An 83,627-nucleotide genomic window follows, 5' to 3' on the forward strand; every position below is an offset into this window, starting at 1 on the left:
CATTCCGGCCAATCCGGTAATGGCGCTGATGATCGGCGCGATGATCATCCAGGGCATCGTGCCCGGCCCCAATGTCGCGACCGAACAGCCGGAGCTGTTTTGGGGCATCATCGCCTCAATGTGGATCGGCAACCTGATGCTGATCGTCCTCAACCTGCCGCTGATAGGGCTTTGGGTGAAGCTCCTTACGATCCCATATTACGTGCTGTTTCCGATCATCATGGCGTTCTGCTCGATCGGCGTCTACAGCGTCAACACCAATGTTTACGACCTCTACGCCGTCGCCTTCTTTGGCTTGCTCGGCTACCTCCTGACCAAGCTGCGCTGCGAACCCGCGCCACTGCTGCTCGGCTTCGTGCTCGGCCCGTTGCTTGAGGAAAACTTGCGTCGCGCCATGATTCTGTCGCGCGGCGACCCGAGCACCTTCGTGACGAGACCGATCAGCGCCAGCTTGCTCTTCATCGCGCTCGCCGTGCTCGTCATCGTCTTCCTGCCCGCGGTCAAGAAGAAGCGCGAAGAGGTGTTTGTGGAGGAAAATTAAGTCGTTGAAGCCCGTTGCGATTTTTCAATTCGGCGTTTTGGCCGCAGGCGCCGTCGGCTGGCACTATCCGGCTAGCTGACACCAATCGCTCGGTCCTCAGTTTCGTCGAGCGGCGCGAGCTCGATCAGCGGCGCCGGCAGGTCGGTGGTCTTTTCCTTGGACTTGCAGATATCCGCGATGACACAGACCGGGCAGTCGGGCTTGCGCGCCTTGCAGACATAGCGGCCATGCAGGATCAGCCAGTGATGGGCGTGCCGCATGTATTCGGCGGGGATGACTTTTATCAGCCCCTGCTCAACCTGTTCCGGCGTTTTGCCGGGCGCCAATCCAATACGATTGCCGATGCGAAAGATATGCGTGTCCACCGCCATCGTGTGCTGGCCGAAGGCGACGTTGAGCACGACATTGGCGGTCTTGCGTCCCACGCCCGGCAGCTTGACCAGCTCGTCCCGATCTTCGGGCACCTTGCCGGCATAGTCGTCGATCAGTGCCTTCGAGAGCGCGACCACGTTCTTGGCCTTGTTGCGCCACAGGCCTATGGTGCGGATGTAGTCGCCGACCTTGGCCTCACCGAGCGCCAGCATCTTGTGCGGTGTATCGGCGACCGAAAACAGCGGCTTCGTTGCCTTGTTTACCCCGGCATCGGTCGCCTGCGCCGACAGCACCACCGCGATCAGAAGAGTGAAGGGATTGACATAGTCGAGCTCACCCTTCGGCTCGGGCCGCTGCACGGAAAAACGCCGAAAAATCTCATGCACCTCGGCGGGCGTGTAAAGCGAGCGCAGCCCGCCCTTCCGGGAGGGCGTCTTTGCTTTTGCACTGCCGCCTGAGGCTGAGGCCGACGGCTTTTTGACGGGGAAGGATTTTTTGGACTTGGGCGGCGCCATTCCCTTCCTATAATATTTCCGTATGAGCGACACAAACGCCTCGTTCGAAGCCGACAAGCCATTCTTCCAAGCCCTGCTGACGCCGCATCGCTCCCTCGGTCGGACCGGCTTTCTGATATTGATGGGCGCCCTGGTGTTCGGCTGGGCGGTCACCGGCGCGATCTTCCTGGCTCATGGCGCATGGCCGGTCTTCGGCTTCTTGGGGCTGGACGTGGTCGCCGTCTACATCGCCTTTCGCGCCAACTACCGGGCGGCCCGCGCCCGTGAGGAAATATCGGTCTCGCGCACCAGGCTTGACATCCGCAAAACGGCGCCGTCGGGCCGCTTCGAGGATCATCGCTTCAACCCGTTCTGGACCCGCTTTTCGATCGCCCGCCATGCCGAGATCGGCATCACCAAAATGGCCGTCGAGGCGCAAGGCGAAAGCGTTTCGATCGGGTCTTTCCTGGATCCCGATTCCCGCGAAAGCTTTGCTGCTGCCTTTTCGCACGCACTGGCGACCGCCAGGGCGCGTTGAACTAGCACGGCGCTCGGCGCCCTTGCCGTAGAGCGTCATCAGCAAGGTCTGCCTTACCCCGGTAAAATCTATCTTTTCGCCGGCCGTCATCGCCCTTCGGCTCGAAGCCTGCTCGATCTGGGTAGGGGCCGGAGGAAGGCAGGTTTCGGGTGGTGGCAATGCGCGGGAAGACCGATATTCGCGGCCGAGCAGATAGCCATGGGAGATATTGCCATGAACGCCCAGATGACCATGAATACCCGGATGGAACCGTCAGCGATCCTGCAGAACGACATCACGCCCGTGGGCAGCGACTACGAAATCGTGCGCCGCGCCATCGAGAAGATCAGCCTCGACTATCGCGACCAGCCCTCGCTGGAGGTCCTGGCCGAGGCGGTCGGCGAGACGCCGACGGGCCTGCAGAAACTGTTCACGCGCTGGGCCGGCCTGTCGCCCAAGGCCTTTCTGCAGGCGGTGACGCTCGACCATGCGCGCAGGCTGCTTGATTCCGGCATGCCGCTGCTCGAAACCTCGTTCGAGCTCGGCATGTCGGGCCCCGGCCGGCTGCACGACCTCTTCGTCACGCACGAAGCGATGTCGCCCGGCGACTACAAGACCCGTGGCGCCGGCCTGACCATCCGCTACGGCTATCATATCTCGCCCTTCGGCATTGCGTTGATCATGGTCACCGATCGCGGGCTGGCCGGCCTGGCCTTCTGCGACGCCGGCGGCGAGCGGGCTGCCTTCGCCGATATGTCCGGCCGCTGGCCGAACGCAGCTTACGTCGAGGACATGTCGGCCACCCAGCCCTATGCCGCGCGCGTCTTCGATCCGACAAGATGGCGCGCCGACCAGCCGCTGCGTGTGGTGATGATCGGCACCGATTTCCAGCTGCGCGTCTGGGAGGCGCTGCTGCGCATTCCGATGGGCAGGGCCTGCACCTATTCCTCGATTGCGGCAAGCATCGGCGCGCCGAGCGCCAGCCGGGCCGTCGGTGCGGCGGTGGGCGCCAATCCGATGTCCTTCGTGGTTCCTTGCCATCGTGCGCTCGGCAAGTCCGGCGCCCTCACCGGCTACCACTGGGGACTGACGCGCAAGCGCGCCATCCTCGGCTGGGAGGCGGGACAAATGGCGTCCTGAAACTTCGTTTTTTCCGCGCGCCATTGCGAAAAACCGTGGATCTGAATATAGGTAAGTATAATCGAAACAATACATCCGAAATATCGGGATATGCAACCGGAGACAACCTCAGGTTTCGCCGGTTGTATTTTGAATTGTTTGCAGTCGTTATCTTGTTTAACGCTAAATTAACTACGATAAACGGATGATACCTCTGTATTGAGCCGCATTTTCCGGCTCGAAAGAGGGGTCTCATGAAGTTCTTTCGCGTCGCAATGGCCGCGAGCCTGCTGGCCGTCTGCACCGGCCAGACTGCATCGGCAGCCACCGGAAACGTCCTCTTCAACGGCACTATCACCGCTACCTGCACGGTCACGATCAACTCTAACGGAGCGATGACCGTCAGCAGCAATCTTCAGTCGCTGAGCTCTCACAATGCCGGCGGTTCGGCCGGCAGCGCCCAGGTCGATACCACCGGCGGCGTCACGCTCAGCGTCGATCCGGTCACCACCACCACCGTCCCGGCCTCGGACACCACGGCCACGACATGGACCCCGACCTTTGCCACCTCCGGCGCGCAGACCATTGCCGAAACCGGCACAGCGACGGCGCTCACGGTACCGGGCACATCGACGGTCGCGGTCAATCTTGCCGGCACCAAAAGCGGCACGGACCGCTTCTCCGCCGGCAACTACCAGGCAACCGTGACGCTGCGCTGCGAATAGCCCTCTCGCGAAAGGAGCGCTCCTTGAGAACGATTGGAATCCTGGCGGCGGGGCTGATCGCCGTGCTGTCTCCCATTGCCGCGGCGGGCCAGTCGATGACGCCGATGCGGGGCGAGGTCAGGTCCTTCACCGATGCTTTCGCGGTCCGGGTTTTCCCCGGCAACCCCTACGACCAGCGCATACGCGTCGAGATTCATGTCTATGACCAGGACTTTCGGCCGATCGACGCCAGGATCACGCCGAAGGCCTTCGTTCTGGCCGGCCAGGCGTCGCGCCCGGTTCTGGTGGTCGTCCCGTTCGACGGCGCGAACGAGCGTAAAGTGCGTATCTGTACCGAGAGTATCCCCTTTCCAAGCGAGCAGACGCAGATAAGGGCTCAGATATGCGGAAAGTTCTTCGGGCATCGCAGGTTCTGACGCTTGCCCTGCTGCCCGCCTTGGCGGTCGCAAGTCAGGGGTATGCTGAGGATATACTGAACCTGAACCAGAACCAGACTGGCTTCACCTTGCCCGGCGTCACCCTGCCCCAGGGCCAGGACGAGGTTCATGCTTCCGACGGCACGACCTGCCGCTCGGCCGTTTCCGGCAGCGGCGCCTATCTGGACGTCGGCGTCATCCGCGGCAACAGCAACAGCCAGTCGAACAGCGACCTCGCCACTTACGGCCGCGTGGTGGTCCCGATCGGGCGGACGCCGAAGCGCGTGGATTGCAGCCGCCTCTACGAACTCGAGGTCGAGCGCCTGCAGCTCGAATTGAAGCTGCTCAAGATGGGTCTCGGCGCCGACGGCCAGACGGGAAGCGTGGCTGCTCCCAATCCCGCGACCGCCTCCGCTGCCGCATCGACTGGATGGGCTAACGAGGGCTGGAGCATCAGAGGCACAACCGGCAATGACAAGAAAAAGAAAAAGAAATAGCCGCGCGCTGATCGCCGCGGTGGCTGCGCTTGCAAGCCTCTGTCTCCCGGCTCACGCGGCTATCATCGGCACTTGCACCATCATGATCGGCGCCTCGGGAACGATGAAATCGAACCCCGCCATCAATATCTTCGGTTCCAGGCAGGCGGGCGGGTCGAGCGCCGGCGCCACCATCACCGCGAATGCGACACTATGCACGATCCTCAACCTGCTCGACTGCTATTCCGTCTCGGCACCGGCGCCGATTGCCTTCACGTCCGCGCCGAGCGGCGGCGACACCGACGTCACCTTCGCCACCGTCTTCCGCCTCGATGGCTCAGGCGCGGACATCCCGGGCAGTTCGCCGCAGCGGGTGACCAACGGCACTCACACCATCCAGGTCGATCTCACGGCCACGAAATCGCCGGGCATCTTCCCGGCCGGCAACTACCAGGGCACGGTGACGGTGCGCTGCGAATGATGCTGTGGGCCGGTGCGGCGCACAACCGGCTTGATCTGGCAATATACGGTCTTTGCGGCTAGCCTCCCGCGCAAGCAACTGCGTAAATGCAAGGACTTGCGGCATCGGCCTTCGATCGAAGGCTCGCCCGCTCGTGCAGGAGGCCTTTCTTGATCATCATCGTCGGCTCGATCAACCTCGACCTGATCGCCAATGTCGACCGTTTGCCTGAACCCGGCGAGACGGTCCGCGGCTCCGGCTTTGCCACCGCTCCCGGCGGCAAAGGCGCCAACCAGGCGCTGGCCGCGGCCCGCGCGGGCGCTGAGGTGCGCATGGTCGGCGCCGTCGGCAAGGACAGCTTTGCCGCCGAAGCGCTGGCGCTGCTGAAGGCCGGCGGTGTCGATCTTTCCGGCGTCGGCGAGAGCTTCGCCTCCACCGGCACAGCGCTCATCCTGGTCGGTGCCGACGGCGAGAATGTGATCGCCGTCGTGCCGGGCGCTAACGATTCTGTACTGCCCGGCGACATCGCGAAGGCGTATCTGAAGAAGGGCGATGTCGTGCTTTTGCAGCACGAGATCCCGCTGCCCACGGTCGAAGCGGCGCTCGATGCAACCCGCGCGGCGGGTGCCGTCAGCGTGCTCAACACCGCGCCTTTCCGCCCCGAGGCGGCGGGCTTTCTCGGCAAGGCCGACTACGCCGTCGCCAACGAGACCGAGTTCGACCTCTATGGCGAGGCGCTGGCGCTCACCGGCCACGACCGGGAGGCGCGGATGCGCGACTATGCTCAAAAGACAGGCCGCGCCATCGTCGTGACACTCGGCGGCGACGGCGTGCTGGCCGCCACTCCCGACCATTTCCTCACCGTCCCGGCACTGAAGATAACTCCGGTCGACACGGTCGGCGCCGGCGACACCTTTTGCGGCTATTTCGGCGCCGGCCTGTCGTCCGCCCTTTCGCTCGAACAGGCGCTCACGCGCGCCGCGGCGGCAGGCTCGCTCGCTTGCTTGAAGCCGGGTGCGCAGCCGGCGATTCCGCTGCCGAAGGATGTCGACGCGGCCTTGGCCGCGCGGTGACGGCGATGCGCCCGTCGACGAAACACGCCGTGCCGCCGGCCAGCGACATCTGTCGCTTGTCCGCCGTAGAGCTTACCGACGCGATCAGGCAGCGCCGTCTGTCGGCGCGCGAGGTCGTCAGCGCCTTTCTCGACCGCATCGATGCTGTAAACCCGCTGGTCAACGCCATCGTGTCGCTGCGCGAGCGCGCCGATATCCTGGCGGAAGCCGACAGGGCGGACGCCCATTTGGCACGGGGCGGCGCGGCCGGATCGCTGTTCGGCCTGCCGATCGCCATCAAGGACCTCGCCCTGACCAAGGGCTCAAGAACAACCTTCGGCTCGCCGATCTTCGCCGATTTCGTCCCGCAAGAGGACGATTTCTTCGTCGAGCGCCTGCGCAAGGCCGGCGCCATCATCATCGGCAAGACCAATGTTCCGGAATTCGGGCTGGGCTCCAACACCTACAATCCGGTCTTCGGTCCGACGCTCAATGCCTTCGATCCGACGCTCACCGCTGGCGGCTCGAGCGGCGGCGCGGCGGTGGCGCTGGCGCTCGACATGGTGCCGGTCGCCGACGGCAGCGATTTCGGCGGCTCGCTGCGCAATCCGGCGGCCTACAACAACGTCTATGGCTTCCGCCCCTCGCAAGGGCTGGTGCCGGCCGGCCCCGACATCGATGTCTTCCACGCCCAGATGGGCGTCGAAGGGCCGATGGGCCGGAATGTGCGCGACATCGCGCTGCTGCTCGATGAGCAGGCCGGCTATCATCCGCGGGCGCCATTGTCGCATGACAAGCAGGGCTCGTTTCTCGAAGGCCTGCGGGAGAAAGCCACCGGCGGCCGCATCGCCTGGCTCGGCGATTTCGGCGGCCATCTGCCGATGGAGCCAGGCATTCTCGACCTGTGCGAGGCCGCCCTTGCCCGCTTCGCGGACGCCGCGTTCCACAGCGAAACGCTGGTGCCGGATGCCGACTTCGAAGCGCTCTGGCAGGCCTTTGTGACGTTGCGCCAGGCGAGCAGCGGCTGCGGACTGAAGGCGCATTATGACGATCCGGAAAAGCGCAGGCTGCTGAAGCCGGAGGCCGTTTGGGAAGTTGAGCAGGCGATGCGCCTTACCGCGCCCCAGATCCATGCCGCCTCGGTCCGGCGCACCTCATGGCACCGCACGCTGCTGTCGCTGTTCGAGCGCTTCGACCTTATCGTGCTGCCGACCGCCCAGGTCTTCCCCTTCGAGGTCTCGACGCATTGGCCGCGCGAGATCGCCGGGCGGCCGATGGACAGCTATCACCGCTGGATGCAGGTCTCCGCCTTTGCCACGCTCGGCGGTTGTCCGGCGCTCAATGTGCCGGTCGGCTTCGACGGCAAGGGCCGGCCGATGGGTATGCAGCTGATCGGCCAGCCGCGCGGCGACCTGGCGGTCCTGCAGGCCGGCGCCGCCTATGAGGCGACGCTGCCCTGGCCGGCGGGGGCTGCCTGACGGGCTCAACCGGCTGGCGCGCTTGCGCCGGCGTCAACTCCGTGCATTGATCGCGCTCCGCGCGTGTCGGCGCGATCCTGTTCGAGGGAAAACATGTCGCTGGAACTCTACGCCGCCTATGTCGTCGCCTGCATCGTCATCGTCCTGGTACCCGGGCCGACCGTCACGCTGATCATCGCCAACAGTATCCGCCATGGCTCGCGCGCCGGGTTGGCCAATGTCGCGGGCACCCAGGCCGGGCTCGCCATCATGATCGCCATCGTCGGCATCGGCCTCAACACGCTGATCGCCGGCATGGGTCACTGGTTCGAATGGGTGCGGCTGATCGGTGCGGCTTACCTCATCTGGATGGGCGTGCAGATGCTCCGCGCCAAGGGAGCCCTGAACCGCGATGGATCGGCCAAGAAACCGCGCGGCGGCTTCTTCCTGCAAGGTTTCCTGGTGGCGATTTCCAATCCGAAGACGCTTGTCTTCTTCGGCGCCTTCTTCCCGCAGTTCATCGCGCCACAGGGCAATTACACGCTGCAGATCGTGGTCATGGGCCTGACCGCGATGGTCTTCGCCGCCATGTCGGATTCGACCTACGCGCTTGCCGCCGGCCGCGCCGGGCGCATGCTCTCGGCCAGCCGCGTTAAGCTGATGTCGCGGATCAGCGGCAGCTTCCTGGTCGGCGGCGGGCTCTGGCTGGCGTTCTCCAAGGCGAAATGAGAGCGAATACTCTGGTCGCAATTATTTTTGACGCCTATTGAATAACTGTGCTTGGCAGCACACTTCTTCAGGATGAACAAGTCAAACGTTTCGTTCCGGAATCGCTTGCTTATTTGGCAATATGAGTACAGCGACGCCGTGATCGGCGTCGCTTTCTTCTGCGCATTTGCGGCTATGAAATCCATCGCCATCGTTGAGCTTCAGGCCAATCCGGTCATCGCCACTCAACGCGTGATGGGCGTGGTCGAATACGTCAGGGTGAAGCCCATCAATCCGTACGGCACGATCGGCCACAATCTATACTACACCTACGATCTGCGCCTTGATGACGACAACACACGGATATCTGTCGACGACGATGTGAGGCGACCCCATCTTGTCGGCTCCGTCCTTCCCATTGAGCGACAGCACCACAAGCACGGCGCCGACACCTATCGGTTGCTCAACGGGTGACGACGTGTGCTCGGTTGGCCGCTTTGACGGTCAGTTGAGCCGCCCCAGCCGCTCCACCAGCAGCGCGAAGAACGCATCGTGGTCGATGTCGCGCATCACCATGGCGTTCTTCTCGCGCTTGGTGACGCCCCACCAGTCGATCACCGTCATGCCCATCGTGAGATCGGAGCTGGTCTCCACGCTGACATTGCAGCGGCGGCCCTTGAACAGCTCCGGCTTGATGAGATAGGCGATCACGCACGGATCGTGCAGCGGCCCGCCGTCGGTGCCGTATTTCTCCTCATCGAAGCGCTCGAAGAACTCCAGCATCTCGGCGGTTGCGGTGCCGACCTTGGTGCCGAGCTGGCGGAAGGCCTGGATGCGCTTGGCCGAGGTCAGTGCCTTGTGGGTGACGTCGAGCGGCATCATCACGATCGGAACGCCCGACTTGAACACCAAATCCGCCGCCTGCGGGTCGACGTAGATGTTGAATTCGGCGGCAGGCGTGACGTTGCCGCCCTCGAAAAAGCCGCCGCCCATCAGCACGATCTCCTTGATACGCGGCGCGATCCGCGGCTCGCGGATCAGCGCCAGCGCGATATTGGTGAGCGGCCCGAGTGGGCACAACGTGATCGTGCCCGCTTCCTCGCGCATCAGCGTCTCGGCAATGAAATCGACCGCGTATTGCTCCTGCAGCGGCATGGTCGGTTCGGGCAGCTGGGGTCCATTGAGGCCGGTCTTGCCATGCACGTACTCGGCGGTGACGAGCTCGCGCGCCAGCGGGCGGATGGCGCCGGCATAGACCTTGACGTCGGGCCGGCCGCCGAGCTCGCAGATCTTGCGCGCATTCTTCTCCGTGAGTTTCAGCGGCACGTTGCCGGCAACGGCGGTAATGCCGACGACCTCCAGCTCGGCGCTGCCGAGCGCCAGCAATATGGCGACGGCATCGTCCTGGCCGGGATCCGTGTCGATGATGATCTTTCGTGACTGGGGCATTTCAATTCCTTTGGGGAGTCTTTTTGGGCGGGGTTTTGACGGCTTGAACTTGATCGCGCGGCGGACCATATCAAGACCATCGGGAAAAATGCCATCCGGGTTTTTCCGGTTTGTGTCGCTCTTAAGAGGACAGTGTAACAATGAGTCGAATGACGCCCTTCTCCAGCCCGCTTCTTCTGGGCTTCGACGCCATGGAAAAGACGCTCGAACGTCTGGCGAAGTCGGGCGACAGCTACCCTCCGTATAACATCGAGCGTCTGGGCGCCTCGGACGGCAAGGCGGAAAGGCTGCGCATCACACTTGCCGTGGCGGGTTTCGCAGAGAACGACCTCGATGTCACCACCGAGGAAAACCAGCTGATCGTGCGCGGCCGTCAGACCGACGACACCGAGCGCGAGTTCCTCCACCGCGGCATCGCCGCACGCCAGTTCCAGCGCTGCTTCGTGCTGGCCGACGGCATGCGGGTGGTCGGCGCGGAATTGAAGAACGGCCTTTTGTCGATCGATCTCGACCGTCCGGAGGCCGAGCGGCTGGTACGGAAAATAAACATATCGGTGAAAGACTGATCTTTGCCGATGGCTCTAATGCGGGACGGCCGGAAGTGGCGTCCTTGCGCCAAGGAGGCTTGTAATGACCAGAATTGACGAAACCATGACCATGACCAGCGGCGAATTCGCCCATCTCGGCGAAGGTTCGGTCGCATATCTGAGGAAAGTATCAAGCGACGATTTGCGCGGCCGCTTCCCCGGCCTTGGCGAAATCGCGCCCGGGCTGGAACTGTGGGCGCTGTTTGCCGCCAACGGTCAGCCGATCCTGCTTTCCGATGCCCGTGACCGGGCCCTGGCGGGTGCGCTGGAGAACGACCTGACCACGGTCGCCATCCATTGACCCCAATCACTATTTGAATTTGGGGTCGTTGCCTGAATTGGAAAGGGCCGCTCCCGGCGGCCCCTCAAGGTTTTATCCCAAAAACCGGATTTTATCCAAAGCCCAGCTTCACCCAACCTTCAGGCCGCGTGCGAGGCCTGGGTATCCGACAGCAGCGCGTGGATCGCCACTGCGTCGCGCGTCCCTCTGATCTTGGCCACCGTATCGCCATCGCGCAGCACGCGCGCGATGCGCGACAGCGCCTTAAGATGGTCGGCGCCGGCGCCTTCGGGCGCAAGCAGCAGAAACACCAGGTCGACCGGCTGGTCGTCGAGCGCCTCGAAATCGACCGGCGCCTCCAGCCGGGCAAAAACGCCTGCGATCCGCTTGACCCCTGCGAGCTTGCCATGCGGAATGGCGATGCCGTTGCCGACGCCGGTGGAGCCCAGCCGCTCACGCTGCAGGATAGTGTCGAACACTTCCCGCTCCGGAATGCCTGAAATCGCCGCCGCCCTCTCCGACAGCAATTGCAGAAGCTGTTTTTTGGAATTCGCCTTCAACGCCGGCATGATAGCCGGGACGCTGATGAGATCGCTGAGATCCATGCCTGAAAAATCCCTTGCTCGCCTACCGCGCCGGTCGTCCCCCTCGCGCGGCCGGCTTTCTTATCCCTGCGCGACTTTGGTGGTCGACGGATCGATCCAGCCGATGTTTCCATCCGGCCGGCGGTAGACGATATTGACGTGGTCGTTTCCGGCGTTGCGGAAGACGAAAACCGGGCTGTCCTTGGTATCGAGTTCGATGACGGCAGACGCCACCGACATGGTGCGAAGCGTCACGGTCGATTCGGCGACGATGGCCGGAGCGAAGTTCTCCGGGATTTCCTCTTCGTCGTCGGCGAGCGGCTCCATCACGGCGTAGGCGATGTCGGTGGATTCGCCGTTGCCGTTGCTGGAATTGTGCGACTTCAGCCGGCGCTTGTAGCGCCTGAGCCGCGTTTCGAGGCGATCGGCGGCCGCCTCGAAGGCAAGCGTGGGATCCTGGGCGTCCCCGGTCGCCTGCAGCGAGGCGCCGGAATCGAGGCGGATCATGCAATCGGCCGAGAAGCGCGACCCTGCTTTGATGACCGTTACATGTCCTGAAAAACCCCGATCGAAATATTTTTCAATCGCTTCGTTGACACGATCGTTGATGCGCGTACGGAACGCATCGCCGATGTCCATGTGTTTTCCCGAAATGCGCAGATTCATCTGAAAACTGACCTTCCCTGCTCAGGCTTCAAACTGTCCCAAGTTTATACCCGTGGTGCGCGCGCACAAGCTTTGCGGCGGCACGCGCGCCGATTTTAGACCCGAACTTTCCGGTTGATCACAAGTCGCCTTCTGGCCGTCCGAGGCCTTCGCTTTGACGGAGCCATTCGCGAGGCGGGCATCACGGCCCGGCTCATGCGGGCGGGCTTCTAGACACTTCATTGCAGCTTGTCAATGAAACACGAAAACTGTGAAAAATCGCCATTCCTCAGCTCGGACCAAAACTAGGTCAGGCCGGATGAATATCAACTGCCTAACGCCCGGCGTTGGCCAGCGCCCGCTTCTCCCGGCGCCGCTGCACCGATGAAGGAATGTTCATGCCCTCCCGGTATTTGGCGACCGTGCGGCGGGCGATGTCGACGCCGCTTTCCCGCAGCATGTCGACGATAGCGTCGTCGGAAAGCACGTCGGCGGGCTTTTCCTCGTCGATCAGCTGCTTGATGCGGTCACGCACGGCTTCCGATGAATGCGCTTCGCCGCCTTCCGCCGAGGCGATCGAAGCGGTGAAGAAATAGCGCAGCTCGAACACGCCGCGAGGCGTCAGCATGTATTTGTTGGCAGTGACGCGGCTCACCGTCGATTCATGCATGCCGATCGCGTCGGCCACCGTGCGCAGGTTGAGCGGCTTGAGATGCCGCACGCCATGGACGAGGAACGCGTCCTGCTGGCGCACGATTTCCGAGGCCACTTTTAGGATCGTCTTCGCCCGCTGGTCGAGGCTGCGCGTCAGCCAGTTGGCGTTCTGCAGGCATTCGGCCAGAAACTCCTTTTCCGCCTGGTCCTTGGCATGGCCGGAAACCCGGGCGAAATAGACATGATCGACCAAAACTCGCGGCAGCGTGTCGGCGTTGAGCTCCACCGCCCAGCTGCCGTCGGCAGCGGCCCGCACCTCGACGTCGGCAACGATGGCGTCGCTCGCGCCGCCCGAAAACGCGGTGCCGGGACGCGGATCGAGCGCCCGGATCTCGGCCAGCATGTCGAGAAGGTCTTCCTCGTCGACGCCGCAGATGCGTTTCAGCGTCTGGAAATCCCGCCGCGCCAGGAGTTCGAGATTAGCCACCAGGGCCTTCATCGCCGGATCGAGCCGGTCGCGTGCGGCAAGCTGCAGCGACAGGCATTCGGCGAGGTCGCGGGCAAACAGGCCGGCCGGCTCGAAGGTCTGGCAGACCGCGAGCGCTCGCGCCACCGCTCCCTTGTCCGCCCCCAGCCGCGCGGCAATCTCTTCCAGATCGGCGCGCAGATAGCCCGCTTCGTCGAGGCTGTCGGCAAGCTCGCCGGCAATCAGGCGCTCGGCGGGTTTGGCGAAGGCAAGCGCGATCTGTTCGCCGACATGCTCGCGCAGCGTCACAATGGTCGCGGCCATCTCGCCGACGTCGAAGCCTTCCGACGAAGCGCTGCCGGCGCTGCCCGCGGATGCCGACTTCCACTGCGCGGTGAGATCCGGTCCGAGCTTTTCGCTGGTGCCGGGGTCGTCGGGAAACAGGTTCTCCAGCGAAGAGTCGAGCTTTTCCGAGATCGCCTCGGCGCTCCATTCCGTCTCGCTTTCGAACCAGTCGTCCCCGGCGGCGGGTTCTGGAGCGGTCTCGCTCTTCTGCGGCTGGTCGCCGCCCGCATCGTCCTGCGGCTCGGCTCGCTCCAAGAGCGGATTGCGCTCGATTTCCTCGTCGATGAAGCGGTCGAGCTCGACATGGGTGAGCTGCAGCAGCCGGATCGACTGCATCAGCTGGGGCGTCATCACCAGCGACTGGGATTGTCTGAGCTGCAGTTTGGCCGCCAGCGCCATGGTTGGATTCAAACGCCTCGTCTACGCATCGAGCTACCGTTTTTCGGTCGGGCATAGAAACTGGCCCGGCTTTTGCTTGTCAAGGCAAACGCTAGCAGAGACGGCTTACCGGAGCGTTATTCGCGGGCAGAGCAGGCATAAAGCCGGAAAATTCAGCGAGAAATTGCCGCGGAACCGGAATTTTCGCGTTTAGAGCGTAAAACCCTCGCCGAGATAGAGCCGCCGCACATCGGCGTTGGCGACGATCTCGTCGGCGCGGCCATGCGTCAGCACCTGGCCGGCATGGATGATATAGGCGCGGTCGATCAGGCCGAGCGTCTCGCGCACATTGTGGTCGGTGATCAGCACGCCGATGCCGCGCGCGGTCAGATGGCGGACGAGCTGCTGGATGTCGGCGACCGCGATCGGATCGATACCGGCGAAGGGCTCGTCGAGCAGCATATAGGCCGGCCGCGTCGCCAGCGCCCGCGCGATCTCGAGGCGGCGTCTTTCGCCGCCGGACAGCGACATCGACGGCGCCTTGCGCAGATGGCTGATGTGGAATTCCTCGAGCAGCTCGTCGAGCGTGCGCTCACGTTCCTTGCGGCTCTTTTCCACCACTTCCAGAACGGCGCGAATATTCTGCTCGACGTTGAGGCCCCGGAAGATCGACGCTTCCTGCGGCAGATAGCCGATGCCGAGGCGGGCGCGCCGGTACATCGGCATCGAGGTGACGTCGAAGCCGTCGATCTCGATCGTGCCTTCGTCCACCGGCACGAGACCGGTGACCATATAGAAACAGGTGGTCTTGCCGGCGCCATTGGGCCCAAGCAGTCCGACGGCCTCGCCGGCCCGCACGCCGAGCGTCACGCCGCTCACCACCTTGCGGCCCTTATAGCTCTTGGTCAGGCCCTTGGCGATCAGGGTGCCCTTGAACTTCGCCTTGTCGGCGCCGACCGTCGCCGGCGCAGACGCTTTTGCGGCCGTCCGCCCCGGGAGGCGGGCCAGCAGCGACGATACGCCGGCCATTAGTTGCTCGACGCTCCCTGCTGGGCCGTGCCCTTTTGGGGCGCGCCCTGCTTCTGCGGCGTGATCGACATGATGACCCGACCGCCGGTGCCGCAGCCGTCGACATTGGCAAGGCCGCTTTTCATCTGAACGGTGAGCTTGCAGCCCTTGAGCACGTTGTCGCCCTGCGAGAGCACGACTTCGCTGCCGGAAAGAACGAGCACCTGGGTCTTCATGTCGAACGTGCCCTTGTCGCCGGTGGCGATCTGGTCGTTCGATTTAATATAGACTTTGTTCTCGACCACGAGGTGGTCGATGTTGGCTGCTCCGGTCATCGCCGATGCGCCGGCCGCCGCGCCCTTGGGAGCGTTTGGGTCCTTGACGTAGTAGACCGTCATCTTGCCGGCCTTGAGCAGCGTCGGCCCCTGATTGACGGTGACGTTGCCGCTGAAGATCGCCGCGCTGTCGGCTTGACGGACCTCGAGCTTGTCGCTTTCGATCTGGATCGGCTGGTCGCCTGACAATTTCAGGCCGGACATCTGGCTGGTGCCGCCGGATTGGGCAAGCGCCGGCGCCGCCCCGAGCAACATGAAGAGAGAGGCCGCCGCTGCAAGCCTTGCCGAACTACTGCGACGCATTCTGCTCTCCGCCCTTTGCCTCTGCCGCCTTCAGACTTGCCGCGTCGATGTTGACGCGCACCCGGTTCTCGAAGACCACGACCTTGCCGTTTTCTTCCACCGACATCGAGTCGGCGGTGATGCGCGATCCGCCTCGGCTGACATCGACCGGATTGTCGGTCTTCATAGAGCCTTTGCCCATGTCTAGGAAGACCGATTTGAACTTGGCTTCCATGCCGTCGCTCGTCGTCACCAGGACATCGCTTGTGAGGTCCATCGTGTTGGCGTCGCGGTCGTAGATGCCATGCGCGGCGTTGACCGCCACCACATTGTCGCTGGCGACGGGCAGCTTGGCGTTGATGCCTTCGAGGTCGATGATACCCTGCTTGCCGACATCCTGGGTCGCCCTGGTCGCCGTCAGCGAATAAGGCAGTTTCTGCTTGGTGAAGCCGTTGAGCTTGGGATTGGCCATCACCAGCTTGCCGTCCGAAAAGGCCGTGCCGTCGGCCTGTACCGAGATCGACACCGGCGCGGCGAGATAAGAATAGACCGGAAAGGCGATCGCAATTGCCGCCGCCAGCAGCGGCACGGCGAATTTCAACACGCGCACGCGGCGCGAATGCCGCTGCGCACGATCGAACGCATCGCCGCGCGTGCCGCTTTCGCCAGCGGCAGCCGATACCGTTTCGGCATCGCTCGTTTCGTCAGATCGCGCCAACATGACTGTTTTCTAATGAGCCCTTGCCCCGCCAAACACCGCCTATAGGTGGTATGCCGGTCCCCGCAAGCAAGCACAAGCGGAGGAAAACTGCAAAAATGTGACGGCTACTACCGTACGACTAGGACGAATCCGGCTGCACTGCCAGCTCTTCATAGCAGATAGGAACGGGCTGCGTTAATTTTTCGTGAGGTCGTCGTGACCGCCGCGTTGCGCCAAGACCTGTTAGGGCCAGGGCGTCAGGAAACGGTAGCCCCGCGCGGATGGTTGCTTTAAAAGCGTCCTTTCCCACCGAATGTGAGGCTGACCATGGCAATGAGAGCCGACGACCTGATCGACCGCCGCCGCTTGCGCCGCAAGCTGACGTTCTGGCGGGTGACCGCGTTTGTGATTGTGGCGGCAGCGCTGATCGCGTTTTCGGCATGGATCTATGGTGACGATTTCACCGGTCAGGCGATCGACCACATCGCGAAGGTCAAGATTGAAGGCACCATCACCGAGGACGAGGAGCTGATCAAAAGACTGGAGACGATCCGCAAATCCGCAACGGTGAAGGGCGTCATCCTGTCGATCGATTCGCCCGGAGGCACCACGGTTGGCGGCGAGTCGATCTATGAGGAAGTGCGCAAGCTCGCCGCCGACAAGCCGGTGGTGGCCGAGGTCGGCACGCTGGCCGCGTCCGCCGGCTATATGATCGCAAGCGCGGCCGACCACATCGTCGCCCGCAAGACCTCGATCGTCGGATCGATCGGCGTGCTGATCCAGTATCCCGACGTGAGCGGCCTGATGGACAAGCTCGGCATCAAGCTCGAGGAAGTGAAGTCCTCGCCGCTCAAGGCTGCGCCCTCGCCCTTCAAGCCGACCAATGACGACGAGCGCGCCATGGTGCGCAAGCTCATCCTCGACAGCTATGACTGGTTCGTCGGCATTGTCGCCGAACGGCGCAAGATGACCCGCGAGCAGGCGCAGGCGCTGGCCGACGGTTCGATCTTCACCGGCCGCCAGGCGCTCGCCAATCACTTGGTTGATGCCGTTGGCGGCGAACCCGAGGCGATCAACTGGCTGGCGACCAAAGGGGTCGACAGCAAGCTGAAGGTCGTCGAATGGAAGGATACGGAGAGGCACGGCCTCCTGTTTTCGAGAAGCATGACCAAAGCCGTCGCCAGCGCGCTCGGCCTGCCGGACGCCGGCGGCGACATCATTCACGAGCTTGGCGCCGACCGCTTGTTCCTTGACGGTCTCGTTTCGGTCTGGCACCCTTGACAACCATTGGGACGAGCCAAATAAAGCAATAAAATCATCCTGATATTTGACCGCAGTGGTTTACGGGGAACGTTCATGATCAAGTCCGAGCTTGTGCAGATCATTGCCGCGCGCAACCCCCATCTTTTCCTCCGCGACGTTGAAAACATCGTCGGCGCGATCTTTGACGAGATCACCGACGCGCTCGCCGAAGGCAACAGGGTCGAGTTGCGCGGTTTCGGTGCCTTTTCGGTGAAAAACCGTCCTGCCCGCACCGGCCGCAACCCCCGCACCGGCGAATCCGTCGAGGTCGAGGAGAAGTGGGTGCCGTTCTTCAAGACCGGCAAGGAGTTGCGCGAAAGGCTGAACGGCGGCAAATAGGCGCTGCGCCGGCAGGTCGGGAAACGACGTTTCGGCGTTTAAGCCACCTCCAGGAGATTTGATGTTCAATCGCGTCATGCTCGTCGTGGTCTTCGTGCCGCTGGCCGTCATCCTGATCGCGCTTGCCGTCGCCAATCGCGGCCTCGTCGCCTTCACGCTCGACCCGTTCCATCCTGGCAATCCGGCGCTGACGCTGAATTTGCCGCTCTTCATCTTGCTGTTCCTGGCTTTGGCCATCGGCATGATCGTCGGCAGCATGGCGACCTGGGTGAAGCAGGGCCGCTACCGCAAGCTCGCGCGCCAGCGCGGGCTGGAGGCCGAGAACCTGCGCCAGGCAGTGAGCCGCGCACCCGCTGCGCCGAAAGGACCGGCGCTGCCCAAGCCGACGAATTAACAGCGCCTTAGGGAGCTTTCCATGCTGACTATTTCGGCCGCCGAGGTCGACCGCGCGCTGACCTTTTCAGGTCTGGTCGAGACACTGCGCACCGCCTTCCGCGAAGGCGCCGTGCAGCCGGTGCGCCATCATCACGCGGTCGAGCGGCCGGACGGCGCCGCCTCGACGCTTTTGTTGATGCCGGCCTGGACCGACTTCGACGCCGCCGGCACCTCGGCCGGCGGCCATATCGGCGTCAAGATCGTCACCGTCTCGCCGGACAACAACGCGATCGGCAAGCCGGCGGTGATGGGCCTCTATCTGCTGCTCGACGGCGTGACCGGCGAACCCCAGGCTCTGATCGACGGCCAGCGGCTGACGCAATGGCGGACCGCCTGCGCCTCGGCGCTCGCCGCATCCTATCTCGCCCGCGAGGACGCCTCGCGGCTCTTGGTGATCGGCGCCGGCGCGCTGTCACCCTTCCTCGCCAAGGCGCATTCGGCGGTGAGGCCCGTTAAGTCGATCCGCATCTGGAACCGCACGCCGGCCAATGCCGAAAAGGTCGCGGCGGCGCTGCACGCCGAAGGCTTTCCAGCAAGCGTGGCAGGAGACCTCGAAACCGAGCTTGGCGAGGCCGACATCGTCTCGTCGGCGACGATCACGACCGCGCCGCTGATCAAGGGCGCGCTGTTGAAGCCGGGCGCCCATGTCGACCTGGTCGGCGGCTTCACGCCGCAGATGCGCGAGAGCGACGACGATGCCATTTCCCGCGCCCGCGTCTATGTCGATACCCGTGCCGGCGCCACCAAGGAGGCCGGCGACATCGTGCAGCCATTGGCTTCCGGTGTCCTGAAGCCGGAAGCGGTCATCGCCGACCTGCACGAACTGGCGCGTGGCGAGAAACAGGGCCGGCAAAGCGATAGCGAGATCACGCTGTTCAAGTCGGTCGGCGCAGCGCTTGAAGATCTCGCCGCCGGCATCGCCGTCTACAAGGCGCTCAGCACAAGGCAGTAGGGAATAGGGCAGTAAGGCAATAACGAAGCTCACACCTTACGCCTACTGCCCTGCTGCCTCGTTCGGCCAATAAACCCGCAGCCGATGACCGTCGGGATCGAGCGCGACGAAGGTGCGGCCGAAGTCGAGATCGACCGGAGCCTGCAGGATTTTCAACCCGCGTCCCGCCCAGTCCGCGTGCGTGGCGTCGACCGCGGCCGCATTCTCCATCGCAAGCACGAGCTCGCCGCCCCCGCCCGCGGCGGCGGCCGCCGGTTCAACCGTGTGACGCGACCACAAGCCGAGCTTGAAGCCGTTGTCGAGGACGAACATGGCGAAGGTGGGCGAGGCCTCTACTGGCTGGCGCCCGAGCAGCGAGGCGTAGAACGCCCCGCTCTTCTCGGGGCTGTCGACATAGAGGATGATGAAATTGGGCGTGGTCATGTCGGTCTCCAAGGTGTTTGAACCTTGGCCAAGCTAGATCATCCCACTGTCAGATTCTGGCAGCAGCGATCAGCCAGCAGGCTCCTGCGCCGTTTTCCGGGCCGATTCATCGTGCGTCGCTCGCCATTCCTTGAGCATCGCCTGGCGGCGGCGCGGATAGCGGATCTCGGTGGCTGCGAGATCGGACATGCGGTCGGCGCGGAAATGCCGGAAATCCTGGCGCATCTCGCACCACGCCACCATCACCCGCACCTTGTCGAAGAAGCCGAGCGCGAACGGCCAGACCATGCGCTCAGAGGCCGCGCCGCCGGCGTCGCGGTAGAGGAAGCCGAGCTTGCGCTCGCTGCGGATCGCCTGCCTGACGATGCCGAGATCGATCGCCTCGCCGCTCGCTGAATTCGGCCCGACCAGCAGCGTCGTGGCGTCGAGATCGTCACGCAGATCGTCCGGCAAGACCGCCGCGATCTTGGACAACGCATCTGCCGCCGCCGCGGCCAGCCGCTTGTCCGGCTGTTTCGCCACCCAGCGCGAGCCGAGCACGATCGCCTCGATCTCCTCGTCGGTGAACATCAGCGGCGGCAGCATGAAGCCGGGCTTCAGCACATAGCCCAGCCCCGCCTCGCCTTCGATCGGCGCGCCCTGCCCCTGCAGCGTCGCGATGTCGCGATAGAGCGTGCGGATCGACACGCCCATTTCCTCCGCAAGCGTGCGGCCGCTGGCCGGCCGGCGGTGGCGGCGCAGAATCTGGATCAGGTCGAGCAGGCGTTCGGAACGGGACATGACCGGAGACTTGCCCGTTTCTTCGGGCGAGGTCCATCGCATCGCGACAGAACAGCGCCGGACCATGCGGTTGCGAAGGTCAAGGGCCTATGCCAAAAGCGGCGTGCCGTTCCGGAGATTGTTCTTGAAGTCCTTTCGCGACCGAAACCGCGACAACCGTCCGCGCCAGCCGGCGAATCCCCCCAGCCAGTCGCGGCTGCGGGAGGCGGCTTCGGCGGAGAGGTCGGAGCCGCATCATCGTCAGGAAGCAAAACCAGCGCAGCGCCCTCTTGCACGCCGCGAAGGCCCGTTGCCCGCCGAGCGCCTGCCGCTGATCCTCGAGGTCGCGCCGAATGCCGACTATGCTCTGCTGGACAGCGGCGCCGGCGAAAAACTGGAGCAGTACGGGCCCTACCGCATCGTGCGCCCCGAAGGCCAGGCTATCTGGCAGCGGGCGCTTCCCGCCAAGGAATGGCAGCGCGCCGACGCCATCTTCACCGGCGACACCGACGAGGAAGGCATCGGCCGCTGGCGTTTTCCAAAAACGCCGCTCGGCGAGACCTGGCCGATGAAGCATGACGGCATCGACTATCTCGGCCGCTTCACCTCATTCCGCCATGTCGGCGTCTTTCCCGAACAAGCATCGCATTGGGACCACATGGCCGGCCTGATCGCCGCGGCAAAGCGACCGATCAAGGTGCTGAACCTCTTCGGTTACACAGGCCTTGCCTCGCTGGTGGCGGCGCGCGCCGGCGCAGAGGTCACTCATGTCGACGCCTCGAAGAAGGCGATCGGATGGGCGCGCGAGAACCAGGAGAGAGCCGGCCTCTCCGACAAGCCGATCCGCTGGATCGTCGAGGACGCGGTTAAGTTCGCCGAGCGTGAGGAGCGCCGTGGCAGCCACTATGACATCGTGCTCTTCGACCCGCCCGCCTATGGCCGCGGTCCCAAGGGGGAAGTCTGGCAATTGTTCGAGGATCTGCCGGGGCTCACCGATCTCTGCCGCTCGATCCTGACGCCGAAGCCGATCGCCGTGGTGCTGACCGCCTATTCGATCCGCGCCTCCTTCTTCGCCATCCATGCCTTGATGCGGGACGCCTTCGCCGGCATGGGCGGCACGGTCGAATCCGGCGAGCTGATCATCCGCGAGAAATCCGCCGGCCGCGCGCTGTCGACCTCGCTGTTCTCGCGCTGGGTGGCTTGAATGGTCCCGCATGATGGCGCCCGGCCCGTCGGGCAGGTCAAGGAAGTCACCAGCCTCGCCAATCCGCTGGTCAAGGACATCAAGGCGCTGGCGCTGAAGAAGTTCCGCGACCAGCAGAACGCCTTCATGGCGGAAGGCCTGAAGCTGGTCATCGACGCACTCGACCTCGGCTGGTCGATCAGGACGCTCGTCTTCGCCAAGGCCGGGCGCGGCAACGCGGCGATAGAAAAGGTCGCGGCGCGCACTGTCGCCGCCGGCGGCACCGTGCTCGAAGTCTCGGAAAAGGTGCTGGCGGCAATCACCCGCCGGGAAAACCCGCAAATGGTCGTCGGCGTCTTCGTCCAGCAGACGCTGCCGCTGAAGGATATCCGTGCCACGGACGGCGACGTCTGGGTCGCGCTCGACCGGGTTCGCGATCCCGGCAATCTCGGCACCGTCATCCGCACCGTCGACGCCGTCGGCGCCAAGGGCGTCATCCTGGTCGGCGACACCACCGATCCGTTTTCGCTGGAAACGGTGCGCGCCAGCATGGGCTCGATCTTTGCCGTGCCGGTCGCGAAGGCAACGGAGCAGGCTTTTCTGGCCTGGCGGCGCGACTTTCCGGGCCTCGTCGCCGGAACGCATCTGAAGGGCGCAGTCGACTACCGGTCGGTCGACTTTTCGAGAGGCCCGGTGCTGCTGTTAATGGGCAACGAGCAGCAGGGCCTGCCCGACAGCCTTGCGGATAGTTGCGACCGGCTGCTCAGGATCCCGCAGGCCGGACGCGCCGATTCTCTCAATCTGGCGGTTGCTACCGGCGTCATGCTGTTCGAAATCCGGCGTGGCGCGTTGAAGCTCGACCCTGCTGCCGACACGCGATGAGGGCTGCGAAATCGTGAAATCCTGGTCACCTTACGCCCTGCTGGTCGTGCTCGCTATCGCACTCGACCAGTGGATAAAACAGCTGGTGGAAAACGGCCTCGCCTTCCAGGAAAAGGTGGATCTGCTTCCTTTCCTGGCGCTGTTTCGCACCTACAACACCGGCATCGCCTTCTCGATGTTTTCCTCCTTCGGCGACACCGGCCTGGTGGTCATCGCCGCGCTCGTCGTCGCCTTCGTGCTCTATTTGGCGGTGCGCACGCCCCCCGGTCACGTCCTTGCCCGGATCGGCTTCGCCCTGATCGTCGGCGGCGCGCTCGGCAATCTGATCGACCGCGCGGTCTACGGTCACGTGATCGACTATATTCTTTTCCACACGCCGGTCTGGTCCTTTGCTGTGTTCAACTTTGCCGACGCCTTCATTTCGGTCGGCGCCGCGCTGGTCGTCTTCGACGAGCTGATCGGCTGGCGGCGGGAAACCAGGTCCCAGGATCCAGGCAATTGACCTGGCGCGGCCACCGCCGCAAATTTGTTTCAAACAAAACGAGGAGACCAAAGTGTCCGATACCTTTAAAGCCATCCTCGTTTCGCGCGACGCCGAAAAGAAGCAGTCGGTCGAGATCGTCGACCTCACCGAAGCTGACCTGATGGAAGGCGATGTCACCGTCGCCGTCGAGGCGACGACGGTGAATTACAAGGATGGGCTGGCCATCACCGGCAAGGCCCCGGTCGTGCGCCGCTGGCCGCTGGTGCCCGGCATCGATTTCGCCGGCACTGTCATCGAATCTTCGCACCCCGACTGGCGCAAGGGCGACAAGGTCATCCTCAATGGCTGGGGCGTCGGCGAGACGCATTACGGCGCCTTTGCCGCCCGCGCCCGCGTCAAGGGCGACTGGCTGGTGCCGCTGCCCGACGGCATGAGCCCGCATGATGCGATGGCAGTCGGCACCGCCGGCTATACGGCAATGCTCGCCGTGATGGCGCTGGAGCGGCATGGCATCGTGCCGGATCGCGGACCGGTGGTGGTGACGGGGGCCGCCGGCGGCGTCGGCTCGGTCGCCATCTCGATCCTCTCCACCCTCGGCTACCATGTGATCGCCTCGACCGGGCGCAATGCCGAAAGCCCCTATCTGATCGACCTCGGCGCGGCCGAGGTGATCTCACGCGACGAGCTCAGCCAGCCGGCCAAGCCGCTGGCCAAGGAATGCTGGGCCGGCGGCGTCGACTCGGTCGGCACCCATACGCTGGCCAACGTGCTGGCGATGACGTCCTATGGCGGCGCGATCGCCGCGTGCGGCCTGGCCGGCGGCATGGACCTTCCGACGAGCGTCGCCCCCTTCATCCTGCGCGGCGTCTCGCTGCTCGGCATCGATTCCGTCATGGCGCCGAAAGCGGTCCGCCTCGAGGCGTGGCGCCGCATTGGCGCCGACCTCGACCTCAAGAAACTGTCGACCCTGTCGCGCTCGATCGCCTTCGACGGCATCATCGGCGCCGCGCGCGACATCGTCGAGGGCAGGATCAGAGGCCGCGTGGTAGTCGATCTGTAGGGCAATCCCAGGAATAGCGTTCGGCGATTTCCCGCCCGAAGTCGCCCAAAACCAGGCAAAAACTGCCGGATATCGGAATGGACGACTAAAATTCGAACGATCCGCCGCAATCTTCCATAATCTCTGTCTGGCAAGGTTTTCCGCATGCTCGCGGACTCCGACTTCAGACAGGACAGCAAAGCCGCAGGCGACGACGGACCGGGTCCTGACGCGCCGAAGCGGCAGGTGCTGGTCGCGCCGCCGCTGGTCCCCGCATTGCAAGCGGACAGTCATGAAGGCCTGCCGTTCCTGACGATCGTCGCCATAGTCGTCCTGGCCGGGCTGGCGCATCTCACGGGAGCGCCGATCTTCATCACCATAGGCCTTCTGGCGACGGGTCTGGGCGGCCTGGTGATGCATCTGCGCAACCAGCGCGCCGAGCGGCGCACCGCCGCACTTCTCGACGAGACGGCCGCCCGTAGCCGCGCCGAGATCGAGACCCTCGCCGATCGCATGTGGGAGATGCAGGAGAGCGAAGAGCGTTTTCGCGGTCTGATCGATGCGCTCGGCGACCTCGTTGTCCATCGCGACCGCGACGGCCACATCGTCTACGCCAACAAGGTGTTCGCCTCGCTCGTCGAGATCGATCAGCGCGACCTCGCAGGCAAGACGCTTTCCGAGCTCGGCATCGACGTCGGCGTCGTGCCCGAGGCCGCCTTTTCGGATCATGAATGCCTGAGCTCCACCGATGTCGCCATCCGCACGCCGAACGGGCCGCGCTGGTTCTCCTGGATCGAGCTCTCGGTGCGGGACAGGGACACCGGTGCTGTTTCGCACCGGGCGATCGCCCGTGACATCACCGCCCGCAAGCGCGCCGAATCGTCGCTGATCACCGCCCGCGAGCGGGCCGAATACGCCAGCCAGGCCAAGTCGCGCTTCCTTGCCACCGTCAGCCACGAGATCCGCACGCCGATGAATGGCATCATGGGCATGGCGAAGCTGCTTGCCGACACCGACCTGTCGCCCGAGCAGCGTACCTATGTCGGCGCCGTCTCGACTTCCGCAAGCTCGTTGCTGGCGCTGATCGAGGATCTGCTCGACTACTCCAAGATCGAGGCCGGCCGCTTCGATCCCGAGCCGCAGCCGACATCCCTGCGTGAGATCGCCGACAACATCATCGAACTGCTGGCCGCGAAGGCCTTCTCCAAGACCATCGGCCTCGGCTGTCACGTCGAACCCGACGTGCCGCAGATGATCACCGCCGACCCCGGTCGCGTGCGCCAGGTGCTGCTCAACCTCATCGGCAATGCCGTCAAGTTCACCGACACAGGCGGCGTGCTGCTTACCGTCGCGCGCGCCAGCACCGAGAGCACCGACCGCATCCGCTTCACCATCGCCGACACCGGTCCGGGGCTGCGCGAAGAGGATATGGAGCGCATCTTCGAGGAATTCGAGCAATCCGACGGTACTTCGACCAGGGTGCACGGCGGCGCCGGTCTCGGCCTAGCCATCTCCAAGCGCCTGGTGATCGCCATGGGCGGCACGATCTCGGTTTCGAGCCGGCTAGGCGAGGGATCCGAATTCGTCTTCGACATTCCGGCGACCGCGGCAACCCAACCGCCACAATATCGCCGGGACATCCTCTCGGGCCGACGCGCGGTGATTGTGTCCAAGAATGCCGTCGAGGCCGATGCCATCGCTCGCACCATCCGCGCGCATGGCGGTGCCGTCGAGATCGCGGCCACGCCGGACCAGGCCATTGCCTTCGCCGCCGGCTGCAACGTGCTTCTGGTCGACGCCGCGCTCGAGAACAGCGACGGCCGCCTGCTCAAGCGGCTGCGTCAGAGCGGTTTTGTCGACTGCCAGGCCATCACCCTGATCGCACCCGCCGATCGCGGCATGCTTGGCGAATTCCGCGCCAACGGCTACGCGACGTTTCTCGCCCGGCCGGTGCGCGGCGAAACGCTGCTGCGCGTGCTGTTGACCAGCCATGTGCCGGCACCCGCCGAGCCGCGGTCGGAACCGCGCGGCACCGCGTCCGTCCGTCGCCGCGACAAGGGCCTGTCCGTGCTGATCGCGGAGGACAATGACATCAACGCGATGCTTGCCCGCGCCACGCTGCTCAAGGCTGGACATCGCGTCAAGATCGTCAGCAACGGCAAGGCCGCGGTCGAAGCCGTCACCGACGCCGGCCTCAAGCATCGTTTCGATGTCGTGCTGATGGATCTCCACATGCCGGTGATGGACGGGCTGGACGCGATCGCCGCCATCCGCCGCCATGAGGAAGCGCTTGCCGTCCCGCCGATCCCGATCATGGTGCTTTCGGCCGACAGCCAGGAAAAGACGCGCCACACGGTTTTGGCCCACGGCGCCAGCGGCTTCGTCACCAAGCCTCTCGACCCCGATGCGCTCGTCCAGGCCGTCGAGAGCCAGGCAGCGGCGTAACGAATATTTTAGACTTTCCCGAACGCCTTGGATTGCTTGGCTTTCGCAGCCATAAGATAGCCGGTTGAGGGTATTGCCCAGCCGACGAAGTATTGCCGGGATCGCCGTATCACGGTACTGTCACAATCCTGTTGCACCTACACCGTATCCCCGTGCCAAGAGGGATGGCTCGAAGGAGAATCACTCGTGCATACAGTCATGCCTGAATGCGATACTCGGCCGAACGCCAGCGCCCTTCTCGGCGCGCGTGCCGCCGACGCTTTCGCAAGCGGCGCACCGCTGGGCCGCATCGGCAACCTGGAAGTGCGGCTCGCCCGCAACGGGGCCGAGATCGCCGCCGCCCAGGAAGTGCGTTATCGGGTATTCTATGACGAGCTCGGCGCGAGGAAGGATTTGTTCCAGGCGCAGGATCGGCGCGATGCCGACCGCTTCGACCCGCTCTGCGATCATCTCCTGGTTTTCGACACCTCGCTTCCCGGCCCAGAGCACCGCCGTATCGTCGGCACGTATCGCCTGCTGCGGCAGGAGATCGCCACCGCGGCGGGCGGCTTCTACTCCGAGGGCGAGTTCGAGCTGACCAAGCTGGTGGCGCGCCATCCGGGCCAACGCTTCCTGGAGCTCGGGCGCTCCTGCGTGTTGCCGGAATATCGCTCCAAGCGCACCATCGAGGCGCTCTGGCAAGGCATCTGGGCCTATATCAACCACTATGGCATCGGCGTGATGACCGGCTGCGCCTCCTTCCACGGCACCGTGCCGGCGGCGCATGCGGAGGCGCTTACCTACCTCGCCCATCACTGCCGCACCGACCAGGCCTGGGATGTCCGGGCGGTGGCCGGCCGCTACTGCTCGATGGACTTGATGCCGATCGAGGCGGTCAATGCCAAGGCCGCGATCGCCGCCATGCCGCCGCTCGTCAAAGGCTATCTGCGTGTCGGCGCCCGTATCGGCGACGGCTGCGTCATCGACCACGAATTCTCCACCGTCGACATTTTCGTCGTCATGCCGGTCAAGGAGATCGGCGCCCGCTACGTCAACTACTATGGCGGCGAAGGCCAGCGTTTCGCGGCGTGAGTCTAGCGAATAGCGAATAGCGAATAGCGAATAGCGAATAGCGAATAGCGAATAGCGAAGGTAGTAACGATAGTGGGCTGATTACAACCAGCCCTATTCGCTACTCCCTATTCGCTATTCGCTGTTTGCTATTACGGAATATCCTCCGGCCTTCGCCCCGGCCGGCTCTTATAGGCCGGGAACGACCAGCCGAATTTGAGCGCCCCGCCCCGCACCAGGAACGCCGCCGCAAAGCCGAGCAGGCTGGATGGCAGGGCCGACATGCCAACGAGATCGCCAAACGTGAAGAGCGCTGCACCCGCAAGCGCGGCCGTGACATAGATTTCGGGCCTGAGCAGCACGGAAGGCTCGCCTGCGATCAGGTCGCGCAATATGCCGCCGAAGGTCGCGGTGAGCACCCCGGTGATGACCGACACGACCGGCGAGCCGGTGATCGCCAGGCCCTTTGCAGCCCCCATCACCGCAAAGGCGGCAAGCCCGAACGCATCGAGCCAGAGCAGCAGCTTGTAGCGGGATTCCACGCGATGGGCGCTGAAGAAGACAAGCACTGCCATCACGGCGCAGATCAGCACATAGCCGCTGTTGGCGACCCAGAACACCGGCAGGTTGAGAATGACGTCGCGCAGCGTTCCGCCACCGATGCCGGTGATGCTGGCCAGAAACAGGAAGCCGATGATATCGAGCTCTTTGCGTGATGCGGCAAGCGCGCCGGTCGCCGCGAAGACGGCGACGCCGGCATAGTCGAGCAGCTCGATGGGATTCATTGGCGAGCGAATAGTGATTGGCGAATAGTCAGTGCACAGTGAATATCACGAAGCGGTGCGGTTGGTACCGTCTTCCCTATTCGCTATTCCCTATTCGCTATCGGCTCCCTTCACGCATCCTTCTCGGCCTGCTCGTTCACCGGACCCGGCTCGACCGGCGCTTCGGCGGCGGCCGCCTTTGGGCCGCCCTTGGAGACGCCGACCATCGCCGGCCTCAACACGCGCTCGCCGATCGAATAGCCGGGTTGCACGACCTGGACCACGGTCCCCGCCGGAACGTCGGGGTTGGGCACCTCGAACATCGCCTGATGGAAGTTCGGGTCGAACTTCTCGCCTTCGGGCGCAAGCTTCTTCACCCCATGCCGCTCCAGCGCCGCCAGCATGGCGCGCTCGGTGAGGTCGACGCCCTCGATCAGCGCCTTGAAGCCGGCATCGCCGGAGGCCTTGGCCTCGGTCGGAATGGCGTCCAGCGCGCGGCGCAAATTGTCCGACACCGACAGCATGTCGCGCGCGAAATTGGCCACAGCGTAGGTGCGCGCGTCATGTACATCACGCGCGGTACGGCGCCGCAGATTTTCCATCTCGGCAGCTACGCGGAGCGCCCGGTCCTTCAGTTCCTCGTTCTCCTTCAGCAACCGCACAAGCGCCTCATAGTCGCCGTCGACGCCGCCTTCCGCGCGTTCGCCGGAAGCCCGGGCCTCAGAAGCCTGGTTGGCTTCGATTTCCTCGGGCACGCGTTCGTCTTTTGCCTGGTCGCTCATCGCCATTTCCCGTCATTCGAATTGGTTTGGATTTGCGCCCGATATCGAGGTTTAGAGCCCAAAAATCAAGGGGCAAGCACCGATGACGGCCCTTCCGCGATCGTTCCAAATTAATTCAAATTTTACCGTACCGGACGGCTTTGCTTGCCACTAAGGGCCTATGCGGGAACCATTGCCGGGCTGCGAGAGTTTCGAAGCCGACACAGGATTTTGGGACCATGAAGGGCAACATCGGCGAAAGGCGCGCCAAGCTCGCCGAGGATATCAGGCGACAGGTTGGCACCGAAACCACCAAGCGCCTTCTGCGCACGCTGCCGGCATTTCGCCTGGAAAAAGAAGTCCCAAAGCAGTTCACGGATCTGCTCGACCGCCTGGACGGCGCCGAAGCGGACAAGGTGGACGGCCAGCGGCAGCACTAGCCGCAGACCGCCCTTTCCCTAGTTCCACAGCGTAAGGCGCTGAGGAGCTATGCGGCCCTGCGCTCGTCGCGCATCAGCGCCTCGCCATGGCGAATCTCGGTGCCAAGCACCTTGAGGCACTCCCGCATGAACGCCGCAAGGCCGGGCCATCCCTTTGCCGAAACCAGATTGCCGTCGATATGCGCGCCGGTCGGCGACACGTCGATATAGGTGCCCCCGGCGAGCGTCACCTCGGGCTCGCAATACTGCAGCGCCGCCACCTCCCTGCCGCGCACCACGCCGTCGACCGCGATCAGGATTTGCACGCCGTGGCAGATGGTGAAGATCGGCTTGCCGGTCTCGTGGAAATGCCTGACCAGCGCCTGCACGCGCTTGTCGATGCGAATATATTCCGGCCCGCGTCCGCCCGCAGCGTAGACCGCGTCGTAATCGGCGGGATTCACCTCGGCGAATGTCTTGTTGAGGATATAGTCGTGGCCGAGCTTTTCCGTATAGGTCTGATGGCCCTCGAAGTCGTGCAGCGAGGTCTTGAGCACATCGCCGGCCTTCTTGTCCGGGCAGACGACATGGACGGTGTGGCCGACCGCGTGCATCGCCTGCTCAAAAACGAAAATTTCGTACTCTTCGCTGAACTCGCCAACGAGCATCAGTATCTTCTTGCCTGCCATGCCGTTTCCTCCCTTTCCGCTGTTTATTTCGGGGCGCGAAATAATCATTGTATCCTAAGGGCAAGGCGGGAAAAGGGGAAGTGAAATTCGCAGAAGTGGTCTGACCAGATCGTTTGCGACGAGGCGCGCAGGACCAAAACCGACTCCTCCAAGACGTCAAAAACAAGCCGCTTGGTCAGACCAAAGCTGCAGGCTCGCTTGTTCTTTATCGGACGGGTGCCTTCGCCGGTCGGGACGGGGATGGCGTCAGCCCGGGCGTTTGCGCCGCCAGGAATATTTCGGGCCCTTGGCTTCCGGCTCTACCGCCGGCTGGTAATAGACCGGCAGGCCTCCTGTGCGCCCTTCCTCCAGCCGCTTCAACAGCACCGGATTGGAGACCTCGAACTCGTCGAAGCCGAGCCGCAGCATATGCGGCATTTGATCGACCAGGACCTGGCCCGTGGCGCGCACCGCGCCTTTGAAGTTATGCCGGGTGCGCAGCAATTCGCCCTTGGAGAAGGAGCGGCCGTCGTTGAAGGCCGGGAAGGCAAGCGCCACCAGCGACAGCTGGTCGAGCAGGCCGACGATCTTGTCGAGCTCGTCGCCGGGGAGCAGGAGCACGCCGAGACGCTCCTTGGCCGACCTGCGGATATCGTCATCGAGCCCGAGAAAGGCCTGCAACGGGAGGATGAAGCGGCCATTGCCGGCAAGCGCTTCGGCGCTCTCGGCATGGGTCCATTCGTCCTCGCGGAAACCGTTCGGGGTCCAGAGGCGGGTTTCCGATTTGGTCGGCTCAGTCATCAAAATTCCTAATGCCCTAAGATCCTAATGCCCTAAGAATGAAAGGATATGTCGCTGTTCAGGTCGGCCCGGAGTCGAAAATGGTGGCTTTCGAGAACGGGAGCGGAGCGTACTTCAACTACGCGAGCTCCGAAAGCGCAGGAACCCGCCATTTGCAGGCCGGCCTCACCTGAGTAGCGGCTGTCCTTAAAGTGATGCGTCGGTCAGCGACTTCTCCAGCCCCGACAGATGGATGCCGCACTCGGTCTTGGCGTGCCCCGCCCAGCGGCCGCTGCGCGCATCCTCGCCTGGCTGTACCGGCTGCGTGCAGGGGAAGCAGCCGATCGACAGATAGCCATAGGCGACCAGCGGGTTTTCACGCAGCGCATGCGCGCGCATGTAGTCGGCCTGGTCGGATGTCGTCCAATGCGCGAGCGGATTGATGCGGATGCGCGAGCCGACGGCCTCGAAGACCGGGAGTGCCGCGCGCGTCGAAGCCTGGAAGCGCTTGCGACCGGTGAACCAGGCGCGGAACGGCTCGACGCCACGCGCCAGCGGCTCGACCTTGCGCAGGTTGCAGCACGCGTCGGTAGCGGTCTCATGCAGCCGGCCGGTCGGATCGACGCGTTCGAGCGCCGCTTCGTTCGGCTTGATCACTCTGACATCGGTCAGGCCGAAATCGGCGACCAGCGCGTCGCGGTAGCCCAGCGTCTCCTCGAAATGCTTGCCGGTGTCGAGAAAGATCACCGGCAGCGAGCGGTCGATCTCGGCAATCATGTGCAGGAGGACTGCCGAATCGGCGCCGAAGGACGACACGGCGGCAACCTCGCCGCGGAAGAATTCACGCGCCGAGCGCTCGATGATCTCGATCGGCTTCAGATGGCCGAGCAGCGCGTCGAGCCCCGCCGCTTCCGCGGCGACGCCGGCCTCGACGCCGCCGATCCGGTCAAGCGGCCTTGGTTTCGCCAGCATAGAGCGCCTCCTTGAACGGCGCGGGACCGACACGGCGGTAGGCGTCGATAAAACGTTCACTGGGACTGAGCCGAAGGCCGAGATAGGTGTCGACGATCTGCTCGATGGCATCGGTGATTTCTTCCGAAGAGAAACCGCGGCCGATGATCTCGCCGACCGACGTGTTCTCGTCGGCCGAGCCGCCAAGCGTGACCTGGTAGAGCTCGGAGCCCTTCTTCTCCACGCCGAGAATGCCGATATGGCCGACATGGTGGTGGCCGCAGGCGTTGATGCAGCCGGAAATCTTCAGCTTCAGCTCACCGATCTCGCGTTGCCGCTCCAGCGAGGCGAAGCGGCGCGAGATTTCCTGCGCGACCGGAATCGAACGCGCCGTGGCAAGCGCGCAATAATCGAGGCCGGGGCAAGAGATGATATCGCTGATCAGGTTGGAATTGGCGGTCGCCAAGTCGATCTCGACCAGGGCGTCATGGACGGCCTTGAGGTCGGCACGCGCCACATGCGGCAGGATCAGGTTCTGCTCGTGGCTGACGCGCAGCTCGTCGAAGGCGTATTTCTCGGCGATGTCGGCAACCGCCTCCATCTGGCTGTCGGAGGCGTCGCCGGGCACCTCGCCGATGCCCTTGAGCGAGATCGTCACCGCCGCATAGTCGGGATGGCGATGCGTTATCACATTCTGGTCGAGCCACTCCGAAAAACTCTTGGAATCGAGCCGCGCCTGCTTTACCTGCGCGTCGCCTTCCGGCCGGTCGGGCAATGCCGGCGGCGCGAAATAGGCATTGATCGCCTGGATGTCGGCGTCCGGCAGCTTCAGCTCCGCGTCCTTCAACTCCTGCCATTCGGCCTCGATCTGGCGGGTGATCTCCTCGACCCCGGTCTCGTGGACGAGGATCTTGATACGCGCCTTGTACTTGTTATCGCGGCGGCCATAGAGGTTGTAAACGCGCAGGATCGCCGTGCAGTAGGACAACAGCTCGGCTTCCGGCAGGAAGTCGCGGATCTTCTTGGCGACCATCGGCGTGCGGCCCTGGCCGCCACCGACATAGACGGCAAAGCCCAGCTCGCCGGCCGCGTTCTTCTTCAGATGCAGCCCGATGTCGTGCGTCTGGATAGCGGCGCGATCACGCTCGGCGCCGGTCACCGCGATCTTGAACTTGCGCGGCAGGTACGAGAACTCCGGATGCACCGACGACCACTGGCGCAGGATCTCCGCATAGGGACGCGGATCGGCAACCTCGTCGGCGGCCGCGCCGGCGAAATGATCCGCGGTGACGTTGCGGATGCAGTTGCCGCTGGTCTGGATGGCATGCATTTCGACACTCGCCAGATCAGCAAGGATCGCCGGGATGTCGGACAGCGCCGGCCAGTTGAACTGGATGTTCTGGCGCGTGGTGAAGTGGCCGTAGCCCTTGTCGTATTTGCGGGCGATGTGGCCGAGCATGCGCAATTGCCTGCTGTTCAGCGTGCCGTAGGGCACGGCGATACGCAGCATATAGGCGTGCAGCTGCAAATAGACGCCATTCATCAGCCGGAGCGGCCGGAACTGGTCCTCGGTGATCTCGCCGGCAAGCCGGCGCTGCACCTGGTCGCTGAACTCTGCGACGCGGGCCTTTACGAAATCGTGGTCGAACTCGTCGTAACGGTACATGCTTCGTCTTTCAGGGCGCGTCCGCCCGCTTTCTTGTGTTCTATGCCGCCCGTGCCGGAGCCGGGCTCGCCTGCTTGCCGATGTCGGTGCGGATGGTGGGGCCCGCGGCGCGGATCTTCTCGCGCAGCCGCACCGGCTCGACCACGCCGTTGATCACGGTCACATCGATCAGGTTGACGTCGACGACTTCGTTGTTGGCAGCGGCCGCGGCGCCGATGGCCTCGAGCCGATCCTCCGCCGCCTTGTCATGGGCGATGTCGGCACGACTGACGGTCTCCGCCCAGCCGCCATCGACGTACCAGACGGCGATACCGTCCGAGAGCCTGTTCGCGGTCAAAACCTTCATTGCTCAACTCCTTCGGCCGCTACGCCGGCCGTATCTTCACGCGTGTGCGCCGCAAGCGGCTCGGATTGTTCGAAATTGGCGCCGGCGACCGCGTCGCCGATGATGGTCATGACCGGACCGGTAAGATCGGCGCGCGCTTCCAGCGACGGCAGGTCGGCGAGCGTGCCGTGGAAGCGGCGGCGATTGCCAAGGCTGGCATTCTCCACCACGGCGACGGCAGTATCGGGCGACAGCCCGGCTTCGATCAGCCGACCGGCGACTTCGGCTGCGACCGAGCGGCCCATATAGACGGCGACGGTGGCGCCCGAAATGGCAAGCTTTGCCCAATCGGGCAGTGAGTTGCCCTTGAGGTCATGCCCGGTGGTGAACACCATCGAGGACGTCACGCCGCGCAGCGTCAGCGGCAATTCGAAATCGGCGGCCGCCGCGAAGGCGGCGGTCACGCCCGGAACCACCTCATAGGCGATGCCGGCCTCGCGAAGTGCTGCCATTTCCTCGCCCGCCCGCCCGAACACAAGCGGATCGCCTGATTTCAGCCGCACCACGCGCTTGCCGGCGCGGCCAAGCTCGACGAGCAGAGCGTTGATTTCTTCCTGGCTCTTGGAATGGCAGCCCTTGCGCTTGCCGACAGGCAAGCGCTCGGCATCCCGGCGCCCCATGGCGACGATCGCTTCCGGCACCAGCGCGTCGTAGACGATCGCGTCGGCCTCCATCAGCAGGCGGTGGGCGCGCAGCGTCAAAAGATCCTCTGCGCCCGGGCCGGCGCCGACCAGAGCGATGTGACCTGCGGTCGGCGCGTCCGAAGTCAGAAGTTCGAGCGCAGCACTATGCGCCCTGGCGAACTCTCCGGCTTCAACCGCCTTGGCCGGGAGGCCGGCGAAGAAATCGCTCCAGAACCGGCGGCGGCGATTGCCTTTCGGCAGCCGCTCGGCAGCAGTGCGAAACGACGACGCCAAGGCCGCCAGCCGGCCAAGCGACGGCGACAGCATGCGATCGATGCGCACCCGCAGCAGCTGCGCCAGCACAGGGCCGGCGCCCTCGGTGCCGATGGCGATGGCGACCGGCGCGCGGTTGACCAGCGCCGGTGTGAAGAAATCGCAGAGCTCAGGCCGGTCGACGGCGTTGACCGGAATGCCCAGCCGGCGGGCGTCTTCGACGACGCGACGGTCGAGCGCCTCGTCGCCGCTGGCGGCAAACACCATGGCCGCGTCCTCGAGGTGCGCGGCATCGTAGGCGACATCGACGTGGACAGCGCCGGTGGTTGCAATGAAATTCAGAAGCTCGGGATCGGCATTGTCCGCAGTGATGCGCAGCGTCGCGTTTGACTGAGCAAGCAGCCTGGCCTTGGCCAGTGCCTCCTCGCCGTTGCCGACGATGGCCACGGCTTCGCCGTCGACCCGCAGGAAGACGGGGAAGGCGTTGAGCTTGGCATTGGCTGGCGACATGGCGATAAACAGTGCGAGAACAGTCTGGCAGTTTTATGCGGGCCTGGGAAAAACCAGAAGGCAAGCACTCGCGCATCCCTTGATGGCAGGCAATCGCTTTTTCGCAGCCGCGAAAGGCAGGAGAAAAAAATTCTACGCCGGACCTCGAGGTGGTCGGGCACCTCTGCGAGAGCTATTGATCCGGCATAGTTTTTAGCGCCGTGCAGCCGACACGGCAAAACGGTTTTTTCTAAATTCTACCAACCTAGTAGATTAAGACGCGGTCTTGCTGGTGGGTGAGGTCGCTGCCGCCTGCAGCACATCCTCCAGTCGTTGGTTCATCCGGAACTATCATGCTCGGCGGCACGTTTCGCTAACGATCCATCCCGTCGGTCGAGTCGCTCTCGCGGGCTCCATTTGTGCTCAAGGCAAGGAGGAAAATCATGAACATCAAGCTTAAACGCGGTCTCTGGGTGGTCGTGGCCGACGGCGAAAAGGCGCTTTTCCTCCGCAATGAAGGCGACAGCAAGTTTCCGAACCTCGAGGTCGTTCAGGAGATGGAGCAGGAAAATCCCGCCACCAGGGAGCAAGGCACCGATAAACCGGGCCGATATGCCGAAGGACCACGCAGTGCGATCGAAGAGACCGACTGGCATCGCCTCGGCAAGGAACGTTTCGCAAGCGATATTGCCGACCGGCTCTACAAGCTTGCGCATCGGGGTGAGTTCGACCAGCTCGTGCTGATCGCGCCGCCGCAGGTGCTCGGCGAGATGCGTCAGAAGCTGCACAAGGAAGTCAGCGAAAAAGTCCAGGCCGAAATCCCCAAGACGCTGACCAATCATACCGTCTTCGACATCGAGAATCTGCTCAAAGCGGCCTGAGCGGCACGCAGGAACGCACAGTGCAGGGGATTGATGCCGTGGCCCCTGATGGCGGCTCGCTGATTTTCTCATCCGGCGTCCGATCGCGGCGCCGAATTCCGTCTAGCGGTGGTTGCGTCACCGCCCCTCCCCCGATCATATTGGGAAGGGGCGGCGGCCCTCGGGCGGCGCTTATCGACATCGTGAATTCTCGGAAGGCGCTCCATAGACAATGCCGCATGACACGCCCCTGATCGCCACCATCGTCGCCGGTTTGGGGCTTGCCTTCGTTTTCGGAGCATTGGCCAACCGATTCCGCATCCCGCCGCTGGTCGGCTATCTCGTGGCCGGCGTGCTGGTCGGGCCGAACACGCCGGGCTTCGTCGCCGACGCCAGCCTTGCCAACGAGCTCGCCGAGATCGGCGTCATCCTGCTGATGTTCGGCGTCGGCCTGCATTTCTCGCTGAAGGATCTTTTGTCGGTCCGCGCAATCGCCGTGCCCGGCGCCGTCGTGCAGATCGGCTTTGCCACGCTGCTCGGCGTCGGCCTCGCCTGGCTGCTTGGCTGGTCGCTCGGCGCCGGCCTTGTCTTCGGCCTCGCGCTCTCCGTCGCCTCGACCGTCGTCCTGCTGCGCGCCATGCAGGAGCGGCGGCTGATCGAGACCGAGCGCGGCCGCATCGCCGTCGGCTGGCTGATCGTCGAGGATTTGGCCATGGTGCTGGCGCTGGTGCTTTTGCCGGCGCTCGCCGGCGTGCTTGGCGGCCAGCCACAGGCCGACGACCATGCGAGCCTGCTTTCGCTGCCCGCCAACCACGGCATATGGGGGGTGGTCGGCATAACGCTGGCCAAGGTCGTCGCCTTCGTCGTCGTCATGCTGGTCGTAGGCCGCAGGGTCATCCCCTGGATCCTGCACTATGTCGCCTATACCGGCTCACGCGAGCTGTTCCGGCTCTCGGTGCTTGCCATCGCGCTCGGCGTCGCCTTCGGCGCGGCGAAGCTGTTCGGCGTCTCGCTGGCGCTCGGCGCCTTCTTCGCCGGCATGGTCATGAGCGAGTCCGAGCTCAGCCACCGGGCGGCGGAAGAATCGCTGCCGCTGCGCGACGCTTTTTCCGTGCTGTTCTTCGTTTCCGTCGGCATGCTGTTCGATCCGTTCAGCCTGGTCAGCAACGGCCTGCCGATCCTGGCGACCTTAGCCATCATCCTCATCGGCAAATCGCTCGCCGCTTTCGTCATCGTGATCGCCTTCCGCTATCCGGTCGCGACCGCGCTGATGATCTCGGCCAGCCTTGCCCAGATCGGCGAATTCTCCTTCATCCTGGCCGAGCTCGGCGTCGGGTTGAAGCTTCTGCCCGAACAGGGCCGCGACCTCATTCTGGCCGGCGCCATCCTGTCGATCCTGCTCAACCCGCTGATGTTCCTGATCGTCGACAGGATGAAGCCGTGGCTGGAAAAGCGCGCCGGCAAAACGGCAGAGCCCGAGGAATCAAGGCCGATCGGCCCGGCGACCGAGCCCGGCCAGGTGGCCTCGGCGGCGGCAGTGTCTGAAAGCGAGAATGGTCTGCCGCCGCGAACGGGACTCACCGACCATTCCATCCTGATCGGCTATGGACGTGTCGGCAGCCTCGTGGGTGCCGCGCTGAAACAAGCTGCCCTGCCCTTCCTGGTTGTCGAGGATGCCGACAAGACGCTGGCGAAGCTGAGGGCCGAGGGCGTCGAAACGGTGGCCGGCAACGCCGCCAATGCGGACGTCTTCGCGGCCGCCAATCCGGAAGGCGCCAAACGGCTGATCCTCGCCATCCCCAACGCCTTCGAGGCGGGACAGGTGGTGCTGCGGGCGCGCGCGGCCAATCCCGGCATCAGCGTCTTTGCGCGCGCCCATTCCGATGCCGAGGTCGAGCATCTCAAGGCTCTCGGCGCCGACACCGTGATCATGGGCGAGCGCGAAATAGCACGCGGCATCGTCGAGGCGGTTACCGGCATGTCACCCGCTCGGCTGGACGACGCCGCTGTCGAGATCAGGCCGCAGCCTGCCTGACGCTCGCCTGCACAAACCAAGCGGATCAGGGAACGAATAACGGAAGCGATGTCGCTGAGATGGAAGTCACACGTGCTGGCCGCCGTTGATGTGGATTTCCGAGCCGGTCACGTAGGACGCCTGGCCCGAACACAGGAAAAAGATGATGTCGGCCACTTCCGACGTGGCGCCCAGCCTTCTCAGCGGGATCGTCTCGACGATCTTGTCGGTGCCGGGCGACAGGATCGCCGTGTCGATCTCGCCCGGCGCGATCGCATTGACGCGGATGCCGTGCGGCCCGAAGTCATGCGCCATCTCGCGCGTCAGAGAACCCAGCGCCGCCTTCGACGTCGCATAGGCCGTGCCGGCAAATGGATGCACGCGCGTGCCGGCGATCGAGGTGACGTTGACGATTGAGCCTTTGGCGGCGGCGAGTTCCTTGAACAGCCCTCTCGCCAGCATGATCGGCGCGAAGAAATTGACCTGGAAGACGTCGCGCCAGACATGCATCGGCGTCTCGATCGAGTTCATCCGGCCGCCGTCCTTGAGCTTCGGCGAGATGCCGGCATTGTTGACCAGCGCGTGCAACTGCCCGCCATGCGCCTCCAGCCGGTGGCGGATTTCCGAGACGGCAATGCCGACATCCTCCTGATCGGCAAGGTCGACCTTGATGTGGTCCTCGGGACCGGCCGGCCATGGGCAGTCCTCGGCAAAGGCCTGGCGCGAGCAGGTGATGACGCGCCAGCCCTCGCGTGAAAAGCGTTTCACCGTCGCATGGCCGATGCCGCGGCTGGCGCCGGTGAGCACGATGGTTTTTCTGCTGTCGATTTCGGCCATGGCTGTTATCTCCGGCCGGACATGTAGCCGAAGGCGCCAGCCATTGCGAGAGGCGAGTTGCCGCTCAACCGCCGCTGAGGATGTCGAGAATCGACGTCTGCCGCCTTTTCTTCGGGCCGCCGACATCGCCGGGCGGCACCGGATGCCCGACCGAGGCGGTGGTACCGCCGTCGCTCGGCATATCGAAGCCATCGGCATCGACCGTCTGGGCTGGACGCGCCTGCCGTGCGGGCGCCTGGGCGACAGGGCTCGACTGGCCGACGGGCGCGGGCGGCGCCGGCTGCGAGTTGTCCGCCGAGGGTAGCTCGTCCGGCACGACCGTATCGGGCGGCGTCGATTTCCACGTGCCGGGCAACGGCCTGACCGGCAAGCCTTCATGCGCGGCGACCATGAATTCGTGCCAGGCCTGCGCCGGCAAGGCGCCGCCGGTCACCTTCTTCATCGGACTGCCGTCGTCATTGCCGAACCACACACCCGTCGTGAGGTTGGCGGTATAGCCGACGAACCAGGCGTCGCGTGAATTCTGGCTGGTGCCGGTCTTGCCGGCCGAGGGCCAGTTGAAGGCCGCCTTCTTTGCGGTGCCGACTTCGACCGTGCCCGTCATCATAGAGTTCATCATGCCGACGATGTCGGCCTTGAGGACGCGCGGCGCGCTGCCGCCATTGTTCTCGTAGAGCACCTTGCCGCTAGCCGTGGTGACGCGCTGGATGAAATGAATATCCGGCTTGTAGCCGCCATTGGCGAAAGGCACATAGGCGGCGGTCAGTTCCAGCGGCGTCACTTCCGAGGTGCCGAGCGCGATCGAGGTGTTCGACTGCAGGTCGGATTGGATGCCCATGCGGTGCGCGGCCTCAACCACGGCGTCGGGGCCGACCTCCATGGTGAGTTGCGCCGCCACCGAGTTCAGCGACTTCGCCAGTGCGGTGGCCAGCGTCACCTTGCCATAATATTTGCCGCCATAATTCTCCGGCGTCCATTTGCCTATTCTGATCGGGGCGTCGTTGCGCACGCTGTCCGGTGTGCGGCCTGCTTCCAGCGCCGCCATGTAGACGAAAGGCTTGAAGGCCGATCCCGGCTGGCGCCGCGCTTCCGAGGCGCGATCGAACTGGCTGGTCGAATAGTCGTAACCGCCGACCATGGCGCGAACGGCGCCGGAATCATCGATCGACACCAACGCGCCCTGGGTGACGTTGAGCTTTCTGCCGCTCTCGTCGATCAGCCGGCGGATCGACTGCTCGGCGAGCTTCTGCAGCGTCAGATCCACGGTGGTGTCGATGACGATGTCGCCGCGCACGTCGCCGATCAGGTCGGGAAGCTCCTCCATGACCGTGTCGGCGACGTAATTCTCCGAACCGGTCCAGTAGGAGGGCGAGCGCGTCGCCGGCGCGCTCAGCGCCATTTTGTATTCCTTGTCGCCGATCTTGCCTTCCTCGCGCATGGCGGCGAGCACGAGCTGTGCGCGTTCTTCCGCCGCCTTGGGATCGCGCGCCGGCGAAAGCCGCGACGGCGCCTTGAGCAAACCGGCCAGAAGCGCTGCCTCGGAAAGCGTGACATCGCGCGCGCTCTTGCCGAAATACCGCCGCGAGGCGGCCTCCACGCCATAGGCGCCGGACCCAAAATAGACCCGGTTGAGATACATTTCGAGGATCTGGTCCTTGCTGTGCTTGTGCTCCAGCCACAGCGCCAGCAGCACTTCCTGCACCTTGCGCTCCAGCGTGCGATCCGGCGTCAGGAACAGGTTCTTGGCCAGCTGCTGCGTCAGCGTCGAGCCGCCCTGCGAGAAATGACCGCCAAGGACGTTGGTGACCATGGCGCGCGTCAGCCCGATCGGGTCGATGCCGAAATGCGAATAGAACCGCCGGTCCTCGATGGCGACGACGGCCTCGGGAATATAGGGCGACATTTCATTGAGGCCGACGGCCTCGCCGCCGCTCATGCCGCGATTTGCGATGAGTTGCCCGTCGACCGAGACGATCTTGATGTTGGGCGCGCGGTCGGGAATCGACCATGTGGTCGCCGCCGGCATCTTGGCGCCGTAATAGACGACGACGCCGGCCACCGCGATGCCGCCCCAGATGCAGAAAACGAAGCACCAGTAGAGCAAGCGGCCGAAGATGGAAAACAGCCCGCGCTGGCTGCGATCGCGCCCCCGGCCGCGCGATTTCGCCTTGGCGGATTTGCGTTTCGCTGCGGATTTACGATTTGCCGGCACGACGCGATCCTCCTCGCTGACCGAAAAGCCGTCGGAGGATTTCGCCCGCGGCGAGCCCTCGAAGCTCGGTTCGATGCGACTGTCTCTGCGGTTCGCCATTGCGCTGTGCTTGCTGTCCCCGATGCCGATGGCGCTCGGGTTGCAGAGTAGATGCGGCGGTTTAAAGGCGCGTTAAGTGGGGAAAAATCGAAGTGATTGAAAATCAAATGTTTGGTAAGCGGCCACCTGACGGAGCGCGATCGGCGTGGGATTCCGGCCGCGCTCCAGCGTTTGCATAGGCGGGCGAGTCGGCTCGGACTAGTCGAGCACGGCACGGACCGAGAGCGCAGCTCTCGATGCCCGCATGACATCGCCGACATGGCAGTAGCAGACGATCTCGTGCAGCTGATAGTCGGTCAGCTCGAAGAAGCGTTTTGCTTCGCCGTAGGTGTCGTTCTTCAAACCCTCGTCGTGCAGAACGGGGTCTTCCAGGGCGACGGATATGGGCGAGCCGGCGCCCCGCATGACATTGCGTTCCCGCGGGGCACGATATTCAGTGCCGATCAGCGCGGTCAGGAGCCGGTTTGGCTCACGTTCGAGAAGCTCCGCCCAACGTGCGAGGCGCTGGGTTCGGCTCATGACGGGTTTGGCGGTGCGGACCTCGGCAACGGCGTGCAGCTGGTCCAGTGTTTGGTGCTTCATGGCAACCTCCTAGAGGCTAGGTTGGTCGGCCCCAAAACTCCCTATACGCGGCATGATATCGCCGAACCGCGCGGACGTCATCCGTTTGCCGCCCACGCCGGCAAGATTTGATGGAGCTGCGCGCGGCCCCCGTCATTCTTCATGCCGTCGCCAGAATATGGAGCCGAAATCACAGGCTTATCCTGGACGTCCAAGAACGCGGAACTCGGGCTCCGCCGCCTTTCGACCGACGATCGACGACAGGCCGTAGAAAGCCAGCGGCTGTTCCTGACAAGTCACCGCCACGACGCTGTTCGACTTGTCTATATCCAGGCCCTTCGGCCCACCCTCCTCGACGCTGGCCCTGCCGCGCAGAAAGCTTTCGTCGTCGAGCACGGCGACCGAACGCGACGGCGTGCGGCGCCCCTTCCAGTCTTCGTCGCTTGCATAGACATGAACCATCGGGCTGCCGGCGTCGGCAACAAGAATGTGGCTGCCGTCCTGCGTGAAGCGCAGGCCATGCGGGTAGTTGGCATTTTCCAGGACACCGGCGGGTCGGGTTTCAGGGCCAAGCGGCGCCGACATGTCGTAGATCTTCACGTCGTTGGTGCCGTGGCTGCTGACGGCGACCCACCGCCCGTCATGGCTGAGCGCGATGCCGTCCGGGATGTCGAGGCCCTGCTCCAGAAGAAGCTGATTCCACAGGGCGCGGTATCCCCATCGCCGGTGAATCACATGGCGGGTCACCCGATGCGTGTAGTTGTTACAGACCAGCAGGCTGAGCCGGCCATGCGACTCACGCCTGACGGCGACCGAGCCGGGCGTTCTCAATCTGCACAATCGGCTGCCTTTGATCACGCGAAGCGGCGAGATTTCGTGCCCTTGTCCGGCCGGTTCGCCTTGCGGCAGGGCGAAGACCGCAACCAGCCCATCGCGATTGGCAACCACAAAAGTCCTGTTGTCGATGAAATCGAGGCCATGCACCTCGCCCATGCTGTCCGATCTGAGCTCCACGAAGCCACGGATAACGATCCTCGCTGCACCGGCCGTCGACTCTATGTCGATGCGCAGCATCAGGCATCGCCTGCGTCCATATCCGGCGACGGCAAGCAAGCGGTTGTCGGGCGAAAAGCGCAGATCCTCGGTCCGCCCGATCGCGGCGAGCGCATTGTTCACGGCACCGGTGGCCTCGAAATCGATCCGGGGAATCATATCAAAAACCACCACCGCCCCAGCGAGCGAACCCGGATGCAATAGGCGCTATCCGGAGCCGACCGGTCAAGTCCGCGAGATGCGGACGTAGTGAGATCAATTCTGCTGGATCGAAATGCCCTTGTCGTCGATCTTGAGCTCCACGCCTTTCGGCCTGGTCTGCTCGCGGTAGATGTAGATGCCAAGCGCGATGACCACGACGACCAACGCGCCGATGATGAGGTAGAGCATATTCTGTCTCATCTCGCCCCCTTCTTGCAGCCGAGTCTCGCGCCTGCTTCGAGGCCCTGCGGCGATCGCTCACTGGTCGCTGTCATCATTGGCCGATGCAGGCCGCCAACTGGTCGGCTCGACTTTCTTCTGGGTGTTGCTGTCGGTGTAGACCCACCAGCCGCCGTCGCGGTATTGCCCGACGGATTCGTTGACCACGCCGTGCTCGTCGTTCCACAGGATCGTTACCTTCGAGCCGTCCTTCGGCGCGCTCGCTATCGGTTTGCGCTCTGCCATTCATTCCCTCCCATCTCACGCCGACAATGGACCGGCAGCAACGTCGCTCGACGCGCCGGGTCGTCAGCTATGCGCGAAGATATCCTCTTCCGCCCAGCCCATCAGATCGAGCTTGGCGCGCGTCGGCAGGAAGCGGAAGCAGGCTTCGGCCTCCTTGGAGCGACCCTCGCGCGCAAGCCGCGCGGCCAGCACCTCGCGCAGCCGGTGCAGGTAAAGCACGTCGGAGGCGGCATATTCGAGCTGCTCGGGCGACAGTGTTTCCGCCGCCCAGTCCGACGATTGCTGCGCCTTGGAGAGGCCGATACCGAGCAGTTCGTTGCATATATCCTTCAGCCCGTGGCGGTCGGTGTAGGTACGGGTCAGCCGCGAGGCGATCTTGGTGCAGAAAACCGGTTCGGCCATGACGCCGAAAGCGTGATAAAGGACGGCAATGTCGAAACGGCCGTAGTGAAACAGCTTCACCACGGCGTCGTTCCTGAGAAGGCTGACGAGGTTGGGCGCCTCCTTCTGGCCCGGCGCGATCTGGATGACGTCGGCGCTGCCGTCGCCGGGCGAGATCTGAACCACGCAGAGCCGGTCACGATGCGGGTTCAAGCCCAGCGTTTCCGTGTCGATGGCGACCGCACCGACATTGTAGCGGGAAAGGTCCGGCAGATCGTTCTTGTGGAAACGGATGTCGGTCATTCTCTTCTCCGGATCGCGGCCAGCGGCGCACCCGTTTTTGGACGCGAAGGCGCCGCGCATTGCGCTATCACGCCCGTCCTTGCCGCGATCCGGAAAAAAATCAACAGAAAGTTGATTTTCGCGGTCGCCGCGGGTTCACCTCAGCGTGTCAGAGCATCGAGAATGCGCGCCCAGGAACGCTGCCCCTTGTGGAAGGAGGTGAGTTCGTACTTCTCGTTGGGCGAATGGATGCGGTCGTCATCGAGGCCGAAGCCGACCAGCAGCGATTCCATGCCGAGATAGGTCTGGAAATCGCCGACCACGGGGATGGAGCCGCCGCCGCCGGTGGTGACGGCCTGCTTTTCCCATTCGTCGGAGAGCGCATCCTTGGCCTTGGCCAGGAACGGCGAGTCGTAGGAAAGCTGGATCGCCGGCGAGCCGCCATGCGGATGGAATTCGACGGAGCAGTCGCCGGGAATCCGATCGCGCACGAAAGCCTGGAAGGCGGCGCGGATTTTTCTCGGATCCTGCTTGTGGACGAGCCGGAACGACACTTTCGCCGATGCTTCCGCCGCGATCACCGTCTTGAAGCCCTTGCCGGTATAGCCGCCGATGATGCCGTTGAACTCGGCCGTCGGCCGTGCCCAGGTGAGTTCGAGCACGGAGCGGCCCTTTTCGCCGGCGGGAATGGAAAGCCCGACCGGTCCGAGGAAGGTCTCGGCGGTCTCGCCGAGCCCCTCCCAGGATTTCAGCACCTGCGAGGGCGTCTCCTCGACGCCGTCATAGAAGCCCGGGATGGTGACACGGCCGTCTTGATCATGGATGTCGGCGAGGATTTTGGTCAGGATCCGGATCGGATTGGCGGCCGGGCCGCCATAGAGGCCTGAATGCAGGTCGCGGCTGGCTGCCTTGACGGTGACTTCCTCGCCGACCATGCCGCGTAGCGACACGCAGATCGACGGCGTCTCGCGGTTCCACATGCTGGTGTCGCAGACCAGCGCGAAATCCGCTTTCAGCTCGGCGGCGTTGGCCTCGAGGAAAGGCTTGAGCGACGGCGAGCCGGACTCTTCCTCGCCCTCGAACAGGATCGTGACGCGGCAGGGCAGATTGCCGTGCACCTGCCTCCAGGCGCGGCAGGCCTCGACGAAGGTCATCAGCTGACCCTTGTCGTCCGCCGAGCCGCGCCCGGCGATCACCTTGCGTCCGGGCTGGACCTCCTTGATCGACGGCGCGAATGGATCCGTTTCCCACAGCTCGATCGGATCGACCGGCTGCACGTCGTAGTGGCCGTAGAACAGCACATGCGGCGCGCCGGCCGGTCCTTCGTGATGCGCCACCACCATCGGGTGGCCGGGCGTGTCGCGCACGCTGGCGTCGAAGCCGATCAGCTTGAGCTCGGCCGCCAGCCATTCGGCGCCCTTGCGGCAATCGGCGGCAAAGGCCGGGTCGGTGGAGATCGACTTGATACCAAGCAAGCCGAAAAGCCGCTCCAGGCTCTGATCGAGGTTCTGGTCGAGACGGTCAAGGACGGGGGAGAGTCTGGACATTTCTTCAGCCTTTCGATTCTGGCCCGACCCTAAAGGGGCGAGCAGAAAACGCAAAGCCGCGATCGTTGGACCACGCATTCCGGCGTCGGTAACACGCGGGCTGGGAGACAAAAAAGAACCGCCGTGGTGGAGGGGGAACCACGGCGGTCTTTACTCGAAACGTTGCGGCAGCCCGGAGAGGGGGGATAGGCTGCCGCAGTTGCCCGGGATAGGCGGGGGACGGGCCTTACTCCGGACTTCGGCGAAAATTGCCGATGACAGCTATTTGGGTCTGTGAAAATGGCGATTCAAGGGCACGAAGATTACACTTTTGTAACATGCCCGTGAGCGGCTGAATTTTGTGCGGGACCTGTCTGTCAGGGGTGTTGCCGGAACCGGCCGTTTGCGCAGCCTTTGGCATGGACCGCGAAGCTTGGCCGCGCTATCCCTGCCGGCATGAAAAAAGGCGATCATCTCTTTCTTGTCGACGGCTCCGGCTACATTTTCCGCGCCTACCACGCGCTGCCGCCGCTCAACCGCAAATCCGACGGCCTGCCCACCAGCGCCGTGCTCGGCTTCTGCAACATGGTATGGAAGCTGATGCAGGACGCCCGCAACACGAACGTGGGCATCGTGCCGACCCATTTTGCCGTCATCTTCGACTATTCGGCGAAGACCTTCCGCAGCGATCTTTATCCCGAATACAAGGCCAACCGCTCGGCGCCGCCGGAAGACCTGATCCCGCAATTCGGCCTGATCCGCCAGGCGACTGTGGCCTTCAACCTGCCCTGCATCGAGATGGAAGGCTTCGAGGCTGACGACATCATCGCCACCTATTGCCGCCTAGCCTGCGAGGTCGGCGCCGACACCACCATCATCTCCTCCGACAAGGACCTGATGCAATTGGTCGGCCCGACGGTCGGCATGTATGACCCGATGAAGGATCGCCAGATCGGCATTCCCGAGGTAATCGAGAAATGGGGCGTGCCGCCGGAAAAGATGATCGACCTGCAGGCGCTGACCGGCGACTCCGTCGACAACGTGCCCGGCGTGCCCGGCATCGGCCCGAAGACCGCGGCGCAACTTCTGGAGCAGTTCGGAGATCTTGACGGCCTGCTGGCGCGCGCCGGCGAGATCAAGCAGGAAAAGCGGCGCGAATCGATCATCGCCAATGCCGACAAGGCGCGCATCTCTCGCGAGCTGGTGACGTTGAAGAACGACGTGCCGCTCAAGGAGGGGCTGGACGACCTTGTGCTGCATGCCCCGGACGGGCCGAAGCTGATCGGCTTCCTGAAGACGATGGAGTTCACCACGCTGACACGCCGCGTCGCGGAAGCGACTGCAACCGAGATCGGCGACGTCCAGGCTTCCAGTGTCATCATCGAGCGCGCCGACACCGCACATGGTCCCGATGTCGGCGCCGGCACGCCGACTGCCTCAAGACCGGCGGCGACGCCGAACGGCGCCGCGAAGCCTGCAGCACCGGTCAGGCCCCAGGATGCCCCACCGCAGGGCGATACGCCTTCCCTGCTCTCCGCGCTGCGGCTGGAGCAGGCGACGGCGCGCAAGATCGATCCCGCGGCCTATGTCGCCATTCGCGATACGGCCGCGCTGAAGGCCTGGATCGCCGAAGCGAGGGAAACCGGCATCCTTGCCTTCGATGCCGAGACCTCTTCGTCCGATCCGATGCAGGCCGACTTGATCGGCCTGTCCATGGCGATCGCGCCGGGCCGCGCCGCCTACGTGCCGCTCGCCCACACGAGCGGCAATGGCGACCTGCTTGGCGGCGGCATGCTGGCGGACCAGGTTCCGGTCCGCGACGCGCTGGCTCTGCTCAAGCCCCTGCTCGAGGACCGGTCGGTCCTCAAGATCGTCCAGGACATGAAATACGACATCGTCGTGATGAGCCGGCATGGTATCGAGGTCGGCCCGTTCGACGACACGATGCTGATCTCCTACGTGCTCGACGCCGGCACATCCGGCGGGCATGACCTCGCCTCGCTGTCGGAGAAGTGGCTCGGCCATGCGCCAGGCACGAAGAAGGAGCTTGCCGGCTCGGGCAAGGGCGCGGTCGGCTTCGACCAGGTCGACATCGAGCGGGCGACCGCCTATGCCGGCGAGCAGGCCGATCTGGCGCTGCGGCTGTGGCAATTGCTGAAGCCGCGGCTCGCCGCCAAGGGTCTCGTCTCCGTCTATGAAAGGCTGGAGCGGCCGCTTGTGCCCGTGCTCGCCCGCATGGAGCAGCGCGGCATTTCGGTCGATCGCCAGATTCTCTCCAGACTGTCGGGTGAGCTGGCGCAAGGCGCCGCCCGCGCCGAGGAAGAGATCTATGGGATCGTCGGCGAGCGCATCAACATCGGCTCGCCGAAGCAGCTCGGCGATATATTGTTCGGCAAGATGGGCCTGCCGGGCGGCTCCAAGACCAAGACCGGCCAGTGGTCGACCTCGGCGCAGCTGCTGGAAGATCTCGCGGCCGAAGGCCACGAGCTGCCGCGCAAGATCGTCGACTGGCGCCAGCTCACCAAGCTGAAATCGACCTATACCGACGCCTTGCCCGGCTTCATCAATCCAGGCACGAACCGCGTCCACACTTCCTATGCCCTGGCCGCGACGACGACCGGTCGTCTGTCATCATCCGATCCCAACCTGCAGAACATCCCGGTGCGCACCGCCGAAGGCCGCAAGATCAGGACCGCCTTCATCGCCGAAAAGGGCCACAAGCTGGTCTCGGCCGACTACAGCCAGATCGAATTGCGCGTGCTGGCCCATGTCGCCGAAATCCGGCAGCTCAAGCAGGCTTTTGCCGACGGCGCCGATATCCACGCCATCACCGCGTCCGAAATGTTCAACGTGCCGGTCGCAGGCATGCCTTCGGAAGTGCGGCGGCGTGCCAAGGCGATCAATTTCGGCATCATCTACGGCATCTCGGCCTTCGGTCTGGCGAACCAGCTGTCGATCCCGCGCGAGGAGGCGAGCGCCTACATCAAGCGCTATTTCGAGCGCTTCCCGGGCATCCGCGACTATATCGAGGAAACCAAGGCCGATGCGCGCGAATACGGCTTCGTCGAAACCATCTTCGGTCGCCGCATCCACTATCCGGAGATAAGGTCTTCCAACCCGTCGGTTCGCGCCTTCAACGAGCGAGCTTCGATCAATGCGAGGCTCCAGGGCACTGCGGCCGACATCATCCGCCGCGCCATGGTGCACATGGAAGAGGCGCTGGAGAAGGCGAAGCTGTCGGCCCGCATGCTCTTGCAGGTGCATGACGAGCTTATCTTCGAGACGGTGGAAGCGGAAGTCGAAGCGACAATTCCCGTGGTGCGCCGCGTGATGGAGAACGCGCCGATGCCGGCGGTCTCGATGTCGGTGCCGCTGCATGTCGATGCGCGGGCTGCCGACAACTGGGACGAGGCGCACTGACCTTCGTCATCCTCGGGCTTGACCCGAGGATGACGACTCGAGGGGCTAAGCCGCCTCAGCTCTACACTTCGCGCAAACCCCGCGAAACTCGATCACCGCCTTCTTGGCGGCGAAGCCGGTTGAGCGCACCCATTCGTCCAGCCGGTGGTCGACGTCATGGTCGGACATTTCGGTTACCTGGCCGCAGCTGTCGCAGATGGCGAATGCGGTCATCGAATGACTGTGGTCGTGCGGCTCGGCGCAGGCGACGAAGGAGTTCAAGCTTTCGAGCCGGTGCACGAAGCCCGACTTCACCAGCGTGTCCAGCGCGCGGTAGACCTGCAGCGGCGCCCGGAACCCGCGCTCGCGCAGTTGGTCGAGCAGCATATAAGCGCTCAGCGGCCCGCTGGCGGCTTCGAGCTTCTCAAGCACGCACAGCTGGTTCTTGGTCAGCGCATCCCTTGCCGTCATCTTGTCTCCGGTCGTCGCGTCGTTTCGCGTGCCGACTGCGCACGCGAACGGCCTTTGGTCCATGAGATAGCGACGAACGCGCATCTTTGCCACTGTTTCCGCAGCTGGCGGCCCGGCGCGGGCTACTTGCGCGGCGGTCCCTTGCGCTCGGCGGATGCCGCCCAAAGATTGATGTCGGCCTCGCGCGCATAGGTGTCGATCTCGGCAAGCTCGGCGTTGCTGAAGTCGAGCGCCTTGAGAGCGCCGACGCAATCCTCGACCTGTTCCGGCCGGCTGGCGCCGATCAGCGCCGTCGTCACGCGTCCCTTGCGCAGCACCCAGGCCAGCGCCATCTGCGCCAGCGTCTGGCCGCGCCGGCCGGCGATGGCGTTCAATGCCTTGATGTTGGTGACCGACTTATCGTTGATGAAGGCCGGACGCAGCGACTTGCCCTGGGATGCGCGGCTGCCTTCCGGGATGCCGCCGAGATATTTATCGGTCAGCATGCCCTGCGCCAGCGGCGAGAACACGATCGAGCCGATGCCGAGCCCTTCCAGCGTATCGAGCAGCCCATCTTCCTCGACCCAGCGGTTGAGCATGGAATAGCTCGGCTGGTGGATCAGGCAGGGCGTGCCGAGTCGCCGCAGGATGTCGGCCGCCTCGCGGGTGCGCTGCGAATTGTAGGAGGAGATGCCGGCATAGAGCGCCTTGCCCGAGCGCACCGCATGGTCGAGCGCGCTCATCGTTTCTTCCAGCGGCGTCTCGGGATCGAAACGGTGGGAATAGAAAATATCGACATAATCGAGCCCCATCCGCTTGAGGCTCTGGTCGAGGCTCGCGAGCACGTATTTGCGGCTGCCCCATTCGCCGTAGGGGCCGGCCCACATCTCGTAGCCGGCCTTGGTTGAGATGATCAGCTCGTCACGATAGGCGGCGAAATCGGTGCGCAGGATCTCGCCAAAGGCGGTCTCGGCCGAGCCGGGCGGCGGGCCGTAATTGTTGGCGAGATCGAAATGCGTGATGCCGAGGTCGAAGGCCTTGCGCACGATCGCCTGCTTGGTCCTGTGCGGCGTGTCATTGCCGAAATTGTGCCACAGCCCGAGCGAGATGGCCGGCAGCTTGAGGCCGGACCGTCCGCAGCGGTTGTAGACCATCTTCTCGTAGCGATTCTCGGCGGCGATATAGGGCATAGGGAATCCTTGGGAGAGGCGGCCGGGATCGCCGCTAGGTGACTTGAATCGATGCTCGCCCCGCACCTTTACCCTCTCCCCGCCGAAACGGGGAGAGGGGTTGCCACCTACTTTTTCTTCGCCAGCAGCGCCTTCGCTTCCTTGATGCCGAGCGCCGCCGGCCGCTCGCAGGTCGTCTGCATGGCGACGAACTTGCCGCTTTCGCCGGAGCGCAGGACGCCGGTCATGACATCGACGGCATGCAGCGCAAGCTCCATCGAGCAGCGGTGCGGCCGCCCTTCGCTGATCGCGATCGCCATGTCGGCAAGACCTGCCGTGCGGTAGTTGGCCATCATGCCTTGGCTGTGCATCTCATTGGGCACGCCGAACGGATGATCCCACTTGGGAAGCTTCTTCACCGGCTTGGTCGCATCGGTGAAGCGGACTTCGCCGCCGAAGAAATTCGGGTCCGGCACAAAGACGGTGCCCGCCTCGCCGTAGAGCTCCATCGGCGCATGGCCGTGGCTCCACACGTCCCACGAGGTGTTGAGTGTCACCACCGCGCCATTCGCGAATTCCAGCAGCGCATGGATGGTGGTCGGCGTGTTGACCGGGATTTTTTCGCCCGCGCGCGGTTTGGAGCTGATGGTGCGCTCCTTGGCCGGCGTCGCCGCGAAAGCCGCGACCTGCTTCACCGGCCCGATCAGCTGGATCAGGTTGGTGACATAGTACGGGCCGATGTCGAGCACCGGACCGGCGCCCGGCTGGAAGAAGAAGTCGGGATTGGGGTGCCAGTGTTCCATGCCATGGCCCATCACGTGGCAGGTGCCGCTGGTGATCTTGCCAAGCTTGCCGCTGTCGATCAGATCGCGCGCCAGCTGATGCGCGCCGCCGAAGAACGTGTCGGGCGCCGAGCCGATGCGAAGCCCCTTCTTCTCCGCCCGCTTCTTCAGATCCAGTCCTTCCTTGACCGACAGCACGAAGGGCTTTTCCGAATAGACGTGCTTGCCGGCGTCGAGCACCGCCTTCGACACGTCATAGTGCACGGCCGGAATGGTGAGATTAACGACGATGTCGATGTCGTCATCTTTGAGAAGGTCGTTGACCGTCTCGGCGCGGAGCTTGAACTCCTTCGCCCGCATCTTCGCCGCGTCCATGTTGATGTCCGCGCAGGCGCGCATCTCGATGCCGCGGAAGAGCGGCGCCAGCGAGAAATACGCCTTCGAGATGTTACCGCAGCCGACGACGCCTACGCCAAGTTTGTTTGCCATGATGGTATGTCCTAGAAATTCTTGACGGATTGGATCGAGCGACGGGCGAAGCGCTCGATGTCGTTGGGGTTGTCCTGCTCCATGACGAAGTACTTCGTCGCGCTTTTCGCGCGCAACGTCTTGATCAGGCCGGCCCAGTCGATGGTGCCGTGGCCGACATCCGACCAGCCGTCCTCGTCCAGCCCCTCCCCCGGCTTCGCCATATCCTTGACGTGGACGGCACTGATGCGCTTGCCGTGCTTTTCGATCCAGGGCAGTGGATCGGCGCCGCCGCGCATCACCCAGGCGACGTCCATCTCCCAGCCGATGTGGGGCGCGGCGGACAGGATGTGCTCCTGCGGCAGCGAGCCGTCGACGAGCGGCTTGAACTCGAAATCATGGTTGTGCCAGGCAAAGCCGTAGCCGGCCTTCTTCGCGGTGTCGCCCACCTTGGCAAGCCGCTCGCCGAAGCCGCGCCAGCCGGCGGCGTCGCCCGGCCGCGCATCGGGCATCAGGTAGGGGCAGATGAGCAGCGAGATGCCGAGCGCATCGGCAATCCTGCGCACGCCGTCGAAATCCTTCTCCAGCGCATCGATCGAGAAATGCCCGGTCGGCATGGCGAGCCCGTTCTTGTCGAGCTCGGCACGGAAAGCCTTGGGATCGTCATAGACGCCGCCGAAACCTTCGACTTCTTTGTAGCCCAGTTCGCCGAGCATTTTCAGCACGCCGTCCCATGGCTGGAAATTGCGGGCACTGTAAAGTTGGAATGACCAGTTCATCTGTCTGTCCGTTCTGCTTGTTGGTTCCGGGAGGTTGTGGTCTGGGAGGTTAGAGCCTGCTGTCGGTCTCGGCGTCGAACAGCGAGGCGCGCGCCGGATCGAAGCCGATGCATATCGCATCGCCGTTGCGCAGCGTCTTGTCGGCTTCGACGCGGAAGGAGAGGATCTGGCCGCCGAGCTTCGTCCACACCAGCGTGTCGGAGCCCATCGGATCGACAATCTCGACAGTGGACTCGGCGGTGAACGGCATGGCCCTCGCCGCTTCGCCAAAAGCGATATGCTCCGGTCGGATGCCGAACACGCAGGGCTTGGCGGCGCGACCGCCTTCGTTGTCGAACTGATAACGGCCGAGCGGCACCGAAACACCGTCGGCCTTGAACACCGGCGCGTCGCTTGCTTCCAGGTGTCCCTTGATAAAATTCATCGCCGGCGAGCCGAGGAAGCCGGCGACGAAGCGGTTGACCGGGCGATTGTAGATCGTCTGGGGCGCATCGAGCTGCTGGATGACACCGCCCTTCATCACCGCGATACGGTCGGCCAGCGTCATCGCCTCGATCTGGTCGTGGGTGACGTAGATCATCGTGTTCTGCAGCCGGCGGTGCAAAAGCTTGATCTCGACGCGCAATTCCGACCGCAGCTTGGCGTCGAGGTTGGAGAGCGGCTCGTCGAACAGGAAGACATCGACGTCGCGCACCAGGGCCCGCCCGATCGCCACGCGCTGCCGCTGGCCTCCGGAAAGCGCCGACGGCTTCCTCTGCAGCAGCGGCTCGATCTGCAGGATCTCCGCCGCGCGCGCGATGCGTTTGGCGATCTCGTCCTTGGGCACGCCGGCGACGCGCAGGCCGAAGGAGAGGTTCTTCTCCACCGTCATCTGCGGGTAGAGGGCGTAGGACTGGAACACCATGCCGATGCCGCGATCCTTCGGCTCCTCCCAGGTGACATTCTTGCCCTTGATGAAGATGCGGCCCTCGGAGATGTCGAGCAGGCCGGCGATGCAGTTCAGCAAGGTCGACTTGCCGCAGCCGGATGGCCCGAGCAGCACGATGAACTCGCCCTCGGCTACGTCGAGATTGAGCGTCTTCAGCACCGACATGACGCCGAAATTCAGCGACAGGTCCTGGATCGAAACGCTGGGATTGGCGATCGCTGCTGCCATCATCATCCTTTCACCGCGCCGGCGGCGATGCCGCGCACGAAGAGCTTGCCGGAAACGAAGTAGACGATGAGCGGCACAAGGCCGGTCAGGATGGTTGCGGCCATGTTGACGTTGTACTCCTTCACGCCCTGTACCGAGTTGACGATGTTGTTGAGCTGCACCGTCATCGGATAGGTGTCGGGGCGGGTGTAGACGACGCCGAACAGGAAGTCGTTCCAGATGCCTGTCACCTGCAGGATGATGGCGACGACGAAGATCGGCAGCGACATCGGCAGCATGATGCGTAGATAGATGCCCCAGAAACCGGCGCCGTCGACGCGCGCGGCGCGGAACAGTTCCTCCGGCATGGATGTGAAATAGTTGCGGAACAGGAGCGTCAGGATTGGCATGCCGAAGATCGAATGCACGATCACCAAGCCGGTCAGCGTGCCGTAGATGCCGATCTCGCGCAGGATGATGACGATCGGGTAGATCATCACCTGATAGGGAATGAAGGCGCCGACGATCAGGATGATGAAGAAGGTGTCGGCGCCCTTGAAGCGCCAGTTGGCCAAGGCATAGCCGTTGACCGACGCGATCGCGATCGACAGCAGAACCGACGGCACGGTGATGCGCACCGAGTTCCAGAAGCCGCGCGACAGCCCGTCGCAATTGAGCCCGGTGCAGGCCTGCGACCACGCCTTGACCCACGGCTCGAAGGTGATCTCCAGCGGCGGCGAGAAGATGTTGCCGAGGCGGATTTCCGGCATGCCCTTCAGCGATGTGACGATCATCACGTAGAGCGGCAGCAGGTAATAGAGCGCCACGACGATCAGCGTGCCGTAGAGGAAGATGTTGCGGCGCGAGAGCGCGTGCCGCGGCTTCGTTCCGCTCGGCCCCGATGCATCGCGCGACGAGGCTTCGCGCCGAAGAGCGTCACTGGACATGGAGGCAGCAGCTTCAGCCATGCTTCTTGCCTCCGAATTCGAGGTAGGCCCATGGCACGATGACGATCACCACCGAGAGCAGCATCATGGTCGAGGCGGCAAAACCCTGGCCGAGATTCTGGGCGAAAAACATGTAGTCGTAGACGTATTTCGCCGGCACTTCGGAAGCGATGCCCGGACCGCCGCTGGTCTGCGCCACCACAAGGTCGTAGACCTTGACGATGCCGGCGGCGATGATCACCAAGGTGGTGATAAAGACCGGCCGCATCATCGGGATGATGATGAAGAGATAGGTCTTCCACATCGGTATGCCGTCAACCCGTGCGGCCTTCCAGATGTCCTCGTCGATGCCGCGCAGGCCGGCGAGCATCAGGCACATGATCAGTCCCGTGCCTTGCCAGAGCGCCGCGATCGAAATGCCGTAGATGACGATGCTGGAATTGTAGAGAGGATCGAAGCTGAAGCTCGTCCAGCCGAGGTCGCGCACGACGCGCTGGATGCCGAAATCGGGATTGAGCAGCCACTGCCAGACCAGCCCGGTGACGATGAAAGAAAGTGCGAAAGGATAGAGGAAGATCGTGCGAAACGTGTCCTCGAAGCGGATCTTCTGATCGAGCAATGCCGCGAGGATGAAGCCGATCACCAGCGAGAACAACAGCGAGATCACGCCGTAGATCAAAAGGTTCTCGATCGACACCAGCCAGCGCGGCGTCGCCCATAGCCGGTAATATTGGTCGAGGCCGACGAAGTTCAGCCGCGGCAAGAGCTTCGAATTGGTGAAGGAATAGAGCACCGTCCAGGCCGTGCCGCCGACGAAGACGACCAGCGCGGTCAGGATCATCGGGATTGATGCGACCTTGGCGTTGAGGTTGCGTAAAAGCTGGTTGGGGCGTTCGCTGTTGCTCATCTCGGCAGCCGGGCTGGGACAATGAGGACATCACGCTCCCGACCCCGGATAGGCGGGGGCCGGGAGCTGGCGGGGGCGCCGTTGATCAGTCGGCCGACGCGATGATGTCGGCGAAGCGCTTCTGCGCCTCTTCGAGCGTCATGTCGGGCTTGGCGAAGAATTCGGAGAACAGATCCTCCTTCTGCTTCTGGCTGTCCTGCGACAAGAGCTGGTCCGTCCACGGGATCACCGCGCCCTTGGCGAGGATGGCGAGGCCCTTCTTCATGCAGTCGTTCGCCGTGTTGAGGTCGACGTCGCCGCGCACCGGAAGCGAGCCCTTCTTGAGATTGAAGGCGACCTGGGTCTTCGGGTCGAGCAGCGTCTCGGCCAGAACTTCCTGAGCCTTGGCCTTGTCGGCATCCTTGAGCAGCGGGAAGTAGAACGCGTCGCCGCCCGTGGCGATGACCTCGTTCAGGCCGAGACCGGGCAGGCAGGTGTAGTCTTTGCCGGCGGTCTTGCCGGCGACCTGGAACTCGCCCTGCGCCCAGTCGCCCATGATCTGGCCGCCGGCCTTGCCGGTGATGACCAGATTGGTCGCCTGGTTCCAGTCCTGCACATTGGTGTTCTTGGCCATCTTACGGGCGTCGTCGGCGGCCTTGAACGCCTTGGCGATTTCGGGACCGCCTGCGAATTTGGCGTCCTTGTCCCTGTAGACCTTGAGGAAGGCGTCGGTGCCGCCGACGGCGGCAAGCAGCACGTCGAAGGCGCCGGACGCCTGCCAGGGCTGCCCGCCGACGGCGAGCGGGATGATGCCGGCTTTTTCCAGCGCCGGCGCAGCCGCCACGAATTCATTCCAGTCCTTCGGCATCGGCACGCCGGCCTTCTGGAAGGCTTCGTTCGACAGCCACAGCCACTGCCAGGAATGGATGTTGACCGGCACGCAATAGATCTTGCCGCCGATGGTGCACGAGTCGAGCAGGCTCTTCGGCCGCACGATTTCCGTCCACTTTTCCTTGGTGGCGAGATCGGTGAGGTCGCGCATCAGCCCGGCCTGGACGAGCTCCTCCGCCTGCCGGCCGTGGTTGAACTGGGTGGCGCCCATCGGATCGCCGCCGGTGATGCGGCTGATCATGATCGGCCGCGCCGTGCCGCCGGAACCGGCGATGGCGCCATCGACCCAGTGATTGCCGGTCGCGTCGAACGCCTTGGCAAGTTCGGCCACCGCCGCCGCCTCGCCGCCCGAAGTCCACCAATGGGTGACTTCGAGATCGGTCGCGGCCGCCGGTCCGGCGAAGTTCAGCGCGGCCGTCGCGGCGAACGCGGCGGTCAGGAATTTGTATCGCATTTCGGTTCCTCCCAGAATCTGAAACGTTACAGATTTTCGATACGGCAAATGGCCGATATAGGCAACCCTTGAATGAGACGGCATGAGATTTCTTCGAGGCGCGAACAAAATCCTCTCCAAAGACCTGCCGGGGAATCGGTGGTGCGGCCAATCGATGCAAAAAGAAGAGCTAAATCGAGATTTGTTTATGATTCCAGTGGCTTTCAGTCCACCCCTCCGGCGCTGACCGCAACGAGTGCGACCTGCCCATTGATCACGGGCGTTGGCAATCTGTAACGTTTCAGTATATTGCACCTTGTCACGGGCTGAAGGCCGCGCAAAGGCGACGGGCGCGATTGCCGGCCGGTCTCGCGGCTGCTATGCGCCTGACGGGCGGGACGAATGGACAGACGAGCAAACGAGAAGGACGACGACACGTCGGCTAAGGAACGGCCGACGCTGAAGACGCTTGCCTTCATGACCGGGCTCGGCGTCACCACCGTCTCGCGCGCGCTGAAGGACGCGCCGGAGATCGGCGCCGAGACCAGGCGGCGCGTGCAGCTCGTCGCCAAGCAGATCGGCTATCGCCCGAACCGCGCCGGCGTGAGGCTGAGGACCGGCAAGACCAACGTCATCAGCCTGGTGCTCAACACCGAGCACGAGCTGATGAGCTTCGTCTCGGACATCATCTACGGCGTCACCGAGGTGATCGCCGACACGCCCTATCACCTGATCGTCACGCCCTATTCGCGCTCGCAGGACCCGCTGGATCCGGTGCGCTATCTGGTGGAGACGGGCTCCGCCGACGGCGTCATCATTTCACGCACGCAGCCCAACGACCCGCGCGCCCGCTTTATGCTGGAACGCGGCATCCCATTTGCCACGCATGGCCGCACCGACATGGGGCTGGTGCATCCCTATCACGACTTCGACAACTATGCTTTCGCCGGCGAGGCGGTCCGCCATCTCGCCGGCATGGGCCGGCGCCGGCTCGCTCTGGTGACGCCGCCGGTCGGCCTCACCTATTACGACCACACGGTGAACGGTTTTGCCGATGCGCTGAGCGACGTCGGCGCCAGCGAGGTGCCGTTCAACACCGTCTCCATCGACCACACGATCGAGCAGATCAGGATGCGAACCGCGCAGCTCATGCGCCGCGAGAGCCGTCCGGACGGCATCGTCAGCAGCGCCGCCGCCGCCACACTCGCCGTTGTTGCAGGCATCGAGGACGCCGGCCTGAAACTCGGCCGCGATGTCGACGTGGTGTCGAAACAGTCCTCGGAACTGCTGCATTTGTTCCGGCGCGAACTGCTGGTCGTGAATGAGAATTTCCGGCTCGCCGGCTCCGAGCTTGCCCGCGCTGTGCTCGGCTGGATCGGCGGCAAGGAACCTGGCTCGCTGCAATCGCTGAGCAAACCGAGCGAGGTCCTGCCCTATCGGGGTTGACTGGCGCAACTTGAGAGTCAGGTCAGGCCGAGTTGGCGGCTTCCGAGAACGGGAGCGTACTTGAAGTACGCGAGCACCGGGAGCGCAGGAAGCCGCCGTTTGCAGGCTGGCATACCCTGACTCTACGCAGCGCCGCTTCCCCACGGCCCATGGAACACCCCCTCCTCGCCGATACGCTCGAAGCCGTGCGCGCCGAAGAAATCGCGCTGCGCCTGGATCAGGTTCGACGTGCCGCGGCCCTGGCGATAGCTGTCGAAATAGGCGAGCGCCGAGGACAGCGCCGGCACCGGCGAGCCGGCCTCGGAGGCCCTGGCCACCATGCGCCTGAGCGACGGATGCGCCTCCTTCATCATGGCGATGAAGGCCGGCGCCATCAGGAGATTGGTCGAGGCGCCGCCTGACCCAAAGGCCTCCGCCATTGTGTCCAGCATCTGCGAGCGGATGATGCAGCCGGCGCGCCATATCTTGGCGATGGTCGGCATCGGCAGGTTCCAGTTGAATTCCTTTGAGGCGCCGCTCATCACACCAAAACCCTGCGCGTAAGCCGCGATCTTGCCGGCGAACAGCGCCAGCTCGAGATCTTTCAGCAGCGCCGCCTTGTCGCCGGAAATCTTCTCGACGCCGATATCGCCGTAGGCCCTTTCCGCCGCCTGCCGTTCGTCCTTGATCGACGACAGCACGCGCGCCGCGACGGCAGCCTCGATGGCCGTCGCCGGAATGCCGAGCTGCTGCGCTTCGATGACCGACCATTTGCCGGTGCCCTTCTGGCCGGCGCGGTCGAGGATGATGTCGACCACCGGCTTGCCGGTCTTGGGATCGTCGGCTGCGAGAACCTTGGCGGTGATCTCGATCAGGTAGGAGTTGAGCCGACCCTGGTTCCAGCCGTCGAAGACCTTGCCGATCTCCTTCGGCCCCATGCCCAAGCCGTCGCGAAGGATGCCGTAGATCTCGGCGATCATCTGCATATCGGCATATTCGATGCCGTTGTGGATGGTTTTGACGAAATGGCCGGCGCCGTCGGTGCCGAGCCAGGCGGCGCAAGGCTCGTCCTTGAACTTGGCGGAGATCGCCGTCAGCACTTTTTCGACGCGCTTCCAGGAGTCTTCCGTGCCCCCGACCATGATTGACGGCCCGTGGCGCGCGCCCTCCTCGCCGCCCGACACGCCCATGCCGATGAAGGTCAGACCTGAGCCCGACAGCTCCGAGAAGCGCCGCATCGTGTCGCGGAAATTGGCATTGCCGGCATCGATGACGATGTCGTTGTCGGAGAGCACGCCGCGCAAAGCCTCGATCTGCTCGTCGACCGGCTTGCCGGCCAGCACCATGATGATGATCGGCCGAGGCGGCCGGATCGCTGCGGCGAGTTCCTCCAGGCTGTAGCAGGGCACAACCATGTCCTTCAGCGGACCGGCGTTTTCGACGAAAGCGCCGGTGCGCGACGGCGTGCGGTTGAAGACGGCGATGCGGTGCCCGTGCTCGGCGATGTTGAGCGCCAGGTTGGAGCCCATCGTGCCAAGGCCGATCAGGCCGATTTCGGCTTTTTCCATCGTTTCTTCCCTGCTTTCGAACTTTTGTTGAAGCCGCGTTTTGGACGGATGATTGACGGGCCTTCGCGACGGCGTCAACCGCCTCGCCGAATTGTGTCGCGGTCTAGGTCAGTCGGCTCTGATATCAATTGGCGCTTCAATCTTCACCATCTCGAAATCGGAAACCAGGATGTCGAGCCGGGCGTTCCACCGGCCGGGCAGCGGGATGACGAGATTCTCGACGCGCCAGGTGCCGTCGCCGCGTTTCGTCGCCGGCCGTTTGATCGGCTCGATGCCGGAATCCGGCTTCGACAGCACCAGGATCACCTGCTTGGCATCCATCGGACCGAAATCGCCGGTCATGATCACCATCGAGGCGGCAACCTGGCCGGCATGGCCGGGCGTGATGCTGAGATCGGCCATCGCCTGCAGGGTGTGGATGTGGATCGAGGCCGGCTGCGCTGCGGCGATCGCCAGCGCGCGTGGCGGCGGCGTGAAGCGCCAGCCGGCGGCGACGCCGAAGATGGCAAGCACGATCAGCGTCTCGATGCCGATCGAACGCACCAGCCGCCGCTGCACTTCCGTGTCGCCCGTTTCGGCCGGCGCGGTCAGCGTCCATCGGTTCACGGAGGCAAGGGTGAACAGGAACAAAAGCAGGGCCAGTTTCAGCAGCAGCAGGCGGCCATAGGCGGTGTTGATGAGCGCTGCCGGTTCGCGCACTTGGATGATCGCCAGCACGATGCCGCTTATCGCAAGCACGAAAACCACGGGCAGGATCGCGCGCGAAAACCGGCGCAAGAAGATTTTGGCCTCCGCCGGCTGATAGCGCAACGCAAGGCCGAGCGGCGCGAGCGCGCCGGTCCAGAAGGCGATGGCTGTGCCATGCAGGAAAACCAGCGGCCGCGTCAGCCATTGCGGCTCGGCGGCGCTGGCGTGGCCGCTTGCCGCAAGCGCCGTGCCCACACTGACGAGCCCGGCGAGCGCAAGCAGCTTGCCAAGAGCGCGCGGTCCGACGAGGGACAGCAAGGCAAAGCCGAGTGCAATCAGGGCGGCAAGCACCGTCCAGCCGAAGCTGGTGGCAAGCGCGGTCTCCCACACGGTGGGCGCCGCAAACCGGGCGAGCGGCGCGCCGAGCGCGTCCAACCCCTGAAATCCGAGCGAGAACGGGGCGGCGGCCAGTCCGCACAGAAGAGCGCCGATAACGAAACCCTGGCCGCAGCGACAGTCTCCAGCGAGCCAGGCGAGCGCGAAGGCGCCGCCGGCGCCGAGGAACAGCCCGGCATAGAGAAGGAGCTTACCGATCCAGATTGCCGTGCGCAGCGACAAATCGACGGCTTCGCCCGCTACCGGCGCAGCACTTGGCGCGCCGACGGAAAACAGCGCCGAGCCGCCGACCGGATGGCCGTCCTCCGAAATCACCCGCCAGCTCAGCACATGCGTGCCGGATTTGAGCGTCTCCGGATTATCGATCTCGACGGTCTGATCGTTGAGCCGGAAGGAGGTCAGCGAAAGTTGCGTGCCGTCCGGCCGCACCAGAGTGAGCACCAGGGGCGAAACCGGCTCGCTGAAGGTCAGCGAGAACCGCGCGGGACTCTGCGACAGCACCGCACCATCGGGCGGATCGGTCGCGACCAAGGCCGCATGCGCGAGGGCGCGGCCGGGTAGCACCAGCAGCAGCACGAGTACGAAAGCCGCGAACAGGCCGCTGGCGACTGGCCCGATGCGCATGCCCGTCAGGCGGATTGGGAAAGTTGCTGCTGCGTTCATGCGGTCTTTCGACAAGGGACGGCGCGCCCGAATGGGACGCGCCATCGAGAGATCATTTCTTCGGCAGCAATTTGATGCCGGGCGCCGGATTTTCCAGTGCATCCTCATCCTGTCCCGCCGCCGGAATCTCGATCCAGCGATCGGCGGCATCGCCGCATTCCTGGACCACCGGGAAATAGAGCATCTGGCCGGCCGGAAGATCGGCGGCGAGCGAAGCACGGAAAATGAACTCGTCATAGAATTCGTCCGGCAGGTTGCCGCCGCTCCAGTCGACTTCCTTGACGCCGGTGGTCAGCGTCTCGCCATAGAGCTGGTAGGATTTCTCGTATCGGCCTTTCTTGGTCTGCAGCGTCCAACCGGGCTTTGGCATCGGCTTGACCGAAATGACGCCTTCCGGAATCTGCACGCGCACCGCGGTCGTCGCCTTGCCCTCGCAGCCATGCGGCACGCGCAGGACGGCCTTATAGGTCGAGCCGACGGCCGCTTCCTGGGTTTCGAGCGTGATGTGCGCAAGCGCGGCGTTTGTTCCGAGCGTCAGAACCGCGCCCACCGCCAAAAGATACTTCTTCATGAATTGTCCCTCTAATTTCGAAATGATCACTCGGCGTGATCGTCCATGCTGCCCATCTCGCCCATGCCCTCGACGGCGAACTCGACTTTGACGCTGCCGGCCTTCTCGAAGGTCAGCGTGGCAGGGAATTTCTCGCCCTGCTTGGGCTGTCGCTTCAGGCCGATGAACATCAGGTGATAGCCACCCGGCTTCAGTGCGACCTTGCCGCCGGCCGGGATCACGAGCCCGCCGCTCACCGGCCGCATAGTCATGACGCCGTCCTTGACACTCATCTCATGCAATTCGGCCTTGTCGGAGATGTCGGAGGAAACCGACAGCAGCCGGTCGGGCGAGCCGCCCTTGTTGGTGACGGTGAAATAGCCGCCGGCCACCTTGGCGCCGGGCGGCGTTGCGCGGGACCACGGGTGCCCGACTTCCAGGTCACCGGCCTTGAATTCATGCGCCTGGGCGCCGGGAACGCATGCGAACAGAAGAAGAGCGAACACGGCAAGGCCGAGCCGTTCGAAACCGCGCGGACGAGCTTGCGCTCGCGATGCGGGAAGAAGATTGGACATGGTTGCTCCATGAGTATGGGATCGCGCCGTGATCCGGCCGCGAGCAGTCTGATCTTGGATGAATGCGCCCGCGAAAGGTTTCGCGGGTTTTTTGTCAGACTGCGGCCGGCGGCGCGCGCGGATTGGCCGGAGAGCGGTCGCGGGCAAAATCGAGATGCCGGAAGGCCGGAGGCGGGAACGCGACCGCGTCGAACACCAGCACCCTCGCGGGCGCGTCGGTATCCGGCGGCGGCAGATGCGCCGGCGAAACCATGCTGCAGCCAGCCAGGCAGCAAGCCGGCATATGCTGCCGGTGCGGATCGCCGCCCGGAAGCTTGACTGCCCCGTCATGCGTGCAGATGACGTTGCCGAAGGCATCGAGCTGCGAAGGAGCGCCAAAGGCGAAGGCGCCAAGCGCCGACTGAAGCAACAGCAGCAGCGCCGCGACGAACGCGGCCGGCATGCTCCATCGTCTCAGCCGGATATCCAAAAGACCTGCCTCTTGCCAGCAATTCGACCGACCCTAGCATGGGGCCGGCGGGCGGAAAATCGGCAAAACAGCACTGCGGCAACGCGGCGCGATGCGCCTGATCAGGCGGGCTGCATCTGCCGCCCTTCCGGAATGGAGCTCAACAGCGTCTGGCGCGCCGACTTCAGATGCTTGCGGCAGGCGGCGTCCACCTTGGCCGGATCGCGCGATTTCAGCGCCGCGATATAGGCGAGATGCTCCTGGACTGCGACCTCGTTGCGCTCGCGTTCCTGCGCCTTGTTCCATTGGTAGTGGTAGTGGAAGATCATCGCGATCACATCGTAGAAATCGACGATGAAGCGGTTGTGCGAGGCGCGGTGGATCAGCCGGTGGAAGCGCTCATCGAGCTCGGAGAATTCGTTGAAGCGCGTCGCGATCTCGCTCGCCAGTTGGCGATGTTCGATCTCCAGCCGGTCAAGATCGGCCCAGACCGCGCTTTCCTGCGGCAGCGCGACGAAGGCAGCCGCCGAACGCAGCTCGAACATCTCGCGGATCTCGGTGAGCTCAAGCGCGAAGGCGCGGGTGAAGCCCTTGAGCACCCAGTGGCTGTTGCGCCGCTTCTCGATCAAACCGAAGCGCGAGAAGCGGATCAGGAATTCGCGCACGCTGGTGGTGCCGACGCCGATCTCGCGCGCCAGCTCGAGCTCGTTGATCTGCATGCCTGCTTCCGCGCCGCCGGCGAGCAGCCGGCGCATGAAGGAGCGCTCGATGATCTCGGCCAGCGAGTCGGTCTCTTCCTCGGGGAAGAAATCTTCCGCCTTCGGCGCCCGCAGCACCGTTTTGTTGCGCTTGTTCCAGGCGATCAGCCCGGTTTCTTCCATGCGCGAAAGAATGCTGCGCACCGTGGTGCGGCTGACGCCGAGCAGCGTTCCGAGCTCGGGCTCGGACGGCAGGCTCCTGGTTTCGTCGAGCAGCCGCAGTCCGCGGTTGAAGGCGTCCTTGTAGACGTTGTTGCTCTTCGACATGCCCCGTATCCCCAACGCTTGCGGCAGCCGGCCGGAAGCGCAATATGATCGGTGTTCCTAGCGCAAGCCTCCGAAATGCGGAACGAATTTCGCCGGCTTTACCAAACGGGCGGCCATGCACTCAACGGCGCGCGGCGCGCGATGAAAAAACAATTGACGCAAAAATGTTTTTTCACGATAAAAGACATTATCCTCAAACGGGCGCATGTCAATCCGCCCACACTCCCAGGTTTACCCAGGACAGCCGCCCGTGAACGCCGCAAGCACCATTCTTCTTTCCCCCGCCGACAATGTCGCGGTCGCCAATGGCCGCATCGAGATCGGTGCGGCGCTGCCCGGCGGCGCGGTTGCGGTGGCGGCGATCGACCCAGGGCACAAGGTGGCGATCAAGCCGATCGCGGCGGGCGAAGCGGTGGTGAAATATGCGCAGGCGATCGGCCGCGCCACTCAAGCCATCGCGCCGGGCGAGCACGTCCACTCGCACAATCTGGTGTTCGAGAGCGGCCGCCTGCCGGTGGTGCCGCCGAGCGAGGCCGAGCACGCCACCGAAGCGGACCGCAAGCGCACCTTCATGGGCTATCGCCGCGCCGATGGTCGCGCCGGAACGCGCAACTTCATCGGCATCATCGCCAGCGTCAATTGCTCGTCCACCGTCTGCCATGCGATCGCCGACGAGGCCAATCGCACGCTTTTGCCGAAATATCCCGGCATCGACGGTTTCGTACCGATCGTCCACGGGCAGGGCTGCGGCATGAGCGCCACCGGCGACGGCATGATGGTGCTGCACCGCACGCTGGCCGGCTATGCCCGCCACCCGAATTTCGGTGGCGTGCTGATGGTCGGCCTGGGTTGCGAGGTCAACCAGCTCACCCTTTACGGCCAAAAGGGCGTCGCGGCGGGAAAGCGGCACTTCAACATCCAGGAGGCCGGCGGCTCGCGCAAATCCGTCGAGCGGGCGATGGGCGTGCTGGCCGAGATCGCCGAGGAAGTCGGCCAGTTGCAGCGCGAACCAATCCCGGTCAGCGAGATCGTCGTCGGCCTGCAATGCGGCGGCTCGGACGGCATGTCCGGCATCACCGCCAACCCGGCGCTGGGCGCGGCGGTCGATATTCTGGCCGGCTGCGGCGGCATCGGCATCCTGTCCGAGACGACCGAGATCTACGGCGCCGAGCATCTGCTTGCCTATCGCGCCGCCTCGCCCGAGATCGCCGCCAAGCTCGACGGCTTTGTGAAATGGTGGGAGGACCATACAGCCAAGCACGGCGCCTCGATCGACAACAATCCCTCGCCGGGCAACAAGCGCGGCGGCCTGACCACGATCCTGGAGAAGTCGCTGGGTGCTGTTGCCAAGGGCGGTCAGACGCCGCTCAACGGCGTCTTCGGTTACGCCGAGAAGGTCAGCGGCAGCGGCTTGGTGTTTATGGACACGCCCGGCTACGATCCGGTCTCGGCCACCGGCCAGGTGGCCGGCGGCGCCAATGTCATCGTCTTCACCACCGGCCGCGGCTCCTGCTTCGGCTGCCGTCCGACGCCGTCGATCAAGGTCGCCACGAACTCGACCATGTACCACCAGATGGAAGAGGACATGGACGTCAATTGCGGTGTCATCGCTTCCGGCGAGAAGACGATCGCCGGCATGGGCCGCGAGATCTTCGAGCTGATCATCGAGACGGCGTCCGGACGCAAGACCAAGAGCGAGGCGTTCGGCTACGGCGACAACGAGTTCGTGCCCTGGCATCTCGGCGCGACGCTCTAGACATTCGAAACGACCGCCGGTCGAACGGCAAAGGGAGGCTTTGATGAACAAACGCCGGATCGGCACGACCGCGCTCGAAGTCACCGAAGTCAGCTTCGGCGGCGCCGCCATCGGCGGCCTTTATCGCGCCTGTCCGCGCGAGCCCGCAATGGAAACGCTGCAAGCGGCCTGGGACGGCGGGCTGCGTTACTTCGACACCGCGCCCTTCTACGGCTTCGGCCTGTCGGAGCGGCGCACAGGCGATTTCCTGCGTGAGAAGCCGCGCTCCTCCTATGTGCTCTCGACCAAGGTCGGCCGCCTGTTCCGGCCGGTGCCGGAGGACCAGGTTCCCGATCACTCCTATGTCGATCCGCTGCCCTTCGCGCTCGACTACGACTATTCCTATGACGGCATCATGCGCTCGGTGGATTTTTCCTACGCGCGGCTCGGCCTCAACAAGATCGACATCCTGTTCGTCCACGACATCGGCGTCTACACGCATGGCGTCGAGAAGACGAAGCTGCATTTCCGTCAGCTGATGGACGGCGGGCTGAAGGCGCTGGAGGAGCTGAAATCGTCCTGCACGATTTCCGCCTACGGCCTGGGCGTAAACGAGGTCCAGATCTGCCTCGACGTGCTTCGCCGCGCGCCGCTCGACTGCATCCTGCTCGCCAGCCGCTATTCGCTGCTTGACCGCAGCGCCGAGGCCGACCTGCTGCCGCTTTGCCGCGAGCGGCGGACCTCGCTGATCATCGGCGGCGTCTTCAACTCGGGCATATTGGCGACGGGACCGGTGCATGGCGCGCATTTCGATTATCTGCCGGCGAGCAGGGATATTCTCGACCGCGTCAGCGCAATGGAGCGGATCGCCATCGGAGGTGGCTATCCGCTGGCCGCTGCCGCGTTCCAATTCCCTCTGCACGAGCCTGTCGTTGCCTCGGTGCTGACCGGCACCGCCAAGCCCGCTAATCTGACGCGCAATCTCGAACTGCTGGATGTCAAGGTAGCGGCGGCGGAATTTGCCAAATACGATCCTTATACGATCGTCCAGCAGCTTGGCTGAGATGCGGAGATCCAGCAGACCGATCAGCTGCCACGCCATCACGCAAACGGCATGAGACACCGCTTGCATCGATCCGGGCAATGCACTATCAAAATCGAGCAAATGTTTTTTATTGATAAAGTTCTGTTTGGCTTGCGCCTATCCAGATGGAGCTTCCGAACCTTCACCGGGCGATTTTAGGGAGGAACCTAATGAAATTCGTAACCAGCCTTCTCAACCGCCGCGCCTTCGTGGCTTTAGCCGCCGCCTCAATGCTCGCCGGTGCGATGCATTCGGCACCTGCCTCGGCGGCCGACGTGACCATCCCAATCATCGTCAAGGACACCACTTCATTCTACTGGCAGATCGTGCTGGCCGGCGCCCGCAAGGCCGGCAAGGATCTCGGCATCAACGTGCCGGAACTCGGCGCCCAGGCCGAAACCGACGTCAACGGTCAGATCTCGATCCTCGAGAACGCCGTCGCCGGCAATCCGGCCGCGATCGTGATCGCGCCGACCGAGGCCAAGGCGCTCGGCAAGCCGATCGACGAGGCGGCGACCAAGGTCAAGGTCATCGGCATCGACTCCAGCGCCGAATCCAAGGCCTTCACCTCCTTCCTCACCACCGACAACGTCCAGGGCGGCCGTGTCGCGGCTGACGGTCTCGCTGCCGCGATCGGCGCCGCCAATGGCGGCAAAGTCGAGGGCAAGGTTGCGCTGATCACCGCGCTGCCCGGCGCCGGCTCGCTCGAGCAGCGTGCGCAAGGCTTCAAGGAACAGCTCAAGGCGAAATATCCCGGCCTCGAACTGGTCGCCGACAAATATGCCGACGGTCAGGCCACCACCGGCCTCAACATCGCGACCGACCTGATCACCGCCAATCCGGACCTCAAGGGCATCTTCGCCTCGAACCTGATCATGGCGCAGGGTGTCGGCCAGGCGATCGCCGAGAACAATCTCGCCGGCAAGGTGGCGCTGATCGGTTTCGACAGCGACGAGAAGCTGATCAAGTTCCTCAACGACGGCGTCATCTCCGGCCTCGTCGTCCAGGATCCGTACCGGATGGGCTACGACGGCATCAAGACCGCCTTAGCCGCCTCGAAGGGCGAGAAGGTCGAGGCCAATGTCGACACCGGCGCCAATCTCGTCACCAAGGACAACATGAAGGATCCGAAGATCGACGCGCTGCTCAACCCGAAGCTCAACTGATCTTCGCGACATTCGTTTCCGGGGCTTCGCCGCCCCGGAAACATCGCCGCGGACAGTTTGGAAATCCGCCGGCTTGCTTTAGGCTCTGCCTTCTAGATGCGCGCCAGACGCATCGCTGCGTATCCAACGGTTGGATCAATCTGGGAGGATTGTCATGACGTCGACGGCGCAGGAACTACACCCGCCCCCCACGCTGAAACCGGGCAGGACTATCCTCGAGTTGAAAGGCCTGGAAAAGCGCTATCCCGGCACGCATGCGCTGAAGCCGGTGGACCTTGCCTTCAAGTCGGGCGAGATCCACGCCATCGTCGGCGAGAACGGCGCCGGCAAATCGACGCTGATCAAGCTTTTAACCGGCGTCATGCCGCGCACCTCCGGCGAAGTCGTCTGGGAAGGTAAGCCCGAGGCGCTGGCCACGCCGCACGAGGCGATGGCGCTCGGCATCAATGCCGTCCACCAGGAGGTCGTGCTTTGCCGCCACCTCACCGTCGCCGCCAACATGTTCCTCGGCGAGGAGAATTCCCGCTTCGGTCTCTTGCAGCAGCGCGCCATGGTGAAAGAAGCGCAGAAGATCATCGATGGCCTCGGCTTCGATCTGCCCGCGCATGTTATGCTGGGCGACCTCACCATCGGCCAGCAGCAGCTGATCGCCGCCGCCCGCGCCACGGTACGCGGCACAAAGTTCCTCATCTTCGACGAGCCGACCGCCTACCTCACCCGCAAGGAGGCCGACCAGCTGTTCAAGCTAATCCGCCGGCTAAAGGGCGAAGGTGTCACCATCATCTATATCAGCCACCGCATGGAGGAGGTGTTCGAGCTTGCCGATCGCGTTTCGGTGCTGCGCGACGGCACCCTCGTCGGCACCCGCAACATAGCCGAGACCAGCGAGCCGGAATTGGTCAAACTGATGATCAATCGCTCGATCGAGCAGATCTACCACAAGGAGCATTTCACGCCGGGCGCGACGATCGTCGAGACGCGGAATCTGTCCGGCAAGGGTTTCGAGAACGTCTCGGTGACTGTCCGCGCGGGCGAGATCGTCGGACTTTACGGCTTGATCGGAGCCGGCCGCAGCGAGTTCGTCACCACGCTTTACGGCCGCCACAGGAAGTCGGCCGGTCAGATCCTGTGGCAAGGCAAGGAGGTGCAAGTCAACTCCGAGCATGACGCGATAAGGCTAGGCATGGCCCTCGCCCCCGAAAGCCGCCGCGACCAAGGCCTCTGCCTCAACCTGCCGGTCGGCACGAATCTCAACCTGCCGATCTACAAGCGCATCTCGAGCAATCTTCTGATCTCAGGCTCGCGCGAGAAGGCCGAGGCCGATCGCCAGATAGCCGATCTCAGGATCAAGACGCCGACGCGCCATGCGCTGGCCTCCAGCCTGTCGGGCGGCAACCAGCAGAAGATCGTCATCGGCAAATGGCTGGCGCATGGCGCCAAGCTGTTCATCTTCGACGAGCCGACGGTCGGCGTCGATGTCGGTACCAAGGCCGAGATTTACCGGCTGTTCTCGACGCTTCTGTCCAAGGGCGCCGGTATCATCCTGATCTCGTCCTACCTTCCGGAAGTCTACGAGCTCGCCGACACGCTGCATGTGTTCCGCCGCGGCAAGCTGGTCGCCACGCATGGCTTCCGCACCGCCAGCCATGAGGACATTTTGGGCCAAGCGCTGGCCGAGAAACAAGAAAAGACGGGAGGACGAAAATGAGCACCGAGGCGATCCCCGCCGAAAAGCCGAAGCGCAATTACAACGCCCTGTTCGGGCTGACGCTGCTCGGCTTGTTGCTTTTGATGTGGATCGTGCTGGCGGTCGCCACACCCTCCTTCGCCACGACGCTCAACATCACCAATCTTTTGCGTCAGGGTTCGCTGATCGCCATCCTCGCGGTCGGCCAGACCTTCGTCATCATCACCGGCGGCATCGATCTCTCGGTCGGTGCCGTGGTCGGCTTCACCACCGTCATCGTGGCGCTTCTGATCAATGCCGGCTGGCCGATCTGGGCGGCTGTGCTCATTACCTTGCTCGCCGGCGTCGCCATCGGCCTGTTCCACGGCTTCGGCATCGTCAAGATGGGCCTGCCGCCCTTCATCATCACCCTGGCCACGATGACCTCGCTGCGCGGCATCGGTCTCTTGATGACCAACGGCAATTCGATCTCGATCAACAGCGACCCTTTCCAGGCCTTCTCGCGCGGCTCGCTGCTCGGTATCCCCTACCTGTTCTGGATGGTGATCCTGGTCGCCATACCGTCCTATGTGTTCCTGCACCACACGCGCTGGGGCCGCTATTTGTTCTCGGTCGGCTCCAATGCGGAGGCCGCGCGCCTTTCCGGCGTGAACGTGCCGCGCACCATCTTCATGGCCTATATCCTGTCCGGCCTGCTCGCGGCTTTCGTGGGTGTGCTGCTTGCCTCGCGCATCGGCATCGGCAACCCGACCCAGGGCGACACTTATGAGCTGCAGGCCATCGCCTCGTCGGTGATCGGCGGCACCTCGCTGTTCGGCGCCATCGGCTCGGTGCATGGACCGCTGATCGGGTCCTTCATTCTTTCGACGATCAACAACGGCGCCAACCTGCTCAACGTCAACACCTTCTGGCAGCGCGTCATCACCGGCCTGCTGATCATCGTCATCGTCTACTTCGACGGCCTGCGCCGTCGCGGCAAATAATCGTTCCTGAAATGACGCGCCGGCCCCGATCGAGCGGGGCCGACGCCCCTTGAACACTGGATCAGCGCATGAAAGCCGTCGTCTGCCGCTCGCCTGGCGATCTTGTTCTCGAAGACTGCGCCGAACCCGGCGCGCCGCCGCCCGGCTGGGCGCGCATCGCAGTCAGCCATGTCGGCATCTGCGGCACCGACTATCACATCTTCGAAGGCAAGCACCCGTTCCTCGCCTATCCGCGCATCATGGGCCACGAGGTCTCGGGCACGGTCGTCGAGCGAGGTGAAGGCGTCGAGCTTGCCATCGGCGAGCCGGTGATCATCAACCCCTATCTCGCCTGCGGCAAATGCGTTGCCTGCCGGCACGGCAAGCCGAACTGCTGCGTGCAGATCGAGGTGCTTGGCGTCCATCGCGACGGCGCCATGTGCGACGAGATCCTGGTGCCGGCGCAAAACCTTTATCCAGCAAATGGCCTATCGCTGGCCGATGCCGCCGCCGTCGAATTCCTGGCCATCGGCGCACACGCCGTGCGGCGCTCGCTGAGTGCGCCCGGCCAGCGCACGCTGGTCATCGGCGCCGGTCCGATCGGCCTTGGCACGGCACTGTTCGCCCGCATCGCCGGCCTCGATGTCAGCCTGCTCGACATGAGCACCGAACGGCTCGATTTCGCCGAAAGCGAGCTCGGCTTTGCCGCACTCGACGGCTCGAAAGCGCCGGCTGCCGATCTGGTGCGGCAGGCGTCCCGCGGCGAAGGCTTCGACCTTGTGTTCGACGCCACCGGCAACACGCAGTCGGTTCAGTCCGCCTTCACCCATGTCGCGCATGGCGGAGCGCTGGTGCTGGTCAGCGTCGTTAAGGACGACATCACCTTCTCCGATCCCGAGTTTCACAAGCGCGAGATGACGCTGGTCGGCAGCCGCAATGCGCTCAGAGCAGACTTCGACCATGTCGCCGCCTCGATCCGCAACGGCGCCGTGCCGCTGGAGAAACTCGTCACCCACCGCACGACCCTTGCCGATACGCCGCGCGATCTAGCGCGCTGGGCGCACGAAAAATCCGGGTTGATCAAAGCGGTTATCGAGGTCGGATAGGGAGGCCCGACCCGCCCGTGGATGACGACTCAGTGGTTGTCGCCCTTGATGACGGATGTCGAAGGCTAATCGCCGGCCGACAACTTCAGCTCCACTCGCTCGGCCGGGAACCGCGACTCCGCGAACTGGATCGGCTGGCCGTCCATCGTGACATTGATGGCGATCGTGACCAGCACGATGGCGCCCGGCTGCAGCTCGAGATCGGCAAGATCGTCCGCATCGGCGTGGCGCGCCGACAGCACCGTCGAGTGCCTCAGATAGTCGTTGATCCCGAAACGTTTGAGCGAGGCGGTGATCGATCCCGTCTCGGCCATCGCGGTCTCGATGCCGGCGAACCGCTTGGCATCGAACCAGGTCGTCGCCCGTGACACCGGATGTCCGTCGGCTTCGCCGCGCGTCTCCAGTCGGATCACGGCCGATCCCCTGGCAATGCTCAGCGCCTCGGCGATGCGGCGGCTGGCCGGCTCGGTCGATGAGGACAGCAGAGCGATGTGCCGCTCGGTCGTCTGTCCCTGCAGCCCGGTCGAGAAGCGGGTGCGCGCGCCGATCGGATAGGACAGGCGCTTGCGCGACAAGACGAAGGTGCCTCGCCCCTGCTCGGCCTTGAGCACGCCTTCCTGCACCAGCGCGGCAATCGCGCTGCGCACCGTGTGGCGGTTGACGCCATAGCGTTCGGCCAGCGTCACCTCAGGCGGCAGCGCCGCATTCTCGGTGAAATCGCCGCTGGCGATCCCCTGCAATATCTTGTCGGCGATCTGCCGCCAGAGCGACACGCCGTTGCGCCTTTCGATACTGCTCGCCCGCTCGATCAATTTTGCCCCGATCACTTTTCCCCCGTCTGTCATCCGCCCGTCATCGACTCTCGCTACGAGGTAAGTATAATTTGTATAGTTGTCTATATCAATAGACAAATCGTACTGCGCAAAAGGAGTTGGAGCGATGCGAGGACAGGAAGCGCGCGAGCAGGCCGACAGGAAGGCCATCATGGCGACGCTGGCGCACGCGCCAGCCGACGAGATCGCGCGGCTGTGGAACGGCTCCGGCCTGCCCTGCGAGGCCGAGCTGCTGCGCGGCCCGGAGACCGGCTTGGTGACAGTGCGCGGGCGGATCGGCGGCGGCGGCGCGCCGTTCAATGTCGGCGAGGCCACCGTAACGCGCGCCACCGTGCGGGTGCCCTCCGGACAGGTCGGCCATTCCTACGCGCTCGGCCGCGACAAGGGCAAAGCCAGGCTCGCCGCAATCGCCGACGCGCTCTGGCAGGACCCGGCCCATCGCGACACCATCGAGTCGAAGCTGGTCGCGCCGTTGCGCGCGGCGCTCGATGCGGCGCGCGAGAAGCGGCGCGTCGAGACGGCGGCCACGAAAGTGGATTTCTTCACCATGGTGCGCGGAGAGGACTGATGGAGATCGCCACGCAATCGATCGAGGGCGGCTTCGCCGATCCGGTCTTCAATGCGCAGACCGTGTTCCGCGCCATCATGGACGCGATGGCGCGCCCCGGCAGCGTGCAGGCGCTGCCGCCGCTCGCCCAGCCGCCGGCGCCGCTGTCGGCGACCGCCGGCGCGGTGGCGCTTTCGCTCTGCGACAACGACACGCCGATCTGGCTCGATCCGTGGCTGCAGGCGGAAGCTTCGGTCAAGGCGTGGCTCGGCTTCCACACCGGCGCGCCCCTCGCAAACACGCCGGCCGACGCGCATTTCGCGTTGATAGCCAACCCGGCGGGGATGGCGGCGCTCGACGGCTTCTCGCAAGGCACGCAGGAATATCCCGACCGCTCGACGACGCTGATCCTGCTCACCGACGATCTCGCCTCCGGCCCGTCGCTGCTCCTCAAAGGCCCCGGCATCGAGAAGACCGCGACGCTCGCGCCGACCGGCATGCCGCGCCATTTCGTCGAGCAATGGAAACAGAACAACCAGCGCTTCCCACGCGGCGTCGACATCATCCTGGCGGCGCCCGGCAGCCTCGCCTGCTTTCCGCGCACCACCCGCATCAAAACGATGGAGGCATGACATGTATGTCGCGGTGAAAGGCGGCGAAGCCGCCATTGCCAACGCCCATCGCCTGCTTGCCGATCGCCGGCGCGGCGACCGCTCGGTGCCGGCGCTGCGCCTCGATCAGATCGTCGAGCAGCTGGCGCTCGGCGTCGACCGGGTGATGAGCGAAGGCTCGCTCTACGACCGCGAGCTTGCAGCTTTGGCCGTCGTTCAGGCACGCGGCGACTTGATCGAGGCGATCTTGCTGCTGCGCGCCTACCGCACCACGCTGCCGCGCTTCGGCTACACCAACCCGGTCGACACCGGCGCCATGCAGCTCGAGCGGCGCGTGTCGGCCACCTACAAGGATCTGCCCGGCGGCCAGGTGCTCGGCCCGACCTTCGACTACACCCACCGCCTGCTCGATCCGAAGCTCGCCGCCGGCGCCGAGATCGAAGACCCCGCGCAACGTCCGGCCGAGGCCGAGGCGATGCCGCGCGTTTCCTCGATCCTCGCCCATGAAGGGCTGATCGAAGCGGACGGCGACATGCCGCTTGACCATGTGCCTGGCGACATCACCCGCGAGCCGCTGCAATTCCCGATGGCGCGCGACATCCGTCTGCAGGCGCTGTCGCGCGGCGACGAAGGTTTTCTCCTGGCGCTCGGCTATTCGACGCAGCGCGGCTATGCCCGCAACCACCCTTTCGTCGGCGAGATCCGGATCGGCGAGGTCGAGCTGGAGCTCGAGGTCCCGGAGCTGCCTTTCGCCGTGCCGCTCGGCTCCATCCGCGTCACCGAGTGCCAGATGGTCAACCAGTTCAAGGGCTCGGCAAAGGCACCGCCGCAATTCACCCGCGGCTACGGCCTGGTCTTCGGCCAGAGCGAGCGCAAGGCGATGGCGATGGCGCTCTGCGACCGCGCGTTGCGCGCGACCGAACTTGGCGAGGATGTGATTGCCGCGGCGCAGGACGAAGAGTTCGTCATCTCGCATTCCGACAATGTCCAGGCGACCGGCTTCGTCGAGCACCTGAAGCTGCCGCACTATGTCGACTTCCAGGCCGAGCTCGACCTGGTTCGCCGAATGCGCGCCGAATACCAGGACCGTGAAAATCAGGACAAGGCGGAAGAGAAGAGGGAGGCGGCGGAATGATTTCAGTCGTCTCGGGCGCCACCATGACCAGCGCTGTAGTGGCTATTATGTGCCTCGTTGAATCCGTTGCTGCCAGCAATAGTCTCACCGCTCGCACTTTCCTTCGGCGCGGGCAGAAACATCTTACGCAGCGCAAAAGCCGCAATGACGGCGAACGCCAGCAACAGCACTGCAAGACGCATCCAACCGGTAGTATCCATTTTGGCCTACTCTCGCGTCTGGGTTGCCAAATGCATAGCACAGAGCGCGTGTGATCGCCATGACCGACATCGCCACCTACAACTTCGCCTATCTTGACGAGCAGACCAAGCGGATGATCCGCCGCGCCATCCTGAAGGGCATCGCCATTCCTGGCTACCAGGTGCCCTTCGCCTCGCGCGAGATGCCGATGCCTTATGGCTGGGGTACCGGCGGCGTGCAGGTCACCGCTTCCATCATCGGGCCGGACGATGTGCTCAAGGTCATCGATCAGGGCGCCGACGACACCACCAACGCCGTCTCGATCCGCGCCTTCTTCAAGAAGGTCGCCAAGGTCGCCGTCACCACCGAGACGGCAAGGGCGACCATCATCCAGACGCGTCACCGCATCCCCGAGCATCCGCTCAACGCGGGCCAGGTGCTGGTTTTCCAGGTGCCGATCCCCGAACCGCTGCGCTTCCTCGAGCCGCGCGAGACCGAGACCCGCAAAATGCATGCGCTCGAGGAATACGGCCTCATGCATGTGAAGCTCTACGAGGACATCGCCAGGCACGGCCGCATCGCCACCACCTACGCCTATCCGGTCAAGGTCGAGGGCCGCTATGTGATGGACCCCTCACCGACGCCGAAATTCGACAATCCGAAGATGCATCGTTCGCCGGCCCTGCAGCTCTTCGGCGCCGGCCGCGAGAAGCGCATCTATGCGGTGCCGCCCTTCACCGACGTCGTCAGCCTCGACTTCGAGGACCATCCCTTCGAGGTGCAGACCTTCGACCAGCCTTGCGCGCTCTGCGCCGCCGAGAATGTCTATCTCGACGAGGTCATTCTCGATGACCATGGCGGCCACATGTTCGTCTGCTCGGACACCGACCATTGCGAGAAGCGGCGCGCCGACCCTTCCTCCCCCTTGTCGGAAGGTCGCGCCGAAGGCGCGGGTGGGGGTGACCTGGCGGCGAGCCCTGCAACCCCCAGCCCGGCGCTGCGCGCCGCCCCTCCTCACGACGGAGAGGGTAAGGAGGCAAGATGACCGACGAACCGCTACTGCGCGTCTCCGATCTTTCCAAATTCTACGGCTCGCGCGTCGGCTGCGAGGCGATCTCCTTCGACCTCTGGCCGGGCGAGGTGCTGGCGGTGGTCGGCGAATCCGGCTCGGGCAAGACGACGCTGCTCAACTGCTTGTCGACCAGGCTGCTGCCCTCTTCCGGTACGGCCAGCTACCGCATGCGCGACGGCCAATGGCACGAGCTCTATCGGATGAGCGAGGCCGAGCGCCGCTTCCTGATGCGTACCGACTGGGGCTTCGTTCACCAGAACCCGGCGGACGGCCTGCGCATGACGGTGTCGGCCGGCGCCAATGTCGGCGAGCGGCTGATGGCCGTCGGCGACCGCCACTACGGCAGGATCCGCGCCACCGCCGTCGACTGGCTGTCGCGTGTCGAGATCGACGAGGACCGCATCGACGACGAGCCGCGCGCCTTTTCCGGCGGCATGCGCCAGCGCCTGCAGATAGCCCGCAACCTAGTGACGGGACCGCGGCTGGTGTTCATGGACGAGCCGACCGGCGGCCTCGACGTTTCCGTGCAGGCGCGCCTGCTCGATCTGTTGCGCGGGCTGGTCACCGATCTCGGCCTCGCGGCAATCGTCGTCACCCATGACCTCGCCGTGGCGCGGCTCTTGTCGCAGCGCATGATGGTGATGAAGGACGGCCGGGTCGTCGAAAGCGGCCTCACCGACCGCGTGCTCGACGACCCGCGTGCGCCTTACACCCAGTTGCTCGTTTCCTCGATTTTGCAGGTGTGACCCGCATGATCCCGAAAAGTGGAAGCCGGTTTTCGGATCGGATCATGCGGAAAGACAAAGGACTCTAGTATGGCCACGCCCCTCGTTGTCTCGGACGTCGCAAAGAGCTTCACCATGCATCTGCGTGACGGCGTCACGCTGCCGGTGGTGGCTGGCGTCTCGTTCTCGATCCGCGCCGGCGAATGCGCCGTGCTTGGCGGGCCGTCCGGCGCCGGCAAAAGCTCGATCCTGAAGATGCTCTACGGCAACTACGCCGTCGATGAAGGCCAGATCATCGTCCAGCACGCGGGCGGGCTGATCGATGTCGCCAGCGCCAGCCCGCGCACTGTGCTTGCCGTACGCCGGCAAACAATCGGCTATGTCAGCCAGTTCCTGCGCACCGTGCCGCGCGTACCGGCACTCGACGTCGTTGCCGAGCCGCTGGTCGAGCGTGGCGAGGACCGGGGGGCCGCGCGCGACAAGGCACGCGAGCTTCTTTCGCAGCTCAATCTGCCGGAAAAGCTCTGGGCGCTGCCGCCCGCGACCTTCTCCGGCGGCGAGCAGCAGCGCGTCAACATCGCGCGCGGCTTCATCACCGAGCATCCGATCCTGCTGCTCGACGAGCCGACCGCCTCGCTCGACGCGAAGAACCGAGATGTCGTGGTCGAGCTCATCGCCGGCAAGAAGGCGGCGGGCGTCGCCCTGCTCGGCATCTTCCATGATCAGGACGTTCGTGATGCGGTGGCCGACCGCATCATCGACGTCACCGCCTTCGCCGCAGGCAGGGTCGCCGCATGAGCAAACTTTCGGAGGCGCCGCTCGTCCATCCGACGGCACAGGTCGAAAACTCGACGCTCGGCCGTTGGACCGAGATCGCCGAGCGCAGCCGCGTTTCTGAAAGCGAGCTCGGCGACTATTCCTACATGATGCAGGACTGCGCCGCATGGTGTGCAACCATCGGCAAGTTCTCCAACATCGCGGCGAGCGTGCGCCTCAACGCCACCAACCACCCAACCTGGCGGCCGACGCTGCACCACTTCACTTATCGCGCCTCCGACTATTGGGACGACGCCGAACATGAGAGCGAGTTCTTCGCAGAGCGCCGCGCCAAGCGCGTCACCGTCGGCCACGACACCTGGCTCGGCCATGGCTCGACCATCCTGCCCGGCGTGACCGTCGGCGACGGCGCGGCCGTCGGCGCCGGCGCCGTGGTGTCGAAGGATGTCGCGCCATACACCATCGTTGCCGGCGTGCCGGCAAAGCCGATCCGCGAGCGCTTCGACCGCCGCACGGCCGAGCGCTACCAGGTGCTTGCCTGGTGGGACTGGGACCATGCCCGGTTGCGCGCAGCGCTCGACGATTTCCGCGAGCTCTCGGCAGAGGCTTTCCTGGAGAAGTATGGCGGCTAACGATTGTGAATGGGCAGCAGTGAATGGCAGCAAGGAGAGAACCATTCATCGGTTGCCTGTGGGTCGTAACAAAACTGACATCGATCCGACACCCCAGCTTCATCGGCCTGCGCTAGCGAGGGTTAACAGACCTGCAAAACCGCGACGGACTGGAGCTTTGGTATGTCGGCATCATCGGCCACGCTGGAAATCCGCGGCATAACCCGACGATTTGGCAAGAACACCGCCGTCACCGATATCAACGTCTCGATCCCGCAGGGCCAGATGGTCGGCATCATCGGCCGTTCCGGCGCCGGCAAGTCGACGTTGTTGCGCATGATCAACCGTCTGATCGATCCCAGCCAGGGATCGATTTTTTTCGATGGCGCCGAGGTCTCGCGCCTGCAGGGCTCGCCGCTGCGCCGCTGGCAGCGCGACTGCGCCATGATCTTCCAGCAGTTCAACCTGGTGCCGCGCCTCGATGTGCTCACCAACGTGCTGCTCGGCCGCCTCAACCACCGCTCCACGCTGTCCAACCTGCTCGGCATGTTCTCGCGCACCGAATGCGCCGAGGCGGTCGCCGCGCTCGAGCGCCTCGACATCGCCCGCACTGCGCTGCAGCCGGCGGGCACGCTCTCCGGCGGCCAGCAGCAGCGCGTGGCCATCGCGCGCGCCATGATGCAGCAGCCGAAGGTGCTTTTGGCCGACGAGCCGATCGCCTCGCTTGATCCGCTGAACGCCAAGGTGGTGATGGATTCGCTGCGCGACATCAATTTGCGCGAAGGCATCACCGTCGTCACCAACCTGCACACGCTGGACACCGCCCGCGCCTACTGCAACCGCATCATCGGCATGGCCGCCGGCAAGGTCGTCTTCGACGGCGCGCCCGAGGACCTCGACCGCGACGCCGTGCGCACCGTCTACGGCGCCGATGCCAACGGCGTCGAGATTTCCGAGGCCATCACGTCGACCAGCGTCAGCATCAAGCCGAAGATCACCGCATCCGCCGGCCCGCTCGAACCAGCCTTCCCCGGCTACTGAGTCCAGCGCCCCGGCCGAAGCGGTTCCGGGCAGATTTTGGATTTCGGCAAGAGCAACCTGGATCGCCCGCCCGCGTCAAAGGCTGAACTCAAAAATTCGAACGCTGCCGGCGCGAAGCCGGCAAAAACAGGAGAGAGGTCAAATGTTCAGGAAAATGGTTTTTGGCGCCGTGTCGATACTGGCCATGGCCGCAAGCGCAGCGCATGCCGCCGACATCAAGGAGTTCCGCGTCGGTATCCTCGGCGGCGAGAACGAAACCGACCGCCTGCGCAACTACCAGTGCCTTGCCGACCACCTGAAGGCCGAATTCGGCTTCGAGAAGGTGTCGCTGTTCCCGGCCGCCGACTATGACGGCGTCATCCAGGGCCTGCTCGGCGGCACGCTCGACTTCGCCGAGCTCGGCGCGTCCGGCTACGCCAGCGTCTATCTCAAGGACCCGAACGCCGTCACTCCGATCCTCACCACCAAGCAGACCGACGGCTCGACCGGTTACTATTCGATCGGCCTGGCGCTGAAGACTTCCGGCATCACCGACATCAAGTCGGCCAAGGGCAAGAAGCTCGGCTATGCCGATCCGGATTCGACCTCGGGCTATCTGATCCCGCTGACCCAGATTCCGAAGGACACCGGCGCCTCCAACGAGACCTACTTCGCCTCGACCCAGTTCAACGGCGGCCATGAGAACAACATCCTCGCCGTCCGTGACGGCAAGGTCGACGTGGCGGTGGACGATTCTTCGGGCATCGGCGATTTCAAGAACGGCTACACCTCCGGCACCTTCCACAAGGAAGTCGCCAAGGGCGCCGTTGACCCGAACGACTTCGTCGAGGTGTGGCGCTCGGGCCTGATCCCGAACGGTCCGCTGGTCGTGCGCACCGCGCTCGGCACTGAGATGACCGCCAAGCTCGCCGACTTCTTCACCCAGTTGCCGACCAAGGACAAGCCTTGCTTCGAAGGCGTCGAGGGCGGCGACTTCACAGGCTACGTGCCGGTCAAGCCTGACTTCTACAACGTCATCATCGAAGCCCGCAAAGCCGCCATCGGCGGCTGACGGCATCGGGAAAAAGGGCGGCGCGGTGAGGCGCCGCCCTTTTTGCATGCTCCAATTATGACAACTTCGGCGACGATCCACTCCGAAGCGACAAGGCAGCAGGCCGATGCCTGGCGGCGCCAGACCTCGCTTCGCCGCTTCTACACCGCGCTCGGCGTCGGCCTGCTGCTGGTCGCCATGTGTGCCACCATGTGGTTTGCCGATGAAGCCAATGCGGGCCATTTCTTCGAGCGGCTGCCGCATATCCTCGACTTCCTGAGCTGGCTGATCCCGAAGGACTGGAACGACGTCTGGCGGGCGCTGTTCGACATCGCCTCGCCGCATGACAAGGGCACGCAGGAATTCAACTTCCCGCTCGGCCGCGTCTATATCTGGGGCGGCTTCTACATCCCCGAATATTTCGAGCTGATGCTGACCACCGTCAACGTGGCGCTGGTCTCGACCTTCATCGGCTTCGTCTTCGCGGTTCCCTTCTCCTTCATCGCCGCGCGCAACCTGACGCCGAGCCCGATCCTGCGGCTGATGGTCAAGCGTCTGATGGAATTGCTGCGCGCCTTTCCGGAGATCGTGATTGCCGGCCTGTTCGCGGCCATCGTCTCGATTGGGCCGGTCGCCGCCATCATCGCCATCGGCCTGCATTCGATCGGCGCGTTGGGCAAGCTGTTCTACGAGATCAACGAGAACATCGACATGCGCCCCGAAGAGGGCCTGCGCGCGGTCGGCGCCAACTGGATCGAGCGGGTGCGCTTCGCCGACCTGCCGCAGGTCCTGCCCAACTTCATGTCCTACACGCTGCTCAGAATCGAGATCAATGTGCGCATCTCGACCATCATGGGCGCGGTCGGCGGCGGCGGCATCGGCGAGGAGCTGAAGCTTTCAATCTCGCGCGGCTTCGGCGCCAAGACGCTGGCGCTGGTGCTGCTGCTCTTCGTCACCATCTTCCTCGTCGACCAGTTCTCCGCCTGGCTGCGCCGCAGGCTGGTTGGTGAGCAAGCCTTCCCGATGAGCGCGTGACATGGCAACGATGACAGCCGACGAAATCAGAGCGATCGAGGAACGCTTTCCGCAGGTATTCCGGCGGCCTCTCTACAAGCGCTTCTGGCCGCTGCTCCTCATCGCCGGCACCGCGCTTTATCTCGCCTATGCCCTGTGGTTCTTCAGCCTGCCGCAGGTGCTGCGCGAGTCCCACTGGGAGCGCCTGCCGCTCTTCCTGTCGCAATGGATCAGCTACGACCTGCAGCCCGAATTCCGCCTCGACCAGCCGGAGATCACGCCGAAATATCCGCGGTTCTCCGCACTTGGCGAAAACCCCAATCCGGATTGGGTGATCAGGAATTCCGACCGCACCTACACCGTGCAGATCGACGGCGAGGCCAAATCCGTCACCTTCGACAAGACCAGGGCGACGATCGTCGCATATGGCGAGACCATTCCAATCTCGCTCACCGGCGGCAAGCCGGTGGTGACTGGCCCGGTGCCGGACTGGGTCACCGTCCATGATGACGAAATCGTCGCCAAGATGGGCTTCGTCGGCGAGGTGCGCGTCACCGTCGACCGCGTCAAGGTGCGCAAGCGCTTCCTCGGCTGGGCGAACTTCGTCTTCGACACGCGCTCGCCCTTCTTCGGCAAATCGGCCGGCGAGGTGTTCTCGCTGATCATCTCGGGACCGGAGCTTAAGCCCGGCACATCGAACCTTGCCTTGGCCGCCGACAACATCTGGAACAACGCGCAGTGGCAGCATGGCGACGTCTGGACGAAGCTGCTGCAGACCATCGTCATGGCGTTTTTGGGGACGCTGCTCGGCGGCATCGTCGCCTTCCCGCTCTCCTTCTTCGCCGCCCGCAACATTACGCCGAGCGGCTTGCTCAGCCAGGTGCTGAAGCGGTTCTTCGATTTCATGCGCTCGGTCGACATGCTGATCTGGGCGCTGTTCTTCACCCGCGCCTTCGGCCCCGGCCCGCTGGCCGGCAGCGCCGCGATCTTCTTCGCCGAGATCGGAACGCTCGGCAAAACCTATTCCGAGGCGCTGGAAAACATCGACGACAAGCCGCGCGAAGGCGTGCTCTCGACCGGCGCCAACGGCCTGCTTGTGCAGCGCTACGGCGTGCTGCCGGAAGTGGTGCCGATCTTCATCAGCCAGACGCTCTACCAGTGGGAATCGAACACCCGCGGCGCGACCATCATCGGCGCCGTCGGCGCCGGCGGCATCGGCCTGAAGCTGTGGGAAGCCATGCGCACCAATTCGAACTGGGCCAACGTCTTCTACATGGTGCTGCTGACGCTGTTCGTCGTCTTCGTCTTCGACAACATCTCGAATTTCCTGCGCCGAAGGCTCAGCCGCACGCTGCACGACTACAACCGACTGCAGGCAGCGCGGGGTTAACCTTGTGATCCATAGCGCGGGCGCGCCAAGGGTCGACCCCCACTCCGTCGAGCTACGCTCGACACCTCTCCCCCGATCGACGGGGTAGAGGAAAGGCGCAAAGCTGTCCGAGCCGACGCCTGTCCTCCTAGGCCGAGGCTTTCTTCCTCTCCCGAGCCACGAGGCTCCCTTTCCTCTCCCTCCGGAGGGCAGGGCTATCGCATATGAGTAAAGAGTTCATAGAAGAAGTCTTTGCTCCAATTGGCCCTGCGCATCTTGCTGGCGATTGGTTTGTCGAGGGGATGGGCAGCCAAGATGTTTTGGGCGAGCCTGCGGATGACGGCCAGGTTTTGTGGCGCGTAGTCCTTTCGGGTGCGGGCGTCATCCTCGTGGAAGACAACATCAAGGCTCCAGTGCAACTGGTTTTCGATCGTCCAGTGGGCACGAACCGTCTCAGCCAATTTGTTGGGCGTCAGCACCTTGGAGAGGGCGATATAGCGGACCGATGTGGTCGTCTTGCCGTCGCCAGTGGTGCGCAGGGCCTCGACACGGCCAATGGCCTTGAGGCCGGGGAAGGCGGGCGCGTCCTTGAGCCTGGCAAGCGGCAGCACGCTGGCGCGGCGCACTTCGGTGCGGCCATGGCCGCTGTCGCG

Annotated in this window: 87 protein-coding genes and 1 pseudogene (1 of these 88 cut by a window edge); 45 read left to right on the forward strand and 43 right to left on the reverse strand. The window is 64.1% G+C overall.

Annotated features, from left to right (window positions below; translation table 11 throughout):
- Positions 1-541, forward strand: the 3' end of a protein-coding gene (locus tag A9K71_RS29255) for a tripartite tricarboxylate transporter permease (RefSeq protein ID WP_067004205.1). Its footprint begins 968 nt before the window's first position; the window shows 541 of its 1,509 coding nt (coding positions 969-1,509); its start codon lies beyond the left edge, outside the window; its stop codon occupies positions 539-541.
- 71 nt (positions 542-612) lie between these two features.
- Here A9K71_RS29255 and nth read toward each other — a convergent pair whose 3' ends face one another.
- Complete coding sequence (gene nth, locus A9K71_RS29260) at positions 613-1,428, reverse strand: endonuclease III (protein WP_067004014.1); 816 nt, start codon at positions 1,426-1,428, stop codon at positions 613-615.
- Between the two features lie 22 nt (positions 1,429-1,450).
- On the opposite strand from nth, the gene A9K71_RS29265 reads away from it, so the two are divergent.
- The 10 genes from A9K71_RS29265 to A9K71_RS29310 all read left to right on the forward strand — a co-directional run bounded on the left by A9K71_RS29265 (position 1,451) and on the right by A9K71_RS29310 (position 8,811).
- Positions 1,451-1,945: a DUF2244 domain-containing protein gene (locus A9K71_RS29265; RefSeq protein WP_067004016.1), complete on the forward strand. Its 495-nt coding sequence runs from the start codon at positions 1,451-1,453 to the stop codon at positions 1,943-1,945.
- A 213-nt stretch (positions 1,946-2,158) separates the two neighbouring features.
- Positions 2,159-3,064 carry a methylated-DNA--[protein]-cysteine S-methyltransferase gene (locus A9K71_RS29270; RefSeq protein WP_067004018.1) on the forward strand — a complete coding sequence of 302 codons (906 nt, stop codon included), beginning with the start codon at positions 2,159-2,161 and terminating at the stop codon, positions 3,062-3,064.
- Positions 3,065-3,297: 233 nt separating this feature from the next.
- Positions 3,298-3,768, forward strand: coding sequence for a hypothetical protein (locus tag A9K71_RS29275; RefSeq protein ID WP_067004020.1), 471 nt, complete (start codon positions 3,298-3,300; stop codon positions 3,766-3,768).
- Positions 3,769-3,791: 23 nt separating this feature from the next.
- Complete coding sequence (locus tag A9K71_RS29280; protein ID WP_067004022.1) at positions 3,792-4,184, forward strand: hypothetical protein; 393 nt, start codon at positions 3,792-3,794, stop codon at positions 4,182-4,184.
- On the forward strand, positions 4,151-4,681 hold the full coding sequence (locus tag A9K71_RS29285; protein ID WP_067004024.1) for a hypothetical protein: 531 nt from the start codon (positions 4,151-4,153) through the stop codon (positions 4,679-4,681). The genes A9K71_RS29280 and A9K71_RS29285 overlap by 34 nt, the downstream gene beginning before the upstream one ends.
- Positions 4,656-5,141: a hypothetical protein gene (locus A9K71_RS29290; RefSeq protein ID WP_067004026.1), complete on the forward strand. Its 486-nt coding sequence runs from the start codon at positions 4,656-4,658 to the stop codon at positions 5,139-5,141. Before A9K71_RS29285 ends, A9K71_RS29290 begins: the two co-directional genes overlap by 26 nt.
- Before the next feature lie 149 nt (positions 5,142-5,290).
- A complete protein-coding gene (locus tag A9K71_RS29295) occupies positions 5,291-6,193 on the forward strand; it encodes a ribokinase (RefSeq protein WP_067004028.1) in 903 nt (300 codons plus the stop codon).
- A gap of 5 nt (positions 6,194-6,198) precedes the next feature.
- On the forward strand, positions 6,199-7,650 hold the full coding sequence (locus A9K71_RS29300; protein ID WP_067004030.1) for an amidase: 1,452 nt from the start codon (positions 6,199-6,201) through the stop codon (positions 7,648-7,650).
- 93 nt (positions 7,651-7,743) lie between these two features.
- Entirely contained in the window at positions 7,744-8,358 is a 615-nt protein-coding gene (locus tag A9K71_RS29305) for a LysE family translocator (protein WP_067004032.1), read from the forward strand.
- Positions 8,359-8,409: 51 nt separating this feature from the next.
- Positions 8,410-8,811, forward strand: a complete 402-nt coding sequence (locus A9K71_RS29310; protein WP_189413738.1) for a hypothetical protein — start codon at positions 8,410-8,412, stop codon at positions 8,809-8,811.
- A 30-nt stretch (positions 8,812-8,841) separates the two neighbouring features.
- Here A9K71_RS29310 and A9K71_RS29315 read toward each other — a convergent pair whose 3' ends face one another.
- Positions 8,842-9,786, reverse strand: coding sequence for a nucleoside hydrolase (locus A9K71_RS29315; protein ID WP_067004036.1), 945 nt, complete (start codon positions 9,784-9,786; stop codon positions 8,842-8,844).
- 140 nt (positions 9,787-9,926) lie between these two features.
- Between A9K71_RS29315 and A9K71_RS29320 the strand changes: the two genes are divergently transcribed.
- Positions 9,927-10,352, forward strand: a complete 426-nt coding sequence (locus tag A9K71_RS29320; RefSeq protein ID WP_067004038.1) for an Hsp20 family protein — start codon at positions 9,927-9,929, stop codon at positions 10,350-10,352.
- Positions 10,353-10,416: 64 nt separating this feature from the next.
- Entirely contained in the window at positions 10,417-10,674 is a 258-nt protein-coding gene (locus tag A9K71_RS29325; protein ID WP_067004040.1) for a DUF1150 family protein, read from the forward strand.
- A gap of 119 nt (positions 10,675-10,793) precedes the next feature.
- On the opposite strand, the gene ptsN is transcribed toward A9K71_RS29325, so the two are convergent.
- From ptsN to lptC, 6 genes are all read right to left on the reverse strand, one after another.
- Entirely contained in the window at positions 10,794-11,258 is a 465-nt protein-coding gene (ptsN, locus tag A9K71_RS29330; protein ID WP_067004043.1) for a PTS IIA-like nitrogen regulatory protein PtsN, read from the reverse strand.
- Positions 11,259-11,318: 60 nt separating this feature from the next.
- Positions 11,319-11,903 (reverse strand): ribosome-associated translation inhibitor RaiA, encoded by a 585-nt coding sequence (gene raiA, locus A9K71_RS29335; protein ID WP_067004045.1) that lies wholly within the window; start codon positions 11,901-11,903, stop codon positions 11,319-11,321.
- 313 nt (positions 11,904-12,216) lie between these two features.
- On the reverse strand, positions 12,217-13,746 hold the full coding sequence (rpoN, locus tag A9K71_RS29340; protein ID WP_067004047.1) for an RNA polymerase factor sigma-54: 1,530 nt from the start codon (positions 13,744-13,746) through the stop codon (positions 12,217-12,219).
- 189 nt (positions 13,747-13,935) lie between these two features.
- Complete coding sequence (gene lptB, locus A9K71_RS29345) at positions 13,936-14,754, reverse strand: LPS export ABC transporter ATP-binding protein (protein WP_067004049.1); 819 nt, start codon at positions 14,752-14,754, stop codon at positions 13,936-13,938.
- A complete protein-coding gene (locus A9K71_RS29350; RefSeq protein WP_067004051.1) occupies positions 14,754-15,371 on the reverse strand; it encodes an LptA/OstA family protein in 618 nt (205 codons plus the stop codon). Before A9K71_RS29350 ends, lptB begins: the two co-directional genes overlap by 1 nt.
- On the reverse strand, positions 15,358-16,071 hold the full coding sequence (gene lptC / locus A9K71_RS29355; protein WP_067004053.1) for an LPS export ABC transporter periplasmic protein LptC: 714 nt from the start codon (positions 16,069-16,071) through the stop codon (positions 15,358-15,360). Before lptC ends, A9K71_RS29350 begins: the two co-directional genes overlap by 14 nt.
- Positions 16,072-16,377: 306 nt before the next feature.
- Here lptC and sppA point away from each other — a divergent pair, with 306 nt between their 5' ends.
- The 4 genes from sppA (at position 16,378) to A9K71_RS29375 (ending at position 19,078) form a co-directional block, all read left to right on the forward strand.
- Positions 16,378-17,331 (forward strand): signal peptide peptidase SppA, encoded by a 954-nt coding sequence (gene sppA, locus A9K71_RS29360; protein WP_067004055.1) that lies wholly within the window; start codon positions 16,378-16,380, stop codon positions 17,329-17,331.
- A 75-nt stretch (positions 17,332-17,406) separates the two neighbouring features.
- The gene (locus A9K71_RS29365) at positions 17,407-17,691 is read left to right on the forward strand and encodes an integration host factor subunit beta (protein ID WP_027165368.1); all 285 of its coding nucleotides are present in this window, start codon (positions 17,407-17,409) and stop codon (positions 17,689-17,691) included.
- Between the two features lie 61 nt (positions 17,692-17,752).
- Positions 17,753-18,085 (forward strand): DUF1049 domain-containing protein, encoded by a 333-nt coding sequence (locus A9K71_RS29370; protein WP_067004057.1) that lies wholly within the window; start codon positions 17,753-17,755, stop codon positions 18,083-18,085.
- 21 nt (positions 18,086-18,106) lie between these two features.
- Entirely contained in the window at positions 18,107-19,078 is a 972-nt protein-coding gene (locus A9K71_RS29375; RefSeq protein WP_067004059.1) for an ornithine cyclodeaminase family protein, read from the forward strand.
- A gap of 42 nt (positions 19,079-19,120) precedes the next feature.
- Here the strand turns inward: A9K71_RS29375 and A9K71_RS29380 are convergent, their stop codons facing one another.
- The gene (locus tag A9K71_RS29380) at positions 19,121-19,501 is read right to left on the reverse strand and encodes a VOC family protein (RefSeq protein WP_067004207.1); all 381 of its coding nucleotides are present in this window, start codon (positions 19,499-19,501) and stop codon (positions 19,121-19,123) included.
- 69 nt (positions 19,502-19,570) lie between these two features.
- Complete coding sequence (locus tag A9K71_RS29385) at positions 19,571-20,281, reverse strand: YafY family protein (RefSeq protein WP_067004209.1); 711 nt, start codon at positions 20,279-20,281, stop codon at positions 19,571-19,573.
- Positions 20,282-20,405: 124 nt separating this feature from the next.
- Between A9K71_RS29385 and A9K71_RS29390 the strand changes: the two genes are divergently transcribed.
- From A9K71_RS29390 to A9K71_RS29415, 6 genes are all read left to right on the forward strand, one after another.
- A complete protein-coding gene (locus A9K71_RS29390; protein ID WP_067004061.1) occupies positions 20,406-21,464 on the forward strand; it encodes a class I SAM-dependent rRNA methyltransferase in 1,059 nt (352 codons plus the stop codon).
- Positions 21,465-22,325 carry an RNA methyltransferase gene (locus A9K71_RS29395; RefSeq protein WP_067004063.1) on the forward strand — a complete coding sequence of 287 codons (861 nt, stop codon included), beginning with the start codon at positions 21,465-21,467 and terminating at the stop codon, positions 22,323-22,325. It abuts the gene before it with no gap.
- A gap of 13 nt (positions 22,326-22,338) precedes the next feature.
- On the forward strand, positions 22,339-22,827 hold the full coding sequence (gene lspA / locus A9K71_RS29400; RefSeq protein ID WP_067004065.1) for a signal peptidase II: 489 nt from the start codon (positions 22,339-22,341) through the stop codon (positions 22,825-22,827).
- A 52-nt stretch (positions 22,828-22,879) separates the two neighbouring features.
- Positions 22,880-23,869 carry an MDR family oxidoreductase gene (locus A9K71_RS29405; protein WP_067004067.1) on the forward strand — a complete coding sequence of 330 codons (990 nt, stop codon included), beginning with the start codon at positions 22,880-22,882 and terminating at the stop codon, positions 23,867-23,869.
- Positions 23,870-24,013: 144 nt separating this feature from the next.
- Complete coding sequence (locus tag A9K71_RS29410) at positions 24,014-26,293, forward strand: PAS domain-containing sensor histidine kinase (RefSeq protein ID WP_067004069.1); 2,280 nt, start codon at positions 24,014-24,016, stop codon at positions 26,291-26,293.
- A 186-nt stretch (positions 26,294-26,479) separates the two neighbouring features.
- Positions 26,480-27,364 (forward strand): GNAT family N-acetyltransferase, encoded by an 885-nt coding sequence (locus A9K71_RS29415; protein WP_082953625.1) that lies wholly within the window; start codon positions 26,480-26,482, stop codon positions 27,362-27,364.
- Between the two features lie 131 nt (positions 27,365-27,495).
- Here A9K71_RS29415 and A9K71_RS29420 read toward each other — a convergent pair whose 3' ends face one another.
- Positions 27,496-28,128 (reverse strand): trimeric intracellular cation channel family protein, encoded by a 633-nt coding sequence (locus A9K71_RS29420; protein WP_067004073.1) that lies wholly within the window; start codon positions 28,126-28,128, stop codon positions 27,496-27,498.
- A 110-nt stretch (positions 28,129-28,238) separates the two neighbouring features.
- The gene (gene grpE / locus A9K71_RS29425) at positions 28,239-28,889 is read right to left on the reverse strand and encodes a nucleotide exchange factor GrpE (RefSeq protein ID WP_067004211.1); all 651 of its coding nucleotides are present in this window, start codon (positions 28,887-28,889) and stop codon (positions 28,239-28,241) included.
- Between the two features lie 218 nt (positions 28,890-29,107).
- On the opposite strand from grpE, the gene A9K71_RS29430 reads away from it, so the two are divergent.
- Complete coding sequence (locus tag A9K71_RS29430) at positions 29,108-29,308, forward strand: hypothetical protein (protein ID WP_067004075.1); 201 nt, start codon at positions 29,108-29,110, stop codon at positions 29,306-29,308.
- A 47-nt stretch (positions 29,309-29,355) separates the two neighbouring features.
- On the opposite strand, the gene A9K71_RS29435 is transcribed toward A9K71_RS29430, so the two are convergent.
- From A9K71_RS29435 to cysG, 6 genes are all read right to left on the reverse strand, one after another.
- The gene (locus A9K71_RS29435) at positions 29,356-29,976 is read right to left on the reverse strand and encodes a DJ-1/PfpI family protein (RefSeq protein WP_067004077.1); all 621 of its coding nucleotides are present in this window, start codon (positions 29,974-29,976) and stop codon (positions 29,356-29,358) included.
- Positions 29,977-30,222: 246 nt separating this feature from the next.
- Complete coding sequence (locus A9K71_RS29440; RefSeq protein WP_067004079.1) at positions 30,223-30,756, reverse strand: DUF934 domain-containing protein; 534 nt, start codon at positions 30,754-30,756, stop codon at positions 30,223-30,225.
- A gap of 186 nt (positions 30,757-30,942) precedes the next feature.
- Positions 30,943-31,707 (reverse strand): phosphoadenylyl-sulfate reductase, encoded by a 765-nt coding sequence (locus A9K71_RS29445; RefSeq protein ID WP_067004081.1) that lies wholly within the window; start codon positions 31,705-31,707, stop codon positions 30,943-30,945.
- Positions 31,682-33,352: a nitrite/sulfite reductase gene (locus A9K71_RS29450; RefSeq protein ID WP_067004083.1), complete on the reverse strand. Its 1,671-nt coding sequence runs from the start codon at positions 33,350-33,352 to the stop codon at positions 31,682-31,684. The genes A9K71_RS29445 and A9K71_RS29450 overlap by 26 nt, the downstream gene beginning before the upstream one ends.
- A 40-nt stretch (positions 33,353-33,392) precedes the next feature.
- The gene (locus A9K71_RS29455) at positions 33,393-33,698 is read right to left on the reverse strand and encodes a DUF2849 domain-containing protein (RefSeq protein ID WP_067004085.1); all 306 of its coding nucleotides are present in this window, start codon (positions 33,696-33,698) and stop codon (positions 33,393-33,395) included.
- Positions 33,695-35,143, reverse strand: a complete 1,449-nt coding sequence (cysG, locus tag A9K71_RS29460) for a siroheme synthase CysG (protein ID WP_067004087.1) — start codon at positions 35,141-35,143, stop codon at positions 33,695-33,697. The genes A9K71_RS29455 and cysG overlap by 4 nt, the downstream gene beginning before the upstream one ends.
- A gap of 419 nt (positions 35,144-35,562) precedes the next feature.
- Here cysG and A9K71_RS29465 point away from each other — a divergent pair, with 419 nt between their 5' ends.
- Together A9K71_RS29465 and ybaL are read left to right on the forward strand one after the other, a co-directional pair.
- Positions 35,563-36,003: a host attachment family protein gene (locus tag A9K71_RS29465; protein ID WP_164747059.1), complete on the forward strand. Its 441-nt coding sequence runs from the start codon at positions 35,563-35,565 to the stop codon at positions 36,001-36,003.
- Between the two features lie 211 nt (positions 36,004-36,214).
- On the forward strand, positions 36,215-38,017 hold the full coding sequence (gene ybaL, locus A9K71_RS29470; RefSeq protein WP_067004091.1) for a YbaL family putative K(+) efflux transporter: 1,803 nt from the start codon (positions 36,215-36,217) through the stop codon (positions 38,015-38,017).
- A gap of 66 nt (positions 38,018-38,083) precedes the next feature.
- Here ybaL and A9K71_RS29475 read toward each other — a convergent pair whose 3' ends face one another.
- The 8 genes from A9K71_RS29475 to A9K71_RS29505 all read right to left on the reverse strand — a co-directional run bounded on the left by A9K71_RS29475 (position 38,084) and on the right by A9K71_RS29505 (position 45,634).
- A complete protein-coding gene (locus tag A9K71_RS29475; protein ID WP_067004093.1) occupies positions 38,084-38,833 on the reverse strand; it encodes an SDR family oxidoreductase in 750 nt (249 codons plus the stop codon).
- Between the two features lie 64 nt (positions 38,834-38,897).
- Positions 38,898-41,144 (reverse strand): transglycosylase domain-containing protein, encoded by a 2,247-nt coding sequence (locus A9K71_RS29480; RefSeq protein ID WP_067004094.1) that lies wholly within the window; start codon positions 41,142-41,144, stop codon positions 38,898-38,900.
- A 198-nt stretch (positions 41,145-41,342) separates the two neighbouring features.
- Entirely contained in the window at positions 41,343-41,726 is a 384-nt protein-coding gene (locus A9K71_RS29485) for a hypothetical protein (protein WP_067004095.1), read from the reverse strand.
- Between the two features lie 177 nt (positions 41,727-41,903).
- Entirely contained in the window at positions 41,904-42,917 is a 1,014-nt protein-coding gene (locus A9K71_RS29490) for a beta-propeller fold lactonase family protein (RefSeq protein ID WP_067004098.1), read from the reverse strand.
- A 96-nt stretch (positions 42,918-43,013) separates the two neighbouring features.
- Positions 43,014-43,160 carry a hypothetical protein gene (locus tag A9K71_RS31055; protein ID WP_082980768.1) on the reverse strand — a complete coding sequence of 49 codons (147 nt, stop codon included), beginning with the start codon at positions 43,158-43,160 and terminating at the stop codon, positions 43,014-43,016.
- Positions 43,161-43,217: 57 nt separating this feature from the next.
- Positions 43,218-43,424, reverse strand: coding sequence for a hypothetical protein (locus tag A9K71_RS29495; protein WP_067004099.1), 207 nt, complete (start codon positions 43,422-43,424; stop codon positions 43,218-43,220).
- Between the two features lie 63 nt (positions 43,425-43,487).
- A complete protein-coding gene (locus A9K71_RS29500; RefSeq protein WP_067004213.1) occupies positions 43,488-44,108 on the reverse strand; it encodes a ribonuclease D in 621 nt (206 codons plus the stop codon).
- 140 nt (positions 44,109-44,248) lie between these two features.
- Positions 44,249-45,634, reverse strand: a complete 1,386-nt coding sequence (locus A9K71_RS29505) for a M20/M25/M40 family metallo-hydrolase (protein ID WP_067004101.1) — start codon at positions 45,632-45,634, stop codon at positions 44,249-44,251.
- A 435-nt stretch (positions 45,635-46,069) separates the two neighbouring features.
- On the opposite strand from A9K71_RS29505, the gene polA reads away from it, so the two are divergent.
- Positions 46,070-49,033, forward strand: coding sequence for a DNA polymerase I (polA, locus tag A9K71_RS29510; RefSeq protein ID WP_067004215.1), 2,964 nt, complete (start codon positions 46,070-46,072; stop codon positions 49,031-49,033).
- A gap of 45 nt (positions 49,034-49,078) precedes the next feature.
- On the opposite strand, the gene A9K71_RS29515 is transcribed toward polA, so the two are convergent.
- The 8 genes from A9K71_RS29515 to A9K71_RS29550 form a co-directional block, all read right to left on the reverse strand.
- The gene (locus tag A9K71_RS29515; protein WP_059184736.1) at positions 49,079-49,483 is read right to left on the reverse strand and encodes a Fur family transcriptional regulator; all 405 of its coding nucleotides are present in this window, start codon (positions 49,481-49,483) and stop codon (positions 49,079-49,081) included.
- Positions 49,484-49,605: 122 nt separating this feature from the next.
- The gene (gene mgrA, locus A9K71_RS29520) at positions 49,606-50,652 is read right to left on the reverse strand and encodes an L-glyceraldehyde 3-phosphate reductase (RefSeq protein WP_067004103.1); all 1,047 of its coding nucleotides are present in this window, start codon (positions 50,650-50,652) and stop codon (positions 49,606-49,608) included.
- A 107-nt stretch (positions 50,653-50,759) separates the two neighbouring features.
- Positions 50,760-51,902, reverse strand: coding sequence for a Gfo/Idh/MocA family oxidoreductase (locus A9K71_RS29525; protein ID WP_067004105.1), 1,143 nt, complete (start codon positions 51,900-51,902; stop codon positions 50,760-50,762).
- An 11-nt stretch (positions 51,903-51,913) separates the two neighbouring features.
- Entirely contained in the window at positions 51,914-52,660 is a 747-nt protein-coding gene (locus tag A9K71_RS29530) for a sugar phosphate isomerase/epimerase (RefSeq protein ID WP_067004107.1), read from the reverse strand.
- A 49-nt stretch (positions 52,661-52,709) separates the two neighbouring features.
- Positions 52,710-53,819 (reverse strand): ABC transporter ATP-binding protein, encoded by a 1,110-nt coding sequence (locus A9K71_RS29535; protein WP_197504287.1) that lies wholly within the window; start codon positions 53,817-53,819, stop codon positions 52,710-52,712.
- Positions 53,819-54,742 carry a carbohydrate ABC transporter permease gene (locus A9K71_RS29540; RefSeq protein WP_095783605.1) on the reverse strand — a complete coding sequence of 308 codons (924 nt, stop codon included), beginning with the start codon at positions 54,740-54,742 and terminating at the stop codon, positions 53,819-53,821. Before A9K71_RS29540 ends, A9K71_RS29535 begins: the two co-directional genes overlap by 1 nt.
- 13 nt (positions 54,743-54,755) lie before the next feature.
- Positions 54,756-55,649: a sugar ABC transporter permease gene (locus A9K71_RS29545; protein WP_067004111.1), complete on the reverse strand. Its 894-nt coding sequence runs from the start codon at positions 55,647-55,649 to the stop codon at positions 54,756-54,758.
- A gap of 85 nt (positions 55,650-55,734) precedes the next feature.
- Positions 55,735-56,973, reverse strand: a complete 1,239-nt coding sequence (locus A9K71_RS29550; RefSeq protein ID WP_067004113.1) for an ABC transporter substrate-binding protein — start codon at positions 56,971-56,973, stop codon at positions 55,735-55,737.
- Between the two features lie 381 nt (positions 56,974-57,354).
- Between A9K71_RS29550 and A9K71_RS29555 the strand changes: the two genes are divergently transcribed.
- The gene (locus tag A9K71_RS29555) at positions 57,355-58,398 is read left to right on the forward strand and encodes a LacI family transcriptional regulator (protein WP_067004115.1); all 1,044 of its coding nucleotides are present in this window, start codon (positions 57,355-57,357) and stop codon (positions 58,396-58,398) included.
- A gap of 122 nt (positions 58,399-58,520) precedes the next feature.
- Here the strand turns inward: A9K71_RS29555 and gndA are convergent, their stop codons facing one another.
- The 6 genes from gndA to A9K71_RS29585 form a co-directional block, all read right to left on the reverse strand.
- Entirely contained in the window at positions 58,521-59,945 is a 1,425-nt protein-coding gene (gene gndA / locus A9K71_RS29560; RefSeq protein ID WP_067004116.1) for an NADP-dependent phosphogluconate dehydrogenase, read from the reverse strand.
- 108 nt (positions 59,946-60,053) lie between these two features.
- A complete protein-coding gene (locus A9K71_RS29565; RefSeq protein WP_067004118.1) occupies positions 60,054-61,691 on the reverse strand; it encodes a copper resistance CopC/CopD family protein in 1,638 nt (545 codons plus the stop codon).
- A gap of 52 nt (positions 61,692-61,743) precedes the next feature.
- Positions 61,744-62,262 carry a YcnI family protein gene (locus A9K71_RS29570; RefSeq protein WP_067004120.1) on the reverse strand — a complete coding sequence of 173 codons (519 nt, stop codon included), beginning with the start codon at positions 62,260-62,262 and terminating at the stop codon, positions 61,744-61,746.
- Between the two features lie 26 nt (positions 62,263-62,288).
- Positions 62,289-62,816: a copper chaperone PCu(A)C gene (locus A9K71_RS29575; RefSeq protein WP_067004122.1), complete on the reverse strand. Its 528-nt coding sequence runs from the start codon at positions 62,814-62,816 to the stop codon at positions 62,289-62,291.
- 94 nt (positions 62,817-62,910) lie between these two features.
- The gene (locus A9K71_RS29580) at positions 62,911-63,258 is read right to left on the reverse strand and encodes a hypothetical protein (protein ID WP_067004124.1); all 348 of its coding nucleotides are present in this window, start codon (positions 63,256-63,258) and stop codon (positions 62,911-62,913) included.
- Between the two features lie 128 nt (positions 63,259-63,386).
- Complete coding sequence (locus tag A9K71_RS29585) at positions 63,387-64,289, reverse strand: GntR family transcriptional regulator (protein ID WP_067004126.1); 903 nt, start codon at positions 64,287-64,289, stop codon at positions 63,387-63,389.
- 250 nt (positions 64,290-64,539) lie between these two features.
- Here A9K71_RS29585 and A9K71_RS29590 point away from each other — a divergent pair, with 250 nt between their 5' ends.
- The 6 genes from A9K71_RS29590 (at position 64,540) to A9K71_RS29615 (ending at position 72,029) form a co-directional block, all read left to right on the forward strand.
- Positions 64,540-66,045 carry an altronate dehydratase family protein gene (locus tag A9K71_RS29590; RefSeq protein WP_067004128.1) on the forward strand — a complete coding sequence of 502 codons (1,506 nt, stop codon included), beginning with the start codon at positions 64,540-64,542 and terminating at the stop codon, positions 66,043-66,045.
- Positions 66,046-66,088: 43 nt separating this feature from the next.
- The gene (locus tag A9K71_RS29595; RefSeq protein ID WP_082980770.1) at positions 66,089-67,087 is read left to right on the forward strand and encodes an aldo/keto reductase; all 999 of its coding nucleotides are present in this window, start codon (positions 66,089-66,091) and stop codon (positions 67,085-67,087) included.
- Positions 67,088-67,278: 191 nt separating this feature from the next.
- Positions 67,279-68,274: an ABC transporter substrate-binding protein gene (locus tag A9K71_RS29600; protein ID WP_067004132.1), complete on the forward strand. Its 996-nt coding sequence runs from the start codon at positions 67,279-67,281 to the stop codon at positions 68,272-68,274.
- Positions 68,275-68,428: 154 nt separating this feature from the next.
- A complete protein-coding gene (locus A9K71_RS29605) occupies positions 68,429-69,982 on the forward strand; it encodes a sugar ABC transporter ATP-binding protein (protein WP_067004134.1) in 1,554 nt (517 codons plus the stop codon).
- The gene (locus A9K71_RS29610) at positions 69,979-70,944 is read left to right on the forward strand and encodes an ABC transporter permease (protein WP_067004136.1); all 966 of its coding nucleotides are present in this window, start codon (positions 69,979-69,981) and stop codon (positions 70,942-70,944) included. The genes A9K71_RS29605 and A9K71_RS29610 overlap by 4 nt, the downstream gene beginning before the upstream one ends.
- Positions 70,945-71,012: 68 nt before the next feature.
- On the forward strand, positions 71,013-72,029 hold the full coding sequence (locus tag A9K71_RS29615) for a zinc-binding alcohol dehydrogenase family protein (protein WP_067004138.1): 1,017 nt from the start codon (positions 71,013-71,015) through the stop codon (positions 72,027-72,029).
- Positions 72,030-72,094: 65 nt separating this feature from the next.
- Here A9K71_RS29615 and phnF read toward each other — a convergent pair whose 3' ends face one another.
- The gene (gene phnF, locus A9K71_RS29620) at positions 72,095-72,874 is read right to left on the reverse strand and encodes a phosphonate metabolism transcriptional regulator PhnF (RefSeq protein ID WP_067004140.1); all 780 of its coding nucleotides are present in this window, start codon (positions 72,872-72,874) and stop codon (positions 72,095-72,097) included.
- Between the two features lie 94 nt (positions 72,875-72,968).
- Here phnF and phnG point away from each other — a divergent pair, with 94 nt between their 5' ends.
- From phnG to A9K71_RS29635, 3 genes are read left to right on the forward strand one after another with little or no spacing between them, the layout of a single operon-like run.
- Positions 72,969-73,430 (forward strand): phosphonate C-P lyase system protein PhnG, encoded by a 462-nt coding sequence (gene phnG / locus A9K71_RS29625; protein ID WP_067004142.1) that lies wholly within the window; start codon positions 72,969-72,971, stop codon positions 73,428-73,430.
- Positions 73,430-74,041, forward strand: coding sequence for a phosphonate C-P lyase system protein PhnH (phnH, locus tag A9K71_RS29630; protein WP_067004144.1), 612 nt, complete (start codon positions 73,430-73,432; stop codon positions 74,039-74,041). Before phnG ends, phnH begins: the two co-directional genes overlap by 1 nt.
- A 1-nt stretch (position 74,042) precedes the next feature.
- Complete coding sequence (locus A9K71_RS29635; RefSeq protein ID WP_067004146.1) at positions 74,043-75,155, forward strand: carbon-phosphorus lyase complex subunit PhnI; 1,113 nt, start codon at positions 74,043-74,045, stop codon at positions 75,153-75,155.
- Positions 75,156-75,157: 2 nt separating this feature from the next.
- On the opposite strand, the gene A9K71_RS29640 is transcribed toward A9K71_RS29635, so the two are convergent.
- Positions 75,158-75,355: a hypothetical protein gene (locus A9K71_RS29640; RefSeq protein ID WP_067004148.1), complete on the reverse strand. Its 198-nt coding sequence runs from the start codon at positions 75,353-75,355 to the stop codon at positions 75,158-75,160.
- 59 nt (positions 75,356-75,414) lie between these two features.
- Here A9K71_RS29640 and A9K71_RS29645 point away from each other — a divergent pair.
- The 8 genes and pseudogenes from A9K71_RS29645 to phnE (A9K71_RS29680) all read left to right on the forward strand — a co-directional run.
- Positions 75,415-76,242: pseudogene (locus A9K71_RS29645) on the forward strand (alpha-D-ribose 1-methylphosphonate 5-phosphate C-P-lyase PhnJ); the annotation flags it as partial.
- Positions 76,243-76,376: 134 nt separating this feature from the next.
- Positions 76,377-77,153 carry a phosphonate C-P lyase system protein PhnK gene (gene phnK / locus A9K71_RS29650; RefSeq protein ID WP_067004150.1) on the forward strand — a complete coding sequence of 259 codons (777 nt, stop codon included), beginning with the start codon at positions 76,377-76,379 and terminating at the stop codon, positions 77,151-77,153.
- A gap of 69 nt (positions 77,154-77,222) precedes the next feature.
- Positions 77,223-77,930, forward strand: coding sequence for a phosphonate C-P lyase system protein PhnL (gene phnL / locus A9K71_RS29655; protein ID WP_067004152.1), 708 nt, complete (start codon positions 77,223-77,225; stop codon positions 77,928-77,930).
- Complete coding sequence (locus A9K71_RS29660) at positions 77,927-78,541, forward strand: DapH/DapD/GlmU-related protein (protein WP_067004154.1); 615 nt, start codon at positions 77,927-77,929, stop codon at positions 78,539-78,541. Before phnL ends, A9K71_RS29660 begins: the two co-directional genes overlap by 4 nt.
- Positions 78,542-78,703: 162 nt before the next feature.
- Positions 78,704-79,561, forward strand: coding sequence for a phosphonate ABC transporter ATP-binding protein (gene phnC / locus A9K71_RS29665; RefSeq protein ID WP_067004156.1), 858 nt, complete (start codon positions 78,704-78,706; stop codon positions 79,559-79,561).
- 142 nt (positions 79,562-79,703) lie between these two features.
- The gene (gene phnD, locus A9K71_RS29670) at positions 79,704-80,612 is read left to right on the forward strand and encodes a phosphonate ABC transporter substrate-binding protein (protein WP_067004158.1); all 909 of its coding nucleotides are present in this window, start codon (positions 79,704-79,706) and stop codon (positions 80,610-80,612) included.
- A gap of 57 nt (positions 80,613-80,669) precedes the next feature.
- Positions 80,670-81,626 carry a phosphonate ABC transporter, permease protein PhnE gene (gene phnE / locus A9K71_RS29675; RefSeq protein ID WP_067004160.1) on the forward strand — a complete coding sequence of 319 codons (957 nt, stop codon included), beginning with the start codon at positions 80,670-80,672 and terminating at the stop codon, positions 81,624-81,626.
- Position 81,627: 1 nt separating this feature from the next.
- A complete protein-coding gene (gene phnE / locus A9K71_RS29680) occupies positions 81,628-82,995 on the forward strand; it encodes a phosphonate ABC transporter, permease protein PhnE (RefSeq protein WP_067004162.1) in 1,368 nt (455 codons plus the stop codon).
- 194 nt (positions 82,996-83,189) lie between these two features.
- Here phnE (A9K71_RS29680) and A9K71_RS29685 read toward each other — a convergent pair.
- A partial coding sequence (locus A9K71_RS29685) for an ISAs1 family transposase (protein ID WP_156752778.1) occupies positions 83,190-83,627 on the reverse strand: 438 nt, incomplete at its 5' end.

The organism is Mesorhizobium sp. WSM3873 (assembly GCF_001672445.1).
Taxonomy (GTDB): domain Bacteria; phylum Pseudomonadota; class Alphaproteobacteria; order Rhizobiales; family Rhizobiaceae; genus Mesorhizobium.

What these genes read in the sequence shown, in the direction of transcription:
- A9K71_RS29420 (WP_067004073.1), bottom strand. Translation starts at nt 28,128, where the DNA reads ATGAATCCCATCGAGCTGCTCGACTATGCCGGCGTCGCCGTCTTCGCG.
- cysG (WP_067004087.1), bottom strand. Translation starts at nt 35,143, where the DNA reads ATGTCGCCAGCCAATGCCAAGCTCAACGCCTTCCCCGTCTTCCTGCGG.
- mgrA (WP_067004103.1), bottom strand. Translation starts at nt 50,652, where the DNA reads ATGCCCTATATCGCCGCCGAGAATCGCTACGAGAAGATGGTCTACAAC.
- A9K71_RS29375 (WP_067004059.1), top strand. Translation starts at nt 18,107, where the DNA reads ATGCTGACTATTTCGGCCGCCGAGGTCGACCGCGCGCTGACCTTTTCA.
- A9K71_RS29635 (WP_067004146.1), top strand. Translation starts at nt 74,043, where the DNA reads ATGTATGTCGCGGTGAAAGGCGGCGAAGCCGCCATTGCCAACGCCCAT.
- A9K71_RS29290 (WP_067004026.1), top strand. Translation starts at nt 4,656, where the DNA reads ATGACAAGAAAAAGAAAAAGAAATAGCCGCGCGCTGATCGCCGCGGTG.
- A9K71_RS29570 (WP_067004120.1), bottom strand. Translation starts at nt 62,262, where the DNA reads ATGAAGAAGTATCTTTTGGCGGTGGGCGCGGTTCTGACGCTCGGAACA.
- polA (WP_067004215.1), top strand. Translation starts at nt 46,070, where the DNA reads ATGAAAAAAGGCGATCATCTCTTTCTTGTCGACGGCTCCGGCTACATT.
- A9K71_RS29475 (WP_067004093.1), bottom strand. Translation starts at nt 38,833, where the DNA reads ATGGCCGAAATCGACAGCAGAAAAACCATCGTGCTCACCGGCGCCAGC.
- A9K71_RS29565 (WP_067004118.1), bottom strand. Translation starts at nt 61,691, where the DNA reads ATGAACGCAGCAGCAACTTTCCCAATCCGCCTGACGGGCATGCGCATC.
- A9K71_RS31055 (WP_082980768.1), bottom strand. Translation starts at nt 43,160, where the DNA reads ATGAGACAGAATATGCTCTACCTCATCATCGGCGCGTTGGTCGTCGTG.
- A9K71_RS29525 (WP_067004105.1), bottom strand. Translation starts at nt 51,902, where the DNA reads ATGGCAAACAAACTTGGCGTAGGCGTCGTCGGCTGCGGTAACATCTCG.
- A9K71_RS29500 (WP_067004213.1), bottom strand. Translation starts at nt 44,108, where the DNA reads ATGACCGACATCCGTTTCCACAAGAACGATCTGCCGGACCTTTCCCGC.
- A9K71_RS29275 (WP_067004020.1), top strand. Translation starts at nt 3,298, where the DNA reads ATGAAGTTCTTTCGCGTCGCAATGGCCGCGAGCCTGCTGGCCGTCTGC.
- A9K71_RS29315 (WP_067004036.1), bottom strand. Translation starts at nt 9,786, where the DNA reads ATGCCCCAGTCACGAAAGATCATCATCGACACGGATCCCGGCCAGGAC.
- A9K71_RS29445 (WP_067004081.1), bottom strand. Translation starts at nt 31,707, where the DNA reads ATGCTGGCGAAACCAAGGCCGCTTGACCGGATCGGCGGCGTCGAGGCC.
- A9K71_RS29350 (WP_067004051.1), bottom strand. Translation starts at nt 15,371, where the DNA reads ATGCGTCGCAGTAGTTCGGCAAGGCTTGCAGCGGCGGCCTCTCTCTTC.
- A9K71_RS29410 (WP_067004069.1), top strand. Translation starts at nt 24,014, where the DNA reads ATGCTCGCGGACTCCGACTTCAGACAGGACAGCAAAGCCGCAGGCGAC.
- A9K71_RS29305 (WP_067004032.1), top strand. Translation starts at nt 7,744, where the DNA reads ATGTCGCTGGAACTCTACGCCGCCTATGTCGTCGCCTGCATCGTCATC.
- A9K71_RS29660 (WP_067004154.1), top strand. Translation starts at nt 77,927, where the DNA reads ATGAGCAAACTTTCGGAGGCGCCGCTCGTCCATCCGACGGCACAGGTC.
- phnF (WP_067004140.1), bottom strand. Translation starts at nt 72,874, where the DNA reads ATGACAGACGGGGGAAAAGTGATCGGGGCAAAATTGATCGAGCGGGCG.
- A9K71_RS29555 (WP_067004115.1), top strand. Translation starts at nt 57,355, where the DNA reads ATGGACAGACGAGCAAACGAGAAGGACGACGACACGTCGGCTAAGGAA.
- A9K71_RS29300 (WP_067004030.1), top strand. Translation starts at nt 6,199, where the DNA reads ATGCGCCCGTCGACGAAACACGCCGTGCCGCCGGCCAGCGACATCTGT.
- raiA (WP_067004045.1), bottom strand. Translation starts at nt 11,903, where the DNA reads ATGAATCTGCGCATTTCGGGAAAACACATGGACATCGGCGATGCGTTC.
- A9K71_RS29455 (WP_067004085.1), bottom strand. Translation starts at nt 33,698, where the DNA reads ATGAAGGTTTTGACCGCGAACAGGCTCTCGGACGGTATCGCCGTCTGG.
- A9K71_RS29615 (WP_067004138.1), top strand. Translation starts at nt 71,013, where the DNA reads ATGAAAGCCGTCGTCTGCCGCTCGCCTGGCGATCTTGTTCTCGAAGAC.
- lptB (WP_067004049.1), bottom strand. Translation starts at nt 14,754, where the DNA reads ATGGCCGGCGTATCGTCGCTGCTGGCCCGCCTCCCGGGGCGGACGGCC.
- A9K71_RS29530 (WP_067004107.1), bottom strand. Translation starts at nt 52,660, where the DNA reads ATGAACTGGTCATTCCAACTTTACAGTGCCCGCAATTTCCAGCCATGG.
- A9K71_RS29450 (WP_067004083.1), bottom strand. Translation starts at nt 33,352, where the DNA reads ATGTACCGTTACGACGAGTTCGACCACGATTTCGTAAAGGCCCGCGTC.
- A9K71_RS29265 (WP_067004016.1), top strand. Translation starts at nt 1,451, where the DNA reads ATGAGCGACACAAACGCCTCGTTCGAAGCCGACAAGCCATTCTTCCAA.
- lptC (WP_067004053.1), bottom strand. Translation starts at nt 16,071, where the DNA reads ATGTTGGCGCGATCTGACGAAACGAGCGATGCCGAAACGGTATCGGCT.
- phnL (WP_067004152.1), top strand. Translation starts at nt 77,223, where the DNA reads ATGGCCACGCCCCTCGTTGTCTCGGACGTCGCAAAGAGCTTCACCATG.
- nth (WP_067004014.1), bottom strand. Translation starts at nt 1,428, where the DNA reads ATGGCGCCGCCCAAGTCCAAAAAATCCTTCCCCGTCAAAAAGCCGTCG.
- phnK (WP_067004150.1), top strand. Translation starts at nt 76,377, where the DNA reads ATGACCGACGAACCGCTACTGCGCGTCTCCGATCTTTCCAAATTCTAC.
- A9K71_RS29605 (WP_067004134.1), top strand. Translation starts at nt 68,429, where the DNA reads ATGACGTCGACGGCGCAGGAACTACACCCGCCCCCCACGCTGAAACCG.
- A9K71_RS29545 (WP_067004111.1), bottom strand. Translation starts at nt 55,649, where the DNA reads ATGAGCAACAGCGAACGCCCCAACCAGCTTTTACGCAACCTCAACGCC.
- A9K71_RS29585 (WP_067004126.1), bottom strand. Translation starts at nt 64,289, where the DNA reads ATGTCGAAGAGCAACAACGTCTACAAGGACGCCTTCAACCGCGGACTG.
- A9K71_RS29440 (WP_067004079.1), bottom strand. Translation starts at nt 30,756, where the DNA reads ATGACTGAGCCGACCAAATCGGAAACCCGCCTCTGGACCCCGAACGGT.
- rpoN (WP_067004047.1), bottom strand. Translation starts at nt 13,746, where the DNA reads ATGGCGCTGGCGGCCAAACTGCAGCTCAGACAATCCCAGTCGCTGGTG.
- A9K71_RS29325 (WP_067004040.1), top strand. Translation starts at nt 10,417, where the DNA reads ATGACCAGAATTGACGAAACCATGACCATGACCAGCGGCGAATTCGCC.
- A9K71_RS29430 (WP_067004075.1), top strand. Translation starts at nt 29,108, where the DNA reads ATGAAGGGCAACATCGGCGAAAGGCGCGCCAAGCTCGCCGAGGATATC.
- A9K71_RS29550 (WP_067004113.1), bottom strand. Translation starts at nt 56,973, where the DNA reads ATGCGATACAAATTCCTGACCGCCGCGTTCGCCGCGACGGCCGCGCTG.
- A9K71_RS29515 (WP_059184736.1), bottom strand. Translation starts at nt 49,483, where the DNA reads ATGACGGCAAGGGATGCGCTGACCAAGAACCAGCTGTGCGTGCTTGAG.
- gndA (WP_067004116.1), bottom strand. Translation starts at nt 59,945, where the DNA reads ATGGAAAAAGCCGAAATCGGCCTGATCGGCCTTGGCACGATGGGCTCC.
- phnG (WP_067004142.1), top strand. Translation starts at nt 72,969, where the DNA reads ATGCGAGGACAGGAAGCGCGCGAGCAGGCCGACAGGAAGGCCATCATG.
- A9K71_RS29285 (WP_067004024.1), top strand. Translation starts at nt 4,151, where the DNA reads ATGCGGAAAGTTCTTCGGGCATCGCAGGTTCTGACGCTTGCCCTGCTG.
- A9K71_RS29395 (WP_067004063.1), top strand. Translation starts at nt 21,465, where the DNA reads ATGGTCCCGCATGATGGCGCCCGGCCCGTCGGGCAGGTCAAGGAAGTC.
- A9K71_RS29595 (WP_082980770.1), top strand. Translation starts at nt 66,089, where the DNA reads ATGAACAAACGCCGGATCGGCACGACCGCGCTCGAAGTCACCGAAGTC.
- A9K71_RS29610 (WP_067004136.1), top strand. Translation starts at nt 69,979, where the DNA reads ATGAGCACCGAGGCGATCCCCGCCGAAAAGCCGAAGCGCAATTACAAC.
- A9K71_RS29365 (WP_027165368.1), top strand. Translation starts at nt 17,407, where the DNA reads ATGATCAAGTCCGAGCTTGTGCAGATCATTGCCGCGCGCAACCCCCAT.
- A9K71_RS29540 (WP_095783605.1), bottom strand. Translation starts at nt 54,742, where the DNA reads ATGTCCAGTGACGCTCTTCGGCGCGAAGCCTCGTCGCGCGATGCATCG.
- phnH (WP_067004144.1), top strand. Translation starts at nt 73,430, where the DNA reads ATGGAGATCGCCACGCAATCGATCGAGGGCGGCTTCGCCGATCCGGTC.
- A9K71_RS29435 (WP_067004077.1), bottom strand. Translation starts at nt 29,976, where the DNA reads ATGGCAGGCAAGAAGATACTGATGCTCGTTGGCGAGTTCAGCGAAGAG.
- ptsN (WP_067004043.1), bottom strand. Translation starts at nt 11,258, where the DNA reads ATGGATCTCAGCGATCTCATCAGCGTCCCGGCTATCATGCCGGCGTTG.
- A9K71_RS29490 (WP_067004098.1), bottom strand. Translation starts at nt 42,917, where the DNA reads ATGATTCCCCGGATCGATTTCGAGGCCACCGGTGCCGTGAACAATGCG.
- A9K71_RS29380 (WP_067004207.1), bottom strand. Translation starts at nt 19,501, where the DNA reads ATGACCACGCCCAATTTCATCATCCTCTATGTCGACAGCCCCGAGAAG.
- A9K71_RS29535 (WP_197504287.1), bottom strand. Translation starts at nt 53,819, where the DNA reads ATGATGGCAGCAGCGATCGCCAATCCCAGCGTTTCGATCCAGGACCTG.
- grpE (WP_067004211.1), bottom strand. Translation starts at nt 28,889, where the DNA reads ATGAGCGACCAGGCAAAAGACGAACGCGTGCCCGAGGAAATCGAAGCC.
- A9K71_RS29480 (WP_067004094.1), bottom strand. Translation starts at nt 41,144, where the DNA reads ATGGCGAACCGCAGAGACAGTCGCATCGAACCGAGCTTCGAGGGCTCG.
- A9K71_RS29495 (WP_067004099.1), bottom strand. Translation starts at nt 43,424, where the DNA reads ATGGCAGAGCGCAAACCGATAGCGAGCGCGCCGAAGGACGGCTCGAAG.
- phnD (WP_067004158.1), top strand. Translation starts at nt 79,704, where the DNA reads ATGTTCAGGAAAATGGTTTTTGGCGCCGTGTCGATACTGGCCATGGCC.
- A9K71_RS29580 (WP_067004124.1), bottom strand. Translation starts at nt 63,258, where the DNA reads ATGCCGGCCGCGTTCGTCGCGGCGCTGCTGCTGTTGCTTCAGTCGGCG.
- A9K71_RS29575 (WP_067004122.1), bottom strand. Translation starts at nt 62,816, where the DNA reads ATGTCCAATCTTCTTCCCGCATCGCGAGCGCAAGCTCGTCCGCGCGGT.
- A9K71_RS29370 (WP_067004057.1), top strand. Translation starts at nt 17,753, where the DNA reads ATGTTCAATCGCGTCATGCTCGTCGTGGTCTTCGTGCCGCTGGCCGTC.
- phnE (WP_067004162.1), top strand. Translation starts at nt 81,628, where the DNA reads ATGGCAACGATGACAGCCGACGAAATCAGAGCGATCGAGGAACGCTTT.
- A9K71_RS29485 (WP_067004095.1), bottom strand. Translation starts at nt 41,726, where the DNA reads ATGAAGCACCAAACACTGGACCAGCTGCACGCCGTTGCCGAGGTCCGC.
- phnE (WP_067004160.1), top strand. Translation starts at nt 80,670, where the DNA reads ATGACAACTTCGGCGACGATCCACTCCGAAGCGACAAGGCAGCAGGCC.
- A9K71_RS29385 (WP_067004209.1), bottom strand. Translation starts at nt 20,281, where the DNA reads ATGTCCCGTTCCGAACGCCTGCTCGACCTGATCCAGATTCTGCGCCGC.
- ybaL (WP_067004091.1), top strand. Translation starts at nt 36,215, where the DNA reads ATGCCGCATGACACGCCCCTGATCGCCACCATCGTCGCCGGTTTGGGG.
- A9K71_RS29320 (WP_067004038.1), top strand. Translation starts at nt 9,927, where the DNA reads ATGAGTCGAATGACGCCCTTCTCCAGCCCGCTTCTTCTGGGCTTCGAC.
- sppA (WP_067004055.1), top strand. Translation starts at nt 16,378, where the DNA reads ATGGCAATGAGAGCCGACGACCTGATCGACCGCCGCCGCTTGCGCCGC.
- A9K71_RS29640 (WP_067004148.1), bottom strand. Translation starts at nt 75,355, where the DNA reads ATGGATACTACCGGTTGGATGCGTCTTGCAGTGCTGTTGCTGGCGTTC.
- A9K71_RS29505 (WP_067004101.1), bottom strand. Translation starts at nt 45,634, where the DNA reads ATGTCCAGACTCTCCCCCGTCCTTGACCGTCTCGACCAGAACCTCGAT.
- A9K71_RS29600 (WP_067004132.1), top strand. Translation starts at nt 67,279, where the DNA reads ATGAAATTCGTAACCAGCCTTCTCAACCGCCGCGCCTTCGTGGCTTTA.
- phnC (WP_067004156.1), top strand. Translation starts at nt 78,704, where the DNA reads ATGTCGGCATCATCGGCCACGCTGGAAATCCGCGGCATAACCCGACGA.
- A9K71_RS29270 (WP_067004018.1), top strand. Translation starts at nt 2,159, where the DNA reads ATGAACGCCCAGATGACCATGAATACCCGGATGGAACCGTCAGCGATC.